The 113,619-nt window shown below is 57.8% G+C and carries 113 protein-coding genes and 1 pseudogene (1 of these 114 only partly in view); 91 read left to right on the plus strand and 23 right to left on the minus strand.

Going from position 1 to position 113,619, the window contains the following annotated elements; genetic code table 11:
* The first annotated feature begins 401 nt into the window (after window positions 1-401).
* The 27 genes and pseudogenes from JN12_RS05285 to JN12_RS05415 all read left to right on the plus strand — a co-directional run bounded on the left by JN12_RS05285 (window position 402) and on the right by JN12_RS05415 (window position 26,128).
* Window positions 402-566: a nucleotidyltransferase domain-containing protein gene (locus JN12_RS05285; RefSeq protein ID WP_145019294.1), complete on the plus strand. Its 165-nt coding sequence runs from the start codon at window positions 402-404 to the stop codon at window positions 564-566.
* A 330-nt stretch (window positions 567-896) separates the two neighbouring features.
* A pseudogene (locus JN12_RS05290) lies at window positions 897-1,472 on the plus strand (NAD-dependent epimerase/dehydratase family protein); the annotation flags it as partial.
* Complete coding sequence (locus JN12_RS05295) at window positions 1,462-2,751, plus strand: lipopolysaccharide biosynthesis protein (RefSeq protein ID WP_145019297.1); 1,290 nt, start codon at window positions 1,462-1,464, stop codon at window positions 2,749-2,751. The pseudogene JN12_RS05290 and the gene JN12_RS05295, both read left to right, overlap by 11 nt.
* Window positions 2,730-3,416 (plus strand): methyltransferase domain-containing protein, encoded by a 687-nt coding sequence (locus JN12_RS05300; RefSeq protein WP_145019300.1) that lies wholly within the window; start codon window positions 2,730-2,732, stop codon window positions 3,414-3,416. Before JN12_RS05295 ends, JN12_RS05300 begins: the two co-directional genes overlap by 22 nt.
* Before the next feature lie 103 nt (window positions 3,417-3,519).
* Window positions 3,520-4,311 carry a DUF268 domain-containing protein gene (locus JN12_RS05305; protein ID WP_211360506.1) on the plus strand — a complete coding sequence of 264 codons (792 nt, stop codon included), beginning with the start codon at window positions 3,520-3,522 and terminating at the stop codon, window positions 4,309-4,311.
* Window positions 4,312-4,330: 19 nt separating this feature from the next.
* Window positions 4,331-5,206, plus strand: a complete 876-nt coding sequence (locus tag JN12_RS05310; protein ID WP_145019306.1) for an alpha-1,2-fucosyltransferase — start codon at window positions 4,331-4,333, stop codon at window positions 5,204-5,206.
* A gap of 30 nt (window positions 5,207-5,236) precedes the next feature.
* Window positions 5,237-6,151, plus strand: a complete 915-nt coding sequence (locus JN12_RS05315; RefSeq protein ID WP_170241853.1) for a glycosyltransferase family 2 protein — start codon at window positions 5,237-5,239, stop codon at window positions 6,149-6,151.
* Window positions 6,141-7,469, plus strand: coding sequence for a hypothetical protein (locus JN12_RS05320; protein WP_145019312.1), 1,329 nt, complete (start codon window positions 6,141-6,143; stop codon window positions 7,467-7,469). Before JN12_RS05315 ends, JN12_RS05320 begins: the two co-directional genes overlap by 11 nt.
* On the plus strand, window positions 7,469-8,581 hold the full coding sequence (locus tag JN12_RS05325) for a glycosyltransferase family 4 protein (RefSeq protein WP_145019315.1): 1,113 nt from the start codon (window positions 7,469-7,471) through the stop codon (window positions 8,579-8,581). Before JN12_RS05320 ends, JN12_RS05325 begins: the two co-directional genes overlap by 1 nt.
* Window positions 8,578-9,717, plus strand: a complete 1,140-nt coding sequence (locus JN12_RS05330; RefSeq protein WP_145019318.1) for a glycosyltransferase family 4 protein — start codon at window positions 8,578-8,580, stop codon at window positions 9,715-9,717. The genes JN12_RS05325 and JN12_RS05330 overlap by 4 nt, the downstream gene beginning before the upstream one ends.
* A gap of 13 nt (window positions 9,718-9,730) precedes the next feature.
* Entirely contained in the window at window positions 9,731-10,906 is a 1,176-nt protein-coding gene (locus JN12_RS05335) for a glycosyltransferase family 4 protein (RefSeq protein WP_170241854.1), read from the plus strand.
* Window positions 10,907-11,022: 116 nt separating this feature from the next.
* Window positions 11,023-12,000 (plus strand): UDP-glucose 4-epimerase family protein, encoded by a 978-nt coding sequence (locus JN12_RS05340; protein WP_246125758.1) that lies wholly within the window; start codon window positions 11,023-11,025, stop codon window positions 11,998-12,000.
* A gap of 110 nt (window positions 12,001-12,110) precedes the next feature.
* Window positions 12,111-13,370 (plus strand): ATP-binding protein, encoded by a 1,260-nt coding sequence (locus JN12_RS05345; RefSeq protein WP_170241855.1) that lies wholly within the window; start codon window positions 12,111-12,113, stop codon window positions 13,368-13,370.
* 334 nt (window positions 13,371-13,704) lie between these two features.
* Window positions 13,705-14,871 carry an ATP-binding protein gene (locus JN12_RS05355; RefSeq protein WP_145019327.1) on the plus strand — a complete coding sequence of 389 codons (1,167 nt, stop codon included), beginning with the start codon at window positions 13,705-13,707 and terminating at the stop codon, window positions 14,869-14,871.
* A gap of 5 nt (window positions 14,872-14,876) precedes the next feature.
* Window positions 14,877-15,437, plus strand: coding sequence for a sugar transferase (locus JN12_RS05360; RefSeq protein WP_145019330.1), 561 nt, complete (start codon window positions 14,877-14,879; stop codon window positions 15,435-15,437).
* Window positions 15,438-15,584: 147 nt separating this feature from the next.
* Window positions 15,585-15,653 carry a DUF4160 domain-containing protein gene (locus JN12_RS21315; RefSeq protein WP_281287717.1) on the plus strand — a complete coding sequence of 23 codons (69 nt, stop codon included), beginning with the start codon at window positions 15,585-15,587 and terminating at the stop codon, window positions 15,651-15,653.
* Window positions 15,654-15,697: 44 nt separating this feature from the next.
* A complete protein-coding gene (locus JN12_RS21320; protein WP_281287716.1) occupies window positions 15,698-15,820 on the plus strand; it encodes a DUF4160 domain-containing protein in 123 nt (40 codons plus the stop codon).
* Window positions 15,821-15,833: 13 nt separating this feature from the next.
* Entirely contained in the window at window positions 15,834-16,070 is a 237-nt protein-coding gene (locus JN12_RS05370; RefSeq protein ID WP_145019333.1) for a DUF2442 domain-containing protein, read from the plus strand.
* A 167-nt stretch (window positions 16,071-16,237) separates the two neighbouring features.
* Window positions 16,238-18,166, plus strand: a complete 1,929-nt coding sequence (locus tag JN12_RS05375; protein WP_145019336.1) for a polysaccharide biosynthesis protein — start codon at window positions 16,238-16,240, stop codon at window positions 18,164-18,166.
* A gap of 91 nt (window positions 18,167-18,257) precedes the next feature.
* On the plus strand, window positions 18,258-19,898 hold the full coding sequence (locus JN12_RS05380; protein WP_211360507.1) for a capsule assembly Wzi family protein: 1,641 nt from the start codon (window positions 18,258-18,260) through the stop codon (window positions 19,896-19,898).
* Window positions 19,899-20,043: 145 nt separating this feature from the next.
* Window positions 20,044-21,030, plus strand: a complete 987-nt coding sequence (galE, locus tag JN12_RS05385; protein WP_145019339.1) for a UDP-glucose 4-epimerase GalE — start codon at window positions 20,044-20,046, stop codon at window positions 21,028-21,030.
* 22 nt (window positions 21,031-21,052) lie between these two features.
* On the plus strand, window positions 21,053-21,415 hold the full coding sequence (locus JN12_RS05390) for a four helix bundle protein (protein ID WP_246125759.1): 363 nt from the start codon (window positions 21,053-21,055) through the stop codon (window positions 21,413-21,415).
* The gene (locus JN12_RS05395) at window positions 21,412-22,362 is read left to right on the plus strand and encodes a YicC/YloC family endoribonuclease (protein WP_145019345.1); all 951 of its coding nucleotides are present in this window, start codon (window positions 21,412-21,414) and stop codon (window positions 22,360-22,362) included. Before JN12_RS05390 ends, JN12_RS05395 begins: the two co-directional genes overlap by 4 nt.
* Window positions 22,363-22,388: 26 nt before the next feature.
* On the plus strand, window positions 22,389-23,006 hold the full coding sequence (gene gmk / locus JN12_RS05400; RefSeq protein WP_145019348.1) for a guanylate kinase: 618 nt from the start codon (window positions 22,389-22,391) through the stop codon (window positions 23,004-23,006).
* A gap of 64 nt (window positions 23,007-23,070) precedes the next feature.
* The gene (rpoZ, locus tag JN12_RS05405) at window positions 23,071-23,286 is read left to right on the plus strand and encodes a DNA-directed RNA polymerase subunit omega (RefSeq protein ID WP_145019351.1); all 216 of its coding nucleotides are present in this window, start codon (window positions 23,071-23,073) and stop codon (window positions 23,284-23,286) included.
* 156 nt (window positions 23,287-23,442) lie between these two features.
* Window positions 23,443-25,593 carry a RelA/SpoT family protein gene (locus JN12_RS05410; protein WP_145019354.1) on the plus strand — a complete coding sequence of 717 codons (2,151 nt, stop codon included), beginning with the start codon at window positions 23,443-23,445 and terminating at the stop codon, window positions 25,591-25,593.
* Window positions 25,594-25,744: 151 nt separating this feature from the next.
* On the plus strand, window positions 25,745-26,128 hold the full coding sequence (locus tag JN12_RS05415) for a RidA family protein (RefSeq protein ID WP_145019358.1): 384 nt from the start codon (window positions 25,745-25,747) through the stop codon (window positions 26,126-26,128).
* 122 nt (window positions 26,129-26,250) lie between these two features.
* Here the strand turns inward: JN12_RS05415 and rpmB are convergent, their stop codons facing one another.
* Window positions 26,251-26,442 carry a 50S ribosomal protein L28 gene (gene rpmB / locus JN12_RS05420; protein ID WP_145019361.1) on the minus strand — a complete coding sequence of 64 codons (192 nt, stop codon included), beginning with the start codon at window positions 26,440-26,442 and terminating at the stop codon, window positions 26,251-26,253.
* A gap of 115 nt (window positions 26,443-26,557) precedes the next feature.
* Between rpmB and JN12_RS05425 the strand changes: the two genes are divergently transcribed.
* Complete coding sequence (locus JN12_RS05425) at window positions 26,558-27,163, plus strand: YdcF family protein (protein WP_145019364.1); 606 nt, start codon at window positions 26,558-26,560, stop codon at window positions 27,161-27,163.
* A gap of 22 nt (window positions 27,164-27,185) precedes the next feature.
* Here JN12_RS05425 and metG read toward each other — a convergent pair whose 3' ends face one another.
* From metG to tmk, 4 genes are read right to left on the minus strand one after another with little or no spacing between them, the layout of a single operon-like run.
* Window positions 27,186-28,718 (minus strand): methionine--tRNA ligase, encoded by a 1,533-nt coding sequence (gene metG / locus JN12_RS05430; protein ID WP_145019367.1) that lies wholly within the window; start codon window positions 28,716-28,718, stop codon window positions 27,186-27,188.
* On the minus strand, window positions 28,715-29,686 hold the full coding sequence (gene ricT / locus JN12_RS05435; RefSeq protein ID WP_145019370.1) for a PSP1 domain-containing protein: 972 nt from the start codon (window positions 29,684-29,686) through the stop codon (window positions 28,715-28,717). Before ricT ends, metG begins: the two co-directional genes overlap by 4 nt.
* Before the next feature lie 23 nt (window positions 29,687-29,709).
* Window positions 29,710-30,675, minus strand: a complete 966-nt coding sequence (gene holB / locus JN12_RS05440; RefSeq protein ID WP_145019374.1) for a DNA polymerase III subunit delta' — start codon at window positions 30,673-30,675, stop codon at window positions 29,710-29,712.
* On the minus strand, window positions 30,672-31,334 hold the full coding sequence (tmk, locus tag JN12_RS05445; RefSeq protein ID WP_145019377.1) for a dTMP kinase: 663 nt from the start codon (window positions 31,332-31,334) through the stop codon (window positions 30,672-30,674). Before tmk ends, holB begins: the two co-directional genes overlap by 4 nt.
* A 123-nt stretch (window positions 31,335-31,457) precedes the next feature.
* Here tmk and rnc point away from each other — a divergent pair, with 123 nt between their 5' ends.
* From rnc to JN12_RS05550, 21 genes are all read left to right on the plus strand, one after another.
* Window positions 31,458-32,171 carry a ribonuclease III gene (gene rnc, locus JN12_RS05450; RefSeq protein ID WP_145019380.1) on the plus strand — a complete coding sequence of 238 codons (714 nt, stop codon included), beginning with the start codon at window positions 31,458-31,460 and terminating at the stop codon, window positions 32,169-32,171.
* 55 nt (window positions 32,172-32,226) lie between these two features.
* A complete protein-coding gene (locus JN12_RS05455; protein WP_246125760.1) occupies window positions 32,227-33,288 on the plus strand; it encodes an elongator complex protein 3 in 1,062 nt (353 codons plus the stop codon).
* 251 nt (window positions 33,289-33,539) lie between these two features.
* Window positions 33,540-34,436, plus strand: coding sequence for a GTPase Era (gene era, locus JN12_RS05460; RefSeq protein ID WP_145019387.1), 897 nt, complete (start codon window positions 33,540-33,542; stop codon window positions 34,434-34,436).
* Window positions 34,437-34,652: 216 nt separating this feature from the next.
* On the plus strand, window positions 34,653-35,978 hold the full coding sequence (der, locus tag JN12_RS05465) for a ribosome biogenesis GTPase Der (RefSeq protein WP_145019390.1): 1,326 nt from the start codon (window positions 34,653-34,655) through the stop codon (window positions 35,976-35,978).
* A gap of 91 nt (window positions 35,979-36,069) precedes the next feature.
* Entirely contained in the window at window positions 36,070-37,749 is a 1,680-nt protein-coding gene (locus tag JN12_RS05470) for a response regulator (RefSeq protein WP_145019393.1), read from the plus strand.
* Window positions 37,746-38,111 (plus strand): response regulator, encoded by a 366-nt coding sequence (locus JN12_RS05475; protein ID WP_145019396.1) that lies wholly within the window; start codon window positions 37,746-37,748, stop codon window positions 38,109-38,111. The genes JN12_RS05470 and JN12_RS05475 overlap by 4 nt, the downstream gene beginning before the upstream one ends.
* Window positions 38,112-38,174: 63 nt before the next feature.
* Complete coding sequence (locus JN12_RS05480) at window positions 38,175-40,256, plus strand: chemotaxis protein CheA (protein WP_145019399.1); 2,082 nt, start codon at window positions 38,175-38,177, stop codon at window positions 40,254-40,256.
* Window positions 40,257-41,057 carry an ExeA family protein gene (locus JN12_RS05485; RefSeq protein WP_145019402.1) on the plus strand — a complete coding sequence of 267 codons (801 nt, stop codon included), beginning with the start codon at window positions 40,257-40,259 and terminating at the stop codon, window positions 41,055-41,057.
* 96 nt (window positions 41,058-41,153) lie between these two features.
* On the plus strand, window positions 41,154-41,900 hold the full coding sequence (locus JN12_RS05490) for a chemotaxis protein CheW (protein ID WP_246125761.1): 747 nt from the start codon (window positions 41,154-41,156) through the stop codon (window positions 41,898-41,900).
* Window positions 41,901-41,940: 40 nt separating this feature from the next.
* Complete coding sequence (locus JN12_RS05495) at window positions 41,941-42,321, plus strand: response regulator transcription factor (RefSeq protein ID WP_145019410.1); 381 nt, start codon at window positions 41,941-41,943, stop codon at window positions 42,319-42,321.
* Between the two features lie 70 nt (window positions 42,322-42,391).
* Window positions 42,392-42,829, plus strand: coding sequence for a chemotaxis protein CheW (locus tag JN12_RS05500; protein WP_342795407.1), 438 nt, complete (start codon window positions 42,392-42,394; stop codon window positions 42,827-42,829).
* Between the two features lie 32 nt (window positions 42,830-42,861).
* Entirely contained in the window at window positions 42,862-44,874 is a 2,013-nt protein-coding gene (locus JN12_RS05505; RefSeq protein WP_170241856.1) for a HEAT repeat domain-containing protein, read from the plus strand.
* Complete coding sequence (locus tag JN12_RS05510; RefSeq protein ID WP_145019419.1) at window positions 44,874-45,749, plus strand: CheR family methyltransferase; 876 nt, start codon at window positions 44,874-44,876, stop codon at window positions 45,747-45,749. The genes JN12_RS05505 and JN12_RS05510 overlap by 1 nt, the downstream gene beginning before the upstream one ends.
* The gene (locus JN12_RS05515) at window positions 45,746-46,804 is read left to right on the plus strand and encodes a protein-glutamate methylesterase/protein-glutamine glutaminase (RefSeq protein WP_145019422.1); all 1,059 of its coding nucleotides are present in this window, start codon (window positions 45,746-45,748) and stop codon (window positions 46,802-46,804) included. Before JN12_RS05510 ends, JN12_RS05515 begins: the two co-directional genes overlap by 4 nt.
* Window positions 46,805-46,891: 87 nt before the next feature.
* Window positions 46,892-47,269: a response regulator gene (locus tag JN12_RS05520; RefSeq protein WP_145019425.1), complete on the plus strand. Its 378-nt coding sequence runs from the start codon at window positions 46,892-46,894 to the stop codon at window positions 47,267-47,269.
* Between the two features lie 10 nt (window positions 47,270-47,279).
* Window positions 47,280-49,403 carry a cytochrome c3 family protein gene (locus tag JN12_RS05525; RefSeq protein WP_170241857.1) on the plus strand — a complete coding sequence of 708 codons (2,124 nt, stop codon included), beginning with the start codon at window positions 47,280-47,282 and terminating at the stop codon, window positions 49,401-49,403.
* 84 nt (window positions 49,404-49,487) lie between these two features.
* The gene (gene leuS / locus JN12_RS05530; protein WP_145019432.1) at window positions 49,488-51,959 is read left to right on the plus strand and encodes a leucine--tRNA ligase; all 2,472 of its coding nucleotides are present in this window, start codon (window positions 49,488-49,490) and stop codon (window positions 51,957-51,959) included.
* Window positions 51,960-51,962: 3 nt separating this feature from the next.
* A complete protein-coding gene (gene lptE, locus JN12_RS05535; protein WP_145019435.1) occupies window positions 51,963-52,481 on the plus strand; it encodes an LPS assembly lipoprotein LptE in 519 nt (172 codons plus the stop codon).
* 305 nt (window positions 52,482-52,786) lie between these two features.
* The gene (holA, locus tag JN12_RS05540) at window positions 52,787-53,788 is read left to right on the plus strand and encodes a DNA polymerase III subunit delta (RefSeq protein WP_145019438.1); all 1,002 of its coding nucleotides are present in this window, start codon (window positions 52,787-52,789) and stop codon (window positions 53,786-53,788) included.
* 261 nt (window positions 53,789-54,049) lie between these two features.
* Window positions 54,050-54,364 carry a nucleotidyltransferase domain-containing protein gene (locus tag JN12_RS05545; RefSeq protein ID WP_145019441.1) on the plus strand — a complete coding sequence of 105 codons (315 nt, stop codon included), beginning with the start codon at window positions 54,050-54,052 and terminating at the stop codon, window positions 54,362-54,364.
* Window positions 54,361-54,759, plus strand: coding sequence for a HEPN domain-containing protein (locus tag JN12_RS05550; protein WP_145019444.1), 399 nt, complete (start codon window positions 54,361-54,363; stop codon window positions 54,757-54,759). The genes JN12_RS05545 and JN12_RS05550 overlap by 4 nt, the downstream gene beginning before the upstream one ends.
* Before the next feature lie 103 nt (window positions 54,760-54,862).
* On the opposite strand, the gene JN12_RS21085 is transcribed toward JN12_RS05550, so the two are convergent.
* The 4 genes from JN12_RS21085 to rpsT all read right to left on the minus strand — a co-directional run bounded on the left by JN12_RS21085 (window position 54,863) and on the right by rpsT (window position 56,139).
* The gene (locus tag JN12_RS21085; protein ID WP_145019447.1) at window positions 54,863-54,958 is read right to left on the minus strand and encodes a toxin-antitoxin system HicB family antitoxin; all 96 of its coding nucleotides are present in this window, start codon (window positions 54,956-54,958) and stop codon (window positions 54,863-54,865) included.
* A gap of 118 nt (window positions 54,959-55,076) precedes the next feature.
* Window positions 55,077-55,463, minus strand: coding sequence for a type II toxin-antitoxin system VapC family toxin (locus tag JN12_RS05560; protein ID WP_145019450.1), 387 nt, complete (start codon window positions 55,461-55,463; stop codon window positions 55,077-55,079).
* Window positions 55,460-55,738, minus strand: coding sequence for a type II toxin-antitoxin system Phd/YefM family antitoxin (locus JN12_RS05565; protein WP_211360508.1), 279 nt, complete (start codon window positions 55,736-55,738; stop codon window positions 55,460-55,462). The genes JN12_RS05560 and JN12_RS05565 overlap by 4 nt, the downstream gene beginning before the upstream one ends.
* A 137-nt stretch (window positions 55,739-55,875) precedes the next feature.
* Window positions 55,876-56,139 (minus strand): 30S ribosomal protein S20, encoded by a 264-nt coding sequence (rpsT, locus tag JN12_RS05570; protein WP_145019453.1) that lies wholly within the window; start codon window positions 56,137-56,139, stop codon window positions 55,876-55,878.
* Between the two features lie 263 nt (window positions 56,140-56,402).
* Between rpsT and miaB the strand changes: the two genes are divergently transcribed.
* The 17 genes from miaB (at window position 56,403) to JN12_RS05650 (ending at window position 71,981) form a co-directional block, all read left to right on the plus strand.
* The gene (gene miaB, locus JN12_RS05575) at window positions 56,403-57,743 is read left to right on the plus strand and encodes a tRNA (N6-isopentenyl adenosine(37)-C2)-methylthiotransferase MiaB (RefSeq protein ID WP_145019456.1); all 1,341 of its coding nucleotides are present in this window, start codon (window positions 56,403-56,405) and stop codon (window positions 57,741-57,743) included.
* 37 nt (window positions 57,744-57,780) lie between these two features.
* Complete coding sequence (locus JN12_RS05580; RefSeq protein ID WP_145019459.1) at window positions 57,781-58,281, plus strand: bifunctional nuclease family protein; 501 nt, start codon at window positions 57,781-57,783, stop codon at window positions 58,279-58,281.
* A gap of 45 nt (window positions 58,282-58,326) precedes the next feature.
* On the plus strand, window positions 58,327-59,397 hold the full coding sequence (locus tag JN12_RS05585; protein WP_145019462.1) for a M42 family metallopeptidase: 1,071 nt from the start codon (window positions 58,327-58,329) through the stop codon (window positions 59,395-59,397).
* 149 nt (window positions 59,398-59,546) lie between these two features.
* Complete coding sequence (aspS, locus tag JN12_RS05590) at window positions 59,547-61,328, plus strand: aspartate--tRNA ligase (RefSeq protein WP_145019465.1); 1,782 nt, start codon at window positions 59,547-59,549, stop codon at window positions 61,326-61,328.
* 14 nt (window positions 61,329-61,342) lie between these two features.
* The gene (locus tag JN12_RS05595; RefSeq protein WP_246125762.1) at window positions 61,343-62,056 is read left to right on the plus strand and encodes a LysM peptidoglycan-binding domain-containing protein; all 714 of its coding nucleotides are present in this window, start codon (window positions 61,343-61,345) and stop codon (window positions 62,054-62,056) included.
* A gap of 317 nt (window positions 62,057-62,373) precedes the next feature.
* Window positions 62,374-64,602 (plus strand): NADP-dependent isocitrate dehydrogenase, encoded by a 2,229-nt coding sequence (locus JN12_RS05600; RefSeq protein WP_145019468.1) that lies wholly within the window; start codon window positions 62,374-62,376, stop codon window positions 64,600-64,602.
* 59 nt (window positions 64,603-64,661) lie between these two features.
* On the plus strand, window positions 64,662-65,615 hold the full coding sequence (gene mdh / locus JN12_RS05605) for a malate dehydrogenase (protein WP_145019471.1): 954 nt from the start codon (window positions 64,662-64,664) through the stop codon (window positions 65,613-65,615).
* A 200-nt stretch (window positions 65,616-65,815) separates the two neighbouring features.
* On the plus strand, window positions 65,816-66,010 hold the full coding sequence (locus tag JN12_RS05610) for a 4Fe-4S binding protein (RefSeq protein WP_145019474.1): 195 nt from the start codon (window positions 65,816-65,818) through the stop codon (window positions 66,008-66,010).
* A 24-nt stretch (window positions 66,011-66,034) separates the two neighbouring features.
* A complete protein-coding gene (locus JN12_RS05615) occupies window positions 66,035-67,168 on the plus strand; it encodes a 2-oxoacid:acceptor oxidoreductase subunit alpha (protein WP_145019477.1) in 1,134 nt (377 codons plus the stop codon).
* A 1-nt stretch (window position 67,169) separates the two neighbouring features.
* Window positions 67,170-67,982 carry a 2-oxoacid:ferredoxin oxidoreductase subunit beta gene (locus JN12_RS05620; RefSeq protein WP_145019481.1) on the plus strand — a complete coding sequence of 271 codons (813 nt, stop codon included), beginning with the start codon at window positions 67,170-67,172 and terminating at the stop codon, window positions 67,980-67,982.
* A 26-nt stretch (window positions 67,983-68,008) separates the two neighbouring features.
* Window positions 68,009-68,557 carry a 2-oxoacid:acceptor oxidoreductase family protein gene (locus JN12_RS05625; protein WP_145019485.1) on the plus strand — a complete coding sequence of 183 codons (549 nt, stop codon included), beginning with the start codon at window positions 68,009-68,011 and terminating at the stop codon, window positions 68,555-68,557.
* A 122-nt stretch (window positions 68,558-68,679) separates the two neighbouring features.
* Window positions 68,680-69,327: a DedA family protein gene (locus JN12_RS05630; RefSeq protein WP_145019488.1), complete on the plus strand. Its 648-nt coding sequence runs from the start codon at window positions 68,680-68,682 to the stop codon at window positions 69,325-69,327.
* Window positions 69,324-70,076, plus strand: a complete 753-nt coding sequence (locus JN12_RS05635) for an RNA methyltransferase (RefSeq protein ID WP_145019491.1) — start codon at window positions 69,324-69,326, stop codon at window positions 70,074-70,076. Before JN12_RS05630 ends, JN12_RS05635 begins: the two co-directional genes overlap by 4 nt.
* On the plus strand, window positions 70,076-70,354 hold the full coding sequence (locus JN12_RS05640) for a SemiSWEET family sugar transporter (RefSeq protein ID WP_145019494.1): 279 nt from the start codon (window positions 70,076-70,078) through the stop codon (window positions 70,352-70,354). Before JN12_RS05635 ends, JN12_RS05640 begins: the two co-directional genes overlap by 1 nt.
* Before the next feature lie 37 nt (window positions 70,355-70,391).
* Entirely contained in the window at window positions 70,392-70,976 is a 585-nt protein-coding gene (locus JN12_RS05645) for a LemA family protein (RefSeq protein ID WP_145019497.1), read from the plus strand.
* A gap of 10 nt (window positions 70,977-70,986) precedes the next feature.
* Window positions 70,987-71,124 carry a hypothetical protein gene (locus JN12_RS20435; protein ID WP_170241858.1) on the plus strand — a complete coding sequence of 46 codons (138 nt, stop codon included), beginning with the start codon at window positions 70,987-70,989 and terminating at the stop codon, window positions 71,122-71,124.
* Window positions 71,121-71,981, plus strand: coding sequence for a TPM domain-containing protein (locus tag JN12_RS05650; RefSeq protein WP_145019500.1), 861 nt, complete (start codon window positions 71,121-71,123; stop codon window positions 71,979-71,981). Before JN12_RS20435 ends, JN12_RS05650 begins: the two co-directional genes overlap by 4 nt.
* A 73-nt stretch (window positions 71,982-72,054) precedes the next feature.
* Here the strand turns inward: JN12_RS05650 and JN12_RS05655 are convergent, their stop codons facing one another.
* On the minus strand, window positions 72,055-72,606 hold the full coding sequence (locus tag JN12_RS05655; RefSeq protein WP_145019503.1) for a Slp family lipoprotein: 552 nt from the start codon (window positions 72,604-72,606) through the stop codon (window positions 72,055-72,057).
* A gap of 194 nt (window positions 72,607-72,800) precedes the next feature.
* Here JN12_RS05655 and JN12_RS05660 point away from each other — a divergent pair, with 194 nt between their 5' ends.
* From JN12_RS05660 to JN12_RS05675, 5 genes are all read left to right on the plus strand, one after another.
* Window positions 72,801-75,344: a bifunctional aconitate hydratase 2/2-methylisocitrate dehydratase gene (locus JN12_RS05660; protein WP_145019506.1), complete on the plus strand. Its 2,544-nt coding sequence runs from the start codon at window positions 72,801-72,803 to the stop codon at window positions 75,342-75,344.
* A gap of 246 nt (window positions 75,345-75,590) precedes the next feature.
* Window positions 75,591-76,145, plus strand: coding sequence for a Slp family lipoprotein (locus JN12_RS05665; protein ID WP_145019509.1), 555 nt, complete (start codon window positions 75,591-75,593; stop codon window positions 76,143-76,145).
* 211 nt (window positions 76,146-76,356) lie between these two features.
* A complete protein-coding gene (locus tag JN12_RS05670) occupies window positions 76,357-77,313 on the plus strand; it encodes an HD domain-containing phosphohydrolase (RefSeq protein WP_145019512.1) in 957 nt (318 codons plus the stop codon).
* Between the two features lie 107 nt (window positions 77,314-77,420).
* Window positions 77,421-77,582, plus strand: a complete 162-nt coding sequence (locus JN12_RS20440; RefSeq protein ID WP_170241859.1) for a hypothetical protein — start codon at window positions 77,421-77,423, stop codon at window positions 77,580-77,582.
* 143 nt (window positions 77,583-77,725) lie between these two features.
* Window positions 77,726-78,877 carry a hypothetical protein gene (locus tag JN12_RS05675; protein WP_407925374.1) on the plus strand — a complete coding sequence of 384 codons (1,152 nt, stop codon included), beginning with the start codon at window positions 77,726-77,728 and terminating at the stop codon, window positions 78,875-78,877.
* A gap of 102 nt (window positions 78,878-78,979) precedes the next feature.
* Here the strand turns inward: JN12_RS05675 and JN12_RS05680 are convergent, their stop codons facing one another.
* Window positions 78,980-80,263, minus strand: a complete 1,284-nt coding sequence (locus JN12_RS05680; RefSeq protein ID WP_145019518.1) for a hypothetical protein — start codon at window positions 80,261-80,263, stop codon at window positions 78,980-78,982.
* A 143-nt stretch (window positions 80,264-80,406) separates the two neighbouring features.
* On the minus strand, window positions 80,407-81,093 hold the full coding sequence (locus JN12_RS05685) for an outer membrane protein (RefSeq protein WP_145019521.1): 687 nt from the start codon (window positions 81,091-81,093) through the stop codon (window positions 80,407-80,409).
* A gap of 534 nt (window positions 81,094-81,627) precedes the next feature.
* On the opposite strand from JN12_RS05685, the gene JN12_RS05690 reads away from it, so the two are divergent.
* The 3 genes from JN12_RS05690 to JN12_RS05700 all read left to right on the plus strand — a co-directional run bounded on the left by JN12_RS05690 (window position 81,628) and on the right by JN12_RS05700 (window position 82,750).
* Complete coding sequence (locus JN12_RS05690) at window positions 81,628-82,092, plus strand: YaiI/YqxD family protein (protein ID WP_145019524.1); 465 nt, start codon at window positions 81,628-81,630, stop codon at window positions 82,090-82,092.
* A 24-nt stretch (window positions 82,093-82,116) separates the two neighbouring features.
* Window positions 82,117-82,425 (plus strand): hypothetical protein, encoded by a 309-nt coding sequence (locus JN12_RS05695; RefSeq protein ID WP_145019527.1) that lies wholly within the window; start codon window positions 82,117-82,119, stop codon window positions 82,423-82,425.
* Window positions 82,426-82,561: 136 nt separating this feature from the next.
* Window positions 82,562-82,750, plus strand: a complete 189-nt coding sequence (locus JN12_RS05700; protein WP_145019530.1) for a putative signal transducing protein — start codon at window positions 82,562-82,564, stop codon at window positions 82,748-82,750.
* Window positions 82,751-82,820: 70 nt separating this feature from the next.
* On the opposite strand, the gene JN12_RS05705 is transcribed toward JN12_RS05700, so the two are convergent.
* Both JN12_RS05705 and JN12_RS20445 read right to left on the minus strand, forming a co-directional pair.
* Window positions 82,821-83,084: a hypothetical protein gene (locus tag JN12_RS05705; RefSeq protein ID WP_145019533.1), complete on the minus strand. Its 264-nt coding sequence runs from the start codon at window positions 83,082-83,084 to the stop codon at window positions 82,821-82,823.
* Between the two features lie 162 nt (window positions 83,085-83,246).
* A complete protein-coding gene (locus JN12_RS20445) occupies window positions 83,247-83,411 on the minus strand; it encodes a hypothetical protein (RefSeq protein ID WP_170241860.1) in 165 nt (54 codons plus the stop codon).
* Between the two features lie 294 nt (window positions 83,412-83,705).
* Between JN12_RS20445 and bfr the strand changes: the two genes are divergently transcribed.
* On the plus strand, window positions 83,706-84,173 hold the full coding sequence (bfr, locus tag JN12_RS05710) for a bacterioferritin (protein WP_145019537.1): 468 nt from the start codon (window positions 83,706-83,708) through the stop codon (window positions 84,171-84,173).
* Window positions 84,174-84,255: 82 nt separating this feature from the next.
* Here bfr and JN12_RS05715 read toward each other — a convergent pair whose 3' ends face one another.
* Entirely contained in the window at window positions 84,256-85,059 is an 804-nt protein-coding gene (locus JN12_RS05715; protein WP_145019540.1) for a polysaccharide deacetylase family protein, read from the minus strand.
* Between the two features lie 276 nt (window positions 85,060-85,335).
* Between JN12_RS05715 and JN12_RS05720 the strand changes: the two genes are divergently transcribed.
* Both JN12_RS05720 and JN12_RS05725 read left to right on the plus strand, forming a co-directional pair.
* The gene (locus JN12_RS05720) at window positions 85,336-87,342 is read left to right on the plus strand and encodes a cache domain-containing protein (protein WP_170241861.1); all 2,007 of its coding nucleotides are present in this window, start codon (window positions 85,336-85,338) and stop codon (window positions 87,340-87,342) included.
* A gap of 219 nt (window positions 87,343-87,561) precedes the next feature.
* Entirely contained in the window at window positions 87,562-88,461 is a 900-nt protein-coding gene (locus JN12_RS05725) for a DMT family transporter (RefSeq protein ID WP_145019543.1), read from the plus strand.
* Here the strand turns inward: JN12_RS05725 and JN12_RS05730 are convergent.
* The 3 genes from JN12_RS05730 to JN12_RS05740 are packed head-to-tail and all read right to left on the minus strand — an operon-like array spanning window position 88,375 to window position 92,013.
* Window positions 88,375-89,781: a cyclic 2,3-diphosphoglycerate synthase gene (locus JN12_RS05730; RefSeq protein WP_246125763.1), complete on the minus strand. Its 1,407-nt coding sequence runs from the start codon at window positions 89,779-89,781 to the stop codon at window positions 88,375-88,377. The two genes, JN12_RS05725 and JN12_RS05730, sit on opposite strands and share 87 nt — an antisense overlap.
* The gene (locus JN12_RS05735) at window positions 89,778-91,064 is read right to left on the minus strand and encodes an aspartate aminotransferase family protein (RefSeq protein ID WP_145019546.1); all 1,287 of its coding nucleotides are present in this window, start codon (window positions 91,062-91,064) and stop codon (window positions 89,778-89,780) included. Before JN12_RS05735 ends, JN12_RS05730 begins: the two co-directional genes overlap by 4 nt.
* Before the next feature lie 13 nt (window positions 91,065-91,077).
* Entirely contained in the window at window positions 91,078-92,013 is a 936-nt protein-coding gene (locus JN12_RS05740; RefSeq protein WP_145019549.1) for a carbamate kinase, read from the minus strand.
* A gap of 288 nt (window positions 92,014-92,301) precedes the next feature.
* Between JN12_RS05740 and JN12_RS05745 the strand changes: the two genes are divergently transcribed.
* On the plus strand, window positions 92,302-92,901 hold the full coding sequence (locus JN12_RS05745) for a chemotaxis protein CheD (protein WP_145019552.1): 600 nt from the start codon (window positions 92,302-92,304) through the stop codon (window positions 92,899-92,901).
* A 162-nt stretch (window positions 92,902-93,063) separates the two neighbouring features.
* Window positions 93,064-94,401 carry a DEAD/DEAH box helicase gene (locus JN12_RS05750; RefSeq protein WP_145019555.1) on the plus strand — a complete coding sequence of 446 codons (1,338 nt, stop codon included), beginning with the start codon at window positions 93,064-93,066 and terminating at the stop codon, window positions 94,399-94,401.
* A 64-nt stretch (window positions 94,402-94,465) separates the two neighbouring features.
* Here the strand turns inward: JN12_RS05750 and JN12_RS05755 are convergent, their stop codons facing one another.
* Window positions 94,466-94,969, minus strand: a complete 504-nt coding sequence (locus tag JN12_RS05755) for an FmdB family zinc ribbon protein (protein ID WP_145019557.1) — start codon at window positions 94,967-94,969, stop codon at window positions 94,466-94,468.
* 112 nt (window positions 94,970-95,081) lie between these two features.
* Window positions 95,082-95,561 carry a class II SORL domain-containing protein gene (locus tag JN12_RS05760; RefSeq protein ID WP_145019560.1) on the minus strand — a complete coding sequence of 160 codons (480 nt, stop codon included), beginning with the start codon at window positions 95,559-95,561 and terminating at the stop codon, window positions 95,082-95,084.
* 177 nt (window positions 95,562-95,738) lie between these two features.
* Here JN12_RS05760 and JN12_RS05765 point away from each other — a divergent pair, with 177 nt between their 5' ends.
* From JN12_RS05765 to vapC, 5 genes are all read left to right on the plus strand, one after another.
* Window positions 95,739-96,953: an efflux RND transporter periplasmic adaptor subunit gene (locus JN12_RS05765; protein ID WP_145019563.1), complete on the plus strand. Its 1,215-nt coding sequence runs from the start codon at window positions 95,739-95,741 to the stop codon at window positions 96,951-96,953.
* Window positions 96,953-97,675 carry an ABC transporter ATP-binding protein gene (locus JN12_RS05770; protein WP_145019566.1) on the plus strand — a complete coding sequence of 241 codons (723 nt, stop codon included), beginning with the start codon at window positions 96,953-96,955 and terminating at the stop codon, window positions 97,673-97,675. The genes JN12_RS05765 and JN12_RS05770 overlap by 1 nt, the downstream gene beginning before the upstream one ends.
* A gap of 10 nt (window positions 97,676-97,685) precedes the next feature.
* Window positions 97,686-98,843 (plus strand): ABC transporter permease, encoded by a 1,158-nt coding sequence (locus tag JN12_RS05775; RefSeq protein WP_145019866.1) that lies wholly within the window; start codon window positions 97,686-97,688, stop codon window positions 98,841-98,843.
* A gap of 146 nt (window positions 98,844-98,989) precedes the next feature.
* Complete coding sequence (gene vapB, locus JN12_RS05780; RefSeq protein ID WP_145019569.1) at window positions 98,990-99,217, plus strand: type II toxin-antitoxin system antitoxin VapB; 228 nt, start codon at window positions 98,990-98,992, stop codon at window positions 99,215-99,217.
* A complete protein-coding gene (gene vapC / locus JN12_RS05785) occupies window positions 99,217-99,618 on the plus strand; it encodes a type II toxin-antitoxin system tRNA(fMet)-specific endonuclease VapC (protein ID WP_145019572.1) in 402 nt (133 codons plus the stop codon). Before vapB ends, vapC begins: the two co-directional genes overlap by 1 nt.
* A 219-nt stretch (window positions 99,619-99,837) precedes the next feature.
* Here the strand turns inward: vapC and pfkA are convergent, their stop codons facing one another.
* Entirely contained in the window at window positions 99,838-100,797 is a 960-nt protein-coding gene (gene pfkA / locus JN12_RS05790; protein ID WP_145019575.1) for a 6-phosphofructokinase, read from the minus strand.
* A gap of 213 nt (window positions 100,798-101,010) precedes the next feature.
* Here pfkA and JN12_RS05795 point away from each other — a divergent pair, with 213 nt between their 5' ends.
* Window positions 101,011-101,871, plus strand: a complete 861-nt coding sequence (locus JN12_RS05795) for a substrate-binding domain-containing protein (RefSeq protein ID WP_246125764.1) — start codon at window positions 101,011-101,013, stop codon at window positions 101,869-101,871.
* A complete protein-coding gene (locus JN12_RS05800; RefSeq protein ID WP_145019578.1) occupies window positions 101,868-104,072 on the plus strand; it encodes a putative bifunctional diguanylate cyclase/phosphodiesterase in 2,205 nt (734 codons plus the stop codon). Before JN12_RS05795 ends, JN12_RS05800 begins: the two co-directional genes overlap by 4 nt.
* Window positions 104,073-104,087: 15 nt before the next feature.
* On the opposite strand, the gene JN12_RS05805 is transcribed toward JN12_RS05800, so the two are convergent.
* Window positions 104,088-105,428, minus strand: a complete 1,341-nt coding sequence (locus JN12_RS05805) for a replication-associated recombination protein A (RefSeq protein ID WP_145019582.1) — start codon at window positions 105,426-105,428, stop codon at window positions 104,088-104,090.
* 26 nt (window positions 105,429-105,454) lie between these two features.
* Window positions 105,455-107,980 carry a glycogen/starch/alpha-glucan phosphorylase gene (locus JN12_RS05810; protein ID WP_145019584.1) on the minus strand — a complete coding sequence of 842 codons (2,526 nt, stop codon included), beginning with the start codon at window positions 107,978-107,980 and terminating at the stop codon, window positions 105,455-105,457.
* Window positions 107,981-108,118: 138 nt separating this feature from the next.
* Here JN12_RS05810 and JN12_RS05815 point away from each other — a divergent pair, with 138 nt between their 5' ends.
* The 5 genes from JN12_RS05815 to JN12_RS05835 all read left to right on the plus strand — a co-directional run.
* On the plus strand, window positions 108,119-108,976 hold the full coding sequence (locus JN12_RS05815; RefSeq protein WP_145019587.1) for an NAD(+)/NADH kinase: 858 nt from the start codon (window positions 108,119-108,121) through the stop codon (window positions 108,974-108,976).
* Between the two features lie 129 nt (window positions 108,977-109,105).
* Window positions 109,106-110,791: a DNA repair protein RecN gene (recN, locus tag JN12_RS05820; RefSeq protein ID WP_145019590.1), complete on the plus strand. Its 1,686-nt coding sequence runs from the start codon at window positions 109,106-109,108 to the stop codon at window positions 110,789-110,791.
* Window positions 110,770-111,219: an N-acetyltransferase gene (locus tag JN12_RS05825; protein WP_145019592.1), complete on the plus strand. Its 450-nt coding sequence runs from the start codon at window positions 110,770-110,772 to the stop codon at window positions 111,217-111,219. The genes recN and JN12_RS05825 overlap by 22 nt, the downstream gene beginning before the upstream one ends.
* 57 nt (window positions 111,220-111,276) lie before the next feature.
* Entirely contained in the window at window positions 111,277-112,614 is a 1,338-nt protein-coding gene (locus JN12_RS05830; protein ID WP_145019595.1) for a TldD/PmbA family protein, read from the plus strand.
* A 64-nt stretch (window positions 112,615-112,678) separates the two neighbouring features.
* On the plus strand, window positions 112,679-113,619 hold the 5' portion of the coding sequence (locus tag JN12_RS05835) for a mannose-1-phosphate guanylyltransferase (protein ID WP_145019598.1). It continues 136 nt past the right edge of the window; the window shows 941 of its 1,077 coding nt (coding positions 1-941); it begins with the start codon at window positions 112,679-112,681; its stop codon lies off the right edge, out of view.

Here is a 113,619-nt window from a genome sequence, read left to right on the forward strand (position 1 = left end):
CCGCCATTGCCTTTCGCATGGCAGCCTTTTCTTTGATCAGATCAAAGAGCGCCTTGGGGGGATACATCCGTCGACAGAGAGCACGGCTGGGAGCATCCAAGGCCATAACGGCAACTGCACATAAGCTCGCAAGACTGGTGTACTCCATGCTGAAGAACAGGACGTCGTACGCAGATCTTGGTCAGGATCATTATGAGGAGCGTTACCGCTCACGAGTCGTACAGAATCTGAAACGTAAAGCACAACAACTCGGTTTTGAACTGGTCCCGGTACAGGGTCAAATGGCTTGACATAAAACCCATAAATTCAACCACCTATGGTTAAGTTACTCAGAAGATATCGGGTCGGTAGGTTGTGATGAGCCCAAATAGGCCGGGTTGATCCTTAATAGTGGGAATATTATGCTAAGTGACCAGTTGCAGAAAGAAATTGTTGAAAAAATTGTCGCAGCTGTGCATCCCGCCAAGATTATTCTTTTTGGAAGTCATGCGTATGGGCAGCCGGAAGAAGAAAGCGATCTTGATTTGGTGATCATCAAAGACAAGCCGGTTTTAAATTACCCTTAACCTGACTCCGTGACGGCAAATTCAGCAATTTGAATTTGCCGTCACGGAGTCAGGTGTAAAAGTGAAAAGTGTAGACGCGACCCCTCTTGCCCGACGTTCTTGAAGCCAATTGTCAGGGAAGCAGTTCTCAAGGATATCCTGTATGTCTAAACGGGATGCGACCCTTTTTATTGCAGATATTCTTGAATCAATTGGGCGGATACACCAGGCGTTGACGTTTGATAATCATTTTCGATAGGCTGGATTTGAAACTCCCCTGCTGGTGGGGCTAAAATGAAAAAGATCTATTTTGCAGGGCGTGATTATGTATAGTGTCCCCGGAATTTCCATCATCCCCAGAAAGAGGACTACTGGGGCAACGTCAACCCGATCGGCATCCGCAGCTGCTACGACGAAGGCAAACGGGTGGCCGAAACCCTGATGATGGACTACCACCGTCAGAACAACGTCGATATCCGTATCATCCGCATCTTCAACACCTATGGCCCCCGCATGGCGGAAAACGACGGACGGGTGGTATCCAACTTCATACTTCAGGCCTTGCGCAACGAGGATATCACCGTCTTCGGCGACGGTGCCCAAACCCGCTCCTTCTGCTTTGTCTCCGACCTGATCGAGGGGATGATCCAGATGATGGAAAATGAGAACGGTTTTATCGGCCCGGTCAATCTGGGCAACCCGCAGGAGAACACCATTCTTGAATTTGCGGAAAAAATCATTGAGATCACTGGATCAAAATCAAGAATCATCTTCAATCCGTTGCCACAGGATGATCCGAAACAGCGTCAGCCTGACATATCGCTGGCATGTGAAAAACTAGGATGGGAACCTTTAGTGACTCTCAATACTGGGCTTAGAAAGACAGTAGAGTATTTTATAAAACAGAGTACAATATGTGGGCGGTAGTATGTCTGTAAGAAGGGATGTTTTTGCGAACTATTTAGGCATGATAGTCACAGCATTAGGGCCAATGCTTGCTCTGCCTTGGTATCTAAATGCTTTAGGCACTAAACAATGGGGTTTAGTAGGGTTTATATCAACTATTATTGCTGTATTAGGAATGTTTGATGCGGGAATGGGTCAAGCTCTAATACGTGAAGTTGCCCACGAAAAAGCTAATACATCATCGACTGCCACTCTAGTAATAGGCTTTGAACGTTTATATTGGGGACTTTCCTTAATCGCTGGTATTGCGGTAGCGGTATTGGCGAAGCCGATATCAACAAACTGGCTCAATTTAGGCGATTTGCCAGTAAAGCTTGGATTGGTTACAATTTATGGAGCCGCGCTTCTTTTTACGGTACAATTCCCTGGTGTCCTTTATAGAAGCGTTCTTTTAGGGCTGCAGAAACATGTACAGCTGAACACATTGATCACAATCAGTGGAGTATTACGACACCTTGGAGGTGTGCTTGTAGTCACGAAATGGCCTTTCTTGGAAGTGCTAGTTTGCTGGCAGATTTTTGTTGCCGCATGTGACACTTTAGCGCGAGCAGTATTAAGTTGGAAAGTACTAGGTATAAAGCGTAGCAACATCTTTTTTTGCTGGCAGGAGATTGCTCCCACTATTAAAACGGCATTTAAAATGTCAGGAGCTGTTTTGCTTGGTGTCCTGACTGTTCAGCTTGATAAAATAATTTTAAGTCGAATGGTTACTATTGAGCAGTTTGGTTATTACGTTATCGCGTCTTCTTTAGCATTAGGAGCATTACAGCTAGTTTATCCAATTACGCAGGTGGCGTTACCACGTATTGTTGAATTAATAAACAAACCGGATTTGCTCCATCAATTCAATATTCGCTTAATTGCAATTTTTGTTATGCTTGCAATTAGCGGTGCAGTAATATTTGTTCTGTTTGGAGACTGGCTGCTGTTCCGCTGGTTACGGAATCAAGATGTTGTTTCGGCAGTGTACCTCCCTTTAAGTATTCTCCTCGCTGGAACGGCAATGAATGCTATATATACAGTCGGATATATGAATTGGGTTGCCCGTGGACAGGTTAAAATAATTTCAATGGTAAATGCTCTGGCTCTCCTTTTTTCACTGTCACTTATTCCGTATCTTGTTAGTGTGTATGGAATTGTGGGTGCCGCTGCTGCTTGGTCAATAATTAATTTAATAGGAATGATAGTTAGTATATTATATTTAATTAGGCGGTATGAATGTTTTTCTCTGAACTTATAAAAAATATAAAATCAACTGACAAAGTCTTAGAAATTGGCCCTGGGGCGAATCCTCATCCGCGTGCTGATGTTTTACTTGAAAAGGTATTTGAAAATCCTACTGAAAAAAAAGAACAGCGTGGTAATACACCAGAGCTTAATACTTCTAAAAAAATAATTTTTTATAATGGAGATAAATTTCCGTTCAAAGATTACGAATTCGATTATGTGATTTGCTCCCATGTTTTAGAGCATATAGATAATGTGGAATATTTTATATCTGAACTATTCAGGGTTGCTAAAAAAGGTTATGTCGAATATCCCACGCTCTATTACGAATATTTATTTAATTTTGAAGTTCATAAAAATATATTTAAATATGATGCTGGTGGTTTTTTATACTATATAAAAAAAATAGAGACACCTATTAGTTGCTTTCAGCCAGTTCAATCGGTCTTTCTTGAAGCTCTCAATCAAGGTTACTCTACCTTTGTTGATGATCTTAAGGCCATAATGTTTGAGGGCTTTGAATGGGAGCACCCATTTGAACTTAAGAAAACTAATTATATTGAAAAATTGTGCTTCAATAACCCTATAATTAAAAAAAATACATTCAAACTCAGTTATTTGAGAAAGATAAAGTATTTATTAGATAAATTATCTACAGACAAATTTGTTAGAAAATAGTTACTTCTAAAGGAATAACATTTATAATTAATGTTTCGAAATAAGAAGTTAGTTCACTATTATGACAGTACCAAATTTTCATAGGAAAGTTTGGAAGGACACAATGTTAAATAAAATAAAATGGCTTAACTGGTTTTTGATTACTCAATTTGGAATTGATATTAGGAAAATATTTAAATTTACAGTGAAAATGCCTAGATATATCATGGAATATTTTAGGTATAGGTCGATGCTCGTTGGTAAAATTGCGTTTTTTCCATGTCTGCATGATAGAGATGAAGAAGGTGGTGCAACAACAAGTGAATACTTTTGGCAAGATTTGTATATTGCGAAAAAAGTTCATGATAGTGCTCCACAAAAACATGTTGATATTGGCTCCCGAGTGGACGGATTTGTTGCTCACATTGCGAGTTTTCGGGAGATAGAGGTCTTTGATATTCGAAGTATTAGTGCTAAAATTCCTGGAATTATTTTTAAACAAGCCAACTTGATGAACCCAACGACGGACATGACAGACTATTGCGATTCAATTTCTTGTCTACATGCGTTAGAGCACTTCGGACTCGGCCGTTACGGCGATCCGATTGACCCAAAAGGGTATGAATCTGGTTTGCTCAATATGTCAAAAATACTTCGTTCAGGGGGGGTCTTTTACCTTTCTGTACCAGTGGGTATTGAACGAGTTGAATTCAATGCTCACCGAATTTTTGACCCAAATACAATTGTTCGTGCAGCAATGAAGGGTAACCTTAAATTATCTGAATTCGCGTTATTCACCACAGATGAGGGGTTGGAAGAATTAGATATTTCTTCTGAAAATTTATCTTCAATTTCTCTAAAAGAATATGCTTTGGGAATATTCACCTTTAAAAAAATGGATGCAGCAAGCTTATGATGATTAAATCTGTTGAATTATGATTGTCGCAAGACTACAGGGTGGACTCGGTAACCAACTATTCCAGTATGCTGCCGGAAAATCACTTGCTACTCGACTTGGAACTACTCTTATACTTGACGATACGCTTTTGATACGCCGAAGAAACGACATTACACCGAGAAATTACGAATTAGGTGTTTACAAGTTATCGGTCGCACTTTTGAAACAAAAAGAACGGGAACAGGTTCTTTTCAGGACTTCACGCCTCGGTCGTTTTTTATGCGGTTCAGGAATCTGGAGAAGTAATTTTACTTACTTTCGTGAATCCAATCCTAACTATAATTCATCTTTTGAAAAGCTGGTTGGTGATGTCATTCTTCAAGGCTTTTGGCAGAGCGAAAAGTATTTTTCGTGGATGGCAGAAGATATTCGGAAAGAATTGCATGAGTTTGTATCAGTTGATGCCTCAGCTAACGTGCTTTTAGAACAGATGACTAGCTGTAATTCAGTGAGTATCCATGTTCGGCGTGGTGATTATATTACAAATGCTAGTGCAGCAGAATATCATGTGGTTCATGGGCTTGCTTATTACCGCAGAGCAGTTACTTTGATTGCAGAGCGAGTTTCAAATCCTGTTTTTTTTGCGTTTTCTGATGATCCTGTGTGGCTAAAAAACGAACTTGCAATAGACTATCCTTTGGTTATCGTCTCAACTGAAACGTCGCGTTTAGCTAGTGAAGAACTTTATCTGATGAGCCGCTGCGCTCACCACATAACCGCTAATAGCTCCTTTAGCTGGTGGGGCGCGTGGCTAAATCCTAGCCCTGATAAATTTGTAATTGCCCCCACTAAATGGTTCCATGCATCTATTGACACAACCGACTTGCTCCCTAAAGATTGGCTTACTTGCTGAAATGTGTAGTAGCCTATTGAGGTGTTCACTTTGATTTCAGTTGTTATACCCATATACAATCGGCCCGACACTTTAGCTCGTGCTCTTGATTCGTTAGTGGCTCAGACAAATCAAAACTTTGAAGTCCTTGTCTGTGATGATGGTTCTACGGAAGATGTCAAGTCGGTCGCATTGTCATATAGTGACAAATTGAAGCTTCGATATTTCTGGATGAAAAATTCGGGGGGACCAGCTCATCCTAGAAATATTGGAGTGGCAAACGCTGAGAAGGAATGGATTTCTTTTCTTGATTCAGATGATTGGTGGTGTCCGGATAGAATAGAAACAATTCTGCCTTTGCTTCGAGAAGATGTAGATGTTTTGTATCATCCTCTGGAACTACGCTCAAAGAAAACGAGTTGGAGAAAAAGGACTGAAGGAAGATTCATAATCGGTAACCCTCTTGAAGACCTGATGAGTCAAGGCAATCCCATTCCAAACTCAGCTGTGGTTGTTCGGAAAAGCAAACTTCTGAAAATAGGTGGGTTGTGTGAAGAGAAGTCTATGGTTGCAATCGAGGACTTTGATGCCTGGCTTCAATTAGCCCATGAAGATGCTAATTTCTGCTTTGTAGATAAGCGGCTTGGTTATTACTGGGTAAGTGATGATAGTATCAGCGTATGTTCGCCAAATCAGATTGAACGCCAGAAAACTTTGTTTTTACGGCACCAGGATAAACTTTGCCGAATGGAAAAATCGGCAAAGTGGGCAGTTTCTTATCATGAATACGTAATTGGAACGATTGAGCTTAACCTTGGAAATCCGAAGGCAGCATTGGCTGCATTCTCTAAGTCAAATCAACTCCGATTTGCTTCTCAAAGATGGAAGAGGTATTTCAAGATGGTTGCAGCCTTCTTGTTGGTTGTTTTTCAATCCCTACGCATTGGAAAAAATAGTGATTGTTAGCAAAGAAAAAATAGCTGCCATACCAATCTTACTAACTCTGTGGCTGAGTGGATTTATATTTCCAACTGTTATTCCACTAGTCATGCTGGCAATGACACTTATTTCAATCCGCTTGATTTTTCTCTATAAAAACGTTCAACCCGTTTTTATTTATTACATTTTCCATCTTTCATACGTTGTGATGCTAATCCCCTATTTTCTTTTTGATATTCCGATAACACCTCATTCAGAATTCCAAATCGCCAAATACATGGATTCAACATTATTGGTTCATGGTGCATTTGTTTTTACCCTCTATTTTTTTTCTGATTTGAATGCACCCAAACAATTAGTAGTGATAGCCGAGCACTTGCCATCACGTAAAGACACGGCAGTCTTTCTCTTTCTGGCCGGCGCGATGCTCGCAATTATTGTTAGCATGCAGATTGGTTCGGTAAATATCTACTCTATAGATGCAGCTCAGGCGTGGGACGCATATAATGACAATATCTCTGCTTCATCAGGTGCTCCAGAATATTTTCTCGTTTTTTTTGTTACGGCATTTATCTTTGCTAAAAGCTACCGGCTCAAACTTATATTAACCATCATATTCTGTATCTTCATTTACTCAGGGTTTACCCGTGGGATGCGAGTTTCATTATTGATGCCCATTCTGCTTTATTTTGCCTTATTTTTAGATGGTAAATTTAGAACAAGATATATATTTATTATGGCTATTGTAGGAATGGTGTTAGTTCAGGCAGCAGGCTTTTTAAGAGATGGTAAACGTGCTGCAATGGAGCTGTTTTCTTTATTTAGCGGTACTGCGCTTCTGACGAACCAAGGCGAAGTATTCTACACAACAAATATAATTGTTTCAGCATTAATAGATGGCGTTTGCGGAATGAAAGAAAGGATGTTTTCACTCTTTGCAGCATTGCTGCAGACCATATTACCACCTCGCATCGGATTGGGAAGTATTGGAAAGCCTGCCCTTTATGTTTGGGATTTAACAGGGAGAGAGGCAGGCGGCGGCGGGTTAATCTCTGGATTCTTTTATTTTTGGCTGGATTATTTTGGGGTTGTATTAATAGCGTTTTTTATAGCGATACTTACCAATAAGGTTATCAATAAGCCAACCTCCTTGCTTTCACTTTACATTATTTGCTTGTATTCGTTTTATCCAAGATGGTTGGCATACGATCCAGTTAATTTTATGTTTCGTATGCCGTTATATGCTATTTGCTTGTATTTATTATTGAAGCAATTCCAGATGACTATGAAATTAGTTAAGGATAGCAAAAAAGATATGACGTTACCGTCTGGTGTCACACCATAATGAAAAAGGGCATTTTATATCTTTCCAGCCACTCTCCAGGCATTGGTGGTGGGGAAACTTATTTATTTGAACTGGCAGACAGTTTTAATAAAGAGTTCCGTGTTCATTTTGTGGAGGTTGGGGAAAATGATGCACTGGCGCAACGAATTAACGAGTTGGGTTATCCACTGAAACGCATCAAGTATTCTTTGTCAACAGCACGAAATACAGCGTTACAGGTAAAGACTATTTGCGAAGAATGGGATATTGACCTCATACATTTAAATAATCGGCGTGATGCTTTGCTTGCGTACTATCTACCGTACGTACCCAAGGTCATTACCATCCATACCAATTTTTTTGCTGCTGCTTTAGGTTTGTCACAAAACGTACGCAGCTTAATCATGCTAGTATTATTGAGATTTGCGAAGGATTCAATTCAGAAATATATAACAGTAACCCGATACGGTGCTGATCGTCTGGGGAAATATTTAAACGTGTCGGATAAGCACATTCATCCAATATACAATGGATTGAATTTGAAACAGGTCACAGACTCAACCCCTCTACATTCATCAGAAAAAACTGTTATTTGTAGTATTGCAAACCTCTCACGCAATAAAGGGTTAGAATTTCTTATTCGTGCACTTGCTCTCTTGCACGAGCTTCCATGGGAATGTCGCATTGTTGGGGAAGGGGCAGACCGGGCACGACTCAAAGCTTTAGTCTGTGAGTACGGCCTTCAGGGACGTATTTCATTTACAGGTACATTACCGCGCGACCAAGTATTTGAGTTATTGTCTCAATCTCGTATGATGGTGCTCCCGTCTTTATATGAAGGGTTTCCGTATTCACTTTTAGAGGCGATGTCTTTGGGAGTGCCTATTATTACTACACGCGTGTTGGGCTTGCCTGAAATAATTCCCGAAGGAAAGAATGGAATTTTGGTCAACCCAGGTGATGTGACAGGTTTGGCGAATGCTATACGTACTCTGCTTACTGATAATCAACTCGCTTTTTTAATGGGCAATGAGGGGCAGCGATTGGTTGATATGCAGTTCTCCTTAAACCAGATGCTTAGGCAAACTCATGAAGTATACAATGAATTACTGAATGAAGTTGGTGCTGCATGAAAATTGGTATAGATGCAAGATTCGCAGTTCACAAGCGTCGGGGTATAGGAAACTATTCTCTTATGCTGTTGCTGAATCTTGCAGAGATAGACCCGAAAAATGACTACGTGCTGTATACCGACGTGGATGATTTGGAAGGAGTGCTGCCGCGCAAACCGAACTTCTTGGTGAAAAAAATTTTGCCTGGTAATTATCTTGTTTGGGAGCAACTCGTGTTGCCGTTGCGCGCGGCGCGCGATGGGCTCGATATTCTTCATTGTCCCGGTAATACTGCGCCTATGTTTCTACACAATAAAGTAAAACTTATTTTATCAATACACGACGTTATGTTTCTAAAGAGTTATTCTGCAGTTCCGCAATGCTACTCACGTTATCAAAATATGGGGAGAATCTACCGAAAGCTTATTGTTCCTCGTACTGTAAGACGCTTGGCGAAGGTCATAACCGTATCTGATTTTTCAAAGACAGATATATTATTACACCTCAAATCTCTGCAAGAGAAAGACATACATGTCACACATGAAGCAGTAGATGAAAAATTCAAACTGTTCGAAAATAAAAATCTTTTTGAGAAGCTAAAAAATAAACATGGTATCCAGAATGATTATATTTTTACACTTGGTGCAACCGACCCACGTAAAAATACTGAAAGAATCATCAGAACATTTCTGGAATTAAAATCAAAATGTTCTATTTCCGAACAATTAGTAATATGCGGATTACCGAATTGGAAGACCACTCTATTTTACGAAATGGTTCAGGGCTCAAAATACAAAAGCGATATTGTTTTTCTTGATTTTATTACAGAAGATGAATTGGTCTGTTTTTATAACTATGCCAAAGTTTTTCTCTATCCCTCGCTTTATGAGGGCTTTGGACTTCCTCCACTTGAAGCTATGTCTTGCGGCGTTCCTGTTATTACATCAAACCTGACATCGATTCCTGAAATCGTTGGCGACGCCGCCTTGCTCATAGATCCCTACGACGACGAGCAGCTTCAAAGATCATTGCTTCACCTGCTAAGCGAAGAGGATGTCCGTAAAGAATATGTGGAGCGAGGTCTCAGACAAGTTCGAAAGTTTTCCTGGCGTAAGATGGCTTCCGAGACACTTGATATATACAAGTCACTCGCTTGAGAGGATTACCAGAATGAAGTTGCTTTTCATAACACCTCGTTTTCCTTACCCCCCGTTTAGAGGTGACCAAGCTGTTCCGTTTCATCGTATGCGTATTCTAAGCAGAAAGCATGAGATTACACTATTAACTCTGTACAAGCATGATGATGAGTTGCGCGGAATTGAAACGTTAAGCCAATATTGCAGTTCAATTCATACGGTAAAGCTTCCAAAGTGGAAGTCATTTAGAAATATGGCGTTTTGGGGACCTATTTCACGATTGCCGCTTCAGGTTTTGTATTATCGATCTAGTGAGTTTAGGGAATGCCTGAATAAGCTATTAACTAGCCGCCAATTTGATCTGGTTCACGCTTTCATGTTACGCCTTGCCCCTTTTTGCCAAGACTTATCAACTCCGGTAGTTATGGATCTAATTGATTCAATGCAACTTAATTTCATCCGCCGTGTAGACATGGCACGGGTTCCCAAGAAATGGGTTCTAGAGGAAGAACTGCGGCGTTTAAAGTGCTTTGAAAAAGATATGTGCAACCAATTCGATCGCTTGATTGTGGTTTCAAATAAAGACAAAGAATATATTGCTGCAGCAAATGTGGAAGTAGTCCCTCTGGGTATAGACACAGAGCGGTTTGCTCCAGGTGAAGTGTCTGTAGAAAATCCAACCATTATTTTTTCCGGAAATATGTTTTACGGACCTAATGTACACGCTGTGAAATGGTTTGCAGAAAACTGTTTTTTTCGTCTTCAGAAGAGAATACCCAATATCTCGTTTATTATAGCCGGTAATGGGCCCCCTCCTGACATCCGTGAGCTAGGAAATAAACCAGGAATAACAGTTACCGGTTTTGTAGAGTCAATGCCTGAAACATTAGCAAAAGCGACACTTGCAGTTGCCCCCATGCAATCAGGTTCTGGTATGCAGTTTAAAATTTTGGAAGCCATGTCGTGCGGTTTGCCGGTTGTTACTAATAAGCTTGGTTTAGGCGACATCAAAGCGAAGGATAGGGTAGAGTTACTGCTTGCAGAAACAGCGGATGATTTTGTAGCGCGGATAGTTGAATGTTTTGCGAGTGCAAAATATGCACAGGTAATAGGCGCCCGTGCACGAAATTTTGTCCTACATCAACATAGCTGGGAACATACTACAAAAATGGTGGAAAATATTTATATCCAAGTCATGACGAAGGCTTAAGGGTGGTGCGGAGGAAGAATGTCGCTCATCCACACTGATTTTTCTTGTAATTGAACGTCAAACTAGAAGGGGATTCCCATTGATGCTACAAAAAACAGTTGAGACTTTTTCTATTTTTGATAGCGAAAATTATTGAAATGAACCTGTTTATTGCTGGTGCAAGCGGTTTTATCGGTTCTGCCTTAATCAAAAGGCTTTTACTGGAGAATGTCAGCCTAATAGCTGCTGTTTTAGCCGGAGAGGAAGCCGGACATTTGCCAGAAGTAGTAGAGCAAGCTACTGTAGAACCTCTGTCCGAGTCCAGCGACTACACTGCAGCCTTGCAAAGTATAGACACTGTCATCCATCTGGCCGCCCGCGTTCATGTCATGCAGGAAGCAGCTACTGACCCATTGCAGGAATTCCGCAAGGTTAACCTTCATGGCACGGAACGACTGGCACGGCAGGCGGCCCAGGCCGGTGTGAGTCGATTTGTTTTCATGAGCACTATTGGAGTAAATGGTGATAATTCATCTGATAAGCCATACACAGAAGGTGATGTCGTTCACCCACACAACGCATATTCTGTTTCTAAATATGAGGCTGAACTTGTCCTAACGGAAATTTCAAAGCAGACTGGCATGGAAGTTGTTATTATCCGTGCCCCGCTCGTTTACGGTCCAGGAAATCCTGGAAACTTTCTCTCACTGCTCCGCATCGTCTCAAAAGGTTTCCCCCTCCCCCTTGCTTCCATAACCAACAAACGCAGCCTGATCTATGTCGGCAATCTGGTCGATGCCCTGGCAACTTGCGCAATTCATCCGTCTGCTGCCGGCAAGACCTACCTTATCAGCGACGGAGAGGATATTTCCACACCGGATCTGATTCGGCGAACCGCTTCTGCGCTTGGGGTTCCAGCTCGATTAATCCCATTCCCAGTTTCTCTCATGCTGCTTGCGGGCAAGCTGACCGACAAGAGCGGTGCGGTGAATCGGCTGACGGGATCGTTGACGGTGGATAGCTCGAAGATACGGCGGGAACTGGGGTGGATGCCGCCGTTTACGATGGAGGAAGGATTGGTGGAAACAGCAGCTTGGTTCAGAAATAAATTTTGAATTTTGGATTCTTAATTTTGGATTGTGAAAGCTTGTACATTCAGGCAAAAATAATATTGTACTGCACAAAAAAATGACATATTGTGCACTTAAGTATGCATAATATCGTAATGAGCCATAAAGTCGAACGCGACGAGTTGCTGAAAGGCGGGTTTGTCCCTCGAGAAGGGTTGGCGGAAGCGGCGCAGAGCATGGCAGGTAACCTGATCAAGGTTGTTATCGGGCCGCGTCGGGCCGGTAAATCGGTCTTTGCCCTGCAGATGCTGACAGCAGCGACCGGTTCCAATTTTGCCTACATCAATTTCGATGATGAGCGCCTGATACCGCCGCTTGATCTGGATGAACTGCTCAAGGCCATGATTCAAGTGTACGGAGACACCCGAACCATTTTTTTCGACGAGATTCAGAATGTGGCGGGATGGGAACTGTTTGTCAACCGGCTGCAGAGACGCGGCTACAATATTATCCTGACCGGCTCCAATGCCCATCTCCTGAGCCGCGAGCTTTCCACTCACCTGACCGGACGTTACCGCGAATTTCGCCTGCTCCCTTTTTCCTTTACAGAATTTCTTTCCGCCCGTTCGTTTGCGGTTGATGAAACCCTGTCTGCGCCGGAACGGCAGGGGCTCATGCTGAAACAGTTGGACGATTTTCTGAGGATCGGCGGCTTCCCCGAGGTTGTAGTACGGGGGACCGAACCGGCCGGATACCTGACGGCACTGTTCGACGGCATTCTGTTCAAAGATGTGGTAAAGCGCTACGGTGTGCGCTATTCCGCCAAGCTGCATGATGTGGGGCGATGGCTGATCGGCAATGTCGCACGGGAGTATACCTGCACCAGTCTGAAAAATGCCCTCGCGTTCCGTAGCGTCCATACCGTGGAAAATTACGTAGGTTATCTGATAGAGGCGTACCTTTTCATGTCGGTGACGCGTTATTCACCCAAGGCAAAAGTTCGCATGTCGGCACCCCGTAAAATATATGCATATGATACCGGGATGGTTAATGCGGTGCGTTTCCGGACCGGTAGTGATGCCGGGCGTCTGCTGGAAAATCTGGTGGCGGTGGAATGGTATCGACGCGGGGATGAGTTTTTTGCTTTCAAGACAACCGGCGGCAAGGAAGTGGATTTTGTGGTGCGCTCCATTTCCGGAGAGTTTCGACTTTTTCAGGTTTGTTATGAACTTGGCGATCCGAAAACTCGCAAGAGGGAGCTTCAGGCAGTGGTTAAAGCCGCCGCGGAGCTTGGAATAGCTGGTGGCACAGTGTTGACTTGGAACGAGGATGGGGTGGAGACGGTCGGCACCTGCCGGATACGCCTGATTCCGGTTTGGAAATGGTTGTTGCGGCTTTGTGACGTAGTAGAATAAGTGCTTGACTCATTGACGGTGGACAGCTCAAAGATCAGACGAGAGTTAGGGTGGGTACCGTCGTTTACCATGGACAAGGGGTTGCGGGAAACGGCGGAGTGGTTCAAAAAGCTTTAAAATCGGCCTCACGCAGAGACGCGGAGTGACGCGGAGAAAGGCATAAGATAAAATTTGGGGACAAACTAAAAGCATAAAGCTTTTGGGTTTTGAAGTTCTCGGTGACCTCTGCGGCTCTGTGCGAAACGGGTTTTAAGGCTTTTTTTTCACGCGAATCACACAATACCGCGTCAATTTATCCTTGCAATGCAGGGAGTAATATTCCATAATTGCACATATGATATCCCGCCTGCTTCAGCCTAAGCTATCTGAAACGCTTGCTTACTCTCCGGCTGTTGCCCTGCTCGGGCCGCGCCAGGTCGGCAAGACTACCCTTGCCCTTGAGATTGGCCAAACCGTCAATGCGCTCTATCTTGACCTTGAATCCGAGCAGGACCTGGCCAAACTCGCTCAGCCGGAACTGTATCTTGCCGATCATCAGGACCGGCTGGTTATTATCGATGAGGTGCATCGTCTCCCCGGACTGTTTCCGGTTCTGCGAGGGCTTATTGATCAGGGGCGCCGTGCCGGTCTGCGTGCCGGACGCTACTTGCTATTGGGATCTGCTTCGCTTGATTTACTCAAACAATCCGGCGAAACATTGGCAGGGCGCATAGCCTACCTTGAACTATCCCCCTTTAATGTAATGGAAACCGGTGAACTGCCATCGGAAAAACTGTGGGTAGCAGGCGGATTCCCGGAAAGCCTGCTTGCCCCTGACCCTCGGCAGAGTCTGCGCTGGAGACAGGATTTTATCCGTACCTACCTTGAAAGAGATATCCCTCAGTTTGGTCCACGAATTGCGGCTGAAACATTACGTCGTTTTTGGGTCATGCTGGCGCACAATCAAGGTGGACTGCTGAATACTGCTCAATTTTCCCGCAACCTGGGTGTCGATGTAAAAACTGTCAATGGCTACCTTGATCTGCTTGTTGACCTGATGCTGGTCCGGCGTCTGCCACCATGGCATGCCAATATTGGTAAGCGGCTGGTAAAGTCTCCCAAGGTGTATGTGCGCGATAGCGGGCTTGTTCACGCTTTGCTTGCCATACAGGATAAGGAGGGCCTGCTTGCTCACCCCGTTGTCGGGCAAAGCTGGGAGTGTTTTGTGATTGAAAACCTGCTTGCTGCCGGCATGGGCCGGGTACAGGGTTTTTTCTATCGTACCGGCGGCGGCGCTGAAATAGATTTGCTGTTGTTATGGCCGGATGGCAGTCTGTGGGCGGTGGAGGTTAAACGCAGCCTCAGCCCGAAGCTTGAGCGTGGGTTCCACGCTGCCTGTGCCGATCTGAATCCAGCGAAGAAGTTCGTTGTGTATCCAGGTGTTGAGCGCTACCGGATCGCGTCTGATATAGAGGCTATATCACTTGCAGCATTGGCTGCACAACTCGGAATGGCGAACTAACTACTATGAAACGTATATTTGATTTCTGCATGTCGCTACTGGCGATTACTTTCTTATCTCTGCCCATGTTGCTTACCGCCCTGGCGGTCAAGCTGACCTCACCGGGGCCGGTCCTCTACTGGTCAGACCGTGTTGGCAGGGAGAACCGCATCTTCAAAATGCCAAAATTCCGCACCATGCGCACCGATACCCCGGCAGTCGCCACCCACCTGCTTGGGAATCCCGACCAATGGCTGACCCCGGTCGGCAAGTTCCTGCGCAAGTCGAGCCTGGATGAGTTGCCTCAGTTGTGGAGCATCCTTACGGGGGACATGAGTATTGTCGGGCCAAGACCGGCTTTATATAATCAGGATGACCTGGTCGCCCTGCGCACCCAAAAGGGGGTGCATATACTCACCCCCGGCTTAACCGGCTGGGCGCAGATCAACGGCAGGGATGAGCTCCCTATTCCTGTCAAAGTGGAGTTTGATGCCTATTACCTCAGACGTCACTCCTTTCTGTTCGACCTCAAAATACTCTGCCTGACCTTTTTCAAGGTTGCCCGGCGCGACGGCGTATCCCATTAATTCCCTTTGTTTGTTGTCATGTTGCAGATAGTCTGCTTGCGTAACACCATTATTGACAAGATCTGTCCTTGCTGATAGCCTTCTGTTCAGTAAGGAGGGAGGAGTGGCATGCCAACAATCAGTATGTTTTACGGGATTATTGTTCGGATGTTATTCTTGGATACACAACAACATCACCTGCCACATATCCATGTAGAATACCAAGGCAAGGGATGAAGGCGGTAATCGAAATCCTTGGAGGATCTCTGCTGGAAGGGGAGATGCCAAGTAAAAAAATGCGTCTTCTGCAGGCGTGGATTGATATCCGCGAAGAAGAGTTGATGGCCGACTGGTCGCTGGCGGTGAAGGGTGAGCCGGTGTTTCCCATCGAGCCATTGCGTTAAAAGGGTTTTCGTTATGATCGAAGTGTGCGAGGTGACAACATCTCCGGATTTTACGTTGTGTTTGCTTTTTAATAACGGAGAAAATCGTACGTTTGATATGAGACCGTATCTGCAGTATCCGGTTTTTCGCCGTTTGGAGAATACAGCTTTCTTTTCGTTGGCTCGTGTAGATTACGGTACCGTAACGTGGCCTGGTGACATTGATATCGCTCCGGAAACGCTGTACGACCGATCTGTCCCTCTTTTATAATCCCGCCCCGTCTTATTTCCCTGGTTATCCTTACCAACCTATTGGGAATCTGCTCGTTCAACTCTGTCTGTACGTTGACCTGTTGCAGATTGTCTGATAGTCTCTCCTGGGATTGTTTTTGTAAAAATGATTCCAGAAGTTAACTATCTAATGTGGAGTGGCCTGTTATGCTGAACCAAAGAAGGCTTTTGGTCTTTCTTGTCGATATCCTCCTGGTCTCCGCCGCGTTCCTCCTCTCCTTCCTCCTCCGTTTCGACTTCTCCATACCAATCGATCAGCGCGAACTCTTCTTCCATGGCCTCGTCGTGATCCTGGCCATCAAGCCGGTGGTCTTCGTCTCGTCCGGGATGTACCGGAGCATCTGGAAATACGCCTCCCTGCAGGATGCCATGGAGATCTTCAAGGTGGTGACCATCTCCACCTTCATCACCACCTTTGTCATGGTCATCACCCGGGACACCGTGGGGATGCCCCGCTCCATCTACATCCTCGACTGGTTTCTCCTCTTTGCCTTTATATCGGCGGTCCGCCTTGTCTGGCGTGTCTATCGGGAAACGTACATCATACCCAGACAGAGCGGCAAACGGACCCTGATCGTCGGCGCCGGCGACGCCGGTAATCTCCTCCTGAAGGAGATCAGACGCCACCCCGATGCCCTGTACAATGTGGTTGGGTTTCTGGATGACAACGAGCACAAGCAGGGGATGCGCCTGTCCGGGGTGCCAGTCCTGGGCAATCTCTCCCGGATCAAGGGGATCATCAGGAAATTCCGGATCGAAGAGGTGATCATCGCCATTCCCACGGCCCACGGCGGGGTGATCAGAACACTGGTCGACAACTGCAAGAAGTGCCATGTTCGCTTCAAGACCCTTCCCAGCATCAAGGATATTATCGACGGTAAGATCGCCATCTCCCAGATCAAGGATGTGGAGATCGAGGACCTCTTGGGGCGCGATCCGGTGGTCCTGGATGAGGCGGGGATCAGGCGCTACCTGACCGACAAGCGGGTCCTGGTGACCGGGGCGGCCGGCAGTATCGGCAGCGAGATCTGTCGCCAGGTGGCAGGGTTCGGCCCAACCAAGCTGATCCTTTTCGACAACGCCGAGACGCCTTTGTTTCATATCGAGAAAGAGCTCGCCGCTAACCATCCTGACCTGCGGATCATCCCGGTGATTGCCGACACGCGTGACAAGTCCCGGGTGTCGGCCCTGTTCGACGAGTTTCTGCCCGAAGTGGTCTTCCACGCCGCGGCCTACAAGCATGTCCCGATGATGGAGTACAACCCGGTGGAGGCGGCAACCAACAACATCGGCGGCACCAGGGTGATGGCCGATGCGGCCCACCGGTTCGGGGTGAAGAATTTCGTCATGATCTCCACCGACAAGGCGGTCAATCCGACGAACATCATGGGCGCCAGTAAGCGGGCCGCTGAGATCTACGTCCAGGCATTGGCCAGGGCGAGCAGGACGAACTTTACGACTGTCCGCTTCGGCAATGTGTTGGGGAGCAATGGCAGTGTCATTCCGCTCTTCAAGGAGCAGATCAGGAACGGCGGGCCGGTGACGGTGACCGATCCCCGGGTGATCCGCTACTTCATGACCATACCCGAGGCCTGCCAGCTGGTGCTGCAGGCGGGCTGCATCGGTACCGGGGGGGAGATCTTCGTGCTGGATATGGGCGAACCGGTCAGGATCGTGGACCTGGCCGAGGAGTTGATCAAGCTTTCCGGCCTTGTCCCGTACAAGGATATTGACATCGTGTTCACGGGCCTGCGCCCCGGTGAGAAGCTGTACGAAGAGCTCCTGATCGACGGCGAGGGGGTCAAGCAGACCAGGCACAAGAAGATACGCGTTCTCCAGTCGGTCGGGCACGACATCCAGGGCGTTGCGGCCGATCTGGACAGTCTGGCTTGCCATGCCCGTGATAATGATGTGGCTGCAGTCGTTAACGCCCTGAAGAATTTCATCCCGGAGTTCACCCCCCAGTATTCCTTCAACGGTTCCCCTCCCATGGCCTTCCAACGGGTACGCCCCGATCTTTTTCCACCCCTGGCTGCGCCTGCCACCGGCAAGGTCGTGACCCTGAAAAAACAATAATCTGGTTGACTGTGTCTAAAGAGCGGGTTAACGTGTGGCCAGCCCGGACGGGGACTCCCGTTTTCGGACAACTGACCGTACGGGATGGTTCATGATCCGCTTCGTTACACTCGCTCTGATACTCTTGTTTTGCCTCGTCTTTCACGATGAGGCCCATGCCCTCTCCTCCGCCAACGTAGCTCTGGACAGCCCGATCTACCTCTATCTGGAAAAACTCGCCGGGATGGGGCTGGTCCACTCGGATATCTGGGGGGTGCGGCCGTTTTCCAAGGCTGAAGCGGCCAGGCTGGTCCTGGAGGCGGAGCAAAGCCTTGCCGACGGGGCAAGGGTCTCGCCCCCCATGGCCCGGCAGCTTGTAGCCCGGCTGAAAGAGCTCCTGCCCCGCGAGATAATGCTTCGTACGACGGGCGACAGGCCGCCACTCTTTGATGTCAACCCGTTTGTTTCGGCACGACTGCGCTATGTCCATCTGGATGGTGCCTCCCGGAGCTATGAACGACCGGTTCACGACCCGGGGAATGACGGTGTCTTCGGGATCGGTTCGGGCTTGCGGCCGGTCAACGCCTATCCTTCGCCGACTCAACAGCATGGCGTGGAGGGTACGCCGCTCCTGGAGGGGAACGAAGGGGTCCGCTACGGCAGGGGGCACAACGGACAGTTCCAGTTCACTGCCGAGGCATCGGTCAGCGACTTCGGGACGGTCCTGATAGAGCCGCTCCTCCTGTATCAAGCCGGTCATGGGGAGACCGTGCGGCTGAACAAGGGATACCTGAAGCTCGGCGGCGGCGGACTTGAACTGGAGGCCGGCCGTGATGCCGGCTGGCTCGGCCCCGGCAACCGGACCGCCATCACCCTCAGTAATAATCCGAAGAACCTGGATCAGGTGAAGCTCTGGAGTCCGGAGCCGATCAGGCTCAGGTACATAGGCGCTGTGAAGTATGCCCTGATTCTATCCCGCCTCGATCATACCGGCGCCGGTGACGCGGAGCGCCAGCCCTGGTTCTATGCCGTCAAGCTGGCAGTGAAGCCGATGGAGACCCTGGAGATCGGCCTGAATCTCGGCCGGCAACAGGGTGGGCCCGGGGTGAACAATAGCATCGGGGACAACATCAGGGGGCTATTGGGCGGGACCAGTGCCGACAACTCCAACAGCGTGGCAGGCATAGATCTGCGCCTGCGGTTGCCCTGGCTGCGCAATACCATCCTGTACGGCGAGTTTTCGGGCGAGGACACCGCCGCATTCTGGCCGATCGTGGAGAGCTACGTAGCCGGGGTCTACGTCCCCAACCTGACCAGCGACGGCAGAAACGAACTCCGCTTCGAGTACTACCAGGGGAACAGCATCCTTTCCACCAACGGTACCTTTCCCGAAGGATACCTGTACAAGGGGATGAACCTCGGTCCCTCCCAGGGAGGGGCTGCCCAGCAGCTGTTCTGGCGTTATACCCACTATCTGTCGCCGCGAATGAGTCTGTCCCTTGACTATTTCCATACCGAACGGGGGAACCGTGGACGGGTGCCGGTCAACAGCCAGGGGGCCTTCGATGCCAACGGGGTGATGCAGGCAGTGGAGCGCGCCAATGCCGGCCGCTTCTCCATGAACCTGCCGATTGTCGGTGATATCGACCTGAACCTCATGTACGGCGCTGAGCGGATCAATAACGTTAGCCTCGTTGCCGGTGTGAACCGCACCAACCAACTCTTAAAGGTGGATATCAGCTACCGGTACTGAAAGGCCGTAACTGGTGCTCGTGACTGGTAACGGCCGCTTGACGTTCGAGGCAATTGGTTCACAATAAAGGCAGCAGATTGACACCACCATGGTGCAAAAGAACCCTTTCCCGGCGGAAAGAAATTCACTATTCATCGAGGTGTACATGGAAACAGTTCTTGTTACCGGCGGCTGCGGCTATATCGGCAGCCATGTGGTCCGCCAGCTCTCCGAGGCCGGCTATGGCGTCGTGGTGTATGACAACCTCTCCACCGGCTTCAGGGATGCCCTGATTCACGGCGAGACCCTGGTGCAGGGGGACCTGGCCGATACGGCGCGGCTGGCTGAGCTCTTTGCCCAGTATCGGTTCAAGACCGTTCTCCACTTTGCCGCCGCCATCGTGGCTCCGGAGTCGGTGACCAATCCCCTCAAATATTACGGCAATAATACCCGCAACACCCTGAACCTTCTCCAGGCCTGCGTTGCCGCCGGAGTAGAGCGGTTTATCTTTTCCAGCACCGCTGCGGTCTACGGAATGCCGGACAACGGGCAGGCGGCGGAAGAGAGCCCGACTGTCCCGATTAACCCCTACGGGACCTCCAAGCTGATGAGCGAGTGGATGCTCAGGGACACCGCGGCTGCCCATTCCCTGCGGTATGTGGCGCTCCGCTACTTCAACGTGGCCGGGGCCGATCCCCTGGCGCGCATGGGACAGCGGACCCCGGAGGCGACCCACCTGATCAAGGTCTCCTGCCAGGCCGCACTGGGGATGCGGGATGAGGTGTCGGTCTTTGGTACTGACTACGAGACGCCGGACGGCACCGGCATCAGGGACTATATCCATATCGAGGATCTGGCCGCGGCCCATCTGGCGGCCCTGGGTTACCTGGAAAAGGGGGGCGACTCCACCAGGATCAACGTGGGCTATGGCTGCGGTGCGAGTGTCCGCGAGGTGATCGCCACGGTTAAAAAGGTGAGCGGTGTCGATTTCCGGGTGGTAGAGGCGCCGCGCCGGCCCGGTGATCCGGCCATGCTGGTGGCAAGGGCCGGACGTATCCGTGAGATGCTGGGCTGGGAACCGAGGTTCAACGACCTGACAACCATCGTTGCCGATGCCTGGCGGTGGGAAAAGGCCGTGACTGGTAACTCGTGACTGGTGACTCGTGGAGAACCTCGTGAATCACGAAGATCTCGATGCATGGAAATTCGCAATTGACCTGGCAGCTTCAGTATATAAAGTCACCCGAAGCTTTCCTGACGATGAGAAGTATGGACTTGTTTCTCAGATGCGACGGGCTGTTGTTTCCATACCATCGAATATTGCCGAGGGTGCCGCAAGAAGTGGGAGCAAAGAGTTCCTTCAGTTCCTTGCAATTGCCGCAGGATCTGCAAGTGAGCTTTCCACTCAGCTGATTATTGCTGGCAGAATTGGTCTGGGAAACCAGGATGAGTTGGCTGGGCTGCGACAGGAGCTGACAAGAATTTCAATGTTATTACAAGGGCTTATGCGCTCTATAAAGGCAAAGGAAACAAAATGACAACGAGTCAAGAGTCATCAGTAACGAGTAACGGCCTTGCGAGTCACCAGTCACCAGTTACCAGTCACCGCCTTTCCAGCATGACCGGTTACGGCAAGGCCGAGACGTCTACTGGCGATGGCAAGCTGTCAGTGGAGATCCGTTCGGTGAACCACCGGTATGGCGAGGTTTCCGTCAAGCTGCCGCGTGTCTTTCTTCCTCTTGAGACCGAACTGAGGCGGCGGATTGCCGATCGCCTGAAGCGGGGCAAGATCGATGTCTTTGTCCAGTTTGAGACCGTAACCGGCTCTGCCCAGGCGCCGCAGGTCAATCTGCCATTGGCCAAGGCCTACTACGATGCCTTTGTGGGGATCAGGCAGGCACTGGGGATGGCAGAGCCGGTTTCGCTCGGTCTCATCGCTGCCCAGCGGGATGTGCTGGTTTCCCAGGAGACCACCACGGACCTCGACCGGATTGCCACCGACCTCTACGCGGTGCTCGACAGCGCCCTGGAGAGCCTGGAAACCATGCGCCTCCGGGAAGGGGAGGCCCTGGCAGCCGAAATAGCCGGCCGACTGGGTACCATGACCGGCCTGGTACAACAGGTGGCCAACCGGGCACCGGTGGCGGTTGCCGGGAATACGGAGCGGCTCCGGGAGCGGATCAGCCGGCTCCTGGGCGAGACGCCGCTGGACGAGACGCGATTTGCCCAGGAAACGGCCATTATGGCCGACCGGATGGATATCACCGAAGAACTGGTCCGGCTGCAGAGCCACTTTCGCCAGTTCTCCGCCACCCTGGCCATGGCTGAACCGGTCGGGCGGAAGCTTGACTTTCTCCTCCAGGAGATGAACCGGGAGGTGAACACTATCGGTTCCAAGGCTAATGATGGCGAGATCGCCACCCTGGTGGTTGACCTGAAGGCGGAGCTGGAGAAGGTTCGGGAGCAGGTGCAGAACATTGAGTGAGGGGTGCGGAGGAAAAGGAAACGACCATGAAACGCGAAGGTGTACTCTATATCATCTCGGCGCCGTCCGGGGCCGGGAAGACCACCCTCTGCCGTGAAGTCCTTGACATCTTTCCGCGCTTGCGGCATTCTGTCAGCTTCACGACCCGCCAGATCCGCCCGGGGGAGCTGCATGGCCGGGACTATTTCTTCATCTCCAGGGAAGAATTTCTGCGGATGGTGGAGGCCGGGGAGTTTGCCGAGTGGGCCGAGGTTCACGGCAATCACTACGGTACAGCGCTGGAGACTCTCGAAGCGTATCGCCGCGACGGCATCGACGTCATCCTGGATATCGACTGCCAGGGGGCGCGCCAACTGAAGGAGAAATACGACGGTGGGGTCTTCATCTTCATCCTTCCGCCGAGCTTTGACGAGCTACGCCGCCGTCTGGACGGCCGGGATGCGGACAGCCCGGAGGTGATCGAACGTAGGATGGGCAATGCCGCCGGTGAGATCCGCGAATCCCGCTGGTACGACTACATCGTTGTCAATGATCTCTTCAGCCGGGCCGTGGAGGAGTTGAAGTCGATCATCGTTGCCGAGCGCTGCCGGACACGCCGGGTGCTCGAAGCAGTGTCGCAGCTGTTTGATATCTGTGAAGAGTGAAGAACGCTTTTTTACCTCACTCTTTACCCCTCACCCCTCACGTAATTTGAAAGGAGCAACACATATGGCACGGGTTACCGTAGAAGATTGTCTGGAGAAGGTGGACAACCGTTTTCTCCTCGTCATGCTGGCCTCCAAGCGGGTCAAGCAGCTGTACAAGGGGGCACGGCCGCTTATCGAAAACAAGTCGGAAAACAAGAATGTGGTCCTTGCCCTGCGGGAGATTGCCGCAGGTTCGGTCAACTTCGAAATCTCTTCGCGTCGCGGCGCGAAACACTGACGCCCGCGCGGGGGCTGCCTGTTGGCGGTACCCCGTTTTTTTGTCAACGGGTACATACCCACCAGAGTGAAGGGCGGCAACGCGAGAAGCCGCCTTTTGCCGTATTGGGACACTTCTTTATCCATCTCCATTGCGCAGTGACACTAACAGAGCGGCATGATCAGGCTTAACGACATACTGGACAAGGTTACGACGTACAATCCGACGGCGGATCTCGATCTGATCCGCAAGGCCTACGTCTACTGTGCCAAAGTCCACCAGGGGCAGACCCGTCTCTCGGGCGAGCCGTACCTGGTCCATCCCATGGAGGTCGCGGCAATCCTCGCTGATCTGAAGCTGGATGTGCCGACTGTGGTGACCGGACTTCTCCACGATACGGTTGAGGACACCCTGGCTACCCTGGAAGAGCTTGCTGCCATGTTCGGCGACGAGGTCTCCCGCCTGGTGGACGGGGTTACCAAGATCGGCAAGATCCACTTCAAGACCAAGGAAGAGAGCCAGGCAGAAAACTTCCGCAAGATGCTCCTGGCAATGGCCAACGACATCAGGGTGATCCTGGTCAAGCTGGCCGACCGTCTCCACAACATGCGGACCCTCCAGTATCAGCCCGAGTTGAAGCAGCGTTCCATTGCCCGGGAAACCCTCGACATCTACGCCCCCATCGCCAACCGTCTGGGGATCTCCTGGATCAAGAGCGAGCTGGAAGATCTCTCTTTCCGCTACATCGACCCGCAGGTCTACTATGACCTGGCCTCCAAGGTGGCCAAGAAGAAAAAGGAGCGGGAGGCGTACGTCGACGAGGTCAAGGCGATCATCAACGCCAAGCTGGCCGAGCACGCCATCACGGGCGAGGTGTCGGGGCGGAGCAAGCATCTTTACTCCATCTACAAGAAGATGACGAACCGCAACGTAGATATCGACCAGATCTACGACCTGGTTGCCATCCGCGTGCTGGTGGGGGATATCCGGGAGTGCTACGAGGTCCTGGGTATAGTCCACTCCACCTGGAAGCCGATTCCCGGGCGTTTCAAGGACTATATCGCCATGCCCAAGGGGAACATGTACCAGTCCCTTCACACCACGGTCATCGGTCCTATCGGCGAGCGGATGGAGGTGCAGATCCGGACCGGCGAGATGCATAGGGTCGCCGAGGCCGGCATCGCGGCCCACTGGAAATACAAGGAGGGGAAGGGGTACGACGAGCGGGAGGTGAAACGCTTTGCCTGGCTTCGCCAGCTCCTGGAGTGGCAGCAGGAACTGGCCGACTCCAGGGAGTTCATGGATAGCGTCAAGGTGGAGCTCTTCCCGGAAGAGGTCTATGTCTTCACTCCCAAGGGGGATGTGAAGAGTTATCCCAAGGGATCGAGCCCCATCGACTTCGCCTACAGCGTCCATACCGATGTGGGACACCGCTGCGTCGGTGCCAAGGTGAACGGCAAACTGGTTCCGTTGAAGTACGAATTGAAGAACGGCGATATCGTGGAGGTCGTCACCTCTCCCCACCATACGCCGAGCAAGGACTGGCTCAAGATTGTCAAGAGCTCCCGGGCCCGCAACAAGATCCGGGCCTGGATCAAGACCGAGGAGCGCAAGCGGAGCATAACCCTTGGCCGGGAGATCTGCGAAAAGGAGTTCCGGCGCTTTTCCCTCAATTTTTCCAAGCTGCAGAAGACCGGAGAGATCAAGCGGATTGCCGTGGAGTTCGGCTTTGTCGGCGAGGACGATCTTATGGCTGCCGTCGGTTACGGCAAGCTCTCCTGGACCCAGGTGGCCGGCAAGTTTCTGCCCGATGAGAAGCTGGAGGATGTCCGGGCGCGCAAGGAGTCGCGGGTCGCCAAGGTCCTGGACAGGATCAAGGGGAAATCCTCCAGCGCCATTCAGATCAGCGGGGTCGACGATGTCCTGGTGCGCTTTGGCAAGTGCTGCAACCCGGTCCCTGGCGACGAGATCGTCGGCTTCATTACCCGTGGCCGCGGGGTGACCGTTCATGCAGCGGACTGTCCCGTGGCTCAGGAGAGCGATCCGGCCCGGCGCATCGACGTTGCCTGGAACCGGGACCGCAAATCGGTCCTGCCGGTGAAGATCCGCGTTGCCTGCCACGATCAGAAGGGCATCCTGGCCAACATCAGCCAAGCCATTGCCAACTGCGAGGCCAACATCACCAGTGCCTCCATCCAGAGCACGGTAGACAAGATGGGGGTCAATATCTTCGAGGTGGAGGTGACGGATCTGGAACATCTGCGGCGGGTGATGAACGCTATCACGAAGGTGAAGGGGGTCACCCAGGTGGAGCGGATGAAGAACTAGCAGGTCGCTGAAAAACAGCCATCTCGCCGCCGTCCTCGAAAGCCGCCTTGTGCGGCGTAGCGTTGCTACGCCTCCGCGGGGCTTTCTGCGGGTGCGACGATCTGACTATTTTTGAGCAACCTGAATTTTTCAATTTTATAGGAGAGAATCCATGAGTAAAGAGATTATCACTACCGACAAGGCGCCACAGGCTATTGGGCCATATTCCCAGGGGGTACGGGCCGGCGGGTTCGTTTTTTTTTCCGGACAGATTCCCCTGTACCCGGCTACCGGCGAACTCTGTACCGGCGACATCCGCGAGCAGACCGAACTGGTCATGGCCAACATCGGAGCGGTGCTGGCCGCAGCCGGTCTCGATTATGCTGCAGTGGTGAAGAGCACCATCTATCTTGTGGACCTGGCCAATTTCGCGATCGTGAACGAGGTCTACGGACGGTTCTTCCCGGTAAATCCGCCGGCACGCTCAACGGTGGAGGTAAAGGGGTTGCCGAAAGGGGTGGGGGTGGAGATCGAGGTTGTTGCGCTGGCGAACTGACAGTTCAACGTTCTATGTTCACGGTTCAACGTTGGAAGACAAAAAGCCGCTAGCGCTGGGCGCGCTGCGGCTTCTGGCAGGGTTATAACCTTGAACCTTGAACTCGGAACGTCGAACCGGTGTTAGAGCGCTTTGACCACGTGACCGGAACGGATGCAGCGGGTGCAGACCTTGATGCTCCGGACAGTGCCGTTGCGCAGGGCTTTAACCTTCTGCAGGTTCGGCTCCCAGGTGCGGCGGGTCTTATTGTGAGCGTGGCTGACATTGTTCCCGAAACTCGGGCCTTTGCCGCAGATTTCGCATACTTTGGACATTGCTGAATTCCTCCTCGTTGACTGAAGCATTACTTTTTATCAAAAAGACGGTTAAGCTGCAAGAAAAAATTTCAATGGCCGGTTCTTGTCAGTCGGCCTAAGGGTTTACGTACCGATGGTTTTGTTAAAAGGGTTTTGCTCGCTGCTGACAATCATTGCACTGGTTCTGGCGGTGCTGTTCGTGGACTTCGTCTACAAGACCTTCTCCTTCCGCGCCAGGGATGTGCGCACCGATGCCATTGTTGTGCTCGCCGGTGGACGGGGAAGGATTGAAGAAGGGGTGAGGCTCTACCGGGAGCAGCCCGGAAGCGCCCTTTTTCTGATCGGTGTCGATCCGACGGTCCGTAAGGGTGACCTGTTCAGGGAGCGCCGCGGTGAGCGGGGGGGAGAGGATGTCTATCTGGAAAAGGTCTCCCGCAACACTCTGGAGAACGCCCTGTATGCACGGCAGATACTGGAGCGGCACCAGGTTCGGTCGCTTCGACTCATCACCTCCCGCTACCACATGAAGCGTTCCCTCCTGATCTTTCGTTCCATTCTGCCGAAGGATGTTGCCATCTATCCCCATCCGGTGACTGCCACCAATGTCAACAAGGACGAGTGGTGGAGTCACGGAGGGAGTTTACGACTCCTCTTCAGTGAATTCTACAAGTACTGTCTGTTCAGGTTCTTTTTCCTGTTTTCCCCGAACGAGCTCAGAACCGTGACACGTTACCCGTGACTCGTTAACAGGCTTTTTCCCGTCACGAGTTACCGGTCTCGGCATCTATCCTCGGGAAAAGGGGAGCAGCCTTGGTGATGACCGTTCCCGGCGGGAGAGATCCCCAGGCAAGCCCCGCCGAGGTGACCGGTTCCGTCCACCCCAGGTAGCCGAGGGCCTTTGCCGCGGTGCCCGGCATGAAGGCGTTCAGGAGGAAGTAGACCAGGCGCTGGGATTCGATGAGGGAGTACATCACCGTAGCGAGTCGCTCTTTCCGGGCCGGGTCCTTGGCCAGGGTCCAGGGGGCTGTTTCGTCGATGTACTTGTTGCCGGCCGACACCACCTCCCAGATGGTCTGCAGCGCCTTGCTGAACGCCTGCTCATCCATGTTGACAGCCACCTGGGTAACCATCGCCTCGCTCTTCTGCCGATAGGCCTGGTCCACACCGCTCGGTTCGCCATAAGGAGGCAGGATGCCGTCGAAGTACTTGTTCACCATGGCCGTGGAGCGGTTGAGCAGGTTTCCCAGGTCATTGGCCAGGTCCGAGTTGATCCGGTTGACCAGGGCCGCGTGGGAGAAATCGCCGTCCAGGCCGAACGGCACCTCCCTGAGGAGGAAGTAGCGGACCGCGTCGACGCCGTAGCGGTCGATGAGCATGTTCGGCTCCACCACGTTCTGCAGGCTCTTGCTCATTTTCTGCCCTTCCACGGTCCACCAGCCGTGGGCAAAGACCTTCTTCGGCACCGGCAGGCCGGCGGCCATGAGAAAGGTCGGCCAATAGACCGCATGGAAGCGGAGGATGTCCTTGCCGATCAGGTGGACGTCGACCGGCCAGTAGTCGGCGAAGTTCCCCCCTTCATCGGGATAGCCCAGGGCGGTGATGTAGTTGGTCAGGGCGTCGAACCAGACGTAGATGACGTGCCGGTCGTTACCCGGCACCGGAATCCCCCAGTTGAAAGAGGTGCGGGAGACCGAGAGGTCGCGGAGCCCTTCCTTCACGAAGGCGACGATCTCGTTGCGACGGCTTTTGGGCTGGATGAAGTCCGGATTGGCCTCAATGTGGGCCAGGAGCTGCTCCTGATATTTGCTCATCCGGAAGAAGTACGACTCCTCCTTCAGCTTTTCCACCGGACGGTTGCAATCGGGGCATTTGCCGTCCATCAGCTGGGTTTCGGTCCAGAAGGTCTCGCACGGTGTGCAGTACCAGTCCTCGTATTCGTCCAGGTAGATATCCCCGGCATTCATGACCTTTTCGAAAAAGTGGGTGACCCCCTTCTTGTGCCGTTCCTGGGTGGTCCGGATGAAATCGGTGTAGTCGATGTTCAGTTTTTCCCACAGGGCCTGGAACCGCTTGACCACCCGGTCGGCCAGTTCCAGAGGGGTCTCGCCGGCAGCGTTGGCCGCTTTTTCCACCTTCTGGCCATGTTCGTCGGTGCCGGTCAGGAAAAAGACCTCAAAGCCGCACATCCGCTTGTAGCGGGCCAGCACGTCCGCAGCCAGGGTGGTGTAGGCATGGCCGATATGGGGCACATCGTTGACGTAATAGATGGGGGTGGTGATGTAGTAGCGGCTCATGGTTTCTCCTTTTTCTCCCGCTGGTCACGGTTGCGACGTCCCCGGTTTTGAGGGCGTCCGGAGCCCTGCTTTTCTCCTTTTCCCCTCTCTTCGCGCTGGCCGCGGTTCTGTCCGCCCTGTTCGGCGGGTTGCGTGCGGGGTGGGGGCTGTGGTGCGGCGGTTTCGGTAATCTGTTCCCCGGACATGTCGTCCAGCCGGCAGTGTACCTCCCGGTTGTCAACGGTCCTCAGGGTGAAGGAGCGGTTGAGGATATCCAGCTTGGTGACTTCGCCGGAAACGTTGCCGCACTGAAAATGCTTGCCGCACTTGGGCATCCCCTTGCGCAGGTTGCAGTAGGTATCGAACTCGTATCCCAGGCAGCAGAGGAGCCGGCCGCACTGGCCGGAGATCTTGGTCGGATTGAGGGCCAGGTTCTGTTCCTTGGCCATCTTCACCGAAACGGGAGCGAACTCCCTGAGGAAGGAGCAGCAGCAGAGTTCCCGGCCACAGATGCCGATCCCGCCCACCAGCTTCGCTTCGTCCCGCACGCCGATCTGGCGCATCTCGATCCGGGTGTGGAACTGGTGGGCCAGGTCTTTTACCAGTTCCCGGAAATCGACCCGCCCTTCGGCCGTGAAGTAGAAGATGGCCTTGCTGCCGTCGTACAGGTACTCCACCTTGACCAGCTTCATGTCCATGGCCCGGTCCTGGATCTTGGCTATGCAGAAGTCGGCGGCCTCCTTTTCGCGGGTTGCGTTGCGGGCAGCGGCGGCAAGGTCGTCCGGTGTGACCAGTCTGAGAATCTGCTTGAGGCCTTCCGGTACCACTTCCGGCGGATACTCACGGGGAGGGGACACCACGGCGGCGATGCTCTTGCCCCGTTCGGTTTCGACGATAACCCGGTCGCCGGGGGCCAGCTCAAGGGAGCCGGCATCAAAATCATACAGCTTGTCGGCTGTATGGAATTGTACTTTCACGATTCTTGACAAAATTTCCTCCGGAACGACTGGTGTTAAGCTGCCAGGTTGATGAGCAGCCGGTCGATGGCCAGGCGCGTATTGACGTTTCGCTGTAGCGCCTGGCGGGTTTCCATAATCCGCTCCAGCCGGGTGGTAATCTCGGTGGTTGTCGAACGACCGGCAATGTCGGTCAGGAGCGGGATAAGGTCCTGGTTTGTTACCTCAAAGCTGCCGGCCAGCATCAGCAGCACGTCGCGGTAAAAGCTGGCCAGAAGGTCGAGCAGGCCGGGCAGACGCTCCTTGTCGGCTGAGAGTTGCTCGGCCGTGGTGAACAGGGTTGCCATGTTCCTCAGGGAGAGGGTCGTGACGCTCCGGCACAGCGGTTCCCGGCCGGCCAGCATATCCCCGTCGCTGAGCAGAAGGGCCTGGGTGAGGCTGCCGTTGGCCAGGGTTGCGGCTACTGCCGCAGTTTCGCGCGCAATCCCCTGACGACAGAGAGCTTCTTCAATGGTCTGGGTTGCCAGTCCCCGGAAGTTGACCTGTTGGCAGCGGGAGACAATGGTGGGCAGGACTGCGGCCGGGTTGTTGCTCACCAGGATCATGATGGCGTTGCCCGGCGGCTCTTCCAGGGTCTTCAGGAGCGCGTTGGCCGCTGCCGGGTGGAAGCGGTCGGCGCCATCGATGATACACGCCTTGCGGGGCGCCTCGTAGGGGCGGAGCGACATCTCCCGCTGCAGGGTGCGCACCTGCTCGATCTTGATGTAGGTGCCGTCCGGCTCAATACAGTGGAGGTCCGGATGGGAGCCGGCAGCCAGTTTCCGGCAGGCCGGACAGGCTGCGCAGGCGTCCGTTGCCTTGCTGCCGCAAAAGAGGGTGCTGACTAATGCCCTGGCAACGGTCCGCTTGCCGCAGCCGTCGGGGCCGCAGAAAAGATAGGCGTGGGCCACCTTGCCCGAGGCGATGACCCGTTGCAGCAGGGTGACCGTAGCGGTATGACCGACGATGTCGCTGAAGGTCACGGCCTGCCCCCGGTAAGGCAAGCCGAGACCAGGGAAAAGAGATCTACGGCGGTATCCTCTCTGCCGCGACTGGCGTCGACCGTGACGAAACGCCCCGTCTCCTGGCGGGCCAGGGTCAGGTACCCCTCGCGCACCCGCTCGTGGAACTGGCGCGCCTCCCGTTCGAAACGGTCCTCTTTTGGCTCGCCCGCTACGCCGCTACGGCTGTCGTTTCTCGCAATGGCCCGGCTGAGGCCGATTTCCACCGGGCAATCCAGTAGGATGGTAAGATCCGGGGTTGCCCCGGCAGAGGCAAGCCGGTTCAGCTGGCCGATGATTGTCCGGTCAAGGCCGCGGCCGTACCCTTGATAGGCGAGGGTGGCGTCGGTGAAACGGTCGCAGAGCACGGTCCGACCGGCGGCCAGGGCCGGGGCGATGACCTCCTGCACATGCTGGGCGCGAGCCGCCGCATAGAGGAGGAGTTCGGCGAGCGGGACCATGGCCGTGTTGCCGGCATCCAGGAGAATGGCCCGTACCTGGTCGGCAATGGGGCACCCCCCGGGTTCGCGGGTGAGGAGCACTTCGTGTCCCGCATCCTCCAGGCGCTCGGCCAGGAGTCTGATCTGGGTGGTCTTGCCGCACCCTTCGATCCCCTCAAAGGTTATGAACAGGCCTGTCATGGTGCTCCTTGCCCTGAAAAACTGAAAGTATAGAGGAAGGGGGTGGGATTAATCAAGCTGAAAATCCCCTCAACAGGCCATATCTATTGATAAAATGGGCTACTTTGCGTATAGTGCCCGGTCATGGATGATACCGTTTCCCGGCAACTGGTCGAACTACAGTCGGTCATCGGCCATCGCTTCGCCCGTCCCGCCCTGCTGGTCGAGGCCATGACCCACCGTTCCTTTGTGAACGAGAACCCGACTGGGCACGAGACGGATAACCAGCGCCTTGAATTTTTTGGCGACGCGATCCTCGATTTCAGCGTGAGTGGACTCCTTTTCCGGCGCTTTCCCGAGAGCCGGGAAGGTGAGTTGACCCGCCTCAGGGCACGGCTGGTGGATGAGGAAAATCTGGCCCGGCTGGCTGCGCATATCGGCCTCGGTGCTTGTCTGCGCCTGGGGCGCGGTGAGGAGCGGGACAATGGCCGCAGCAAGCCGTCGCTCCTGGCCGACGCCTATGAAGCACTCCTGGCAGCCGTGTATCTGGATGGTGGCATGCCGGCCGTCGAGGTGCTGGTCAGTGCCCAGTTCGCGCCGCTCCTGGACGAGGCCGCGCTGAACGGGCTGCGGGACGATTACAAGACCATGCTCCAGGAGCTTGCCCAGAACCTCTTCGGTGCGCCGCCGACATACCGGGTGACCGGGGAGAGCGGGCCTCCCCATCAGCGGACGTATGCCGTGGAGGCCGTTATCGGCGGCGAGACGATCGGCATCGGCGAGGGCCGGAGCAAGAAGGGGGCGGAGCAGGCCGCGGCGAGGGATGCCCTGGAGAAGCTTAACGAGCGCGAAGAGTGAAAAGATCAGTTCAAGACTTTTTCCACGCGTTCATACTTCGCCAGGTTGTTGTTTCGTGAAAACGCCCATCGTCCCATTTTTCATTCCCCATCACGGCTGTCCGCACCGGTGTGTGTTCTGCAATCAGCAGGCCCAGACCGGGTCCGGGGCGCGGCTTCCGGATGTATCAACGATCCTGGCGACCGTTGATGCGTACCGGGCAAGCAGTTGCTGCGATTCCCCGGAGGTGGCGTACTACGGCGGAACGTTCACCGCCCTGCCGCGTGCAGTGCAGGAGCGGTTCCTGGCGCCCCTCCAACCCCTGTTGCGAGAAGGGGGGGTGCGTGCGGTCCGCGTCTCCACCCGCCCCGATGCCATTACTCCGGAGGGGGTGGCGTTTCTGAGGGATAACGGGGTGGAGACGGTGGAACTCGGCGTCCAGTCCATGGACGATACCGTGCTGGCTGCGGCGGGACGGGGCCATACGGCGCACGACACCGTGGCCGCCAGCCGCATCCTCCGGGAAGCCGGGATGCGGGTCGGGATGCAACTGCTGCCCGGCCTTCCCGGCGACACACCGGAGAGTGCCGGGGCGTCACTCTCCGAGGTGCTGGCCCTGGCTCCGGACTTCCTCCGGATCTACCCGCTGCTGGTGCTGACCGATACCCCGCTGGCGGAGGCATACCGCTCGGGCGCCTTTTCGCCCTGGTCGCTGGCAGAGGCGGTGGCACTCTGCAAACTGCTTTTGCATCGTAGCGAACAGGCCGGGGTGCCGGTGATCCGGGTGGGGATACAGGCCTCGATCGAGTTGGCCGCGCCGGGAACGATCCTGGCCGGGCCGTGGCATCCCGCCTTCCGGCAGTTGGTGGAGGGGGAGCGCTGGTTCGACCTGGTTGCCACCCTGGCGGCCGCACTGCCGGCAGGGGCGCAGGTAGAGCTGTCTGTTCCTTCGGGGCGCCTTTCCGACCTCGTGGGGCAGCGAAGGGGGAATGTCTCCCGTTGGGAGGAGCAGATGGGTGTTCGGGTAACACGAACCTCTGAGAATCCCTCCCTGGGGCCCGGCGAGTGCCTGATCCAATGGCGTGGCAGAGAGCGCAGGGGCAGCCTGTTGCGGGATTTGGTGTACGAGGCGCAGTAATCGGGAATTGGCCGTTGCTTCATAGTTTTACTTCGTCAGATTACGTCCCGTAGGGACAGAATGCCGGTAGCCCGGCGATTTATCGCCGGGATTCGTGGGTCATCATATCGTTTTCGTCACGTACGTGACTGAAGGATTGCGCTATTCCGTTACCGGGGGATTCATCCCCCGGCTACAGGCGTTCTGTCCCGATGGGACGAAACCAAATGTGACAACGTAGGAATAGCGTGGCATCAACAAGGAGAAACATCGTGACAGAACCAACTTTCCGTTCGGGCTTCGCCGCCTTGGTGGGCCGGCCGAACGTGGGCAAATCGACCCTCCTCAATCAACTCCTGGGGGAGAAGGTCGTCATTACGTCGGACAAGCCCCAGACGACCCGCAACCGGATTCAGGGAATCCTGACCACGGACAGTTCCCAGACCGTCTTTGTCGACACGCCGGGCATACATGTTGCCCGTTCCCGCATCAATCGGATGATGGTGGAGTCGGCCCTGTCCGCGGTCCGGGACGTGGACGTGGTCCTGTTTCTGGTGGAAGCCGACGCCGAACCGAGCCGGGAGGAGAAGGCCCTGCTGGAGGTCCTGGCCAAGGCCACGGCGCCGGTGCTGCTGGTGATCAACAAGATCGACCGGCTGGCGAAGGATACGCTGCTCGCCAGGATAGCGGCCTATGGCGCCGCTCATTCGTTCCGGGAGATCGTTCCCATTTCGGCCCTGAGTGGTGACGGCGTGGAACTGCTGGCCCGGGTGGTGGCCGGTTATCTGCCGGAAGGTCCTCCCTACTTCCCGGATGACCAGCTGACCGACGTGCCGGAGCGGTTCATAGTCGCCGAGATGGTCCGGGAGCAGGTTTTCCGCCTGACCCGGGACGAGATCCCCTATGCGGTGGCGGTAACGATCGATGCGTTTACGGAGCGGCCGGGTCAGGAGTTGGTGGCCATTAGCGCTACCATTCATGTGGAGCGTGACTCCCAGAAGGGGGTCATCATTGGCCAGCGGGGGGCGATGCTGAAGAAGATCGGCAGCAACGCCCGCCGGGAGATCGAGAAGTTTCTGAACAGCCGGGTGTTCCTGGAGCTGTTCGTCAGGGTCAGCCACGGATGGAGCGAGAGCCCCGGCAAACTGAAGGAATTCGGGTACGAGTGAACTTCAATCCGTGAGGGCCGAGCACCCCGTGAAGCGAATGTCCCCGAGCGCCAGCCGCTGTAGGCGAAATGGAGCAAAGCCGGCCCATCCTGTCTGAGCCCGTTAGGGCGAGTTGATGGGCTGGCGCGAAATGAGCCGTACAGCGTCGGTGCGAGCGGGATGCCGAGCGGAGCGGGGCGCTCGGCCCTTGCGGATTCACATGAAAGAGAGCATGGCATGAAACCAGTAGTGGCAATAGTAGGCAGGCCCAATGTGGGGAAATCGACCCTTTTCAATCGTCTGCTCGGGCACCGTAAGGCAATCGTGGACGATCAGCCGGGGGTGACGCGGGACCGCAACTATGGCACCGTCAAGCGGTATGAAGTCCCGTTCACCCTGGTGGACACCGGCGGGTTCGAGCCGGTCAGCAACGACCGCCTGCTGCAGCAGATGCGGGAGCAGTCCCAACTGGCCATGGAAGAGGCCGACGTGGTCCTCTTCGTCATGGATGGCCGCGAGGGGTTGACCGTTGCCGACCGGGAGGTGGCAACCATGCTCCGCCGCCTGGATAAGCCGGTCTTCTTCGTGGTGAACAAGGTGGATGGCGACAAGCAGGAAAACCTGGCCGCCGAATTCTACGCCCTGGGGGTGGCACAGCTGTACACCATCGCGGCCGAGCACAACCGGGGGGTGGGTGACCTGATGGAGGACGTGGTGGCGGCCTTCCCCAGCCGTCCTGCCGTTGACGGGGACGACGCCGTGACGCGGATCGCCGTGGTGGGACGACCCAATGTGGGTAAGTCGTCCCTGGTGAACCGCCTCGTCGGCTTCGAGCGGAGCGTGGCCAACCCTGTTGCGGGGACGACGCGGGACTCCATCGACACCGTTTTTACCTGGCACGGCAAACGCCATATGCTGATCGATACTGCCGGCATCCGGCGAAAAGGGCGGGTCAGTCAGAAAATCGAGACCTACAGTGTCGTGGACGCCCTGCGAAGCCTTGACAGGGCCGATGTAGCCCTGATCGTGCTCAATGCCGAGGAGGGTATTACCGAGCAGGATACCAAGATCGCCGGCTACGCCTATGAGGCCGGTCGGGGCTGCATTTTCGTGGTGAACAAGTGGGATACCCTGGCCAAGGACAACAGAACGGTTGGCGTTTTTATCGACAAAATCAGAACGGAATTTAAATATCTGCCATTCGCTCCGATACTCTTTCTATCGGCCAAGACCGGCCAGCGGATCAACACGGTAATGGAAGCGGTGGCACAGGTGATGGCGGAGTATACCAAACGGGTTTCCACCGGCGACTTGAACCGACTCCTCAAGGAGGCGGTGGAAGAACATCACCCGCCGCTCCACCAGGCGCGACGGGTCAAGTTCTATTACGTCACCCAGACAGCTACCCGGCCGCCGGCCTTTGTGTTCTTTACCAACCAGCCCGACGGGATACACTTTTCCTACGAACGCTATCTGCTGAACAAACTGCGGGAGCGGTTCGGTTTCTCAGGAACCCCGCTCAGGATCATTTTCCGGGGACGGGACCAGGAAAAGAAACGATGAGGTTCGTTCCGACCGCCGGAAACGAACCCGTGCGGACGCGAATGAACGGGACGGACTTGAATAATGCCATTTCCCGGCAGAGGCAATGGCCATGAGCCTGGTCGGCAGCCTGGAAGAGCTGGGGCTGGGCGAGATCCTGCAGATCGTCAGCCTGAGCCGTAATTCGGGTATTCTTACCCTTCAGAGCAAAGGGCGTGAAGGGACGATCGTTTTCCGCTTCGGTCAGGTGATCAGGGCAACCTCCAGTAACTTTCGCCGGTTCCTGGGCGATGTGCTGGTGGAGCGTGGCGTTCTTGACGGGCCAACGCTGCGGAATGCCCTTGCCATACAGAAGGAGGAGGGGTATCGCGCCCCGATCGGCTCGATTCTGATCCGGGAGTTCCAGGTTTCGGCCGAGCGGATCGAGGAGGTGGTCCGGGAGCAGATCGAGCAGGTGGTTTATTCCCTGTTTGCCTGGCAGGAAGGGAACTTTGCCTTCGATCTTCAGGAGTCGGTGGAGGCAGTCGATGGCATCCGGATGGATCCGGTCCAGTTCATGCTGGAACAGGGGTTGGATACCAAGTTTCTGGCAATGGAGGCAGCCAGGATACTTGACGAACAGTCCGTTACGGGTGATCGGGGTACTGGCGAGGGGGGGGACGGACAGCCAAAGCATGCGGTCGATATCGCTTTTGATCCGATGCAGGAGTCGACGGAGGTCTCCGTTGCGGAATCGACGATCCGGCCCGCTGCCGCCAGCGGGACAATTGTCCTGGTGGACGACGATGAGGGGACACGAGAGTTTCTGACCACCATGTTCCGGGAACTCTCCTTTGAGGTGAGTGCCTATGCCGGGAGTGAAGACACCCTGATCGCCGTCGACACCCTCTACCGGCAGGGGGCACGGCCACTGGTCATGGTCGACCTGATCATGCCCTGTATGGACGGTTCGGGCATACTGGGGGGACTGGAACTGCTGGAGTTGATTCACCACCATTTCCCCGATCTCCGCGTTATGGTCATGTCCGACTACCATAACAGCGATGCGGAGCGCCAGGTGCTGGGGATGGGGATCGACTTTATTCTGAAACCGCGTCGTTCAGACCTCGACGACCCCTCGGCGCGGGAAGAGTTCGGCGGCCGCTTTCGGGAGCTCCTTGCCAGGGCGAAACCGGGAGCGACGGGAACCGGGCAGGTGAACCTCGGGGATGAGCTCCGCATGGAGATGGGGGAGATCTTTTCGCCGGTCTCTGCCATGCCGGTGCGGAGTACCGGCATTACCCTGCTCAGAGGGATGCTGGAAGAGCTCAACGATCCCGCCCTTGGTGGCGGCATCATCCTGCTGGTCCTGCGGTTCGCTTCGGAGTTCATGAACCGGGCGGTCATCTTCCGGCCCAAGGGTGGAGAAATCGTGGGGCTCGGTCAGTTCGGGATCGATGATGATGCCACGATAGCCGATCGAAAGATCCGTAACCTGCGCATTCCCAAGGAGGAGGCGTCGATCTTCAGCACCATCTTCGTCGGTCCCGGGTCGGTCAAGATGTCGCCGGGCGAGTCGTGCCGGGACAGCCAACTCTTTGCCGAACTCGGTGGGCCGCCGGTAGAGCTGTTCCTGGGACCGATCTTGAGCGGTGGTGAGGTTGTTGCCATCCTCTATGGTGACAATTTTCCCGAGCAGCGTTCGATCGGGGACACCGATTCACTGGAGATCTTTCTGTCCCAGGCGGGAATTGCCATGGGAAAAGCGCTCATGGAGAGCCGTCTGAAAGAAAAACGTCCGGAGGAGAGATGAAGCGTATTCTCATTGCCGAAGATTCGCCGACGATGCGTTCATTGATGGCCACAACCATTGAGTCTTGCGGCAACTATGATATCGTTGAGGCTGCTAACGGATTCGAAGCACTGCGCCTCCTGCCCAGGATCAAGGCCGACCTGATCATTACCGACATCAATATGCCCGACATCAACGGATTGGAATTGATCAGCTATGTCCGGAACAGTCCACACTACCGGGACATCCCCCTGTTCATCGTGAGCACCGAAGGGGGCGGGGGAGACAGGGGAAAAGGGCTGGCCCTCGGGGCAAACGAGTACCTTGTCAAGCCGTTCGATCCGGTCCTGCTGCAGAAGTTGATCCGGCAATATCTGGGTTAGCCGGTTTCCCGGCACCCTGCTGAACCTTAGAACAATCTCCGTAGGGAGCGGTATCCTGACCATATGAGCACATTAGGCAAGGCTGTCTCAGACTTTCTGGCGGAAGCGGAAGAGATCATCGACCAACTCGGCGGCGACCTGGTTGAACTGGCTGATTGTGCGGACACCGGCGATTGCAATCCGGACCTGCTCAATTCCATCTTCCGTGGTGCCCACTCCCTGAAGGGACTGGCCGGTATGTTCGGCTTCAGTCAGATTCAGGAGCTGGCCCATACCATGGAAAATCTTCTTGATTCTCTCCGCCTCGGCAAAGTTCCCCTTACCGATGCGGTCATCAGTGTATTGTCGGATTCGTCAGAGCTCCTGGGCTCCATGGTCCGCAGTGCCAGTGGCGGGTCCATGGATGCGACGGGACTTTCGGAGATCGTGACCCGCATTACGGCCTGCGTCTCCACCCCGAAGGCGGTCGACGGCCCATCCCCGCTGGCTTTTCTTGGCCTGTCGGAAGCCGTTTTAACCGCCCTGACCGAATACGAGGAACACCGGCTCCTGGAAAACCTGAAAAAGGGGCGGAACATCTATTCCGTCATGGCATCCTTTGACTTGACCACCTTCGACCAGGATCTGGGAAGTTTGACCGAGATGCTGAAGAGCTGTGGCGAGGTTATCAGCACCCTTCCCAGCGTGGGAAGCAACATTGAGTTGTCCATAGACTTCGAACTCCTCTTTGGCAGCGACCTGGAGTTTGACCAGGTGCGCGAACTGGTGGCAGCTACAACGGTTGCTGTCCGTCAGCTCGGTAGTGGTGTGGCGCCACCGCCTTCTTCTCATGCGGCAGTGTCCCCCTCCCCGACCATTTTGGCATCGCTTTCGGATGCAACGCCTGCTGTGATTTCCGTACCATCCTCCTCACCACCGGCAGCGCCAGGAGGGGGTGGCGACGCGGCCACGGCCAAGAGCATGAGCCGCACCGTGCGGGTCGACATCGGCAAGTTGGACGATCTGATGAATATTGTCGGCGAACTGGTTCTGTGCCATTCCTCGATTTCCGTGATCAGCGAGCGGATGCATCGTGACGGTCTCACCCCCCTGGTCCAGGAGTTGACCAAGGCAGCCAAGGGGCTGGAGCGGAAGCTGACCGAACTGCAGAAAGGGGTCATGGAGATCAGGATGATCCCGGTGGGCCAGCTCTACGAAAAAATGGGACGGATCGTGCGTAAGGTCGCCCGTGAGCAGGGGAAAAAAGTCGATCTGAAACTGTACGGGGCCGATACGGAACTGGACAAGCTCATTATTGAAGATATTGCCGATCCGGTGATGCACATTATCCGGAACGCCATTGATCATGGCATCGAGCCGCCCGAGGAGCGGCGGCGCGTCGGCAAGGAAGACGCGGGGACCATCAGGCTTTCGTCGTTTCAGAAGGGGAATCATGTTGTTATCGAGGTAGAGGACGATGGCCGTGGCATTGATACCGGCAAGGTCCGGAGGAAAGCCGTCGAGAAGGGGTTGATTGGCAGTGCCGATGCCCTCTCCGATCATGAGGCGATCGAGCTGATATTTCTTCCCGGCTTTTCCACCAGTGATACCGTGAGTGAGATCTCCGGGCGGGGTGTCGGGATGGATGTGGTGAAGAACAACATTGCCGCCGTCTCCGGCATGGTGGACATTGAGAGTGTTTTCGGCAAGGGGAGCCGGATCACCATCACTCTGCCCATCACCCTGGCCATCATCAAGGCGCTGATTATTGCCTCTGCCGGCCGTACCTACGCCCTGCCCATCACCTCGGTGCTGGAAACCATCATGATCAACCGTGAGGATATCCTTACCGTGGAGCGGAAAGAGGTCATCCAGCTTCGGGAGATGACGCTGCCACTGCTGCGTCTGGGTGATTTCTTCCATCTCCCCGCACCGGACAGGCCATCGGATGACATGTACGTCGTGGTGGTGGGGGCAGCGGAAAAAAGGCTCGGGATCATTGTCCACGACCTTCTCGGCCAGCAGGATATCGTCATAAAATCTCTCGGCACTATATTGGACTGGGTAAAGGGGATTTCCGGCGCTGCCGACCTGGGTGACCAGCGGACAATCCTGGTCCTGGACGTGGCCGGGATCATCAATGAAGCGACGCGTGGGGGCGGTTAGGTGTACAACGATTTCTATGGGTTCACGGAAAAACCGTTCAGCAAAACCCCCGATCCCCGTTTTCTTTATCTGAGTCGTGGACACCGGGAAGCCTTGGCACGGCTGCAACACGCGGTTGAAGAGCGTGAGCTCGCCCTTCTGACCGGCGATATCGGCTGTGGCAAGACCACGATCTCCCGGGCGTTGATGGATGCCATGGGCGAGCAGTATCGTTTCTGCTTCATCTTCAATCCGCGCCTCACTGCCCTGGAGTTCCTGCGGGTGGTGGCCAGGAGTCTGCTCAACGACCTTCCATCCGGCGGCAAGGACGAACTCCTCTCCCGGGTCACCGACACGCTGTATCAGCTCCACCGTGAAGGGTGCTGCCCGGTCATTGTGGTGGATGAGGCCCAACTGATACCGGACCGGGAGATCTTCGACGAAATCAGGCTTCTGACCAATTTCCAGTTGGATGACCGGAATCTGCTCAGTGTCATCCTCATGGGGCAACCGGAGCTCAGGACTATTCTTGCCAGTTCGATCTACGAACCTTTTCGTCAGAGGATAGGTCTCCAGTATCACCTGGAGCCACTCACCCTCGAAGAGACGCTGGAGTACCTGGATTATCGTGCCGTGGTGGCTGGCGGGGCCGAGGGGCTGTTTTCCCCGGACGCCGTTCAGCGGATTTATGAGCTTTCAAAAGGGGTGCCGCGTCGCATCAATTCGATTGCCACCAATGCCATTCTGGAAGGATTTGGCCGGGATGTCACATTCATCGATGCCGAGCTGATTGACAGTGTTGCCCATGAAATTATCGTGTAAAGGGATGATGGTTTTGCCATGAATCTGGCAGAGATAAGAAAAAAGGCCCTACAGGAAAAGGATGCGGGGGAAACCTCCCCGGGAGGTTCTTCTGTCGTGAGCGCTCCTACCTATTCGCTCCCTGTCCGGGAAGATCCGACCGGCCCCGCAGCGCCGGGCATTTCGGACGAGCTGGCAGTTCCGGGCGTGGAAGAACTCCCTGAACAGCAACCCATTCCCGTGGCCGAAGTAGTTGCCGTTTCGGCGCCGGCCATGCAGGAGACCGTGCCTGTGCCGGAACCACTCTCCTTTCCGGGAACGATGGCAACGGCTTCTTTTGACCCGATTGCCGAACTTCTGGCGGGGCGGGAGCTGGCAGGAGGAGAGGATGAGGACGAGCTTTCCGCACTTATCGAGGGGGCTGCTTCACTTGACCGGATTGAAGAGTATCTCTGTTTCCGGGTGGCAAACGAAAACTATGCCATCAATATCATGGAGATCAAGGAGATCATCAAGCCCCGCGAGGTGACCGAGGTGCCGCGGGTTCCCTCCTATGTCCTTGGCGTCATATCCTTACGGGGTGTGATTATCCCGATATACGACATGCGCCGCCGCTTGGGGCTCGATGATGTGCCGGGCGGGAACAGGCGGAGAATACTCGTGGTCCGTCATCGGGAGGAATTCGCCGGTATCCTGGTTGATCAGGTAAGCCATGTGGTAAAGCTGGGGGCTGCCGACGAAGAACAGCCACCAGCGGTCCTCGACGGAACCGGTCGGGAGTTTGTTCAGGGGATTGGTCACCATGATGGCAGCATGTTGATACTCCTTGACCTGGATAAGATCCTCGATATGAGTTTGAGCTGAGCAGGGCCTGCTGTTCAGGGCAACTGCAGGAGAGTGATTAATGACATCCGCGAAAAAATATCGGATTCTTGTGGTGGAGGATGAAGAAAGTCTCCTGAAACTGGAAAGTATTCTCCTCTCACTGAGGGGCTACGAGGTGACCGGCGTGACAGACGGTGTCGAGGCGTTGGCGGAGATCGAACGCAACAGACCGGACCTCATCGTACTGGATATCATGCTGCCGGGCATGGATGGTTTCGAGGTCTGTCGACGCATCCGCGAGAATCCGGAGACACGTGACATCCCGGTGGTCATGCTGACTGCCAAAAAGAGCACCCAGGACTATGCCAAGGGTATGGAATGCGGGGCCAATGCCTACATCACCAAACCGTTCAAGTCGAGCAAGGTGATGGACGTTATCGCAGAACTCCTCAAGCCTTGACAGACTGATAGCTCATGCTGATGGATGCCCGGAAGGTTACGCTATGACGTCGGAAATTCAGGAAATACAGGTGGCGTGTTTTCGCCTGGGGGAGGATGTGTATGCCCTCGATATCATGCGGATCAAGGAGATTATCCGCCCCCAGAAACTGTCACACCTGCCCAAAGCCCCTCCGTTCATGGAGGGGGTTATCAATCTCCGGGGAGCAGTGGTAGCTGTCATCGATCTCAGGAAGCGGTTCGATATGCCCCAAAGGGAGTTGGACGCTGCCTCCCGGCTGCTGATCGTCAAGGTGGCCGGCCAGGCAATGGGGCTGGTGGTGGACGATGTGACGGAAGTGGTCACCGTCCCGGTCAAGGACCTGAAACCTCCGCCGCGCCTTTCCGAGGTGAGCATTCACGACTATCTGCTGGGAGTATGCCTGGTTCAGGAGTCAATGGTCATGCTCCTGAATCTGGACAAGCTGCTTTCTCCCCGGGAAGTACATCAACTGCGGACAATTCTTTAGAACTATTCCAAGCAGGATACAGGTTTCACTCTATGGTACACGGGCCGAAAGATACTGCACGCACTGCCGACCCGCAGGGCGGCGCCGACGAAGAACAACGCCGTCAGGCGGTACTCGCCTTGGTGCAACTTCCTTGGGCAGAGAAGCGGGCCGCTCTCCTCCGGGCTTTGGGGGATGAGAGTTGGCGGGTGCGCAAAGAGGCGGTTGAGGCGCTCCTTGCCGTTCAAATGGATGTGGAAACGGTTGAGACCCTGATCGAACTCCTGGATACACAGGGAAATGCCGGACTGCGCAATGCGGCGGTTGAGCTGCTTCAGGGGCTGGGGGCGCGCTCGCTGACGACTCTTTGCCGCCATCTGTCCGATTCCCGACCTGGTGTGCGTAAATTCATTGTCGATATCCTGGGCGGCATTGGTAATGCCGATGTCGTCCCTTACCTCATCGAACTTCTTACTGATCCGGATTCCAATGTGCGGGCAGCTGTTGCTGAAAGCCTGGGAATCATCGGTGATCCGCGCGGGGTGGGTCCACTCCTGACGGTACTGTCTTCAGAAAACATTCAGGTTGCGTTTGCGGCACTGGATGCCTTGGTCAGAATCGGTCAGCCTCTGCCCATGGCTACATTTGACGGGCTGGCACGGGATCCGCTGCTGAAAAAGGGGGTTTTCACCAGTCTGGGGGCTCTCTGTGGCGCAGAAGCGGCGCCCCTTCTCATTGGCGGCATGCACGAGACGGGCAAGAGTGTCCGGGAGGCGGCCATTACCGGTTTGATGAACCTCCGTTCCCGCCTTTCCCCGGAACGCCGGCCGGCGGTGGTCGATGAACCGCTGCGGAGCCTGGCCGACACTCCTTGCGTGGAACAGGTCATGCTGTCCCTTACCGCTGCCGACCCGGTTGTTCAAAGAGCGGTGGTAACCGTTCTGGGGCTGATTGGCGATGGCCGGGCGGTTGCCCCACTTATTGCCGCATATCGCTATGAACATCTCCGGCAGAGCTGTATAGAAGCCTTGGCAGCCATTGGCTCGATTGAAGCGGAAGCATTGATCGGGGGCTTTGCCGGTGGGGATATCGAGACACAATGCCTCATTGCATTTGTGTGCGGCGAACTGGCTCTCGGAGAAGCGGAAAGTATGTTCCGGGATGGCATGCAGTCGCCTTCTCCGGAGCTCCGCTTCGTTGCTGCCCAGGCGGCCGGCAAGGCCGGCCTGCTTTCCCTTGCCGGGGAGATTGTCGCACTCCTCGATGACGAGGAGAGCCAGGTCAGGCGAGGGGCACTGGAGACGCTCACGCGGTTTGCCCGTGACGCGCAAGAGGAAATGGCCGCGATCGTTGCAACTCTCGTTGCCGCGACTTCGCCGACCAAACGATACTATGGGGTGCAGCTGCTTTCGTCCTGCAATCAACCGGAAAGACTCCTTCTGCTCGCCAAAGACCCTGATCCGAAGGTTCGACGGATGGCAATCGTGGCATTGGCGGAAATGGGAGCTGCTCAGAGCGTGGGTAGCCTTGTCATAGCGCTTGCTGACGAAGATGATGATGTCCGCACGGCAGTGGCAACCGCACTCGGCAGACTGGGGGGGGAGGAAGTCCGGGAGCCGCTCCTCCTGATGCTGCAGGATCATTCCCCATGGGTTTGCCGGGCTGCGGTGAAGAGCCTGGTCTCTCATGGGTTCAAAGAGTCGTTTCAGGCCTTGGCGGCCCTGGTGCATGACTCTCCCGGCATGGTCCGGCTCGCGGCATTGGAAGGGCTGGGCCAGCTGGATTGGGACCGGGCAGTGCCCTATATGATCGAAGCCCTTGCCGATCCGGACAGCGAGATGCTCAAAATTGTCGTGCAGGTTTTGACCCGCCAGGGAGCAGGGTGGATTGCCGAACATGGCCGGACACTGTTTGCCCATCCCGATGCAATCGTCCGGATGCGGGTTGCCGCAGCCGTGGCAAACTGTCTGGGGATAGGCGCCAAACGCCTGCTCATGGATGCCTTGGCAGAAGAGGTCGATCCGGCCGCCAGGGAACATTTGCAGACACTGGTGTCCAGTCTGTAATGCTCCTGTTCACCGAGTCCCATATCCCTCTGGGTGATGAAGAGTTCCTGCAGCTTCGCGATCTCATCTATAGCCACTGCGGCCTTTATTTCGACGATGACAACCGGTATCTGCTGGAAAAGCGCCTTGCCGGGCGACTTCACGCCCTGAACCTGCCGACCTTCAGGGATTACTTCTATTATCTCCGCTATGACCGTGGCCATGAGCAGGAGATGTCCAATATCATGGATCTCCTGACAACCAATGAAACCTATTTTTTCCGGGAAGCGTTCCAGCTGAAGGCGTTCACCGAGGAGATCGTTCCGGAACTGGTTGCGGCAAAGATCAAGCAGGGAGACCGGACCCTCAGAATCTGGAGCGCAGGCTGCTCGTCGGGGGAGGAGCCGTATACCATCGCCATGCTGCTTCTGGAAACGCCTGCCCTCAGAGGGTGGCGGGTGGAGATCGTTGGTACCGACATCAGCCAGAGGGTCCTGCAACTTGCCCGTAAAGGTCTGTACCGCGGATCGTCATTCAGGGCCACTGACGATCGGTCCATCAGCAGGTTCTTCAGTCGCCGGGAAGACGGCCACCAGATTTCCGATGAGGTGCGGAGCCTGGTCAGCTTCAGTCAGCTCAATCTCTTCGATCAGACGCGACTCGCCCTGCTGGGTAAAATGGACGTGATATTTTGCCGGAATGTCATCATTTATTTTGATCTGGCCGCCAAGAAACGGGTTATCGAGAGTTTCTCCAGGATATTGGTGCCGGGCGGTTTTCTGCTGCTCGGTCACTCCGAGTCGCTGATGAATATCACGACACAGTTTACTCTGCGCCATTTTGTGAACGATATGGTCTATCAAAGGCCGCTGGAAGGGAGTGGAGGCCTTACGTGAAGTTGGTACGGGTAGTGGTGGTGGATGATTCCGCCTATAACCGCCGTTCCATCAGCAAGATGCTCCAGGAGATGCCCGGCGTTGAGGTGGTTGGCTATGCTGCAAACGGTGAAGAGGGTCTCCGGAGGATCGTGGACCTCAGACCCGATCTGGTGACCCTTGACCTGGAAATGCCCAGGATGGACGGTTTCACGCTGTTACGGATCATAATGAACAGTTGCCCGACGCCGGTCATCGTGGTGAGCAGCCAGACCGGCGACGAAAAGGTTTTCAAGGCACTTGAGCTGGGGGCCGTGGACTTCGTACCCAAGCCGACCAATAAGATTTCAACCGAGCTGCTCAAGATACGGGAGAACCTGCAGGAGAAAGTACGCAACGTGCTCCACCTGAAGCTCAGGGGCCGGGCATCGGCAGCGTTGCCGTCACTGCCGGAGGGGCGTTTCATTCCGTCTCCCGTGCTGACGGGCAAGACCGACATCGTTGCTATCGGGGCTTCCACTGGCGGCCCGCCGGCCCTTTACGGGATGTTTTCCGTGCTCACCCGGAGTCTTCCGATTTCAGTGCTGGTTTCCCAGCATATGCCGCCTGGATTCACCCGTGCCTTTGCCGAACGGCTGAACCGGGCGTCGGCCTTCGAGATCAGAGAGGCGGCGCACGGCGATCCGGTACTTCCGGGCCAGGTGTTGATAGCTCCGGGCGGGTGTAACATGCTGTTCGAGCAGGTGGACGGCAGGGCTGTTGTCCGTTTGCAGGAGCCTTCCCCTGCAGATCGCTATATTCCATCCGTCGATGCCATGTTCGCGTCGTTGGCGGAAATTTACCGCGAAAGACTGCTGGCGGTGGTAATGACCGGCATGGGGAACGATGGCAGTCGCGGCATCAGGGCGGTCAAGGCGGCCGGCGGTAAAGTGGTAGCTGAAGCGGAGGAGACGACGGTGGTCTTCGGTATGCCCCGGGAGGCGATTGCTACCGGTGTTGTCGATCGCATCGTCCCGCTTGACCGGATGGTTCGGGAAATTGTCAATACCTGCGGCTTTATGCCGGCTAAGGCTTAGAGTTTGTTCTGGATCGCAAACTCTCCACCATCCAAGGCTTTCTTGACCTGCTGACAAAAAAATAATAGTATCCCGGGGATGCGAGCTATGCCAGAATACACCGCCCTTGTTGTCGAAGATTCGCCGACCATGCGTCAACTGATCGCCTTTGCCCTGAAACGGCTGAGGGGAATCAGGATCATCGAGGCCAACGATGGTGTCGACGGTCTGAAGAAGCTCACGACCGAACGGATCGATATCATCTTCACTGACATAAACATGCCGGTCATGGACGGGTTGAAACTGATCAGCCTCGTACGGGAAGACGAGAGCCACAAAAGGATTCCGATCGTGGTCATCACCACCGAAGGGGCTGTTGAGGACCGGGAGCGGGCCATTGCCCTGGGGGCGAACGACTATATCACCAAGCCGATCCAGCCGAACCGGATCCTCGATGTGGCCAAGGGGCTGTTGGGCATCCCCTGAAGGAGTTTGCGTGAACCGCCTGTGGGTACCGGCAGTGCTCATCCTGCTGCTCGGCGTACCGTTTTTCCTCCATGCCAAGGACTACAAGGTCGTCACCTTTAAGACCGTCAATGCCGGCAAGGTCAACTTTCCCCACGATCCACACCTGAAGAAACTGGGGAACAACTGTACCCAGTGCCACAACGCCCTGTATACCATTGGCAGGCAGAATCCGCCGGTCACCATGGCCGAGATGGAGAAGGGCAAGTCATGCGGGGCGTGTCATAACACGGTCAAGGCGTTCGGGCTGCCAGAGTGCACCCGCTGTCATATCACCAGGGAAGTGCCGATCCAGATCCCGGATTTCGGGACCATCACCTTCAGTCACGCGTTCCACCTCACCAGGTTCCAGTGCTGGGATTGCCATAACGGCCTCTTCATAGCCGGACCGGGGAATCCCCATGTTTCCATGGCCGACATGGAGGGTGGACTCTCCTGCGGCGGCTGCCATGACGGCAGGATCGCCTTTTCGGTCAAAGGTGACTGCGTCAAATGCCATGTCGTGAAGGATATCGCCTTTAGCGCCGACGCCCTGTTCAAGCATACGGTACACCTGGGCCTTGGCTACGGCTGCCGTGATTGCCACAGCCAGCACTTCATTGCCGGACCGAACAGCAAGCGCTACACCATGCTGGATATGGAAACGGGCAAATCGTGCGGTGCCTGTCACGAAGGGAAAACCGCGTTCAATGTTACCGGCGACTGCCAGCGGTGCCACGGAGGGAATCGGGAAATCACCTATAAGGCCGCTGCTGCGTATTTCCCCCACGTATTCCACACGAAGATCTTCATCTGTGCCGACTGTCACAGCGGGATATTTACCGGCGGCCCCACCAGCAGGCGGTACACCATGGCCGAGATGGAGCAGGACCGCTCCTGCGGCGCCTGCCACGACGGGAATATTGCCTTCGGTGTGACCGCCAACTGCGACCGTTGCCACCGGCAGACCAAGGAGCTGGAACTGGCGGTGCAGCCGATCGGCACGGTGCCGTTCAGCCACAAGGTGCATACATCACTGTTCACGTGTGGCGACTGCCACAACAAGGTGTTCGTCACCGGCAGCCAGGCCCGGCGCTTTACCATGAAGGAGATGGAAAAGGGCAAGTCGTGCGGGGCCTGTCACGACGACCGGACTGCCTTCACCGTCAAGGCCAACTGCAGCCGCTGTCATCCCGTGCGGGACATCCCCTATGTCCTGGACGCCTGGTTCGGTCATAACCGGCATCTGCAGATGTACACCTGTACCGATTGCCACAACGCCTTTTTTGTCGCCGGTCCCGGCAACAAGCGCCGGACCATGGTGGAGATGGAAAAGGACCAGTCGTGCGGGGCCTGCCACGACGGCTATATCGCCTTCTCCGTGGCCGGTGACTGCAATCGGTGCCACAAGTCGACCAAGGAACTGGTCATCAAGACCCGTGGCGCCGGACCGACTCCGTTCAGCCACAAGGTGCATGTCGCGCTCTTCACCTGCGGCGACTGCCATAACCGGATATTTCCCACCGGCGTTGCCGCCAAGCGGTTCACCATGGCCGATATGGAGGCAGGCAAGTCGTGCGGTGCCTGCCACGATGCCAAAACCGCCTTTACGGTCCGGGCGAACTGTGCCCGTTGTCACCCGATCAAGGAGATCCAGATGCAGCCGTCCGGTGCAACCTTCAGCCACAAGCTGCATACCGGGCTCTATCGCTGCAACGAGTGCCATGACCGGCTGTTCAACCCGGGTGCGGGGAACCGCCGGGTCTCCATGGCGGCCATGGAGAAGAAGCAGGAGTCGTGCGGAGCCTGTCACAACGACAAGACCGCCTTCAGCGTGACCGGCTCCTGTCTCAGGTGCCATCCGATCCTTAAGGCCATCAGCTACGAACTGCAGAGCAAGTCGGTAGGGGACGCGTTTTTCAGCCACAAGGTCCATCTGGGCCGGGGGTATACCTGTGCGGACTGCCATTATGCGATCATCAAAACCGGTGATGAGCGCAGGTCGTTCACAATGAGCGAAATGGGGCAGGGGCAGTCGTGCGGTTACTGTCATGGCGCGCTCATGGCCTTTTCGGTCAGGGATCAGAACGCCTGCAACAGGTGTCATAAAGATTAGTAGCAAGCCGGCCATTTGAGCCGGAAAGCCAACGGAGAATAAGGGCGGCCGGGCCGCCTTCTGTGATTTCAGGGAGGAAAAGACGTGGAAGAACGATACGTACCGAGTGCGGTGGAAGAAAAGTGGCAGGCCATCTGGGAGCGGAACAAGAGCTTCAAGGTCACGGAGGACGAGACCCGGCGGAAATACTATCTGCTGGAGATGTTTCCCTACCCGTCGGGCCGTATTCATATGGGACATGTGCGCAACTATTCCATCGGCGATGTGGTGGCGCGCTTCAAACGGATGCGCGGGTTCAACGTGCTCCATCCCATGGGGTGGGACGCCTTCGGCATGCCGGCGGAAAACGCCGCCATTCAGAACAAGAGCCATCCGGCTGCCTGGACCTACGAGAACATCGACTACATGCGGGGCCAGCTGAAGCGGATGGGTCTCTCCTACGACTGGGACCGGGAGCTGGCTACCTGCGACGTGGAATACTACCAGTGGGAGCAGCAGATATTCCTCCAGATGTACGAACGGGGGATGGCCTACAAGCGCAACTCTTCAGTCAACTGGTGCCCCACATGCGAAACCGTCCTGGCCAACGAGCAGGTGGAAGACGGGGCGTGCTGGCGCTGCGACAGCGTTGTGCAGCAGAAGGAGCTGGAGCAGTGGTTCTTCAGGATCACCGACTACGCCGAAGAGCTCCTGGCCTGTACCGAGCAGCTGACCGGCTGGCCGGAGCGGGTGCTCACCATGCAGCGCAACTGGATCGGCAAGAGCTTCGGCTGCGAGATCACCTTTCCGGTGGCGGACCGGGCCGAGTCGATCACGGTTTTCACCACCCGCCAGGATACCCTCTGGGGGGCCACCTTCATGTCCCTGGCCCCCGAGCACCCCATGGCCCTGTCCCTGACCACCCCGGACAACCTGGCGCAGGTCACGGCATTCATCGACAAGGTCAAGGGGACCGACAAGATCCGGCGCACGGCCGATGATTTCGAAAAAGAGGGGGTCTTCACCGGCTCCTGGTGCCTCAACCCGATCACCGGCCTGAGGATGCCGATCTATCTGGCCAATTTCGTGCTCACCGATTACGGTACCGGCGCGGTCATGGCCGTGCCGACCCATGACCAGCGCGACTTTGAATTTGCCCGCAAGTACGGCCTGCAACTGCAGGTGGTGATCCAGCCGGAGGGGGAGGTTCTGGACCCGGCCACCATGACCGCTGCCTTTACCGCCGAAGGGGTTCTGGTCAACTCGGGTCAGTTCGACGGGATGCCGAGCAGTGCGGCAAAGGAGGCGATCGCCGACTACCTGGAACAGCAGGGACTCGGCAAGAAGACCGTGAACTACCGCTTGCGCGACTGGGGTATTTCCCGGCAGCGGTACTGGGGGAACCCGATTCCGATCATCTACTGCGACAGCTGCGGCGCCGTGCCGGTGCCGGTCAAGGATCTGCCGGTGGTGCTGCCGAAGGATGTCGCCTTTACCGGCGCAGGGGGAAGTCCGCTGGCACGGCTGGAACCGTTTGTCAAGACCGCCTGCCCGGTCTGCGGCAAGCCGGCCCGCCGGGAGACCGATACCATGGATACCTTCGTGGAGTCGTCCTGGTATTTCCTCCGCTACTGCTGCCCGGACTTTACCGGCGGGCCGCTGGACAAGAAAAAGGCCGAGTACTGGATGTCCGTGGACCAGTACATCGGCGGTATCGAGCATGCCGTGCTCCATCTCCTGTATGCCCGGTTCTTTACCAAGGTCCTGCGGGATCTGGGGTATGTCAACGTGGATGAGCCGTTCACCAATCTCCTGACCCAGGGGATGGTCATCAAGGATGGCGCCAAGATGAGCAAGTCCAAGGGGAACGTGGTCGACCCCAACGCCCTGATCGAGCGGTACGGCGCCGACACGGCCCGGCTCTTCTCCCTCTTCGCGGCCCCGCCCGAGAAGGACCTGGACTGGAGCGATCAGGGGGTGGAGGGGAGCTTCCGTTTTCTCTCCCGCCTCTGGAAGCTGATGTACGAATGTCTTCCCTTCATCGCCGGCGTGGTTGCTGCCAGCGGCGAGCCGGCCAATGCCGAGGCCAAGGCCCTCAGAAGGACGGTTCACAAGACGATCCGCAAGGTGACCGGCGATCTTGACGAGCGGTTTCATTTCAACACCGCCATTGCCGCGACCATGGAGCTGGTGAACGCCATTTACGCCTTCACCCCGAAGAACGCACCCGAGAACGGTCCGGTCCTGCGGGAGGCGCTGGAATCGGTTGTCCGGCTTCTGGCGCCGTTTGTTCCCCACTTTGCCGCAGAACTCTGGGAGGTGTTGGGCAAGGCGGAGAGCATTGAGTCCGCCGGTTGGCCCGACTTCGATCCGGCGGCGACGGTAGACGACGAGCTGCTCATTGTCGTGCAGGTGAACGGCAAGCTGCGGGGGCGGATCACGGTTGCCGTTGACACTGCCGAGGAAAAGGTCAAGGCGCTGGCCATGGCCGATGACAATGTCCAGGCGTTTGTTGCCGGCAAGACACCGAAGAAGGTGGTGTACGTGCCGGGCAAACTGGTCAATATCGTCGTCTGACCGATGCGGCGCCTGAACGGACTTTGCATACTGGCTGTTGCGGCCTGGCTCCTGGTGGCCGGAGGGTGCGGCTATTTCCCCGTCGGTGGCGGCGATGGTTTTCTGGCCGGCAGGCCGGTCAATGTTGCCGTCTTTGCCAACCGGACCACCCGGCCGCGACTGGAAACCGTCCTGGCCAAAAGCCTGCGGTGGGAGGTTGCCCGGCTTTCGCCCGCCTCACTGGTAAGCGAGGATGGGGCCGAACTGATCCTGGGGGGGGCCGTCACCTCGGTTGCCATTACCCAGATCTCCTACTCGGCCAGTGACCGGGTCCGGGAGTACCGCCTGACCATGCAGGCCGAGGCGACCCTTACGGAGCGAAAGAGCGGCAAGGTGCTCTGGAAGGGGACCGAAACGGGTCAGGCCGAGTATCCGGTCAGTCAGGACCTGGCATTGCAGCTGAATGCCGAGGAGGCTGCCCTGAAGGAGGCGAGCCGGCGGCTCTCGGAGAGGCTCGTCAGGCATCTCTTGGAGAACTTCTGAAAATCTACTGTCTCCGCTTTGCAAGGTTACGTCCCGTAGGGACAGAATCCGGGTAGCCCGGCGATTTATCGCCGGGAATCGTGGATAATCATATCTCTTCGTCTCGTACGTGACTGAAGGAAAAGGCAAACCTATTACCGAGGGATGAATCCCCCGGCTACAAGCATTCTGTCCCGAAGGGACGTAATCGAATGTGACAACGTGGAATTATCTTAGCCACGGATGAACACGGAATTTCACGGATAACTCCTAGAGCTTTTCCTATCTGTGTCATCTGTGGCGAAATATTTTTGGAGTTATGGCTGATGCTGTTAAAACCCGAAGAGTTCAGCCAGGAGTTACAGAAAGGGCCGGTCGGACCGCTCTACTGCCTGTACGGCGAAGAGCCGTACCTGGTGGATCGCGCGGTGAAGAGGCTCCTTGACCTGGCCCTGCCCCCCGATGCCCGTGACTTCAATCTGGCGGTGTTGTACGGCAAGGAGTGCAAGGGGGAGGAGGTGGCCGATGCGGTCCAGACCTTCCCCATGTTCGCGGACCGGCGGGTGGTGCTGGTAAAGCGGTGTGGCGAGCTTTCCGCCGCAGCCCTGGAAGCGCTGCTGCCGGTGGTCCAGAACCCGGTGGCCACCAGCTGCCTGATTCTCCAGGGGGAGAAGGTCGACCAGCGGCTCAAGTTCTTTGCCGAGTTCAAGAAATCCGGCGTCCTGGTGGAGTTCAAGCGCCCCTACGAGAACCAGCTGGGACCGATCATCCGCGACGAACTGGCTTCCCACGGCAAACGGATCGAACCGGCCGCCGCCGACCTCCTGATCGGCTATGTGGGGAGCAACCTGCAGGAACTGGCCAGTCAACTGGAGAAGGTGGCAACGTTTATTGCCGAACGGCCGACGGTGACGGTGGCCGATGTCCGGGCGATCGTCTCCGACACCAAGGTGGACAGCGTCTTCGAGCTCTGCAATGCTGTTGGCAACAGGGACCTGGCCGGTGCCCTGCGCCGGCTCCACACGATTCTCAGGGACGGTGAGGCACCGCTCATGCTCCTCTCCATGCTGACCCGGCACCTGCGTCAGCTCTGGCAGATACGGGAGTGTCTGGACCAGCGCCTCGCCCCGCCGGAGATCGAGAAGCGGCTCGGGATCAGGTCGTTTTTTCTGAAAGGGTTGTTGGTTCAGGCGAAGAATTTCGATGGCGAACGGTACCGGCAGCTGTTCGAGCGGCTTTTTGAGCTGGACCTGGCCATGAAGAGCAGTGGCGGCAACCCGGCCCAGTTGTTGGAGTATTTTCTGCTGGAGGCTTGCGGGGGTAGGTGAGAGGGGACGAAGGGGAACGTAGCTGTTTTATGCATCACCTCGACTCCCACCACTCTCTGCACCCCTACTGCAAAGCGTATAGCTCTTCTCCGCGCCGTGATGCCCGGCTTACCGAAGAATTCCCCATACCGAGTAATGCTGTAAGGAGTATCTGCGGAAAAGGATACCTCATGTCTGCCGTGGCGGCAGATAGGCTGCCCTTCTTGCGTTTTCGGTAGTGTGACAGTATACTCCGGTCAGGCATACTCAAGGACCTGACAGATGAACCGAAAAGACCTCGCTATAGCCCGCAGCTTCAAACATCTCGTCCAGCAGCGGGTAAGTCCGCTCGATGTTCGTGTTTTCGGGTCCCGTGCTCGTGGTGACGCTGCCCCTGATTCCGATCTGGATGTGTTTGTGGTTGTCGCACATGCAACCTCCGATGTCGAACGATACATCAGCGATTGTGCCTGGGAAGCTGGTTTCGCACGGGATGTGGTCATCGTTCCGGTTGTGGTCGGCAAGGACAGAATCGACGGTCCGCTCAAGGAGTCGGTGTTCATTCTCAATGTCTACCGCGAGGGGATAGAGGTATGACCGAGAATCGCAAGACACTTATCGAATACAGGCTCACGCAGGCACGGGATTCCATCCGTGAGGCCGACGTGCTCAATCAATCCGGAATGAGCCGGCGCTCTGTCATGAATCGGCTCTATTACGCCATGTTTTATGCGGTGCTTGCCCTGTTACAGGAAAAGGAGATGGGGACATCCAAACATTCGGGCGCCATTGCACTTTTCGACCGGGAATACGTTAAAACCGGTGTGTTCTCAAAGCAGATGTCGAAGGCGCTGCACCGGGCTTTTGAGTTGCGTCAGAAGGGTGATTATATGGAGGAGGCGGAGGTAACGTCCGATGACGTTGCTGAAATCAGGCCCGCTACAGAGCAGTTTGTAGAATGTGCAGAGCAGTTGTTGCTGGGAAGCAATTAAGTCCTCGGAATTTCCACAAGAACAACCCTGAGTAATTTCCGGTAATCGACTAATGAACAACTCCCTTGGGCGCACGTCCATTGCCGCACCGACAACTAATCCATTAGTCGGACTGATTCAACGAAATATGGTCTTGCGTTGCTACTTCCTTTGCCATTTTGTGCAGTGAATCGGGAAGTCTCACATTGATTGCGCTCATCGGCTTGCTCCTGTCTGCCGCAAAAACTCTGCCGGCGTCTTAACCATAATACCGAATTTCCCGGCCCGTTTAAAATCTTTCACATCCCATGTTAGGCACGTCCGACCAATCGCTCTGCTTACCACTCCGTCCTTACCGGATACCTGGTGATGTGGGTATCAGGGGTGAGGATGGTCATGCTTCCGGCAATGGCCTGGCAGATGAGTATCCGGTCGAACGGGTCCTTGTGGTATTCCGGCAGGCGGGAGAGTTGCAGGACGGCTGCTTCATCAAGCGCCAGCGTTTCGATCCGGTGGCGGGTGCGGTTGTTCTTGATGAATTCGTGGGAAGGTACGGGAAGCGGCAGTTTGCCCAGGTTGTGCTTGACGATGATTTCCCACGCAGAGGCAACGCTCAGATAGACATCATTGTCCGGGTCGGCAAAGAGACGCCGGGCATTTTCGGAAAGGTCCGGACTGTCGGCCACAAGCCAGAGAAAGGTGCAGGTGTCCAGCAGTATGTTCATGGGGTTTCGCCGGAGAAGAGGGCCATCGTTTCGTCCGGCAATTCGTCAAAAAACGAGTCGGGCACCGTAAAGGTCCCCCTGGCAAGCCCGATGGGACGCTTTTCGACCGCCCTGGGGGGGATGGGACGGATTTCCGCAACGGGACGATTCCTCTTGCAGACAACAACCATCTCCCCCTTTTCCACCTCATCCAGATAGTGGGACAGATGCGCCTTGGCTTCATGTACGTTGATGGTTATCATGATGACTATATAGTAGGTTGTTAAGTTGACCATGTCAATGATGCTGCATGGTAAATAAAGAAGGAGCTGAACGAGACGAGCTATACTGATGGCAGCTAGGAAAGACAACAAAAAAAGGGACCGCGAACGGTCCCTTTTCAGTGCTCTATGCTATTGTCAACGGCCGGAGTCTAGCCGAGGGTGCTGACCAGCTTGGTGAGGCGGGAGACGTTCCGGGAGGCGTTGGACTTGTGGATGACACCCTTGGATGCGGCCTTGTCGATCACCGGAATCGCAGCGGCAAGGGCTTCCTTGGCGGCGTTCTGGTCCTTGCTCTCGACGGCCTCGCGGACCCGCTTGACAAAGGTGCGCAGGGTGGAGCGGGAATGCTTGTTCCGGGCGTTACGGACCTGATTCTGCTTGTTTCTCTTGATTGCCGACTTGTGATTTGCCAAACTGCACCTCCAGAATATGGAAAATTTTGGTTATATTGGTTTCTTTGAAAGAAACTTTTTAGCATCGGTGCTTTGGTGCTGTCAAGGATAAATTCATACTCCATCTGCCAACCTTGAGCAGAATGACTTTTCCCGTTCCCGATAGAGCGGGCGGCAGCGGCCCGTTATCGGGATGCTACCGCTCGCGGGGCGCGGAATCAGTTGACGAAAGAACGGCAAATCCCGTACTATTCCGCTTTATTCCAACTCGCGTAAGGACTGTCGTGAATCAGTTGAAACAGCTGTACCTGGAAACTTTTGGTTGCCAGATGAATGTCGAGGAGTCGGGCAAGATCGCGGCCCAACTGGCGGAGATCGGCTACGCGCAGACCGGCAACGCCGACAGTGCCGATCTGGTCATCCTGAATACCTGCAGTGTCCGGGCACGGGCCGAAGAGAAGGTCATCCAGCACCTGGAAAACTACAGTGGCCGCAAGCGTCGCCAGCCGGGCTTCATCCTGGGGGTGGGCGGGTGCGTGGCCCAGCAGGAGGGGGAGCGGCTCCTGAAGCGGCTTCGTCACCTGGATTTCGTCTTCGGCACCCACTCCATCCACCTGGTCAGGCAGATGGTCCGGGCCGCGGAACAGGGGCGGCGGACCGCGGAGGTGGATTTTCTCGACACCGAGACGCGGCTGAACCTCTTTCCGACCGACAGCAGCAGCGGCGGCGTGACCCGCTTCGTGACCATCATGCAGGGATGTGACAACTTCTGTTCCTATTGTATCGTCCCCCATGTGCGCGGCCGGGAGATCAGCCGCCGCTCCGGCGATATACTGGACGAGATCCGTCGTCTGGCCGACAACGGCGTCAGGGAGGTGACCCTCCTGGGCCAGAACGTCAATTCCTACGGCCTGAAGAGCCCGGACGAGATGGACTTTGCCGGGCTGCTCCGGGCAGTGGCCGCTATTTCGGGGATCGAGCGGATACGTTTCACCACCTCCCACCCGAAGGACCTGTCGCCGGCCCTCGTGGACTGCTTTGCCGACATGGACAAGCTCTGCTCCCATTTCCATCTGCCGGCCCAATCCGGGAGCGACCGGATATTGAATCTCATGAACCGCGGCTACACCCGGCAGGAGTATCTGGCCATGGTGGCGGCCCTGAAGACTGCCCGGCCCGACATCCAGATCACCGGGGATATCATTGTCGGCTTCCCCGGCGAGACCGACGCCGACTTCAAGGAGACCCTGTCGCTCATGGACGAGGTCGAGTTTTCCGACCTGTTCTCCTTCATCTACTCGGTGCGGCCGGAGACCGCTGCGGCAACCCTTGCTGACAATACCTCCCGCAAGGAGAAGCTGGCCCGTCTCGACCAGCTCCAGTCCAAGCAGCGCGAGATGTCCATGGCACGAAACCGGAGTTTCGTCGGCAGCCGGCAGCTGCTGCTGGTGGAAGGGCCGAGCAAGCGGGAGGGACAGTGCTACGGTCGGACATCGGGCAACCGGGTGGTCAATTTCCCCGGCACCCCTGATCTGGTGGGACAGCTGGTCGAGGTGACCGTTGTCACGGCCTACCAGAACTCGCTCCTGGGCGAGCTTGTTGTCCCCGGCATTCAGGCCGCGTGACGTTTTCGTTCCTTGATCCTATCATCTGAGGTTTTTCATGTATCACCGACTGAACATTCACGGCTTTTCCCTCGATTCTCTCAGCCAGCGCCCCATGGTGCTTCTCAAGGATGGTGACGGCAAGGTTACGTTGCCCCTCTGGCTCAACAAGCTGGATGTCCTGACCGTCGTGGCCGAGCTCCTCAACCGCGAACTGCTGAATCAGGGGGGACGGCGGGACCTGCTCGGCTCCTTTCTGAGGCAGATCGGCATGGATGTGGCGAGCGTCACCATCGACAGTCTGAACGATGGCCTTTATGCCGCCTCGGTCCGCTTCGAGGGGGCAGGGGAGGGGGTCACCATGCAGGTACGTCCCAGCGAGGCGATCGTGGCTGCCATGCGCTTCAACCTTCCGGTCATGGTGGCCGAGGAGGTGGTCAACCGGGCCACGGTCATGGATCTGCAGGACGAGCAGGTGCTGAAGGAAAACACGGCCCGCCGGCTGACCGAATTCCTGGAGAATATCGATCCCGCTTCCCTGGGCAAGTACCCCATGTAGGTTGGAGCGGTTGAACTGAAGAGTGATCAGGAGGGAGATACCGTAATGCACGATGAATCATATGCCTTTCTGGAGAATTTTCTCGCGGCGCCGAGCCCGTCGGGGTACGAACAACCGGCCCAACGGGTCTTCCGGAGCTATCTGGAACCATACGCCCAAGTGACGACCGATGTGCTGGGCAACGTCTACGGCCATATCCCGGGCAGCGGCAAGGAGCGGCCCCGTGTCATGCTGGTCGGCCACTCGGACGAAATAGGCCTGCAGGTGAAGTACCTGGACGACAAGGGGTTCATCTATTTCGGCGCCATCGGCGGCGTCGATCCCCATCTGACCCCGGGGCTCCGGGTGCAGATCCACACACGGCAGGGAGCCATCCAGGGGGTGATCGGCAAGCGGCCGATCCATCTGATGGAGCCGAAGGACCGGGAGACGGTGGTAAAGCTCGATGCCCAGTACATCGACATCGGCGCTGTTGATCGCAGCGAAGCGGCCGGGCTGGTGCGGGTCGGTGATCCGGTTACCTTCAGTGGCGGGCTTGCGCGGCTTCACGGGGACCGGGTGACTGCCAGCGGCTTCGACGACAAGGCGGGCAGTTTCGTGGTGGCCGAGGTGCTGCGCCGGGTGGCGGCCCTTACCAAAAAGCTGCCGGTGGATCTCTATGGTGTCTCGTCCGTCCAGGAGGAGGTGGGGCTGCGGGGCGGCACCACCAGCAGCTACACGGTGAATCCCGATGTGGGGATCTGTGTCGAGGTGGACTTTGCCACCGATCAGCCGGATGTGGAGAAAAAGCACAACGGCGAGGTGGCCATCGGCAAGGGGCCCATCCTACCGCGGGGCGCCAACATCAACCCGGCCCTGTTCGATCTGCTGGCCGAAACTGCTGAAAAGGAGAAGATCCCGGTTCAGTTCACCGGTATCCCCCGCGCGACCGGCACCGACGCCAACGTCATGCAGATCTCCCGTGGCGGGGTGGCCACGGCCCTGGTGAAGATCCCGCTCCGCTACATGCACACACCGGTGGAGGTCCTCTCCCTGGCCGACCTGGAGAATGCCGTACGCCTGATCGTGGCGGTCCTGCCGAAGATCAAGGACCGGCAAGCGTTTATTCCTGCCTGAGATTTCTTTTCCTCAGGGGCGGTGTCCGCATCGCCCCTGTACCTGCCCCACCTTTTCAGGCATTAATCCTTGATGCCTCCCCTGCTTTTGGGTATACTCAACCGCTATTTTCCTAATACATGAATATTTCCTTATCAGGAGGTTCTGCAATGATAGAGTTTCTCGGGGACTGGAAACGCAGCCACTACTGTGGCGCCCTTACCGCCGCCGACATCGGCAGGGATGTGGTTCTGATGGGCTGGGCCCACCGCCGCCGCGACCACGGCGGTCTCATCTTCGTTGATCTGCGCGATCGCGAGGGAATTGCCCAGATCGTTTTCGATCCGGAGCTGGGTGCCGAGTCCCATGGCAAGGCCGAGGCGATCCGGAGCGAGTTCGTGGTGGCGGTAAAGGGGAAGGTCATTCCCCGCCCCGAAGGGACCGTGAATCCGAACATGAAGACCGGCGAGGTGGAGGTGACCGTGGTGGAGTGCCGCGTGCTCAACCGCTCCAAGGCGCTTCCCTTCACCCTTGACGACTACGTGGACGTGGCCGAAAACCTCCGTCTCAAGTACCGCTACCTTGACCTGCGGCGGACAACGCTTCAGGAGAACATGATCCTTCGCTCCAAGGTGGCCCAGACCACCCGACGCTACCTGACCGACAACGGGTTTCTGGAGCTGGAGACGCCATTTCTCACCAAATCCACCCCGGAAGGGGCCAGGGACTTCCTGGTGCCGTCGCGCATCAACCGCGGCCAGTTCTACGCCCTGCCCCAGTCTCCCCAGATCTTCAAGCAGATCCTGATGATCTCCGGCTACGACCGTTATTTTCAGGTTGTCCGCTGTTTCCGTGACGAGGACCTGCGGGCCGACCGCCAGCCGGAATTCACCCAGATCGACTGTGAAATGTCGTTCATCGATCGGGACGATATCATCAAGGTAATGGAAGGGTTGATTGCCACGGTCTTCAAGGAGGCGAAAGGGGTCGACGTGCAGCTGCCGGTTCCCCGCATGACCTACCAGGAGGCGATCCGCCGTTTTGGGGTGGATAACCCGGACCTGCGCTTCGGCTTGGAGCTGGTGGAGTTGACCGACCTGGTCAAAGGGGCTGGCTTCAAGGTGTTTGCCGAGGTTGCGGCCGGCGGCGGCATCATCAAGGGGCTCAACGCCAAGGGGTGCGCCCGGTTCTCCCGCAAGGAGATCGACGACCTGACCGAGTTCGCCAGGATCTACGGCGCCAAGGGGCTCGCCTACGTGAAGATCGAGAACGGCGAATGGCATTCGCCCATTGCCAAGTTCTTCACGGCCGACGAGATTGCGGCCATGAACAAGGCCTTCGATGCCCAGGAGGGGGACCTGCTCCTCTTTGTCGCGGACAAGCCGAAGGTTGTCAACGACTCCCTCGGCAAGCTGCGTAACCACCTGGCCAAGCTGCTGGGGCTGGCGGACAAGGATACGTTCTGCTTTGTCTGGATTACCGACTTCCCGCTCCTGGAGTGGGACGAGGACGATAAGCGCTGGGCAGCGGTGCATCATCCGTTCACGGCACCGATGGACGAGGACCTGGAGTATGTGGAGTCCGATCCGGGGCGGTGCCGGGCCAAGGCCTACGACCTGGTCCTGAACGGCAACGAGATCGGCGGCGGCTCCATCAGGATTCACCAGGAGGCGATTCAGTCCCTCATGTTCAAGATGCTCGGCCACACGGAAGAGGACAAGCGGGCCAAGTTCGGCTTCCTGCTGGATGCCCTGGAGTACGGCACCCCGCCCCACGGCGGCATTGCCTTCGGTCTCGACCGTTTGGTCATGCTCCTCACCGGCAGCGAATCGATCCGGGACGTCATCGCCTTCCCGAAAACCCAAAAAGGGACCTGCCTCATGTCCGAAGCCCCGTCTCTGGTGGATGACAAGCAGCTGCGGGAACTGGGTATCCGCGTTACGACCAAATAGGGCGGGTGGGACTGGTGCGAAAAGCGGCTGGCCAGGCGTTGCTGCTGGCCCTCATCCTACTTACGCTGGTGGCTTGTTCCGAGCAGCTCCACAGCTGGCGGCCGGAGGCCCGGACCGCCATTGAGATCGCTCGGGGCAAAGGGGGTAAGACCTTCTTTCCCGAGGAGTTTGCCGACCTGGAAAACGCCTTTCGCCAAGGGGAACTGCTCCTCTCCGATGACGAAGAGGAAGACGCAGAGCAGTTCTATCTGCTGGCCCTGACAAAGGGAAAGCTGCTGACCGAACAGGTGGATGCCGAGCGCGTCCGGCGCGAAGAGGCGAAACGGCAGCAGCGGGAAGCGGCGCAAAGGGCTGCCGACCGTGAGCGGCAGGAACGGGAAGCGGCAGAGGAACGGCGCCGGGAGCAGGAACGAGAGGCGTCCCGGCTCAGGGCCGTGCAAGCCGAGGCACGGGCCGAAGCCGAGCGAAAGACCGTGGAAAAAACGCGCCAGCACCCACTTGCTGCCACCCATACCGTCAAGCGGGGCGAATCCCTGCCGCAGATCGCGGCCCAGCCCGATGTCTACAACGATGCGGCCCTCTGGCCCCTTCTCTACCGGGCTAACCGGGATCAGATCCGTGACCCGCGCATTGTCTGGCCCGGCCAGGTACTGCATATCCCCCGTAACTTTGGCCGTGACGATATGGCCGAGGCCCGCCGCTACAACCAGGAACATCCAATTCATTAGCTCAGTGCTCAGGCGATTATAAGAGCATTGGTCGTTGCCCGACCCCGACCCCTCAGAATTAACGTTTTGACATTTTTCTTGACAGAAAAAAGGGTTTTGTATACTGTATACAAAATTTTTAAGCCCCTGAAAAGTTTCGATTTTGCCAGTGCTGTAGTCTGTATGCGCCGCGACGGCGGTAAGGTTGCCGTTGGTCGATGAAGGTGATGATTGATGTGTTATTTCCTCCGGGGTGACCACGCCCTGTGTGGATAAGGGGCTGCAAGTTCCTTTCATTAAGTCTCAGGTAATTCCGGCATAAAAACCAAGGAGAGATCATGACAACGCAAACCGCAAAGATTATCTGGTCGAAAATTGATGAAGCGCCCGCACTGGCAACATACTCTTTACTCCCGATCGTTAATGCCTTCACAAAGGCCGCCGGAGTTGTTGTTGAAACAAGAGATATCTCCGTTGCCGGCAGAATTATCGCGAACTTTCCCGACTATCTGACGGAGAGTCAGCGGATGCCGGATTATCTGGCCGAACTCGGTGAGCTTACCCAGAAGCCAGAGGCCAATATCATCAAGCTGCCCAACGTCAGCGCTTCAATTCCGCAGCTGAAGGCCGCAATCAAGGAGTTGCAGGAGAAGGGCTACAAGCTCCCCGACTATCCCGAGGAGCCGAAGACGGATGCAGAGAAAGAGCTGCACGCACGCTATGCCAAATGCCTGGGCAGTGCCGTAAACCCGGTTCTGCGCGAAGGTAACTCCGACAGGAGGTCGGCCCGTGCGGTAAAGGAATATGCCAAGAAGCATCCGCACAAGATGGGTGCCTGGAGCCCGGATTCAAAGACCCATGTGGCGCATATGGACTGCTGCGATTTCTATCACAATGAAAAATCCGTCACCATGAAGAAGGCCGGTAATGTCAGGTTCGAGTTGGTCGGCAAAGACGGAAAGGTCACCGTTCTGAAAGAAAAGCTGCCCCTTCAGGCAGGCGAGATTCTCGACGGAACGTATTTGAGCTGCAAGGCCCTGCGCAAATTCATAGAAGAGCAGATTGAAGACGCCAAGGCAAAGGGTGTGCTGTTCTCCGTGCACCTCAAAGCCACCATGATGAAAATATCCGATCCCATCATGTTCGGTCACTTCGTCTCCGTATTCTTTAAAGACGTTTTTGAAAAGCATGCCGCCACCTTTAAAGAGCTGGGTGTCAATCCGGATCTTGGCCTTGGCGATCTTTATTTGAAAATCAAGAGATTGCCGGAAGCCAAGCAGGCAGAGATCGAAGCGGATATCAAGGCGGAGTACAAGAAGAGACCTGAGCTGGCCATGGTGGATTCGGACAAGGGCATCACCAACCTCCATGCCAGTAACGACATCATCATCGATGCCTCCATGCCGGTCGTTATCCGTGACTCCGGCGGGATGTGGGGTCCTGACGGCAAGCTTCACGACGTAAAGTGCGTGATCCCGGATACCTGCTATTCGGAGTGGTATCAGGCCTGCATCGATTTTGTTAAGAAAAACGGTCAGTTCGATCCCACCACCATGGGAAGCGTCTCCAACGTCGGTCTCATGGCGCAGAAGGCCGAAGAATACGGCTCCCACGACAAGACATTCAAGATTCCCGCTGACGGAACTGTGCGTGTTGTCGATGAGTCGGGTGCCGTATTGTTCCAGCATGATGTGGAGGCAGGCGATATCTGGCGCGGCTGTCAGGCAAAGGATCTGCCGATTCGCGACTGGGTCAAACTGGCAGTAAACAGGGCACGGGCAACCGGAGCACCGGCTGTCTTCTGGCTGGACAAGAACAGGGCCCACGATGCCCAGATGATTGAAAAGGTGAATACGTACCTGAAGGATCATGATACCAAGGGTCTGGAAATCCATATAATGCCTCCCGTGGAAGCGATGAACTTCGCGATGCAGCGGGCAAGAGACGGTAAAGATACCATTACGGTCTCCGGCAACGCACTGAGGGACTATCTGACTGACCTGTTCCCGATCCTCGAGCTGGGCACCAGCGCCAAGATGCTCTCCATTGTGCCGCTTCTGGCTGGTGGCGGTCTCTTCGAGACCGGTGCAGGTGGCTCCGCACCCAAGCATGTGCAGCAGTTTGTGCAGGAAGGATACCTGCGCTGGGATTCGCTCGGCGAGTTCCTGGCCCTTGCCGTATCACTGGAACACTTGGCTGCCACCTTCAAGAATGAAAAGGCGCAGCTTCTGGCAGACACCCTTGATCAGGCCAACACCAAGTTTCTTGAGAACAATAAGAACCCGGCCCGTAAGGTTGGCCAGATAGACAACAGGGGCAGCCACTTCTACCTCGCAATGTACTGGGCCGAGGCCCTTGCTGAGCAGACCAAGGACAAGGATCTGCAGACACGTTTCGCTAAAGTTGCTCAGCAGCTTCACGAGAATGAGACAAAGATCAATGAGGAACTGATCGGTGCCCAGGGCAAGCCACAGGATTTGGGTGGTTATTACCTTACGGACCCGGTAAAGACTGAAAAAGCCATGCGCCCCAGCGCAACCCTGAATGCAATAATCGACGCAATCTGATTTACCGCAGGCCATAAAAGAGTAGGCAACTAACAATCTATTCAAGGAGGAAACAAAAAATGGCACGTAAAAAGATTTCCCTTATCGGTGGTGGTCAGATTGGTGGCGTGTTGGCACAGCTTTGCGCGCTTCGCGAACTGGGTGATGTGGTTCTGTTCGATATCGTCGAGGGTCTGCCCCAGGGCAAGATGCTTGATATCGCCGAAGTCGGGCCGGTTGACGGCTTCGACGTTGAGCTGAAGGGAACCAACAGCTACGAGGATATCAAGGGCTCCGACATCGTCATCGTTACCGCCGGCCTTCCCCGCAAGCCGGGCATGAGCCGCGACGACCTGATCGAGGTCAACTCCAAGATCATGACCCAGGTGTCCGAGGGAATCAAGCAGTACGCCCCCAACTCCATTGTCATCGTAATCTCCAACCCGCTTGATGCCATGGTTACCCTGTGCCAGAAGATCACCGGCTTCCCTTACAGCCGCGTCATCGGCCAGGCCGGCGTGCTCGACTCGGCCCGTTTCGCGAGCTTCATCGCCTGGGAACTGGGCGTGTCCGTGAAAGACGTTACTGCCATGACCCTCGGCGGCCACGGCGACGACATGGTGCCCCTGATCCGCTATGCAAGCGTCAACGGCATCCCGGTCGTGGAACTCCTGGAGCGTAAGTACAAGGACAAGGCCAAGGCCAAGGAAGTGATGGACGCCATGGTCAAGCGGACCCGTGGTGCGGGCGGCGAAGTTGTTGCGCTGCTCAAGACCGGTTCTGCCTTCTACTCACCGGCTTCTTCGGCCATTGCCATGGCAGAGTCGATCCTCAAGGACCAGAAGCGGGTTCTCCCCACCTGCGCTTTTCTGCAGGGTGAGTTCGGCGTCAACGGCTACTATGTCGGCGTTCCCTGTGTCCTCGGCGAGAAGGGTATCGAGCGGATCATCGAGTTCGCGCTTGATGCAGAAGAGCAGGCCATGATGGACAAGTCGGTTGCGGCGGTCAAGGGTCTGGTAGATGCCCTGAAGTAGTAACCCTTCGTTGCCGGAAGTTGCAAACGAAAGAAGGGCGTCATGCCCTTCTTTCGTTTTTCTGCTGCGAATTAGAGTCGGTTCATAAGCTGTTTACGGCAATTACAAACGGCTTTTTCTTGAATCCGGATTCCTTCCGTGGTATGTTTACGCGGTTTTGGGGCCGGCAAGGCCTATTCAACGACAAGGAGCGTAAGTAGATGGAAAAGAAGCTGCCAACGATAGAGATCATCGAGCGGTACTGCAAGGGATGTCACATCTGCGTGGAGTTCTGCCCGACCAAGGTTCTGGAGATGCAGGGTTTTGTCGCGGCTGTCAAGAATCTGGAGGCCTGCATCAAGTGCATGCAGTGCGAGCTCCGCTGCCCCGATTTCGCGATCAAAGTAACGCCTTAATATTGAAAACAGGAGGTAGTGAACGTGGCTAAGAAAGTTGCTTTTCTCCAGGGTAACGAGGCTGCAGCACAAGGCGCGCTGTACGCCGGCTGCAAGTTTTTTGCCGGTTACCCGATCACACCGTCTACCGAAGTCGCCGAGGTCATGTCGGCCGAACTTCCCAAGATTGGTGGTAAGTTCATCCAGATGGAAGACGAAATAGGTGCCATGGCCGCCATTATCGGCGCCTCGCTGACCGGCGCCAAGGTGCTGACCTCGACCTCCGGCCCGGGACTCTCCCTGAAGCAGGAGTTGATCGGCTATGCCTGCATCGCCGAAACGCCTGCCGTCATTGTCAACGTCATGCGTGGCGGTCCTTCCACCGGGATGCCGACCGGTCCTTCCCAGTCCGACGTCATGAGTGCCAAGTGGGGCACCCACGGTGACCATCCGGCCATCTGTCTGGTTCCGGCCTCTGTTCAGGAAGTATTCGAAGAGACGGTCCGGGCCTTCAACCTGGCCGAGAAATACCGTACCCCGGTCATGATCATGCCGGACGAAATCGTTGCCCACATGCGGGAACAGATCGTGTTCCCCGAGCCGGGCGAGCTGGAAGTGATCGACCGCACCGCACCGTCCGTGCCGCCCGAGCAGTACAAGCCGTACGACACCTCTTTCGGCGACGTGCCGCCGCTGGCCGCTTTCGGTTCCGGCTACAAGTTTCACGTCACCGGTTTGAACAAGATGGCTGACGGTTTCCCCACCACCAAGGCCGAGATTGTCCAGGCCGAAGAAGAGCGTCAGGTCCGCAAGGTTGAAGCCAACGCGGACGACATCGTCAAGTTCGAAGAGTATCTGCTGGACGACGCCGAGGTCGCCATCGTTGCCTTCGGCTCCACCTCCCGCTCCGCCCGCTTTGCCGTGAACGAGGCCCGCAAGCAGGGGATCAAGGCCGGTCTGTTCCGCATCAAGACCTTCTGGCCGTTCCCGGAGAAGCAGCTGCTTGCCCTCTCCAAGAAGGTAAAGGCGTTCATCACTCCGGAGATGAACCTCGGTATGGCTACCGGCGTTCTCAAAGGGGTTGTGGAAGGTAATGCACCGGTTCACGGGATCTTCCGTGTTGACGGCGAACCGATCAATCCGGAGCAGATCCTCGCTAAGATAAAGGAGGTCAAGTAACATGGCATTCGATTACGATAAGTACATCCGTCCGGGCAAGCTGCCGCACATCTGGTGTCCGGGCTGCGGCCACGGGATCGTCATGAAGGGACTGATCCGGGCCATTGATTCCCTCGGCCTGGTGAAGGAAAATACTGCCGTTGTTTCCGGGATCGGCTGCGCCTCCCGTCTCCCCGGCTACCTTGATTTCTGCACCCTGCACACCGCCCACGGCCGCGCCGCTGCGTTCGCCACCGGCGTCAAGATGGCCCGCCCTGAGATGAACGTCATCCTCGTCGGCGGCGACGGCGACGGCACCGCCATCGGCGGCAACCACTTCATCCACGCCTGCCGCCGCAACATCAACATGACCTACGTCATCCTGAACAACAACATCTACGGGATGACCGGCGGTCAGTTCTCCCCCTGCACCCCGACCGGCGCCAAGGCCTCCACCACTCCCTACGGCAACCCGGACCCGGCCTTTGACATCGCCAAGCTGGCCATCGGCGCCGGTGCTACCTTTGTGGCCCGCGGCACCGCCTACCATGCTGCCCAGATTGACAAGCTGATCGCTGAAGCGATCCAGCACAAAGGTTTCTCCGTTGTGGAGATCCTCGACGACTGCCCCACCACCTATGGCCGCCGCAACAAATTCAAGTCGGTCATCGAGATGATGAACCGGCTGAAGGAGATCGCCGTGCCGGTTAAGGCTGCCGAGAAGATGACTCCGGAGCAGCTTGAGGGGAAGGTACTCACCGGAGTTCTCTACAAAGAGGAGAAGCCGGAGTACACCGCCGAGTACGCCAAGGTCATCGAGCGGTCAAAGAAGTAAAAATACCCATCAAAGGAGAACGATAGATGGCTGGAAGATATGAAATCAGATTTTCCGGTGCCGGCGGGCAGGGATTGATCCTGGCCGGCGTCATCATGGCCGAGGCTGCTTCGATCTACGACGGGAAGCAGGCGGTCCAATCCCAGAGCTACGGCCCCGAAGCCCGGGGTGGCGCCTCCAAGTCGGAGGTCATCATTTCCGACGAGGCCATCGACTACCCGAAGGCAACCGTGGTTGATGCCCTGCTGGCCCTTACCCAGGAGGCCTGCACCAAATATTCCCACGACCTGAAAGAGGGGGGGATACTCCTCATCGACTCCGATCTGGTCACCAAGAGACCGGAAGGGAATTTCAAGGTGGTATCCTTCCCGATCATCAATACCGCCAAGAACGATGTGGGTCGTGAAATTGTCGCCAACATCGTGGCACTGGGCGCCATCGTGGCACTGACCGGCGTGGTCACCAGGGAGAGCGCCGAGAAGGCAGTTCTGTCCAGGGTTCCCGAAGCATTCCTGGAGCTGAACAAGAAGGCGTTCAACACGGGGTACGAGAAGGCGATTGCCGCCAAAGGCTAATCCCCGGATCTGATCCTACAAAGGCCCGACACGCAAGTGCCGGGCCTTTTTTTATGCCGAAAGCGGTTGCTTTCTGACCCTGCCGCCGTTAAGATTGCCCTATTCTCAGGCCGGGAGGATAGGTGCACGAGATACTCACGGAATACCTGGCAGTGCACGGCTACTGGGTCCTTTTCCTCTGGACCTTCCTGGAAGGAGAGGCCGGGCTGATCCTGGCCGGATTCTTCGCCTTTCAGGGGTATTTCACCCTGCCAGGGGTCATTCTCACCGCCCTGGCCGGAGCCTTCTGCGGTGACCAGTTCTACTTCTACGTCGGCCGTTTGCAAGGCGCGCGTCTGCTCAGGATATTCACCTTCATCGCCCGGAAGTTCCACAAGGCCCTCAGGCTGATCGAACGCTACGGCACCTTCGTTGCCTTTGTCTCCCGCTACACCTACGGGTTTCGGATCGTTCTGCCGATCATCCTCGGCATGACCTCCTTTCCGGCGTCGAAGTTTTGCTGGCTCAACATCCTGAGCGCCCTGGCCTGGTCGCTCATCTTTTCCCTGGCCGGCTACCTGTTCGGGAAGAGCGCGTCGCTGTTCGTAGAGGATGTGAGCCGTTACGAGCATCAGCTGCTGGTCATACTTGCCGTCCTCATCGCCTGCATGTGGCTCGGCCATTTTGTCCATGGCTGGTGGCAGCGGCGACCGGCCCGTGCCCGGCTGCGCCGGATGCGGCACAAGGGGCCCTACAGCCAACGAACTATCAAGAAAGAGGAGACGAAGTGAACGAAGCAGTTTCACTCAAGAGCGCGGTGAGCATTGTCCTGGTGGAGACCCAGAGTCCGGGCAATATCGGCATGGTCTGCCGCGCCATGATGAACATGGGGTTGACCGATCTGCGGCTGGTGAATCCCTGCCGCGTGGACCATCCCGAAGCCCTGAAATTTGCCGTCTCGGCCAGGGAGTTGCTCTTCAAGGCGCGGATATTCCCCACCCTTGCCGAGGCCCTGGCCGATGCGCCGCTCTCGGTTGCCACGACGCGCCGCCATGGCAAGTACCGTCAGGAGATCATGACGCCTGACGAAGTGGTGCGGAGTGCGGCTGTGCATCTGCCCGCCAACCGTTGCGCCTTTGTCTTCGGCCGTGAGGACAGCGGTCTCACCACCGACGAGGTGGCCCTCTGCCGCTGGCAGGCGACAATTCCTACCGGCAGCGATTACGGCTCCCTCAATCTGGCCCAGGCGGTGCTGCTCTTCTGCTACGAGATTCATCGCGGGCTCGGTAGTAGCACTGATGCGGCAACGGAACGGGTCCTGGCCGATGCCGCAGTGACCGAGACCATGTTCGGCCAGATGGAAGAGACCCTGCTCAGGATCGGCTTTCTCAATCCGGAGAACCCGGCCCATCTGATGCGCACCTTCCGGCGGATCTTTGCCCGGGCAATGCTGGACGAGCGGGAGGTGTCGGTCATCCGGGGGATGCTCTCCCAGATCGACTGGGCTGCCGACAACTTCCAGGGGCGAAAGGGGGGGTGATGGACGCGACAACAATCGGCCTCGTTGCCGGTGCGCTCACCAGCTTCGCTGCTGTTCCCCAGGTGCTCAGGACCTGGCGGACCCGCCAGGCCCGCGACCTTTCCATCTGGCAACCGGTCATTCTCACGGTCGGCATGTTTCTCTGGCTCGCCTATGGCATGCTGCTCAAGGATCTCCCGCTCATCGTCGCCAATCTCTTCTCCATAGTCTGCTATCTGGTGCTGATCGGCATGAAAATTATCTTTGACCGTGCTGACAAACTGGCTCTGCGTGATTAACTTTGACACAACACAAAGACAACGGGAGGAACCTGATATGAGATCGTTACGGATGTTTCTGCCGGCACTCTGCTGCCTGGTCACCCTGTCCGGGTGCGGCTATAACACCATGCAGGCCAACGAGGAGGCAGTCACTGCCGCCTGGGGTGATGTGGAGGCGACCTATCAGCGGCGGGCCGACCTGATCCCCAACCTGGTGGAGGTAGTGAAGGGGTATGCCAAACACGAGGCCGACACCCTCAAGGCGGTCACCGAGGCCAGGGCCAAGGTCGGTTCCCTGCAGGTCTCGAAGCAGCTGGTGAACGACCCGCAGGCGCTGCAGAAGTTCCAGCAGGCCCAGGGGGAGCTTTCCGGCGCCCTTTCCCGGCTGATGGTGGTGGTGGAGAAATACCCCGACCTGAAGGCCAACCAGAACTTCATGGACCTGCAGAACCAGCTGGAGGGGACCGAGAACCGGATCAACGTGGCCCGCACCCGTTACAACAAGGCGGTGCAGGAGTTCAACACCAGCATCCGGACCTTCCCCAACAGCCTTACCAACTCCCTGATGCTGCATTTGCAGCGTAAGGAGCCGTTCAAGGCGGAAGAGGGGGCGAAGGTGGCCCCGAAGGTAAAGTTTTAGGAGAACTTAAATGAAACGCAAAGACGCAACGGCGCAGGGTCGCAAAGAGAATTTCAAAGGTTTTTTCTGCGTCCTGGCGACGTTGTGTCTTTGCGTTACGGGTCTTTATTCATCGATTGCTGACGCCTCCCTTGAGCTATTGCCATGAGATCGATAGTCCTGTTCATACTCCTGTTCCTCTTCCCCGCTGCTGCCCATCCGCTGGATGTGCCGCAGCTCCAGGGGCGGGTGAACGACTACGCCCAGATCCTGTCCCCGCAAGGGAAGGCGGCGGTGGAGCGGGAGCTGGCAACGCTGGAGCAGAGCGACTCCACCCAGGTGGTTGTGCTGACCGTAGCGTCGCTTGAAGGTGACAGCCCGGAGGAGTATTCCATCCGGGTGGCCGAGGCGTGGCGGATCGGGCAAAAGGGGTTGGACAACGGCGCAATCCTCTTGATCGCCAAGGCGGAGAGAAAGATCCGGATCGAGGTGGGGCGCGGGCTGGAGGGTAAACTGACCGACCTGGTTGCCGGCCGGATCATCCGCGAGCAAATGGCACCCCGGTTCAAGGCGGGCGATTTCGACGGCGGTGTCCTGGCCGGGGTGCAGGCCATTAGCCAGGTAGTGCGGGGCGAGTATCAGGCCAAGGGGGAGGCGCTTCGCCATGCCAGGAAGAGCGCGCCACCCATCTATGCCTTTCTGATCTTCCTCCTGGTGGCTGTTGTTTTTCTCGGCTCCATCTCACGCATCCTGGGAGGGATTGCCGGTGGCGCCGGGCTGCCGCTGGTGGCCTGGTTCCTCTATCCCGGCCTTGCCCTGGCACTGCTGGCAGGGCTCGCCGTGGCCGGTTTCGTTCTCGGCCTCGTGGTGACGCTCCTGTTCGGCGGAGGGGGTGGTTTCGGCGGCCCCTTCTTCGGCGGCTGGTACGGCGGCGGGGGAGGGTGGGGCGGTTCGTCAGGAGGGGATGACGGGTTTTCCGGCGGCGGCGGTGACTTCGGCGGCGGCGGGGCGTCCGGGGAATGGTGAAAGGCGGTGACTCGTGACTCGGGGTGAAAAGCATTTTTCCAGTCACGAGTCACCGGTCACGAGTCACGGGTTCTTACCAAAGCCTCTGCAGTGCCGGCAGGCTCGGCCGGTCCCAGTACGGCTCGGAACCATAGCCGTAATAATAGGGATTGTAGCGGCTGGGGGGGTAGAGGAGGTACTTCTCACTCTCCGAAGGCTGCCAGAGATAGATCTCCCTGATGGCGACCACCGGGTAGGTGTACTCCATCGCGTCCAGCGGAAGGGTCTTTTTTCCCTTCACCTCTCCCACCAGGGTCACCAGCCGGTCAGGCTTGTAGATCAGCGAATCGAGGAAGTCGACGCTGGTGGCCAGAAAACGGCCGTGGGAGATGAAGCTGTCCCGGGGTACGTCGCCGTCCAGTTCGAACTGGACGATTTCCAGCACGCCACCCTCCTTGGTGTTCCGCGCCGAGGCGATCCTCCCCCCCAACAGGACGGTTTTGCCGATATAGTTGTCCGGGTTATCCCGCAGTTTGGCGAACTGAACCGTCGGATCGACCAGGCTTCGCGACTGGTCGCTGATGACTCTGGCACAGCCGCTGAGCGCCATCAAACCCATAACCACCAGAATAGCAAGACCCTTCATTGAGACCTCCTTTGCTGCACTTCAGTTTTACCCAACTCCCTGAACAATGTCAAACCGCCTGAATGCAAGTCAGGTGCCCAGTTTTGGCAATTGACAAAGACGTGCAAAAAATTGTATACAGTATACACAATTTTTTGTTTCATTCCGAGTTTTGAAAAAACGTTGTAGATAGCACAATTACAAGGAGGTTATCAATGATCGAAGCATATCTCGCCCACGAAGCGGAGCGCAAGGCCCAAGGGATACCCGCTCTGCCGCTCAACCCGGAACAGACCGCCGAACTCTGCACGCTGCTGGAGGCCCCGCCGGCCGGCAAGGAGGAGTTCCTGTTGAACCTCCTCAAGGAGCGGGTCTCCCCCGGTGTCGATCCGGCTGCCGAAGTCAAGGCCGCCTTCCTGGCAGAGATCCTCACGGGAAGCAAGAAGTCGCCCCTGGTTTCCAAGGTCGATGCTATCCGCATCCTTGGTACCATGATTGGCGGTTACAACGTCGGTCCCCTGGTCGAGGCCCTGAAGAATGCCGAGCTTGCTGACGAGGCCGCTTGTGCCCTCTCCGGGCTGACCCTGGTCTATGACGGTTTCGACAAGGTGGTGGAGCTCTCCAAGTCCAACGGTGCCGCCAAAAAGGTCCTGGAGTCATGGGCCAATGCCGAGTGGTTCACCAAGCGCCCGGGCGTGCCCGAGACCATCAAGGTCAAGGTCTTCAAAGTGGAAGGGGAGATCAACACCGACGACTTCTCCCCGGCCGGCGACGCCTGGAGCCGCCCCGACATCCCTCTGCACGCCCTGGCCATGGGCAAGACCCGCTTCCCGAACCGGCTCGGCCAGATCGCCGAATGGCGGGCCGCCGGCAATCAGGTTGCCTTTGTGGGCGATGTCGTCGGTACCGGCTCGTCCCGCAAGTCGGCCTGCAACTCGGTCCTTTGGCACATGGGAGAGGCAATCCCCTGCGTCCCCAACAAGAAAACTGCCGGCGTGATCATCGGCGGAGTCATCGCCCCGATCTTCTTCAATACCGCCCAGGACTCCGGCGCCCTGCCGCTCAAGGCAGACGTGACCAGGATGAACGATGGCGACATCATCACCATCAACACCAAGAAGGGTGAGATCTTGAGCGACAAGGGTGAGGTCATCTCCACCTTCAAGATCTCTCCCAATACCCTGGCCGACGAGTTCCGCGCCGGCGGCCGGATTCCGCTGATCATCGGCCGTGCCATCACCGACAAGGCCCGTGCCGCCCTCGGCCTCGGCGCAACCGACGTCTTCACCCTGCCGGTCAACCCGGCACCCAAGGCTGCCCAGGGGTACTCCCTGGCCCAGAAGATGGTCGGCAAGGCCTGCGGCGTAGCCGGCGTGCTGCCCGGCACTGCCTGCGAGCCAAAGATGACCACGGTCGGTTCCCAGGACACCACCGGTCCGATGACCGCCGACGAGCTGAAGGAACTCGCCTGCCTCAAGTTCCTGTCGCCGATGTTCATGCAGTCGTTCTGCCATACCGCCGCCTATCCCAAGCCGGCAGACGTAAAGATGCACAAGAATCTGCCCAAGTTTATCACCGAGCGGGGCGGCGTCCCCCTCAAGCCGGGCGACGGCGTCATCCACTCCTGGCTGAACCGCCTGCTGCTGCCCGACACAGTCGGGACCGGCGGCGACTCCCACACCCGCTTCCCGATCGGTATCTCCTTCCCGGCCGGTTCCGGTCTGGTGGCTTTTGCCGGCGCCATGGGGTTCATGCCGCTGGATATGCCCGAGTCGGTGCTGGTCCGCTTCAAGGGCAAGCTCAACCCGGGCATCACCCTGCGGGATGCGGTCAACGCCATTCCCTACTGGGCCATCAAGCAGGGCAAACTGACCGTACCCAAGAAGAACAAGATCAACGTGTTCAACGGCCGGATACTGGAGATGGAAGGGCTTCCCGACCTGACCGTGGAGCAGGCGTTCGAGCTGACCGACGCCGCTGCCGAGCGTTCCGCTGCCGCCGGCTGCATCCAGCTCTCCAAGGAGAGTGTGGCAACCTACCTCCGCTCCAACGTGGCACTGATGAAGCAGATGATCAAGGACGGTTACCAGGACGCCAAGACCCTGCAGAACCGGATCGATGCGGTCAACGCCTGGCTGGCCAAGCCGGAACTGCTGGAGGCTGACAAGAATGCCGAGGCGACCGGCGCCTATGCCGACGTGATCGAGATCAACCTGGCCGAGATCACCGAGCCGATCCTCGCCTGCCCGAACGACCCGGACGACGTCAAGCTTCTCTCCGAGGTTGCCGGCACGCCGATCCAGGACGTGTTCCTCGGCTCCTGCATGACCAACATCGGTCACTTCCGCGCTGCCGCCGAGATCTGGCGCGGACTCAAGTTCAACCCGGCCGTCCGGACCTGGATCTGTCCGCCGACCCGCATGGATCAGCAGAAGCTCAAGGACGAGGCCTACTTCTCGGTATACAGCGCCTTTGGTGCCCGGATCGAGATCGCCGGTTGCTCGCTCTGCATGGGTAACCAGGCCCGCGTGCCGGACGGGGTGAACATGTTCTCCACCTCGACCCGCAACTTCGACGACCGGATCGGCGACGGGGCCAAGGTGTTCCTCGGTTCCGCCGAACTGGGTGCGGTGACCGCCACCATGGGCAAGCTGCCGACGGTGGCCGAGTTCATGGCCGTCTACAAGGAGAAGGTCGAGCCGAAGAAAGATGCGATCTACCAGTATCTCCAGTTCGACGAGATGCCGGAATACAAGTAGGTACGAATACGCCTGTGGCTGAAGGCGTGATGTGAAAAAAACCCCCGCTCCGGCTTGTCCGGGCGGGGGTTTTTCGTTCTCGCTTCTTGCAAAGGGATGAATAGAATTCATCCGCACTTCGGTAGTTGCTGGGCCTCCTTCTTACCGGCTGGCAACGGGCAGGCCAGCTCTCCTGACAATGCCGGTATCATGGTATACTCAAAGCAGAAATGGGGTTGCCGGCATGTTACGGCGAGGAGGTGGCTTATGCGATGGATAGTGCTGTTATCCGTGTCATTACTGCTTTTTGTGGGGTGCGCCCATATCTTCAGCGACCGTGCCGAGAGGCTGGTCGATCGGACCGTTACCTTTGAGCAGGTAAGGAAAGAGCCGCTGGCGTTTGTCGGTAAGTATTTGAAAATAGGCGGCACCATTGTGGATACGAAGAACACCAAGGAGGGAACGCGGATAGAGGTGGTTCAGTTTGGTCTGGGCCGCAGCGATTTCCCCAATGAAGAACATGGTTCGGCTGGCCGGTTTCTGGCAACATCCCGCAGCTATCTCGACAGCATGATCTTCAAGGCTGGTCGACCAGTGGTGCTCATCGGCGAGATACGGGGTGAGAAAACATTGCCTCTGGGAGAGATCAATTATCGCTATCCGGTTGTGACCATTGCGGAAATCCATGTGTGGAAGCAATCCGAACTGCGCCCGTATTATCCGCCTTACTATGACCTGTTTTACTACGACCCGTTCTACTACCCGTATCGATGGTACGGACCGCCTTATTATGGGTATTGGTACGGGCCGCGGCGCAGATAAAGCGCGGTTAATTCCATCCGTACAATCTGAGCCTTTTGGGGGTTCTAATCTGCTGCCCTATTTCGTTTGTGCGTTAAAAGAAAAGCTGTTACGTTTTTAATGGTGTAATATATTGAAATTATATTGATTTAAACTTTTGGATGTTGTACTTAATTTAAGCTATTTAATATTTTCGTGAGTGTTTCTGCAGATTACGTGGGGGTGCGGGGGAATGAAACACGAAATTCTGATAGTCGATGATGACAAACTCGTACTTACGTTTACGGCCGATGTGCTGCAGAAAATCGGGTCCACTCCCCTGGTTACCACCTCGCCGCTCGAAGCGCTTGAGATCGTTGCCAACCATCCCATTGCCGTTGTCGTGAGCGACCACTACATGCCGGAGATGACCGGCAACGAATTACTGACCCGGATCAAGGAACTGAGCCCCAGTACGACCAGGATCATGATGACCTCGGCAGCGGACATGAACGTGGCGCTCACGGCCATCAATTCGGGAGAGGTCTTCCGCTTCCTTCCCAAGCCGTGGAAGGTGAACGACATGGTCAAGGCGGTCAAGGATGGTCTCCGCCGCTATCGACTGATGGAGTCGGTCAAAAACGATGACGATTTCATCCTGCGCTCGCTGGCGGAAACCATCGAGCTGAAGGACCCGTATACCAAAGGGCACTGCGAGCGGGTCGCCGACTTCGCCTTGATGATTGCCGATGAGCTGGCTCTCGGCGAAGGGATCAAACGGGAGATCAGGCACGGCAGCTGGCTCCACGATTGCGGTAAGATCGGGGTTCCGGAGGCGATTCTGAATGCCAACCGCAAGCTGACGGGCGAGGAGAGGGAGGTTGTTGCCATGCACCCCGTCTGGGGGGCCAATGTAGTCGAGAAGGCCAATCTTTCGTCAACGGTCATCAATATCGTCATGCACCACCACGAGCATTACAATGGCCATGGTTATCCGATGGGGCTTGCCGCTGACGAGATCCCTCTCGAAGCCCGCATCGTTACCGTTGCCGACATCTTCGACGCCCTCCGGTCGGACCGTCCTTACCGGATCGGCATCCCTTTGGCGAAGACCCTGAACATGCTGGCGGAGATGAAAGGGGCGGAACTCGATCCGGTTCTTGTTGACCTGTTCATCCCCCTTATCTGCGACAGAGAAGGGGGCTCATAGGAGGCAGGGCGTGTTGTCAGATCAGACTCTTTTTGTCAACTTTGTGGCACCGGTACCCGCGGATTGTGATATGCTTTTAATGCAGTATGGGGGAGGAGGTGGCGATTATGAGAGGCACGAAAGGCACTACAACCACGACGCGGCGTACGGCACGGGCGGCCACGCCCGGCAAGCATGAGTTGATGATCCGGCGCGCTGTCAACCACAATGCCCACGTCATTACCCCGCACGGCAAAGTCCAGGCTGGCCGTAAAGGGCGGAAAGGGTGAGAAGGTAGATGTAGGAGTTCAAGCGTTTATCAGTAATTGTAGTCTACGTTTTTAACTATTGCCCAAGACTCCCGGCAATGGTATAAAATCGCAGCCTGTAAACCACAGGGGGAACCTCCTGTGGTTTTTTATGTGCCCGGAGCATGGCGCCAGCTGGCGTTGCACGATCCATCAAAGGAGTTTGTGTGAAGTCCCACAGTTTTTCCAGAGTCCCCTCCCTGGTTATCCCCTATCTGCTCATCCTTATGCTGGCCGGTTGTTCAAACGAGAAGCCCGGCGACCTGTCGGCAACAAAAAATGCCCGGAACGCGACCGCCGCCCCGACCGCACCCTTTGTGCCGCAGAGCAGTGCCACCCCTGCTGCGGCCCCGTTTGCGGCCAGTTCCACTGCGGTGCGTTCGGCACCACGGGCCGGGGTCGCGGCGCCCAAGGTCAAGTACAACGCGGGCGAAGACCCCGAGTATGCCACACGGTGCGGTTGGCCCGTACAGTGCCCGCCGCCGCTGCCGGGGTCGATCCTGCCGCAGAAGCGGATCGTGGCTTACTACGGCAATCCGCAGTCCAAACGGATGGGGGCGCTGGGCGAGTTCCCGAAGGACGAGATGCTCCGGCGGCTGAAGGGGGAGGTGACCAAGTGGGAAAAGGCCGACCCGTCACACCCGGTACAGCCCGCTCTGCACCTGATCGCCGTGGTGGCGCAGGGAGATCCGGGTAAGTCCGGCAAATACCGGATGGTCATGCCCGATGCCATCGTCAACCAGGTGTACGGCTGGGCCAAGGAAGCCGGCGCGATCCTGTTCATAGACATCCAGACCGGCCACGACGATATCAGGACCATTCTGCCCCGCTTCGAGTGGATACTGAAGAATCCTGACGTGCACCTGGGGATGGACCCGGAGTTCAACCTGATCAAAAGCCGGAAGAAGCCGGGGACCAAGATCGGCACCTATGATGCGGCCGACATCAACTACGCCTCCGGCTTTCTGAGAGATCTGGTGAAGAAGTACAACCTGCCACCCAAGGTGTTCACCGTGCACCGTTTCACCCGAAACGGCGTCACCAACGCCAGGAACATCGTGCTGCGGCCCGAGGTGCAGATCGTCATGCATATGGACGGCTGGGGGGCGCCCTGGCTGAAGCGTGATTCGTACAAGGACTATATCGTTAAGGAACCGGTGCAGTACACCGGATTCAAGCTCTTCTACCACAACGATACCAAGAAGGGGGATCAACTGATGACGCCACAGGATCTCCTCAAGCTGAACCCGAAACCGATCTATATCCAGTATCAGTAAGGCTGCCCCGAATCCGTGAGGCATGGAGATTTTGTAGCAAGGCTGTTGGGTTACGCGATGAGGCCGCTACCCAACCTACGAAAAAATATGGGTTACAGGGTGCTAGCCGAAGCGATAGATCTGTCTGCCGTCCTGGTACAGTTCGATCGGTCCGTCCTGGGAGACTTTGATCACCTTGCCGAAAAATGAGGCGGCGCTGGCCGCCGTGGTCCGCCCGCCACCGGTCACCACCTCCCGTGCATGGGATGTGTCGATGATGAAGCCGGTCTCCAGCAGCCTGCCGTTTCGATTGAAAACCGTCATGCCGTCGGAGGAGAGGATGCGGAGCAGGGTGCCCGACTGTTTCAGCTCGCCGACCGGCCTCCCCTTTACCTGGCTGATCAACAGCCTGCCGATGGCATCACTTCCCCCCACCGACCCCTTCTTGAGGGCAGCCAGCTGCCGCGCCCCCTGGTTGTAGATCAGCACCACCGTGCCATGCCGGATCTTGGAGAGTGCATACAGGGTCCAGAGCAGATCGTCGATGGCACTCTCTTCGATGCTTCCCCTGAGAAACGACCGGACAATGTCCGGGTCGAAGATGGCCCAGACCCCCTTGCGCCGCACCAGGAGCTTGTCGGGATTGATCATTACCTCGATCTCCGACGCCTCGTTCACGGTCACGGCAAAGGCGCCGGAACCGGCGTTCCTGACGATGGAGAAGATCGCCCGGTGGGTCAGCCGTTCCACGTCGTTCTGCTCGTCCGAGCCGCTGGTCCTGATGACGCCGGTGACCTGCATCAGGATGTTGGCAACAAAGAAGAGGTTGGTGCCGTCGATGAAGCGGTAGGTGAGGGGATTGTCGAAAAAGTCGGCAGTAACGGTCTGGGACGGTTTCAACGCGAGGAGCATGTGCTTCCGGTAGCGGATCAGCTTGCGGAGTTCGGGGAGCGTTGTCCGGTGGACAATGAAGCCGGTGGTGGCCGGTTTGCCCTCGTAGCGCTGGTAGGAAAGGTTCTTCAGGAGCTGGATCAGCTGCTGGATGGGCCAGAACCCTTTTTTGTTGTCCCCCCGAAGGGCGCGGGCCACGGCGATGTCCATGATGGAGGCGAGCAGGGCCGTCCGGAAGTGGGCGGCGTACCCTTCCTGGCGGAACCCTTCGTACATGGCGGCAAAGGCGGTGAGTAGCTCCTGGCAGAAGGCTGTTTCGGTTGTGGTGAACGGGAGTGCGGCACGGCGGGCGGTGAACAGGTACGGTTGCCCCTCGAAACTGGCGACCGCGCGGATCGGACGCTCCTGCGTTTCCTCCGGTGTGGGCTCTTCCCCGACCAGGGTGAGATCAACCTCGGCTCCCCCGAGGAAGGAACATATATTGCTCCTGATGGCATCGAATGCGGTGATCGGCATGGTTGCTCCACGTGCGTGATATTGGTTGATTGTACCAGAAGGGAGCGCAGGGACAATTGTGCTGGACGAATTGACCGGGGGAGGCGTTACCCTGGCGCCGGAACCCGTGCCATGCGGGCTCCGGCGCCAGAGAGGTACGGGCGCTAGAACTTCACCCTGAGACCCACCGCCACGTTGTGACTCTCCAGTTTCAGCTCGGTGGTCCGCGTGACGTCTTTGTCGAAGGTGGCGGTGGAGGTGCCGAAGTAGCGGTAGCCCAGGTCCAGGGACAGCTGCCGGTTGAGCGCTATTTCTACACCGCCGCCGGCCTGGTAGGCGAAGACCGTGTCGTTGGCCCCGGAGTAGATGAAATCCCGTGATCCGGTGGTGGTGTTGGTACCGAAGGTGTCGCTGAGGTTGAGTACTGCCAGGCCGGCACCTGCGCCCCAGTAGGGGGTGACCCGGCTATTGTTGTGCAGGTCGAAGAAGACGTTGCCCATCATGGCCAGGGCACCCAGGCTGCCGTCGATGCTGCGGTACCGGCTGCCGGAGCTTTTGTCGTCAATGGCCTTTAACTCGGCATGCTTGTAGGAAAGCTCCCCTTCCAGGCGCAGGAAACCGAAGTCGTAGCCGCCCGTGCCGCCGACGGTAATGCCGGGATCGAATTGAATCCGGTCATTGAAGTTTTTGGGGACAACATAGTCGACCGTGGTTGCATCGGTATCCCTGGTTATGCTGGCACCGATGAAGCCGGAGACGTATCCCCCGGGACGGGCCGGGGATGCCGTACAGATTGCGGGGAGCGAGAGGGCCGTGAATGCTGCGGCAACGGTAATGAGATGTTTTTTCATGGAATTCCTCCGTACAGTTTGGTGCTGGCCATCCAGGACGGCGCCCGAAACGGATAATGACAATGCAATTGTAACGCAAAGAGTCCCGATTGGTTTACCGTGCGGGCCGTGTGTAAGAAAAATCAACATTCGGGCATGCTTAGGCAAACTATTGTTGGTGGATTAATGATCTAAAAATCAGTGGGTTACAGCCGGCATTAGTTGTTGCGTCTGTCGAAAAAATTTACATTGAGAACCAGCGTTGTCCGGTTAGGAAATTGCACAGTTTTGAAGCCCCGTTAGGGGCGCTCGCATGTAGCCGGGGGATTCACCCCCGGATATGTAGCCGATATATCTCTGCGTCACGTACGTGACGTGAGTGGCAATTTTGCCAAGACCGGGGAATAAATTCCCCGGCTACAGGCATTCTGTCCCTACGGGACGTAGGCAAAACCTAATCGGATGCTGCTGAGCGCAAACCTCGTTGTGCAGTGGCGTCATCCGGGTTACGCGATACAATACAATAGCTGTAAGTGCACAAAGGAGAGTTCTGTTTTGAAAATCTGGATCGATGCCGACGCCTGCCCGAGGGTCATCAAGGAGATCGTGTTCAGGGCCTCGGCGCGGCTGCAGATGCCGGTCTGCCTGGTGGCGAATCAGGATCTGTCCAAGGCCCATACCGGGCTGGTGACGTCGGTCAGGGTGAGCGATGGCTTTGACGTGGCAGACGATTATATCGCCGAGCACGCTGCTCCGTCGGACTTGGTTATTACCGCCGACATACCCCTGGCAGCCCGGATCGTTGCCATCGGCGGGGTTGCCCTTGATCCGCGGGGGGAGCTCTACACCGAGGAGAATGTGGGGGAGCGGCTGTCCGTCCGGGACCTGATGCAGGAGTTGCGGACTGCAGGGCTCGTTCAGGGTGGTCCGGCCCAGTTCGGCCAGGCTGACCGGCAGCGATTTGCCTCGGCCCTGGACCGGCTGCTGACGCAGATGAAAAGAGGGGATTCGCCCATCTAGAAAAAGGCCGGGAAGGGGGCTGCAATGCATCTTGTGCAGATACTGCTGCCGCTGTACGACAATGAGCGGAAACTGTTTCCCCAGCACGAATACGAACGGGTGAGAGATGAGCTGACCGAGCGGTTCGGCGGCCTTACCTCCTATGTACAGTCGCCGGCCAAGGGGCTCTGGAGGGAGACCGGGGCCGGGACCGTGCACGACGACATCGTTATCTATGAGGTGATGACCGAACAGCTGGACCGCGGCTGGTGGCACGGCTATCGCCGGGACCTGGCTGAGCGCTTCCGTCAGGAACTGCTGATCGTGCGGGTCAGCGAGGTACAGCTGCTCTGAGCCGGAGGGAGCAGTCTCTGCCGTTGTAAGGAGTCTCGGCAGCTCACGCACACCAGATCATGGTACAATTAAGCCAAAGGGTGCTGACGTGCCAGTTGGCGTGGGTCGTATGTCGGCACAGGAGGAGGTGTTTGGGATGGCACGGTTCTATGATACGGTGAACGAGTCTGACCTGGCTCGGGTTGAAGGGGTGTTGAGGCGTGGCGGGATCGAGTACTTCTGCCGGGATAGCAGGGTCGAGCCGGCTCTGAAGGAGATTCAGGTAGCCGAAGAGGATTTGGCGCGCGCCCAGGAGTTGCTGGAACGCTTTTGTGCACGGTGCTGAGCCGACCTGCCATTGGTGTGAACGAGAAAAGCCCGCGTTGTGCGGGCTTTTCTCGTTGTTGTGCGCCAGGTCACCGCAGGAAATCCTTGACCAGGATCAGCATACCGCCGCTCTCCCGGGTTATGGCAGCCTCCCGTTCCTCAAGGGTGAGCATTTCGTGCAGTTGTTTGCGGGCCCGCTTCCGGCTCCCGGCGATTGCTTCGGCCATCTTGCAGAGGATGCCTACCGGCAGGCCGTTGCGGTATCCTTCTACCAGTTTGGTGATTTCGTCCCGGCGCTGGGTGTTGCTCCAGCTCTTGTAGACCGATGCTCCCAGATCGTCATTCGCAAACATGCCGTCCCCCCTGCTTAGAACTGAGGCGTTAACATACTGCAAGGAGAGTAGGGTCGTCCAGACTTTTTCGCTGCACAAAGAGGGGGGAAGGGATACGGCGAGGTGCGGCCTGTCCTTGATCAAAGAAGGCCGCAGTCAGTGGCAGGCAGGCCTGCTGATCGGTCAATAGCGGACCACCGCCCCGACCGGCGTCTCCCGTACCAGCCAGTAGTAGATCAGTTCATGGGTCCGGCAGATGTAGTCGCCAAGGCTGTCGGCATCGGTTTCGTCTTTGACCCGGACCGCGAACAGGCAGATGTCGTTGCTGTCGAAGCAGTTCACAAACATGGGCCACCTCCGTTTCGTGACGCTGCAGGATTATTTCTGCTGTATTTATTGGTAGCATAAACGGTGCCAAGGTTTAATGAGAACTCCGGACGGGCCGAACGAATGGCGCCGACAGCGCCTGTGCCCGAAAAGGAGGCATCCAAAGCAGTGGTGCATATTTTGTCATCTGGTTGTTTTGCGGCATGAGTGTCGGAAATGGAGCAAACTTGACCTTTGCCCTGAATCTGGTTCACTTGAAGTCAGCGCATACGCGTTCACAACAGGTAGCCAAGAACGGATAAAGGAGGGCGGAACATGAAGGGGAACGAGACGGTGATCGAGCATTTGAACTGGCGTCTGGCCGAGGAGTTGACCGCCATCAACCAGTACTTCGTCCATGCCGAGCTTTGCGAGAACTGGGGGTACGAGCGGCTGCACGGGATGATCCGCAAGCGGTCCATCGATGAGATGAAGCATGCGGAAAAGCTGATCGCCCGGATCATCTTTCTGGAAGGAAAACCGATCGTCAGCAATCTGAACAAGATCCACATCGGCGAAGAGGTGGCGAAGATGCACAAGAACGATCACTCTGCCGAAGAGGCTGCCATCAAGGGGTATAACGAGAGCATCCGGGTGGCGGTGGAGATGGGGGACAACGGCACGCGGGAACTCCTGGAATCGATCCTGCGGGAGGAGGAAGTGCACATCGATGAGTTGGAGTCCCAACTGGACCAGATCAAGCAGATGGGGGTGCAGAACTACCTGGTGGAGCAGATCGACTGATACGTGACAGATGTCAGTGCAAAAAAATGGGGACCCGGTTTGCCGGGTCCCCATTTTCACGTCAGCAGAATTTCGACAATCATTACTCCAGGGGGAGTTCCGACAGCCGGACAAAGCGGAAGCCTCTTTTTTTCAACTCCGGCACGGCGTCCATGACGCCGGCCGCGGTGCCGCCGGCCGGGTGGTTCATGTGGAGGATGACGATGGACCCTGGGCCGGCTCGCAGCATGGCCTGCTTGACCTGCTGCCGGGAAAAGGTTGCTCCGGCATCCCCCAGGACGGAAAAGCCGGCAACCTGTTCCCCGAGGGCCTCGGCGACCTGCACCGCCACCTCGTCGTAATAGGCGGTCCCTGCGCGGTAGAAGCGGGGCCGTTTGCCGGTCAGCTCTGCCAGGTTCCGGGCATTCAGTTCGATTTCGTCCACCAGTTCGGCCACGCTGTTTGTCCCGCTAATGCCGTAGACCGATCTGCCGGTCATCGATGCCGGTTTGTGTCTGAGGCCGTGGTTGGCAATCTCGAAAAGGGGGTTGGCAGCCAGCCGGTCGAAGGTGGCGCGATTGGGTCCTATCCAGCGGGCGTTGACGAAGAGGGTGGCCGGCACCTGTTCCCGCTCCAGGAACTCCATGAGCCGGCTGTCGTACCCCATCCCTTTTGCGCTGCCACAGGCATCGAAGGTCAGGGCGATTACCTTGTCCCCAGTCCTGATACGGCTCTTCACGCCGCTGACGTTCTCGCCCCACTGCTTCGGGGGTACGCTTCCGAAACGTTCTACCAACCGTTGCTTAAGAGCCGTGTAGTCATGGTCTGCAGCCGCATCTCCTCTCGCACTGCTGACGAAGCAGAGGAAAAACAGTAACAGCCCGACAACTGCGTGAACGATCTTCATCAGTGTCGTCCCTTTCCAACCTCATCCCAAGTGTTCCTGATGGAAATAAATCTAGCGGGAGACGGCCGGCAATGCAAGCGTTGAGCGATAACTCCCAATTATCATTGAGTAGTTGCCGCGGCAAATTAGTGGAATTGTATCCATGAGCAAATTTCCCCTTAAGGGTCGGGCTATTGGACCCGAAAAACAACCAAACCCGCCTTTTTCATTAAGTAGATTTTCAGCCATTCCATTTATACCTGTTCAGTCGTTACATCTTCGGAGGAGAGAAAAAGCATGGCCCTTAAAGCGTACAAAGACTGGAGTATTTTTGCAAAGATCATGAGCCTGTCGATCCTGACATGGCTGGTGCTGGTGCTGGCAACCATGTTTGCCCTGGTGCCGTTTGTCCGCGGTCTCATCCTGAAGGAAAAACAGGCCACCGTCAGCTCCCTGGTGCAGGAAGCGACCACGATGCTCGCTTCGTACCAGAAACAGGTCGACGCCGGGATGCTCACCAGGGAGGACGCCCAGAAACGGGCTGCCGAGCGTATCGCCAGTATCCGCTATGATGGGTCAAACTATCTCTGGATCAACGACATGAACGCGAAGATGATCATGCATCCGATCAAACCGGACATGAACGGCAAGGACCTGCGCGAGCTCAAGGACTCCAATGGAAAGGACTTTTTCATGGAGATGGTCAAGGTCTGCAAGGATAAGGGGAAGGGGGTTGTCGAATACACATGGCCCAAACCGGGCAGCAGCGCGGCAGTACCCAAGATCTCCTATGTTGAGCTGTATCAGCCGTGGGGCTGGGTCATCGGCACCGGTATCTACATCGACGATGTGACCGCCCATATGCGAACCATCCAGGCCAGCATCGGGGTTGCCCTGCTCGCCATTCTGGCACTCAGCATACTCCTGGCCTGGGTAGTGTCCGCCACCATTACCCGACCGGTCAAGACCATAGTCAATGCCATGAAAGATATTGCCGAAGGAGAAAGTGACCTGACCAAGCAGCTGCCGGTCCTTGCCGACAATGAGATCGGCAAGTTGGGCCGGGAGGTCAATATCTTTATTGACAAGCTCCACAGCGTTGTCAGCAATGTGTCTGCTTCGTCCATCAAGGTGGCAATTGCCGCCAACCAGCTGCACACCACGGCCGAGCATATCGCCACCGGGGCCGAGGAGGTCGTTGCCCAAAGCACGACCGTTGCCACAGCCGGCGAGGAGATGTCTGCCACTTCCGGCGATATTGCCAGGAACTGCCAGCTTGCCGCCGAAGGTGCCCAACGCGCCACACAGTCGGCCCATCGTGGCGTATCGGTAGTTGATGCCACCATTGCGGTCATGCAACAAATCACCGAGAAAGTTCAGTGTTCAGCAAAAACGGTCGAAAGCCTGGGGGCGAGAAGCGACCAGATCGGCGCCATTATCGGCACCATTGAGGACATTGCCGACCAGACCAACCTGCTGGCCCTGAATGCCGCCATCGAGGCGGCCCGGGCCGGCGAGCAGGGGCGCGGTTTTGCGGTGGTGGCCGATGAGGTTCGTGCCCTGGCTGAGCGTACAACCCGCGCCACCCGCGAGATCGGGGAGATGATCAAGGCCATCCAGTCGGAAACCAAAGGAGCGGTCGAAGCCATGGGGCAGGGGGTACGTCAGGTGGAGTCCGGCACCCTGGAGGCGGGCAAGTCGGGAGAAGCCCTGCGTGAGATCATGGAACAGATCAACGACGTGGCAATGCAGGTGAGTCAGATCGCCACCGCTGCCGAAGAGCAGACCGCTACCACCAGCGAAATATCTAACAACATGCACCAGATTACCCTGATCGTCCAGAACACTGCGCAGATGGCACACGAGTCGCTGGAAGACTCCAGCCACATGAACGGCAATGCCGAAGAGTTGATGTCCATTCTCGGCAGGTTCAAAATCAACGAGGATACGTCTATTATTCTCAATAAGGCCAAGAGCGCGCATCTGATTTTTATTGGCAAGATCAAGTCACATCTGGACGGTTCCGCCCGCATCGACCCCAATACCCTTCCGACCCACCTGACCTGTGCCTTTGGCAAGTGGTACCAGAGCAAAGGTAATGAAAACTGCGGCCATCTCGGCATGTTCCGGGAGATCGATGCACCCCATGCCAAGGTGCATGACCTGGGCAAGCAGGCGATCAATGCCTACAACGCCGGTGACAGGAACAAGGCGTACCTGCTCTGCGAGGAGATGGTGTCGAACTCCAGGGTCCTGCTGGAGATTCTCGATAAATTGGCCATCAATTGTAAGGACCGACATTAGCCCGCCCGCCCCCCCCCCCCCACCCATTCACGGCCTCCCCTTCCAAGGGAGGCCGTTTTCCTGCCACGGCAGCCCGAGAACTCCACAACCGAAAGAGAAAACGGCAGCGTGGAGTACGTTCTGCCGGCAAGCCGCTTCAACAGACTGTGCTTGCCTCATCACACAGCGGCAGGTAAACTTGCCGTCTGCGAGATGGCGCGACAGGGACGATGGGAGCATATGGCACAACATGAAGAGAAAAACGTAGCGGCTGGCGGCGCCTGGCTGATCCTGCTGGCTGCCATGCTCTGGGGTACCACCGGCACGTCCCAGGCATTGGCCCCCACCGGCGCCAACCCGGTGCTGATCGGGGCATTGCGACTGGCCGTAGGGGGGGTGGCCCTCCTGGTGCTGGCCGGTGTGCGGGGGCGCCTGCGGATAGAGGGCCGCTGGCCTGTTGTGCCCACGTTCTGGGCCGCTGTCTGTGTTGCCGCCTATCAGCTCTGCTTCTTTGCCGCCGTGTCCAGGACCGGCGTGGCAGTCGGGACCATGGTCGGCATCGGCAGCTCGCCGGTGGTTGCCGGCATCCTTGCCTTTCTGGTCCGGGGTGAGCGGCCGGGACGCCGTTGGTTCGGGGCCACGGTACTTGCCATTGCCGGCTGCACGCTGCTACTGGCAACCGGCGGCGGGGTGAGCGTCAACCCGCTCGGCATTCTCCTTGCTTTTGGCGCCGGTGCCTCCTATGCCGCGTACACCCTGGCGATCAAGATCCTCCTGGACGGCCGCTCGCCCGATGCGGTGGTGGCCGTGGTGTTCTCCCTCGGCGCCCTGCTGCTGGCGCCGTTTCTTATCTCCTCCGATCTCTCCTGGCTTGCCGGACCGCGTGGGCTGCTGGTGGTACTCCATCTGGGGCTTATCGCCACGGCCCTGTCCTATCGGCTCTTTGCCCGGGGGTTGAAGACGGTGCCGGTGGCCACCGCTGTCACCCTCTCTCTGGCCGAGCCGCTCACTGCAGCCCTGCTGGGGGTCGTGGTGATCGGGGAGCGGCTCACCCTACCGGCGCTGGTTGGCATCTGCCTCCTTTTCGGCGGGTTGGCGTTGCTGGCTGTAAGGCCACGGCGACCGACATGTACCGAATGATACCGATGCGAGCAGTCCGAGGAATGCCTCGCGCAGCGGGGTGCCGTCGGTTTCGGCAATGGCGTAGCTGACCCGCAGGATCGGCGTCTCGACCCGGACCAGGCGGGCCAGGTCGATCGGGGTGGCGGCCAGGACCAGATCGCACGGTACGGCCGCGATGGTGGCGGCCAGCTCATCCACCTGCTCCGGCCGATACCCCAGGGCCGGCAGGACCGGCCCGAGATGGGGATAGCGGCCGTAGACCTCCTTGAGCGAGCCGATTGCCCAGGGGCGCGGATCGATGACCTCCCGTGCACCATACTGCCCGGCCGCGGCCAGCCCGGCACCGCTCGGCATGGAGCCGTGGGTGACGGTCGGTCCGTCCTCCACCACCAGCACCCGCTTTCCCTTGATCCGCTCCCCTTCGGCCGCCGTCACCTTTGATTCGGTCCGCACCACGGCCGCTGCCGGGTTGCCCCGGCGGATCGCCTCCACTACCGCCTCGACAGCCGCCGGTTTCGCGGCATTCACCTTGTTGATCACCACCATGCCGGCCCGCCGCAGGTTCACCTCTCCCGGATACCAGGATGTCTCGTGTCCCGGCCGAAGCGGATCGGCCACCACGATTTCCAGGTCGGGCCGGAAGAACGGCAGGTCGTTGTTGCCGCCGTCCCAGATGATGAGCCGGGCCTCCTTTTCGGCCCTGCGGAGGATGGTCCGGTAGTCCACGCCGGCATAGACCACGGCGCCATGGGCCAGCAGGTGCTCGTATTCCTCCCGCTCCTCGATGGTGCAGTGGAAGCGGTCCAGGTCGGTGTCGTCGCTAAACCGTTCCACTGCCTGGGTGGCCAGGTCGCCGTACGGCATCGGGTGGCGCACCACCACCGGCCTGATCCCCAACTCGACCAGGATGTCGCAGAAGTAGCGGACTACCTGGCTCTTGCCGCAGCCGGTCCGGACGGCGCAGACCGAGACCACCGGCCGTCTGCTCTTCAGCATGGTGGCATTGGGACCGATGAGCCGGAAGTCGGCCCCGCAGGCCAGGACGCGGGAGGCGGTGTGCATCAGCTCCGCATGGGAGATGTCGCTGTAGGCGAAGACCACCTGGTCGACCCGGTGGCGGCGGATCAGTGTGGCGAGCTCCTTCTCCGGCCGGATCGGAATCCCCCGCGGGTAGAGCGGCCCGGCCAGGGAGGCCGGGTAGCGGCGCTGCGCGATGTAGGGGATCTGGGCGGCGGTGAAGGCAACGACCGAGTAGGCCGGATTGTTGCGGAAGCAGCAGGCAAAGTTGTGGAAATCCCGGCCTGCTGCCCCCATGATGATGACCCGCACCGGTTTCATGCCACCGCTCCCAGCCCTTCGTCGATGATTGTCAGGGCCTGATCCAGCTCGTCATCGCTGATGGTGAGCGGCGGGACCAGGCGGAGCACGTTCCGGTCCGTGCCGCAGTTAATGATGAGAAGCCCCTTTTCGCGGCACCAGTCCAGGAGCCGCTCGCAGGCTGCGCCGGCAGGGGTGCCCACGTTATCCACCAGCTCTACGCCGATCATCAACCCCATTCCCCGGACGTCGCCGATCAATGGGCGGTGTTCCTGCATGGCCCGCAACCGCTCCATGGCCCGTTCCCCCAGTTGCTGGCAGCGGGGGAGGAGCCCTTCGTCGCGGATCGTCTCGATGGTGGCGATGGCTGCCGCGCAGGCGATCGGGTTGCCGCCGAAGGTCGTACCATGGGCGCCGGAGGGCCACTGTTCCATGATCTGTCGTTTTGCCACCACCGCCGAAAGCGGGAACCCTGAGGCGATCCCCTTGGCCACGGTCATGATGTCGGGAACCATGCCGTAGCGCTGGGCCGCGAACCAGTCGCCGGTTCTGCCCATGCCGGACTGGACCTCGTCGAAGATCAGGAGGATGCCGTGGTCGTCGCACAGGCGGCGCAGCCGTTTCAGAAAGGCCGGCGGTGCCGGTGCGTACCCCCCTTCGCCGAGGATCGGCTCGATGAGGATGGCCGCCACCTCATTGGGAGTGATGAGCCGCCCGAGCATCTCCTCCAGCGCCCCGAAGCAGGCAAGGGAGCAGGTCTCCGGTCGGCAGTGCATGGGGCAGCGGTAGCTGAAGGGGTAGGGGGCGTGATAGACCGACGGCAGGAGCGGATGATAGCGGGACCGGTAGCGGGCCGAACTGGTGGTGACCGACACCGCCCCCAGGGTCCGGCCATGGAAGGCGCCGCTGAAGGCGATGATCCCCTGCCGGCCGGTGACGAACCGGGCGAGCTTCAGGGCACCGTCGACTGCTTCGGCGCCGGAGTTGCTGAAGAAGAGCATGTCGAGCCCCGGTGGGGTGATTGAGGCGAGGAGTTCGGCCGCGGCCACGGTGGTTTCGTTATAGTAGATCCCGCCGGTGTGGACGAACTGTTCCAACTGACCGGCCACCCGTTCCCGCACCCGCGGATGGTTGTGGCCGAGGTTCAGGACGGCGATCCCGGTGGCGAAGTCCAGGTACCGCTTTCCTTCCCGGTCGATCACCCAGCTTCCTTCGCCCCGCTCGATGGCCAGCGGGTGGTAGAGGTGCAGGGCAGGGGTGAAGACCCGCTCCGCGCGGGCGACGATTTCGGCATTAGCGGTCATGGTGTTGGTCCTTTCAGCCTGATAATATTTTTGTCCCTGCCTTCCCTGCCACGGCTAGGGCGATGTCGTCCAAGTGGCAGATGACGGCACACCGCCCCTTGTTCCTGATAAAGGCAACAGCCGCTTCCATCTTGGGTCCCATGGAGCCGGGCGGGAATTCGCCGGCAGCCAGCCGTTGTTCCGCCTCGGCCAGGGTGATGCTGTTCAGGAAATGCTCCGCTGGGGTACCGAACCCAAGGGCAACCCCTGGCACGTCTGTGGCGATGACCAGGCCGGCCACCCCCACCTCGGTTGCCAGGCAGGCGCTGGCAAGGTCCTTGTCGATGACCGCGTCAACGCCGTGAAAGGCGCGTCCCTCCCGGATCACCGGGATGCCACCGCCGCCGCAACAGATGATGATGAAATCCAGGGCAATCAGTTGCCGGATCTCTTCCTTTTCCACCACGGTCAGCGGCCGCGGCGAGGCCACCACCCGGCGGTATCCCCTGGCGGTCGGCATTGTCGGCCACGGGAGGGTCGCTGCCTGTTCCGCAGAGTAAACCGGACCGATCGGTTTGGTCGGCGCCGCGAATGCCGGATCGTGCTCATCCACCACCACGTAGCTGATCAGGCTGACCAGCTGTTTTCTCAGACCGATGCCGGCGAGGGCCTCGTCCAGGGTGGACTCGATCATATAGCCGATCTGCCCCTGGGTCTGGGCCACCAGGATCTCCAGCGGCATGGGGGGGACCTGGGGCGAGCACTCCTGCTGCAGGAGGAGGTTTCCCACCTGGGGGCCGTTGCCGTGGGTGATGATGAGCCGGTAGTCCCGGGCCAGCCCTGCCAGCTGTTCCATCGGAACCCGCAGGTTGGCGAACTGTTCGGCTGCGGTTCCCTGTTCACCCTGCCGGATCAGGGCATTGCCACCCAGCGCCACCAGGATGATCTGCTTGTCGCACGCCTTCTTCATCTGCCGTCTTTCGGAAAGGTGTCATTGTCGTTAAAGTTTCTGTTCTAACCTTAACATAGACCGCCAGCCGTTCAAGTAGACCGGAAACAGACACGGAGGCGCCGGCAGAAGAAGCGGGCGCAACGATTGGTTCTCAATTTTTGGTGGTAATATTTTAATTCAATCATGTTAACTTGGTTGCATTTGCCGGATGAAATAATATACCATTCTCATCTGCACCTATGACGATGGGTGGGAGCACTGGGTCGTTCCTATTTCGTGAGGTTTTGATGCTGTGGATGATGAACTATGAGGATTGAGACCCTTGGCAGATTCAAACGCGTATCGCTCAATCCGGGCGAATTCCACGCTTCGGCCGAGCCGGTGACCATCTCCACGCTCCTTGGTTCATGTATTGCCGCCTGTCTCTATGACCCGGTCAACCGGGTCATAGGCATGAACCACTTTCTCCTCAGTAACCGTCGCTATTCCCGCGAACTGCCGAATACCCTGTCCGAGGCTGGACGGTACGGCATCTACGCCATGGAGCTCCTGATCAACGACATGATGCACCGCGGGGCCAAGCGGAAAAACCTCCGCGCCAAGGCATTCGGCGGGGCAACCATCTTCAGCCAGTCCAGGGAGGTGGGGAATTTCTACTGCGTCAGCGAGGTCAATGTCCGGTTCATCCGCGAGTTCCTGGAGAACGAACGGATTCCGCTGGTAGCCGAGGACCTGGGGGGGAAGGTGGGGCGGGTAATCCATTTTTCCAATGGTGATTTTGCGGTTCATGTGCGTAAAATGCAGGGCGATCGGAGTAAGGTGCTTGCGCGCAGGGACCGGGAATGCTGGCTGCGAAGCATCGAACGCCAGGAAACGACCATGCCCCAGGTGGAACTGTGGCTCTGAGGCGGGCTTGGGCTGCCTCAGGAACTCCTTGACATACTGTCACCCGAACTGGTAGGGTCACCTATCACAACTGCTGTTCCCGGACAAACACGAAATCATCGTAAGCCTCGGACCGCCTCCGGGGCTTTTTCTTTGAAGGGCACAGACAATAAAAGGAGTTTCATGAGTTTTCAGGCTTTCACGTTTCACCCCCAGGTCACCGCCGGCGTAACCGCGGCCGGGTATGTCACACCGACCCCGATCCAGAAGGAGTCGATCCCGACGGTCATGGCCGGTCGCGATGTCATGGGGCTGGCCCAAACCGGCACCGGCAAGACCGCGGCCTTTGCCCTTCCCATTCTCCACAGGCTCGTTCAGGAAGAGCGGGGTCGGGTCCGGGCGCTGATCATCGCCCCCACCCGGGAACTGGCCGAACAGATCCACCAGTCCTTCACCACCCTGGGCAAACAGACCCGACTCAGGAGCGTCACCGTCTACGGCGGCGTTGGTGTCAATCCCCAGGTGGAAAAGCTGCGGCGCGGCGTTGAGATCGTCGTTGCCTGCCCGGGCCGCCTCCTGGACCTCATCGGCCAGGGGGTCATCGACCTTTCCCACTTGGAAGTGCTGGTGCTGGACGAGGCAGACCAGATGTTCGATATGGGTTTTTTCCCGGATATCCGGCGAATTCTCGGCCATCTGCCGACAAAGCGCCAGACCCTCCTGTTCTCGGCTACCATGCCTGCCGAAATCCGGCGGCTGGCCCAGGATATCCTGATCGATCCGGTAACGGTGCAGGTCGGATCAGTTGCCCCGCCAGTGACGGTCACCCACGCACTCTATCCGGTGGAGCAGCATCTGAAGACGCCGCTGCTCCTGGAGCTCCTGCGCCACACCGACACCGACTCGGTGCTGATCTTCACCCGTACCAAGCACCGGGCCAAGCGGCTCGGGGAGCAGTTGGAGAAGGCCGGCTACCGGGCTGCGTCCCTGCAGGGGAACCTCTCCCAGAACCGTCGCCAGGCTGCTCTGGACGGGTTCCGTGACGGCACTTTCCAGATCCTGGTGGCGACCGATATCGCGGCGCGGGGGATCGACGTGTCCCAGATCTCCCACGTGATCAACTACGACATTCCCGATACCCCCGAGGCCTACATCCACCGGATCGGTCGGACCGGCCGCGCCGCCAGGAGCGGTGACGCCTTCACCCTGGTGACCGGCGAAGACAGTGCCATGGTGCGGACCATAGAGAAGACGCTCAATGCCACTCTGGAACGGCGAAAAGTGGACGGGTTCGACTACGCGGTGCCTGCCCCCAGGAAAGATACCGAGTTTGCCCGCCCGCCGCGTGAGCAGGGCCAGGGGCGCTCGTCGGCCGGGCCGAAGAAGCCCTCGCTGCATGGGGGAGCTGCGCCGGCTGGAGCGGCAAAGCTCCCTAGCTCCGGCCGCCCGTATCGGCAACCCGAACAGACGAGAACCGCGACAGCGACGAACCGTGGGAATCAGGCGCGTCGCGGCAGGTAACGCAGGGATTCACCGAAAGGATCGACAGAGGGGCAGGCCGTGGGGCCTGTCCCTCTGTCGCGTTTCAGGAGAGAAGGTAGAGCGTGTCGTCGTGGGCAGGTGGGGTATATTTCCGCGTAAGTCCCTTGATCCCCTCACGGGAAAAGAGGTTGTCCATTGAATCATCCGAGAACAGCTCCCCCATCTCCTCTTCCAGCTTTTCCGGGTCCTCCCCGGCTTCGAGCCGGCGCATCGCCTCCTCGAACCCGGAGCCGAGGCTCATGCCGGTGGCGTCGGAAAGCCGCCGCATGAACCGGGCCATCTGCCGCGGGTCGTTCTCATCCATCCCTTCCATTTCTCCGGCCAGCCCCATCATGGCTTTTTCCAATCGCGCCTCGTCGATGTCCGGCATGCCGTCAGCGCCAGGCTCCTCTTTTTGTCCCCTGGATATGGCGAAGCGTGAGACCTGTCGCGACAACTCCGGCCGGCCGCACTTGGGGCAGTTGGGTTGCTTGTCGATGTTCACCCGTCGGGAGAGGAAGTTGTAGATGGTGTGGCAGTCGGCACAGTAAAACTCGTAGACCGGCATTACAGACCTCCGTCATGGTTTTGCTCAATATAATCAAGGTTTCCGGTTCATATGGTACGGATGAAAAAACCCGGCTGGAACCGGGTTGTTGCGCGACTGGTCTGGCGCTCGGTCAGGTTACGGCGATGTCCAGGCTCGATTCCCAGTAGCCGTGGAGGTTGCAGCGCTGCGTTGCCACCAGGGTCACCTTGCCGGTTGGGGCGGCCTCTTTCGGGAGGACCATGGTAAAGGCCACCTTGGGTTTCAGATACCCTTTGGGCTGGAAATCCGCCCGGCCGGCCGGTTCGTTGCCGACCTGGAGCTCGACGTACTCGATCCAGTGGGCCGGTCCCATGTCGTGGAGGGTCTCTCCGACCGCCACCTCGACGGTGAACGGTTCGCCCGCCTTTACCGTGGCCGGCGCCGTGATCGCCGGCGCATGCTTCTTTTCCAGCGGACTCTTCTTGGCCGGGTCCTTGACCCGGTTGATCCCCTCGAACAGCGACTGGTCAACCTTCAGGGGAAAATAGCGCTCGGCAGCCGTTGCTGCCGAGCCGAAGCCGGCGATGACCGAGCCGGTCAGCGCGGTCTGCAGGAAACTCCTTCTGTCCATTGTCTTCTCCTTTCGGGGAACCGCCTTCGGGAACAGAAACCGTATGCAGTATTCTACCGTACGAGACCATCTCGTCAACGGCAAATCACTTTTCATTGTGCCTGAATAATGCTATGGATTAGCGGGGTTTCAGGATTGACCGTAGCGTTGATTACCGACAGGTCAGGAGTTTACGGCATGACACAGGAGGACCTTTCGCGATTGAAGATCGAAAAGCGGGCACTGAGCGGAAAGCCGGCACGTTTTCGCCGGCCGTTGAAGTGGGGAGCTGTCCTGGTTTGTCTGGCGCTGCTCCTGATAGTGGCCAGGATGGCGTTTGTCCCGAAGGTTCAGGTGGAGGTGGGAACCGTTTCCATGGTCTATCCTTCCCAATCCTTTACCGTCCTGAACGCCAGCGGCTATGTGGTTGCCCAGCGCAAGGCCGCACTGGCGGCCAAGGCAACCGGCCGTCTCGTGTGGCTCGGGGTGGAGGAGGGGAGCCGGATTCGCGCCGGAGAAGTGATCGCCCGCCTGGAAAACCGGGATACCACCGCTGCCCTGCAACAGGCCGTTGCCGGGGTCGCTTTGGCCACGGCCAACGTGGAACAGGCGAGGGCCGAACTGAACGATGCCGGTCGTTCTTTCCGGCGGCAACAGGAACTGATTAGCCAGGGGATCGTGGCCCAGGCCGATTTCGATGCCGCTGAGGCGCGCTATCAGCGGGCCAAGGCGGCAATGGCGTCCGCCGAGGCCAGCCGGAAGGTGTCCGAGGCGGCAAAGGCAGGCGCCCGGGTGTCGGACGACTACACCCAGATCCGTTCACCGTTCGACGCCGTGGTGCTGACCAAGAACGCCGATGTGGGCGATATCGTCACCCCCCTCGGTGCGGCCGCCAATGCCAAGGCATCGGTGGTCACCATTGCCGACCTGGGGTCGCTGCAGGTGGAGGCGGACGTTTCCGAGTCGAACCTGGCAAAGGTCAGGTCGGGGCAGCCGTGCGAGATCCAGCTGGATGCCTTTCCGGACCTGCGCTTTCCGGGAGCGGTCCATGCCGTGGTGCCCACTGCCGACCGGAGCAAGGCCACGGTCATGGTCAAGGTCCGCTTCAGGGACCGCGATCCCCGCATCCTGCCGGAAATGAGTGCCAAGGTGGCCTTCCTGGAACGGGCAACGACCCCGGCCGAACAACGGCCGAAGATCGCCATAAATCCTGCTGCCGTGGCCACGCGGACCGGCAAAAGCGTGGTCTATGTCATTCAGGGGGACAAGGTGAAGGAAACGCCGATTTCCCTTGGTGCGAAGGTCGGTGACCTGGTGGAGGTGCGGGCAGGCGTCAAGGTCGGCGACAAGGTGGCTACCAAGCCGCTTGACAAGCTGAAGGACGGGTCCGGGATAAAGACGGGGGAGAAGTGATGGATAGCGCTAGCGTTCCCATTGTTGCCCTGAATAACGTCGTCAAGTCCTACCGCCGGGGGGACCAGATCGTCCCGGTCCTGGAAGAGATCACCCTGGATATCGCCACCGGCGAGTTCCTGGCGCTCATGGGGCCTTCGGGATCGGGCAAGAGCACGCTCCTCAACCTGATAGCCGGCATCGACCGGGTGGATGACGGCTCCATCCGGGTCAACGGCATCGAGATCACCACCCTGTCCGAGACGGAACTGGCCGCCTGGCGGGCGGTCAACGTCGGTTTTATCTTCCAGTTCTACAACCTGATCCCGGTCCTTACCGCCTTCGAGAACGTCGAGATGCCGCTCCTTTTGACCGGACTCTCCCGGCGGGAGCGGCGGGAGCATGTGACGACGGTCCTTTCCCTGGTGGGACTCTCGGACCGGATGGACCATTACCCGTCGCAGCTCTCCGGCGGGCAGCAGCAGCGGGTTGCCGTGGCCAGGGCCATGGTGACCGATCCGGCGATCCTGGTTGCCGACGAGCCGACCGGCGACCTGGACCGGGTCTCGGCCGGCGAGATACTGTCCCTCATGGACCGGCTGGTGAAGGAATTCGGCAAGACCATCATCATGGTCACCCATGACCCGCGGGCCGCCGAAAAGGCCCGGATCGTCAGGCACCTGGAGAAGGGGATACTGACGAACGAACATGAGACGTCGATCTCCCCGGTCCCCGGTCCCTGATCCCGGTCCCATGTTCTACTTCAAGCTCATTCTGCGCAATGCCTTCCGTCACAAACTCCGGGCAACCCTCACGGTGGTCGGCGTGGCGATCGCCATTCTCGCCTTTGGCCTGCTGAAAACCCTGGTGGGGCTCTGGTATCTGGGGGTCGAGACCTCGTCCGCCACCCGCCTGGTCACCCGCAACTCCATCTCCCTCGTCTTTTCCCTCCCCATTGCCTACCAGGACCGGATTCGCCAGGTACCGGGCGTAACCGGGGTGGGGATCATGAACTGGTTTGGTGGGGTCTATGTTTCGGAGAAGAACTTCTTTCCCAACTTTGCCGTTGAACCTAAGTCCTTTCTGGAGCTCTATCCGGAATTCGTGCTGTCCGACGGGGAAAAGCGGGAGTTCATCGTCGACCGTCAGGGGGCGGTTGCCGGACGGAAACTGGCGGAAAAATACGGCTGGAAGGTGGGGGACCGGATCGTCCTCAAAGGGACCATCTTTCCGGGGCAGTGGGACCTGGTGCTGCGGGGGATCTACCATGGCGCCCAGAAGAGCACCGACGAGACCCAGTTCTTTTTTCACTGGGACTATCTCAATGAGTCGTTGCGCCGGACTGTGCCGCGGCGCGCCGATCAGGCAGGGATCTACGTGGTCAGCGTGGCGAGGCCCGACCAGGCGGCGGAGGTCGCCGTGGCCATCGACGCCACTTTCAGGAACTCCCTGGCAGAGACTCTGACCGAGACGGAGCGTGCCTTTCAGCTCAGTTTCGTCTCCATGACCGAGGCGATCATGGTGGCGATCCAGATCGTCTCCTACGTGGTGATCGTCATCATCATGGTGGTGGCGGCCAACACCATGGCCATGACCGCCCGGGAGCGGCTCGCCGAATATGCCACCATGAAGGCCCTGGGCTTCCGGGGGATCCATATAGCCGGGACGGTCTTCGGCGAATCGCTTTTCGTGGCCGTTGCCGGCGGCTTGCTGGGGATCGTCCTTACCTTCCCGGCTGCCCGCTGGATCGAGGCCACGCTCTCCCAGTTTTTCCCGGTCTTTAACGTGGCGCCGGCCACCATTGCCCTGCAGTTTGGCGCTGCGCTCCTGGTCGGGGTGGTGGCCGGCATCTTTCCCTCCTGGCGGGGGGCGACGATCCGGATCGCGGAGGGGTTGAGGAGGATCGGGTGATGATCATTACTCTGCGGGCTGACACCTAAATTCTCTGTCGCAACCATGCCGGTAACTTCTGCCTGATAGTTCGCTACTGAAATTTAATTTGCCAACTCGGAAAGCTGAATATATACTTCACGTATATATTATTGCGGAGGTTGATCATGAAAACTGCAAAATTGTTTCAAAATGGACAAAGCCAGGCAGTCAGGCTTCCCAAAGAGTTTCGTTTCGACGATAGCGAGGTATTCATTAAGAAAAGTGGAAACATTGTCCAGTTGATTCCCCGCAGTGATTCATGGAATTCCCTTTTCGGAAGTCTGAAAAAGTTTTCCAGAGATTTCATGTCCGAACGTGTTCAGCCGCAAATGGATAAGCGGGAGAGCTTCTGATGAAGCTAATGCTCGACACCAATATCTGCCTCTACATCATCAAGCGGCAACCTGCTGCCGTGCTTAATCATTTTTTGGAGTACCAAGTCGGCGATATTGCCATTTCTGCCATTACCCTTTCGGAATTGCGTTATGGCGTGGCCAAGAGTGCCCACCGCGAGAAAAATGCCAAAGCGCTTTCTGAATTTATTGTCCCCCTGGAAATTGTCCCGTTTGATGAAGCAGCTGCCTTGGCTTATGGTGATATCCGCACAAGTTTGGAAAAGGCGGGGACGCCCATTGGTTCCATGGACATGCTGATTGCTGCTCATGCTGTATCGTTAGGCATACCCATGGTTACCAATAATGCCCGTGAATTCGTACGCATTCCTTCACTCAATATTATCGATTGGACAGCCTAGTTTTTCCTCAGCGAACGGGGGAGAGCGCAGCGGCGGCGCGAAGCGAAGACGGTCTGCCGCCGGGTGTTGGACATCCGATGTCCCTGACCTGGCCTTAAGAGCAGAGATCGGCGTGTTAGCGGTGAGGTCCGGATTACCACGGCAAAACCGTAGCGCCCGGGCTTCCGGGGAAGCGGAGTGAATGAGGACTCCATGCAACTGCCGACTTCCCTATGAACGTCAGATCCCCAGTACCTCAGCCAGGCGCAGCACCTCGTCCTGCGGCCGCTTTTCACCTTTGACCACGTCCTCGATGGGGGTGGCCAGGATGGCGTTGCAGGAGAGGCCCACCATGATCCCCTGCTGCCCGGCCACCAGCAGTTCCACGGCCTGCTTGCCGAAACGGCTGGCCAGGAGCCGGTCGAAGACCGTCGGGGCGCCGCCCCGCTGGTAGTGGCCGAGCACCGTGACCCTCGTCTCGAAGCCGATGGCGTCCTTGATGGTGTCGGCAAGCTCCTGGCCATGCCCCACCCCTTCGGCGAGAATGATGATGGCGTTGTCGCGACCCTCCTCGTAGCGTGCCCGCAACTGTTGACAGATCTCGGTCAGGTCGAATTCCCGCTCCGGCACCAAGGCGAACTCCGCACCGGAGGCGATGGCCGCGATGCTGGCCAGATAGCCGGAGTTGCGGCCCATGACCTCGATGACAAAGGCCCGGGCATGTGAACTGGCCGTATCCTTGATGCAGTCGACGGCGTAGATGATGTTGTTCAGAGCCGTGTCGACTCCCATCGCCATATCGGTGAACGGGATGTCGTTGTCGATGCTGGCCGGAATGCCGACTACCGGAAAGCCGAGCCGGTGCAGGGCCAGGGCGCCGTTCAGGGAACCATCCCCCCCCAGCACCACCAAGCCGTCGATGCCCAGGCTCCGGAGGTTCTCCAGGGCCTTCTGCTGCCCTTCGGCGGTACGGAATTCCGGAGAGCGGGCCGACTGGAGAAAGGTGCCCCCCCGGTGCAGGATGCCCGATACCGCCTTGTTGTCCAGCGGGATGCAGTCCCCTTTCATCAGCCCCGCGTACCCCTTGCGGAACCCCACCATATCGATGCCGAGCCGGAGCCCCGTCCGTACCGCGGCCCGGATGGCCGCGTTCATGCCGGAACAGTCGCCGCCGCTGGTCAGAATGCCGATTTTTTTCATTGTTCCTCCGATTGTCCAAGGTTTCTATAGGGCTGTCACCATCATGCACGAAACGCCGGGTGCATGGTGTGGAAGTTTACTGATCTTTGGCCCGTATGCAACCGTTGGCACGCGAATGGGGGTTAGATTAAAATTTTTCTTGAGGCGATGGTTTTTTTGACGATATAGCTTTAACTGGTTGAAATGATGTCATCGGTCAGTTGGAGGGAGTGTATGGTGTCGCTGTGCTGGCTCACGAGATCTGTGCCGGTTTTGTGCCTGATGATTGGCATTGTCGTTTTGTGTGCCGATGGGGAGAGTGCCCAGGGAGCGGAGACCATCAGGATCAATGGTTCCGGGAGCGCACTCGATATGATGGAGCCTATGGTTGCTTCGTACCGGAAGATACGTCCGGATGTCAGGATCGTCATGGAAAAACCGTTGGGAAGTTCAGGCGCGATCAAGGCCCTTATTGCGGGGGTGCTGGATATTGCGGTAAGCAGCAAGCCGTTGAAGCCGGAGGAGGCGGCGCAAGGTGCCCTGGCGCGGGAATACGGTAAGACTCCGGTACTGTTCGTGACGCACAGAAATGTTCACCGGACGGATATCTCCACCCGGGAGGCAGAAGAGATATATCGCGGGAAGGTGCGCACCTGGCAGAACGGTAAGCCGCTCCGGCTGATCCTGCGTGCCGAGGGGGATATCGATACCACGATTTTGCGTGGACTGTCTCCCGGTATGGATGCTGCCATAACTGCGGCCCGCAACCGGAAGGGAATGATCGTCGCGGTTACGGACCCGGAATCCAATGAGATGGTGGCGGCAACACCCGGTGCCCTGGGAGCTTCGGGCCTGACCTCGCTCTTGGTGGACAAGCCGGCGCTGAATCCGCTCTCTCTGAACGGAGTCAAGGCCACGGTGAAGACGCTGGCCAGCGGGACCTATCCGCTTGCCAAGGAGATCCGTTTTGTCACCACAAAGAATACGCTGCCAGCCGCGCTGAAATTCCTGGAATTTATCTATTCTGCGCCGGGGCGGGCACTTGCCGAAAAGTTCGGCGTGCTCGTTTCTGCCCGTGACAGGGGCGACAAATGACGCCACAGGAACGCTCAATACATCGTGTCACCACGACGATTGCCGGCATCATTGCCCTGCTGCTGTCGGTTCTGATTCCGGCGGGCTATTTTTCCGTTTCCTATCAGTATATGGTGGGAAGTCTCGATAGCCAGGCCGAGATCAATGCGCACGCCGTCAACTCCATGGTGACGGCCAATCCCACCATGTGGTACTTCGAGCAGATCAGGCTGGCCGAACTGCTCGAACGGCGGAGCTCGACGGAAATTTCCGAGGGGCGGCGGATACTGGATCGTCAGGGGGCCATTGTTGCCGAGCATGTCGATTCTCTGGCTCCACCCATTGTTGTGCGTAGCCATGATATTTACGATGCCGGCGTTCCCGTTGCGAAGATCGAGATTTCCCGGTCCCTGCGACCGCTGCTGTTGGAAACGGCAGGAGTTGCCTTTGGAGCGCTGCTTTGCGGGGGGCTCGTCTTTGTGGTGCTGCGCACGTTGCCGCTGCGCGCCGTTCGGCGGGCGCACCGGTCACTGAAGGAGAGTGAGAACAAATTCCGCTCCATTTATGATTCGATGAAGGAAGGGTTGGCACTGTACCGGGTTGTCACCGGCCCTGACGAAAGGGCGATCTCGTTCAGTGTGATCGAAGTCAATCCCGCCTGCGAATCGATCCTCGGTCAGAAACGGCAGGATGTCATCGGCAGTGATGGCGCCGAGCTGTTCAACGGCGCCATACTGGAAAACCTGCCAGAGGCCGTGCGTATTATGGGCAGTGGCGAGCAGTACACGTTCGAGCTGGAACAGCCCGAGACAAAGCGCTGTTTCAACGTTTCCCTGTTTTCCCCCCAGGAGGGCCTGTTTGCCACACTGTTGGAAGATGTCACCGAACGCAAGAAATATGAAGAACAGATTCAGCGGCTGGCCTATTTCGACAGCCTGACCGGACTCCCCAATCGCTCGCTCCTCCTGGACCGGCTGGAACAGGCTCTGGCGAGGGCTGCCAGAGAGAGTGGGAAGGTTGCGGTGTTGTTCCTCGACCTTGATAACTTTAAGGACATCAACGATACCCAGGGGCATGCCAGTGGCGACCTGCTTCTCATGGCGGTTGCCAGGCGTCTGCGGTCATGCATCCGGACCAGTGACACCCTTGCCCGGCTGGGAGGTGACGAGTTTGTCGTATTGTTGCCTTCGATAGGCGAAGAGCTCAATGTCGCGCACGTTGCCCAGAATCTGCTGGACTGCATCGAGCCTCCCTTCGCGATACACGGTCGTGATGTCTATTCGTCGGCAAGCATTGGCATTGCCCTGTACCCGGAGGATGGTCGGGACGTGGAAACGCTTCTGCGGAGCGCGGATATGGCCATGTACGCGGCCAAGGATTGTGGGCGCAATGCTTTCAACTTCTTCTCCCAGGAGATGAATCGCAAGGCTCACGACCGGATGGAACTGGAAACAGAACTGCGACATGCGCTGGAGCGGAAGGATTTCCGGCTTGAGTTCCAGCCGATCATGGGTGCCGGAGGAGATGAGATCGTGGCGGTGGAGGCCCTCGTCCGCTGGCAGCATCAGCGGTTGGGACGGATCATGCCCGATGCGTTCATCCCGCTGGCAGAGGATTCCGGGCTGATCGTGCCTCTTGGTGAGTGGGTGCTGAGAAGCGCCTGTCAGAAGATGAAAGCGTGGCGCGATGCCGGCCTTCCGCTGCTCAGGGTTGCGGTGAACGTTTCCGCCCGGCAATTCAGTCAGAGTTCATTCATCAATACCGTGAGCAGCATTCTGGACGAAACCGGCGTTGATCCCCGTTATCTGGAACTGGAACTGACCGAGACCACGCTCATGGTCAATGCCGAAGCCACGGTGAACACGCTTTTCAGGCTGAAGGCGCTCGAGCTCTCCATTGTGGTGGATGATTTCGGGGCCGGATATTCGTCGCTGGGCTACCTGAAGAACTTTCCCATAGACCGGTTGAAGATAGACCGCTCGTTTGTGCGTGATCTCTGCAACAACTCCAATGACCGGGCGATTGTGGAGGCCATCATTGCCGTGGCGAGCCGCATGCGCCTTGAAGTTATTGCCGAAGGGGTCGAAACCGGGGAGCAGTTGGCATTCCTGCAAGGGCAGGGGTGTAAAGAGTTCCAGGGGTACCATTTCCATCGGCCGATGCCGGAGGAGCAGCTGCTTGCCCTGCTGAGAGAAGCCCCCGATAACGCTGCCGTTGCCTGACAACGGCACAGCGCCTCATTCCCCCCCGTCACCGCGTTTCCTGCCCGTTCCGCCTTTTCCCCCGTACTGCTGCCGCAGCCATTCCATCCGCTCCTTGATGGTCTTTTCGTAGCCGTGCCCTTTCGGGTCGTAGTACTTCGTTCCCTGCAGCCTGTCCGGCAGGTATTCCTGGGGGACATAGCCGGTTGCCGAGTCGTGGGCGTACTTGTACCCCTTATGGTACCCCAACTCCTTCATCAACCTGGTGGGGGCGTTGCGGATATGGAGCGGGACCGGCAGGGCGCCGCTCTTTCTCACCTCGGCCATGGCCGCGTTGATTCCTGCATAGGAGGCGTTGGATTTTGGGGCCGTGGCCAGGTAGGTGACTGCCTGGCCGAGGATGATCCGCCCCTCGGGCAGGCCGACCAGCTGGAACCCCTGGAGGGCGGCCACCGCCATCTGGAGCGCCCGCGGATCGGCGTTGCCGATATCCTCCGAGGCCAGGATCACCATCCGGCGGAGGATGAAGAGCGGGTCCTCGCCCGCCTCCAGCATCCGGGCCAGCCAGTAGAGCGCGCCGTCCGGGTCGCTCCCCCGCATCGACTTTATGAAGGCCGAGATGACGTTGTAATGCTCCTCCCCCCCCTTGTCGTAGAGGAGCGGCTTCTTTTGCAGCGCCTCCAGGATGGCGGTCTGGTCGATCACCTGGCCGGTTGCCAGGCGGGCCGCCGTCTCCAGGGTGTTCAGGGCCACCCGGGCGTCGCCGTCGGCACTGTCGGCAGCCAGGGTCAGGGCATCGTCGTCGATGGCCAGACCCTGCACGCCAATTCCCCGTTCCGGATCGGTGAGTGCCTGGCGGACGATCCGCTCCAGTTCCTCCGTGGCCAGCGGTTTGAGGACCAGCACCTTGCAGCGGGAGAGGAGCGGCGCGATCACCTCGAAGGAGGGGTTTTCGGTGGTGGCGCCGATGATGGTGAAGGTGCCCCGCTCCACGTAGGGGAGAAAGGCGTCCTGCTGGGACTTGTTGAAGCGGTGGATCTCGTCCACGAAGAGGATGGTGTTCCGACCGCTGGCTGCCTGCTCAGCCTCCGCCTCCTTGACGATCTCCCTGATCTCCTTTACGCCGGAGAGGATGGCGGAGAAAAAGATGAAATGTGCCCGTGTGGTTTCGGCGATGACCCTGGCCAGGGTCGTCTTGCCGCACCCCGGCGGGCCCCAGAAGATGAGCGAAGGGAGGCGGTCGGTCTCGATCAGGCGGCGCAGCATCCGGCCCGGCCCCAGCAGATGTTCCTGGCCGATGAATTCGGCCAGGGTCCGGGGGCGCATCCGCTCGGCAAGCGGGGCAGTTGCGGGGTTGGTGCTGGAAGTGGTGCTCATGGCTGGTACTGGTAGCGGAATCGCGGTCAGATGTCAAGCCCGTGGAGCCCGAGGTCTCCCAGGGCGGAACGGCGGGCATCGGTGCTGACGCAGTGGGTCTGTACTCCCCAGATACCGTTGGCGTATTCGTCGATGGTCCGGTCGCTGGAGAATTTGCCCATACCGGCAGTGTTGAGGATGGCGCGCCGGGTCCACTCCTCCTGGTCCAGGAACAGCCTGCCCACTTCCTCCTGGCAGGCCGCGTAGGAGGCGTAGTCGGCCAGGAGCAGGTAGTTGTCCCCCTTGTTCAGGAGGGTGTCGACAAGGGGGAGGAACAGGTCCGGGTCGGTCGGGGAGAAGTCGCCGCAGGCGATCATGTCGATGACCCGTTTCAGCTCCCGGTTTTCGTTGTACCACTGCCTGGGGTTGTAGGTGGGGCGGAGCTTCAGGACCTCGTCGGTGGTGAGGCCGAAGATGAAGATGTTCTCGCGGCCCACCTCCTCCATGATCTCGATGTTGGCCCCGTCCAGGGTGCCGATGGTCAGCGCCCCGTTCAGGGTGAATTTCATGTTGCCGGTACCGGACGCCTCGGTGCCGGCGGTGGATATCTGCTCCGACAGGTCTGAGGCCGGGAAGATCATCTCGGCCAGGGAGACGCTGTAATTGGCCAGGAACAGGACCTTCAGCCGGTCCCCTACGTCCGGATCGCAGTTGACCACGGAGGCGACCGCGTTGGCCAACCGGATGATCAGCTTGGCGATGAAATAGGACGGCGCCGCCTTGCCGCTGAAGATGATGGTCCGTGGCGCCATTTTCAGGTTCGGGTTGTCCTTGATCCGGTTGTAGAGCGTGATCACATGCAGGATATTGAGCAGTTGGCGTTTGTATTCGTGGATCCGCTTCACCTGGCAGTCGAACATGGAGTCAAGGTTGACCTGGAGGTGGTTGTGGTGGGCGATGTAGCCGGCCAGGCGGCTTTTGGCATCCCGCTTCACCTCGCGCCAGCGGCGGCGGAACTCGGCGTCCCCGGCCAGGGGGCGGAGCTTCTGCAACTCGTACAGGTCGGTGACCCAGCCGTCGCCGATCGCCTCGGTGATCAGCCCGGACAGGCTCGGATTGGCCTTTTTCAGCCAGCGGCGCTGGGTGATGCCGTTGGTCTTGTTGTTGAACCGTTCCGGGTACATCTCGAAGAAGTCCTTAAACAGGTCTTTCTTGAGGATTTCCGAGTGCAGGGCCGCCACGCCGTTCACCGAATGGCTGCCGACAATGGCCAGGTTGGCCATCCGCACCCTTCGTTCCCAGTGCTCCTCGATGATGGACATCCGTTCCACCCTGCCTGCATCGCCGGGGAAATGTTTGCGCACCTCGCTCAGGAACCGTTCGTTGATTTCGTAGATGATGAGCAGATGGCGCGGCAGGATATGCTCGAAGAACCAGACCGGCCACCGTTCCAGCGCCTCGGGGAGGATGGTGTGGTTGGTGTAGGCAAAGGTCCGGACCGTGATCTCCCAGGCTTCGTCCCAGGAAAGCCCTTCCAGGTCCATGAGGACCCGCATCATTTCCGGGATCGCCAGGGCCGGGTGGGTGTCGTTCAACTGGATCGCCACCTTGTCCGGCAGGTCGCGGAGGTCGGTGTGCATCTTCTTGAACCGGTAGAGTACGTCGTGGATGGTGGACGAGGCGAGGAAGTACTCCTGCTTGAGGCGGAGTTCCCGCCCTTCCTGGACGTTGTCGGCCGGATAGAGAACCTTGGAGATATTCTCGGACATCATCTTCTTTTCCACGGCCCGGATGTAGTTCCCTTCGTTGAAGAAGTTCAGGTCGAACTCGCGGGTGGCCTTGGCGCTCCAGAGCCGCAGGGTATTGACCGTGTGGGTGTTGTAGCCGGGGGTCGGGATGTCGTAGGCCATGGCCATGACATCCTCGCTGTCAACCCACTCGTAGCGGACCGAACCATCGGCGGCCAGCCTGGTGGTCACCTTGCCGTAGAACTTGACCAGGTGCAGGTGCTCCTGACGGTCCAGTTCCCAGGGGTTGGCGTAGCGGAGCCAGTTGTCCGGGATCTCCAACTGGGCGCCGTCGTGGATCTTCTGGCGGAAGATGCCGTATTCGTAGCGGATGCCGTAGCCGTAGGCCGGGATCGACATGGTGGCCATGGAGTCGAGGAAACAGGCGGCCAGTCTGCCCAGGCCGCCGTTCCCCAGGCCGGCGTCCTGCTCCTGGTCCACGACCTTGGCGAAGTCGTAGCCCAGGGTTTCCATCGCCTCCCGGAACTGGTCCAGCATCCCCAGGTTCACCAGGCTGTTCTCCAGGGTCCTCCCCATCAGGAATTCCATGGAGACGTAGTAGACCCGCTTGGGGTCTTCGTTATAATAGGCCTGCTGGGTGTCGAGCCACCGCTCCACCAGCCGGTCCCGCACCGCATAACTGAGGGCATTGTAGATATCGAACGTGGTTGCCGAGTATTTGTCTTTCCCCAGGGTATACTCAAGGTGCTCCAGGAACGACTTGATGATCAGCATCATCGGGTCAAGTTCCGGGGTGGGAAGATTTTCGGCGGGCGTTTCAGGCATTGTGTTATCCTTGTGAGCGGTCGTTAATGGCCCTGCGCATCGTCACCAAGTATAGAGTAATTGGCCAGGATTTCCATAGACAGTCATAATTATCTATGTTAGTTAAAATCGTACCTATACCACAACCGGGGCGGAAAGATGAAGAAAATTGCGGTACTAGCCAAGGTGCACGACCCCCGCTGTCAGGGGGTGGCAAGCGAGCTGTTCGAGTGGCTGACCGCCCGGGGGCTGGAACCGTTTGTGGATGCCCACCTGGCCCGGCATCTGCTGCTTCCGAGCGGCATCGAGAACGTGCTGTTCACCGAGCAGGCCGACCTGGTCGTGGTTCTTGGTGGGGACGGTACCCTCATCTCGGCGGCCCGGCAGATCGGCGACCGCGGCATCCCGATCCTGGGGGTGAACCTGGGGAGCCTCGGCTTTCTCACCGAAATCACCCTGGAAGAACTCTATCCCACCCTGGAGCGGTGCATTGCCGGAGAGCACCGCATCTCCGAGCGGATGATGCTGCAGGCAACCGTGGAGCGGGACGGTGCGGAGATCGCCTGCCACGCGGTGCTGAACGACGTGGTGATCAACAAGGGAGCCATGGCCCGGATCGTCGATCTGGAAACCATGGTCAACAAACAGTACCTGACCACCTTCAAGGCCGACGGTCTGATCATCACCACCCCCACCGGTTCCACCGGCTACTCCCTCTCCGCGGGCGGGGCGATCATCCATCCGGCCATGAACTGTATCGCCATAACCCCTATCTGTCCGCACACGCTTACCAATCGCCCCATCATCGTCGACGATGATTCGCTGGTCATGGTCTCGGTCAGTTCGCTGGCGGACGAGGATGTCTTTCTCACCCTGGACGGCCAGGTCGGGCTGGAACTCCGCAGCGGGGACGTGATCCATGTGCGGCGGGCCAGTCACTGCGCCCGGCTGATCATGTCCGGCAGCAAGGACTATTTCGGGGTGCTCAGGGCCAAACTGAAGTGGGGGGAAAGATAGTTCGCGTCGAAAAATACCCATCTGCGTCGTTGCCTTCGTCGCTCGTCGCTGCAGCGTACCTCCGGTACGCCTCACTCCTCGCTCCTTGGCGCCTAGCACCTGGGCATTTTTGAACGCGAACAGGGATTTATGCTTACCGACCTTTCCATAAAAAACGTTGCCATCATCGACAGCCTGCGGGTCTCTTTTAGCCCGGGGCTGACGGTGCTGACCGGGGAGACCGGTGCCGGGAAGTCGATCATCATCGACGCGGTCAACCTCCTGTTGGGGGGGCGTGCCTCCAGCGACCTGATCCGGACCGGCGAGGAGGAGGCGAGCGTTGAGGCGCTGTTCCAGGTCGATGCCCGGCCCGAGGTGGTGGCTGCCCTGGCTGGGGCCGGAATAGACTGCGACGGGGAACTGGTGGTGAAGCGGACAGTTGCCCGTTCCGGCCGCAACCGGGTCTTCCTGAACGGCAGCCTGGCCACCACGGCCCTCCTGGCCGAGGTGAGCCGCCAGCTGGTGAACATCTACGGCCAGCACGAGGCCCAGAACCTGACCCGCCCGGAACAGCACCTGCTGCTCCTGGACAGCTACGCCGGCCTGGTGGAGATCAGGAGCCGCTTTGCCGCTCTCCATACTGCTTTTCGGGAGACGCTGGCCGAGATCGACCGTCTGGCGGCCGGCGAGCGGGAGACGGCCCAGCGGCTCGACCTCCTTGCCTTCCAGGTGGAAGAGATCGGCGCGGCCAAGCTGGTGCCGGGTGAAGAGGAGGAACTGGAACAGGAGCGGAATATCCTGGCCCACGGCGAAAAGCTCCTGGCCCGGAGCCAGGCGGCCTATGAACTCCTCTACGACGGCGAGGTGACCGTGCTGGGGAGCCTGCGCCAGATTCAGGCCGCCATTGCCGAGGGGACAGCAATCGATTCATCACTGGCGCCGCTCCAGGATGCGGTGGGCTCGGCCTTTGCCCAGCTGGAAGATACGGCCCTCTCGCTCAGGGATTATGTCTCGCGCATCGAGGCCGACCCGGCCCGTCTGCAGGCCGTGGACGACCGGCTCGACCTGCTGCGGAGGCTGAAGAAGAAATACGGGGCCACCATTGCGGAGGTCCTTGCCTGGCAAGGGGCCGCGGGGCGCGAGCTGGACCAGTTGCGCAACCTGGACCGCTCGCGGGATGAACTGGAAGAGAAACGTGCCGCAATGGTGCAGGAGATGGCCGCTCTCGGCGGCGAACTGTCCGCCCGGCGGGCCGAGGCGGCAAAAGCGTTCGCAACGGCCGTGACCCGGGAGCTCGGCGAACTGGCCATGGCCAACGCCCACCTGGAGGTGCTTTTGGAGCCTCTGCCCGAGCCGCGGGAGAACGGCCTGGAGCGGGGGGAGTTCCTCTTTTCCGCCAACCCGGGCGAGGCGCCGAAGCCGCTGGCCAGGATCGCATCAGGCGGCGAACTGTCCCGCCTGATGCTGGCCATCAAGCAGGTCCACCCGGAAAGCGACGTGCCCACCCTGGTGTTCGACGAGGTGGACACCGGTATCGGCGGTGCAACGTCGGCCCTGGTGGGGCGAAAGCTCCGCAACGTGGCCGCGAGGCAGCAGGTGCTCTGCATCACCCATCTCCCCCAGGTGGCTGCCTGTGCCGATCACCACTGCCGGGTTGCCAAAGGGGTGGTCGACGGAAGGACAACGACCACGGTCACCCCCCTGGACCTTGAGGAGCGGGTCGCGGAAATAGCCCGGATGCTCGGCGGGGTGACCGTTACCGACACCACCCGGCAACATGCCCGGGAACTCCTGGCAGAGGAAAGGAGGGGCGTATGCTCCGCAAAGCCCAGATAACGGACGTCAAGGAGATCCAGAAGCTCCTCACCACCTACGCCAATCGCGGGGACATGCTCTCCCGTTCCCTGTCCGAACTGTACGAGTCGATTCGCGACTTCTACATCGTGGAAGAGGATGGCCGTCTCCTTGGGACGTCGGCCCTGCATATCGTCTGGGAGGACCTGGCCGAGGTCCGTTCCGTGGCCGTGGCCGAGGATGCCTGCCGCAAGGGGGTCGGCAGCCGGGTGGTGGGGGCCTGCATCGACGAGGCGCGGGAATTGGGGCTGAAGAGGATCTTCTGCCTCACCTACAAGCCCGACTTCTTTGCCAAGTTTGGCTTCACGATCGTCGACAAGAGCCAGCTCCCCCACAAGGTGTGGGGCGACTGCATGAAGTGCGTGAAATTCCCCGATTGCGACGAGATCGCCATGATCATGGATCTTTGAACCGGTGACTGGTGACTGGTGACTGGTTAAGAACTGCGTGAAACTGGAGAAACGTTTATGAACCTGGAACATCTTGCCGACCGCGTGGAGGCGCTTTTGAAGGGGCGCGGACTGGACGGGTACGAGATCATGGCCGGCTCTTCCCGCAACCTCTCCATCGAGGTGAAGGAACGGAAGGTGGATACCTTCAAGTGCTCCAATCCTGTCGGAGTGAGCGTCCGGCTGCTCAAGGGACAGGGGATGGGATTCTCCTATTCCACCAGCCTGGACCAGGCAGACCTTGATCTGATGATCGACAACGCCCTGGTGGGGGCAACGACCCAGAGCCCGGACCCGGACAACGACCTTCCCGGTCCCCAGGTGTATCCGGTCATCGATGGCCTGTTCGATCCCGATCTGCAGGGGGTGGCGGAAAGCGACAAGGTAGGGCGGGCACTGGAGCTGGAGCGGCTGGTGCTGGCGGCCGACCCACGGGTAAAGCGGGTGCGCAAGGCCACCTACGGTGAGAACGACTATAGCGTCTACCTGCGCAATTCCCGCGGGGTCAGCGGCGGCTACCGGGGCAGTTCGGTCTCCAGCAGCGTGGTGCCGATTGCCGAGGCGAACGGCGATTCCCAGATGGGGTGGGACTTCGGCTTCAGCGCCCGCTTTGCCGACATCGATATTGCCCGGATCGCCGCCGGGGCCGTGGAGCGGGCCGTCGGCCTGCTGGGCGCCCGGAAGATCCCCTCCATGCGCTGTCCGGCAGTGCTGGACAACCATGTGGCGACCGACATCCTGGAACTGCTCGCCCCGTCGTTTCTGGCCGAAAATGTCTACAAGGGGAAATCGCTCCTGGCCGGCAAGGAAGGGGAGCACTGCTTCTCTTCCTGCCTGCGCATCAGGGACGACGGCATTCTGGCGGGCGGCATGGCCACTGCCCCGTTCGACGGCGAGGGGGTGGCCCAGCGGAACACCCTCCTGGTGGCGGACGGCGAGCTGAAGGGGTTTCTCTACGATACCCTCTATGGCCGGAAAATGGGGCGGGCATCCACCGGCAACGCGGCCCGTGGCGGCGTGAAAGGGCTCCCGCACCTGGGAGTGACCAATTTCATCATCGAAAACGGCCAGACCCCGGCCTCCCGACTTCTGGACGGAATTGAGCAGGGGATTCTGCTCACCGACGTCATCGGCATGCATACCGCCAACAGTATCTCCGGTGATTTCTCCGTCGGTGCTGCCGGCTATCTCGTGCAGAACGGGGCGATTGTCCACCCGGTGAAGGAGATCGCCATCAGCGGCAATATCATGGATCTCTTCCGCTGTGTCGAACAGGTGGGGGACGATCTGCGCATCTTCGGCGCGGTCAGCGCCCCGTCGCTCAGGGTCGCCGCGCTGGATGTGAGCGGCCATTAACGGGGCGATTCGTCAATCGCCCCTACATCTGCATTGACATCTGCATTGAAAGGAACGTTGATACATGTACGTCGTAATTCTTGCCGGCGGCTCCGGCACCCGTTTCTGGCCCCTCTCCCGGACCCGTACCCCGAAGCAGCTCATGTCGGTATTCGGCGGCAAGTCCATGCTCCAGCGGACCGTGGAACGGGTGCTTCCCCTGAAGCCGAAGCGGATTCTGGTGGTGACCAACGCCCTGCAGGCGGCGGAGTCCGGCAGGCAGCTCGACATGCTGCAGGGGGTTCCCTTCGACATCATTGCCGAGCCGGTCGGCCGCAACACGGCGCCGGCCATCGGCCTGGCCGCAAAGATCATAGCCCGCCACGACCCGGCCGGGCTGATGGTGGTGCTGCCGGCCGATCACTACATCAGGGACGAGGCCGAGTTCTGCCGGACCATCATGCGCGGCCGGGAGGCGGCCCTGAACGGCTACCTGGTGACCCTGGGAATAGAGCCGACCAGGCCGGAGACCGGCTACGGCTATATCGAAGCAGACCTGGAAAACCGTGGCAGCGGGCCGTTTCCGGTGAAACGGTTCGTGGAGAAACCGAACCTGCAGAAGGCGCTGGAATTCCTGGAGGCCGGGGGCTTTTTCTGGAACAGCGGCATGTTCGTCTGGCGGACTGATACGATTCTCGAAGCCATTGCCGGCCATATGCCGGCCCTGTCCACGGCCCTTGACCGGCTCTCCTTTTCGGCCGACGTCTGGGAACTGGCCGACCTCAAGCCCCAGATCGAGAAGATTTACCGGGATATTAGCGGCGAGTCCATCGATTACGGGGTGATGGAACGGGCCGACAACGTCCAGGTGGTGCCGGCCTCCTTCGGCTGGAGCGATGTGGGAAGTTGGAGCGCCCTGCCCGAGGTCATCGATGGTGACGAAAACGGCACGGTGGCCATCAATGTCAAGGAACTGGTGTCGGTTGATGCCCGCGAATGCCTGGTTTACGGGGACGCGAAGCTGGT

The organism is Geobacter argillaceus (assembly GCF_007830735.1).
In the GTDB taxonomy this organism is placed as follows: Bacteria; Desulfobacterota; Desulfuromonadia; order Geobacterales; family DSM-12255; genus Geomobilibacter; species Geomobilibacter argillaceus.

Excerpts from the sequence above, each read along its gene's own strand:
- JN12_RS05285 (WP_145019294.1), top strand. The coding sequence starts at position 402 with ATGCTAAGTGACCAGTTGCAGAAAGAAATTGTTGAAAAAATTGTCGCA.
- JN12_RS05300 (WP_145019300.1), top strand. The coding sequence starts at position 2,730 with ATGTTTTTCTCTGAACTTATAAAAAATATAAAATCAACTGACAAAGTC.
- JN12_RS05305 (WP_211360506.1), top strand. The coding sequence starts at position 3,520 with ATGTTAAATAAAATAAAATGGCTTAACTGGTTTTTGATTACTCAATTT.
- JN12_RS05310 (WP_145019306.1), top strand. The coding sequence starts at position 4,331 with ATGATTGTCGCAAGACTACAGGGTGGACTCGGTAACCAACTATTCCAG.
- JN12_RS05325 (WP_145019315.1), top strand. The coding sequence starts at position 7,469 with ATGAAAAAGGGCATTTTATATCTTTCCAGCCACTCTCCAGGCATTGGT.
- JN12_RS05330 (WP_145019318.1), top strand. The coding sequence starts at position 8,578 with ATGAAAATTGGTATAGATGCAAGATTCGCAGTTCACAAGCGTCGGGGT.
- JN12_RS05335 (WP_170241854.1), top strand. The coding sequence starts at position 9,731 with ATGAAGTTGCTTTTCATAACACCTCGTTTTCCTTACCCCCCGTTTAGA.
- JN12_RS05345 (WP_170241855.1), top strand. The coding sequence starts at position 12,111 with ATGAGCCATAAAGTCGAACGCGACGAGTTGCTGAAAGGCGGGTTTGTC.
- JN12_RS05355 (WP_145019327.1), top strand. The coding sequence starts at position 13,705 with ATGATATCCCGCCTGCTTCAGCCTAAGCTATCTGAAACGCTTGCTTAC.
- JN12_RS05360 (WP_145019330.1), top strand. The coding sequence starts at position 14,877 with ATGAAACGTATATTTGATTTCTGCATGTCGCTACTGGCGATTACTTTC.
- JN12_RS21320 (WP_281287716.1), top strand. The coding sequence starts at position 15,698 with ATGCCAAGTAAAAAAATGCGTCTTCTGCAGGCGTGGATTGATATCCGC.
- JN12_RS05370 (WP_145019333.1), top strand. The coding sequence starts at position 15,834 with ATGATCGAAGTGTGCGAGGTGACAACATCTCCGGATTTTACGTTGTGT.
- JN12_RS05375 (WP_145019336.1), top strand. The coding sequence starts at position 16,238 with ATGCTGAACCAAAGAAGGCTTTTGGTCTTTCTTGTCGATATCCTCCTG.
- JN12_RS05380 (WP_211360507.1), top strand. The coding sequence starts at position 18,258 with ATGATCCGCTTCGTTACACTCGCTCTGATACTCTTGTTTTGCCTCGTC.
- galE (WP_145019339.1), top strand. The coding sequence starts at position 20,044 with ATGGAAACAGTTCTTGTTACCGGCGGCTGCGGCTATATCGGCAGCCAT.
- JN12_RS05395 (WP_145019345.1), top strand. The coding sequence starts at position 21,412 with ATGACAACGAGTCAAGAGTCATCAGTAACGAGTAACGGCCTTGCGAGT.
- gmk (WP_145019348.1), top strand. The coding sequence starts at position 22,389 with ATGAAACGCGAAGGTGTACTCTATATCATCTCGGCGCCGTCCGGGGCC.
- rpoZ (WP_145019351.1), top strand. The coding sequence starts at position 23,071 with ATGGCACGGGTTACCGTAGAAGATTGTCTGGAGAAGGTGGACAACCGT.
- JN12_RS05410 (WP_145019354.1), top strand. The coding sequence starts at position 23,443 with ATGATCAGGCTTAACGACATACTGGACAAGGTTACGACGTACAATCCG.
- JN12_RS05415 (WP_145019358.1), top strand. The coding sequence starts at position 25,745 with ATGAGTAAAGAGATTATCACTACCGACAAGGCGCCACAGGCTATTGGG.
- rpmB (WP_145019361.1), bottom strand. The coding sequence starts at position 26,442 with ATGTCCAAAGTATGCGAAATCTGCGGCAAAGGCCCGAGTTTCGGGAAC.
- JN12_RS05425 (WP_145019364.1), top strand. The coding sequence starts at position 26,558 with ATGGTTTTGTTAAAAGGGTTTTGCTCGCTGCTGACAATCATTGCACTG.
- metG (WP_145019367.1), bottom strand. The coding sequence starts at position 28,718 with ATGAGCCGCTACTACATCACCACCCCCATCTATTACGTCAACGATGTG.
- tmk (WP_145019377.1), bottom strand. The coding sequence starts at position 31,334 with ATGACAGGCCTGTTCATAACCTTTGAGGGGATCGAAGGGTGCGGCAAG.
- rnc (WP_145019380.1), top strand. The coding sequence starts at position 31,458 with ATGGATGATACCGTTTCCCGGCAACTGGTCGAACTACAGTCGGTCATC.
- der (WP_145019390.1), top strand. The coding sequence starts at position 34,653 with ATGAAACCAGTAGTGGCAATAGTAGGCAGGCCCAATGTGGGGAAATCG.
- JN12_RS05470 (WP_145019393.1), top strand. The coding sequence starts at position 36,070 with ATGAGCCTGGTCGGCAGCCTGGAAGAGCTGGGGCTGGGCGAGATCCTG.
- JN12_RS05475 (WP_145019396.1), top strand. The coding sequence starts at position 37,746 with ATGAAGCGTATTCTCATTGCCGAAGATTCGCCGACGATGCGTTCATTG.
- JN12_RS05480 (WP_145019399.1), top strand. The coding sequence starts at position 38,175 with ATGAGCACATTAGGCAAGGCTGTCTCAGACTTTCTGGCGGAAGCGGAA.
- JN12_RS05495 (WP_145019410.1), top strand. The coding sequence starts at position 41,941 with ATGACATCCGCGAAAAAATATCGGATTCTTGTGGTGGAGGATGAAGAA.
- JN12_RS05505 (WP_170241856.1), top strand. The coding sequence starts at position 42,862 with ATGGTACACGGGCCGAAAGATACTGCACGCACTGCCGACCCGCAGGGC.
- JN12_RS05510 (WP_145019419.1), top strand. The coding sequence starts at position 44,874 with ATGCTCCTGTTCACCGAGTCCCATATCCCTCTGGGTGATGAAGAGTTC.
- JN12_RS05520 (WP_145019425.1), top strand. The coding sequence starts at position 46,892 with ATGCCAGAATACACCGCCCTTGTTGTCGAAGATTCGCCGACCATGCGT.
- lptE (WP_145019435.1), top strand. The coding sequence starts at position 51,963 with ATGCGGCGCCTGAACGGACTTTGCATACTGGCTGTTGCGGCCTGGCTC.
- holA (WP_145019438.1), top strand. The coding sequence starts at position 52,787 with ATGCTGTTAAAACCCGAAGAGTTCAGCCAGGAGTTACAGAAAGGGCCG.
- JN12_RS05545 (WP_145019441.1), top strand. The coding sequence starts at position 54,050 with ATGAACCGAAAAGACCTCGCTATAGCCCGCAGCTTCAAACATCTCGTC.
- JN12_RS05550 (WP_145019444.1), top strand. The coding sequence starts at position 54,361 with ATGACCGAGAATCGCAAGACACTTATCGAATACAGGCTCACGCAGGCA.
- JN12_RS21085 (WP_145019447.1), bottom strand. The coding sequence starts at position 54,958 with ATGAGCGCAATCAATGTGAGACTTCCCGATTCACTGCACAAAATGGCA.
- JN12_RS05560 (WP_145019450.1), bottom strand. The coding sequence starts at position 55,463 with ATGAACATACTGCTGGACACCTGCACCTTTCTCTGGCTTGTGGCCGAC.
- JN12_RS05565 (WP_211360508.1), bottom strand. The coding sequence starts at position 55,738 with ATGGTCAACTTAACAACCTACTATATAGTCATCATGATAACCATCAAC.
- JN12_RS05580 (WP_145019459.1), top strand. The coding sequence starts at position 57,781 with ATGTATCACCGACTGAACATTCACGGCTTTTCCCTCGATTCTCTCAGC.
- JN12_RS05585 (WP_145019462.1), top strand. The coding sequence starts at position 58,327 with ATGCACGATGAATCATATGCCTTTCTGGAGAATTTTCTCGCGGCGCCG.
- aspS (WP_145019465.1), top strand. The coding sequence starts at position 59,547 with ATGATAGAGTTTCTCGGGGACTGGAAACGCAGCCACTACTGTGGCGCC.
- JN12_RS05600 (WP_145019468.1), top strand. The coding sequence starts at position 62,374 with ATGACAACGCAAACCGCAAAGATTATCTGGTCGAAAATTGATGAAGCG.
- mdh (WP_145019471.1), top strand. The coding sequence starts at position 64,662 with ATGGCACGTAAAAAGATTTCCCTTATCGGTGGTGGTCAGATTGGTGGC.
- JN12_RS05610 (WP_145019474.1), top strand. The coding sequence starts at position 65,816 with ATGGAAAAGAAGCTGCCAACGATAGAGATCATCGAGCGGTACTGCAAG.
- JN12_RS05620 (WP_145019481.1), top strand. The coding sequence starts at position 67,170 with ATGGCATTCGATTACGATAAGTACATCCGTCCGGGCAAGCTGCCGCAC.
- JN12_RS05625 (WP_145019485.1), top strand. The coding sequence starts at position 68,009 with ATGGCTGGAAGATATGAAATCAGATTTTCCGGTGCCGGCGGGCAGGGA.
- JN12_RS05640 (WP_145019494.1), top strand. The coding sequence starts at position 70,076 with ATGGACGCGACAACAATCGGCCTCGTTGCCGGTGCGCTCACCAGCTTC.
- JN12_RS05645 (WP_145019497.1), top strand. The coding sequence starts at position 70,392 with ATGAGATCGTTACGGATGTTTCTGCCGGCACTCTGCTGCCTGGTCACC.
- JN12_RS20435 (WP_170241858.1), top strand. The coding sequence starts at position 70,987 with ATGAAACGCAAAGACGCAACGGCGCAGGGTCGCAAAGAGAATTTCAAA.
- JN12_RS05650 (WP_145019500.1), top strand. The coding sequence starts at position 71,121 with ATGAGATCGATAGTCCTGTTCATACTCCTGTTCCTCTTCCCCGCTGCT.
- JN12_RS05655 (WP_145019503.1), bottom strand. The coding sequence starts at position 72,606 with ATGAAGGGTCTTGCTATTCTGGTGGTTATGGGTTTGATGGCGCTCAGC.
- JN12_RS05660 (WP_145019506.1), top strand. The coding sequence starts at position 72,801 with ATGATCGAAGCATATCTCGCCCACGAAGCGGAGCGCAAGGCCCAAGGG.
- JN12_RS05665 (WP_145019509.1), top strand. The coding sequence starts at position 75,591 with ATGCGATGGATAGTGCTGTTATCCGTGTCATTACTGCTTTTTGTGGGG.
- JN12_RS05670 (WP_145019512.1), top strand. The coding sequence starts at position 76,357 with ATGAAACACGAAATTCTGATAGTCGATGATGACAAACTCGTACTTACG.
- JN12_RS20440 (WP_170241859.1), top strand. The coding sequence starts at position 77,421 with ATGAGAGGCACGAAAGGCACTACAACCACGACGCGGCGTACGGCACGG.
- JN12_RS05675 (WP_407925374.1), top strand. The coding sequence starts at position 77,726 with ATGGCGCCAGCTGGCGTTGCACGATCCATCAAAGGAGTTTGTGTGAAG.
- JN12_RS05680 (WP_145019518.1), bottom strand. The coding sequence starts at position 80,263 with ATGCCGATCACCGCATTCGATGCCATCAGGAGCAATATATGTTCCTTC.
- JN12_RS05685 (WP_145019521.1), bottom strand. The coding sequence starts at position 81,093 with ATGAAAAAACATCTCATTACCGTTGCCGCAGCATTCACGGCCCTCTCG.
- JN12_RS05695 (WP_145019527.1), top strand. The coding sequence starts at position 82,117 with ATGCATCTTGTGCAGATACTGCTGCCGCTGTACGACAATGAGCGGAAA.
- JN12_RS05700 (WP_145019530.1), top strand. The coding sequence starts at position 82,562 with ATGGCACGGTTCTATGATACGGTGAACGAGTCTGACCTGGCTCGGGTT.
- JN12_RS05705 (WP_145019533.1), bottom strand. The coding sequence starts at position 83,084 with ATGTTTGCGAATGACGATCTGGGAGCATCGGTCTACAAGAGCTGGAGC.
- JN12_RS20445 (WP_170241860.1), bottom strand. The coding sequence starts at position 83,411 with ATGTTTGTGAACTGCTTCGACAGCAACGACATCTGCCTGTTCGCGGTC.
- bfr (WP_145019537.1), top strand. The coding sequence starts at position 83,706 with ATGAAGGGGAACGAGACGGTGATCGAGCATTTGAACTGGCGTCTGGCC.
- JN12_RS05715 (WP_145019540.1), bottom strand. The coding sequence starts at position 85,059 with ATGAAGATCGTTCACGCAGTTGTCGGGCTGTTACTGTTTTTCCTCTGC.
- JN12_RS05720 (WP_170241861.1), top strand. The coding sequence starts at position 85,336 with ATGGCCCTTAAAGCGTACAAAGACTGGAGTATTTTTGCAAAGATCATG.
- JN12_RS05725 (WP_145019543.1), top strand. The coding sequence starts at position 87,562 with ATGGCACAACATGAAGAGAAAAACGTAGCGGCTGGCGGCGCCTGGCTG.
- JN12_RS05730 (WP_246125763.1), bottom strand. The coding sequence starts at position 89,781 with ATGAAACCGGTGCGGGTCATCATCATGGGGGCAGCAGGCCGGGATTTC.
- JN12_RS05735 (WP_145019546.1), bottom strand. The coding sequence starts at position 91,064 with ATGACCGCTAATGCCGAAATCGTCGCCCGCGCGGAGCGGGTCTTCACC.
- JN12_RS05740 (WP_145019549.1), bottom strand. The coding sequence starts at position 92,013 with ATGAAGAAGGCGTGCGACAAGCAGATCATCCTGGTGGCGCTGGGTGGC.
- JN12_RS05745 (WP_145019552.1), top strand. The coding sequence starts at position 92,302 with ATGAGGATTGAGACCCTTGGCAGATTCAAACGCGTATCGCTCAATCCG.
- JN12_RS05750 (WP_145019555.1), top strand. The coding sequence starts at position 93,064 with ATGAGTTTTCAGGCTTTCACGTTTCACCCCCAGGTCACCGCCGGCGTA.
- JN12_RS05755 (WP_145019557.1), bottom strand. The coding sequence starts at position 94,969 with ATGCCGGTCTACGAGTTTTACTGTGCCGACTGCCACACCATCTACAAC.
- JN12_RS05760 (WP_145019560.1), bottom strand. The coding sequence starts at position 95,561 with ATGGACAGAAGGAGTTTCCTGCAGACCGCGCTGACCGGCTCGGTCATC.
- JN12_RS05765 (WP_145019563.1), top strand. The coding sequence starts at position 95,739 with ATGACACAGGAGGACCTTTCGCGATTGAAGATCGAAAAGCGGGCACTG.
- JN12_RS05770 (WP_145019566.1), top strand. The coding sequence starts at position 96,953 with ATGGATAGCGCTAGCGTTCCCATTGTTGCCCTGAATAACGTCGTCAAG.
- JN12_RS05775 (WP_145019866.1), top strand. The coding sequence starts at position 97,686 with ATGTTCTACTTCAAGCTCATTCTGCGCAATGCCTTCCGTCACAAACTC.
- vapB (WP_145019569.1), top strand. The coding sequence starts at position 98,990 with ATGAAAACTGCAAAATTGTTTCAAAATGGACAAAGCCAGGCAGTCAGG.
- vapC (WP_145019572.1), top strand. The coding sequence starts at position 99,217 with ATGAAGCTAATGCTCGACACCAATATCTGCCTCTACATCATCAAGCGG.
- pfkA (WP_145019575.1), bottom strand. The coding sequence starts at position 100,797 with ATGAAAAAAATCGGCATTCTGACCAGCGGCGGCGACTGTTCCGGCATG.
- JN12_RS05795 (WP_246125764.1), top strand. The coding sequence starts at position 101,011 with ATGGTGTCGCTGTGCTGGCTCACGAGATCTGTGCCGGTTTTGTGCCTG.
- JN12_RS05800 (WP_145019578.1), top strand. The coding sequence starts at position 101,868 with ATGACGCCACAGGAACGCTCAATACATCGTGTCACCACGACGATTGCC.
- JN12_RS05805 (WP_145019582.1), bottom strand. The coding sequence starts at position 105,428 with ATGAGCACCACTTCCAGCACCAACCCCGCAACTGCCCCGCTTGCCGAG.
- JN12_RS05810 (WP_145019584.1), bottom strand. The coding sequence starts at position 107,980 with ATGCCTGAAACGCCCGCCGAAAATCTTCCCACCCCGGAACTTGACCCG.
- JN12_RS05815 (WP_145019587.1), top strand. The coding sequence starts at position 108,119 with ATGAAGAAAATTGCGGTACTAGCCAAGGTGCACGACCCCCGCTGTCAG.
- recN (WP_145019590.1), top strand. The coding sequence starts at position 109,106 with ATGCTTACCGACCTTTCCATAAAAAACGTTGCCATCATCGACAGCCTG.
- JN12_RS05825 (WP_145019592.1), top strand. The coding sequence starts at position 110,770 with ATGCTCCGCAAAGCCCAGATAACGGACGTCAAGGAGATCCAGAAGCTC.
- JN12_RS05830 (WP_145019595.1), top strand. The coding sequence starts at position 111,277 with ATGAACCTGGAACATCTTGCCGACCGCGTGGAGGCGCTTTTGAAGGGG.